At 39.9% G+C, this 96769-nt stretch carries 99 protein-coding genes and 1 riboswitch (1 of these 100 running past the window's edge); of the genes, 77 read left to right on the plus strand and 22 right to left on the minus strand.

Annotated elements, in window-relative coordinates; genetic code table 11:
• On the plus strand, window positions 1-134 hold the end of the coding sequence (locus tag AX663_RS07595) for a Bax inhibitor-1/YccA family protein (RefSeq protein WP_049545705.1). The gene continues 556 nt to the left of window position 1, outside the view; only the last 134 of its 690 coding nucleotides appear in the window; its start codon lies beyond the left edge, outside the window; its stop codon occupies window positions 132-134.
• A gap of 37 nt (window positions 135-171) precedes the next feature.
• Here the strand turns inward: AX663_RS07595 and AX663_RS07600 are convergent, their stop codons facing one another.
• Window positions 172-1308 carry a DUF5105 domain-containing protein gene (locus tag AX663_RS07600; protein WP_060973150.1) on the minus strand — a complete coding sequence of 379 codons (1137 nt, stop codon included), beginning with the start codon at window positions 1306-1308 and terminating at the stop codon, window positions 172-174.
• 137 nt (window positions 1309-1445) lie between these two features.
• Here AX663_RS07600 and AX663_RS07605 point away from each other — a divergent pair, with 137 nt between their 5' ends.
• Window positions 1446-2699 carry a diaminopimelate decarboxylase gene (locus tag AX663_RS07605; protein ID WP_060973151.1) on the plus strand — a complete coding sequence of 418 codons (1254 nt, stop codon included), beginning with the start codon at window positions 1446-1448 and terminating at the stop codon, window positions 2697-2699.
• A 32-nt stretch (window positions 2700-2731) separates the two neighbouring features.
• Here the strand turns inward: AX663_RS07605 and AX663_RS07610 are convergent, their stop codons facing one another.
• Window positions 2732-3274, minus strand: coding sequence for a TetR/AcrR family transcriptional regulator (locus tag AX663_RS07610; RefSeq protein WP_060972193.1), 543 nt, complete (start codon window positions 3272-3274; stop codon window positions 2732-2734).
• A 245-nt stretch (window positions 3275-3519) separates the two neighbouring features.
• Here AX663_RS07610 and AX663_RS07615 point away from each other — a divergent pair, with 245 nt between their 5' ends.
• From AX663_RS07615 to yidD, 10 genes are all read left to right on the plus strand, one after another.
• Window positions 3520-3771 carry a YneF family protein gene (locus AX663_RS07615; protein WP_002883695.1) on the plus strand — a complete coding sequence of 84 codons (252 nt, stop codon included), beginning with the start codon at window positions 3520-3522 and terminating at the stop codon, window positions 3769-3771.
• 63 nt (window positions 3772-3834) lie between these two features.
• On the plus strand, window positions 3835-4650 hold the full coding sequence (gene racE, locus AX663_RS07620; RefSeq protein WP_002889898.1) for a glutamate racemase: 816 nt from the start codon (window positions 3835-3837) through the stop codon (window positions 4648-4650).
• Window positions 4643-5617 (plus strand): nucleoside-triphosphate diphosphatase, encoded by a 975-nt coding sequence (locus tag AX663_RS07625; protein WP_060973152.1) that lies wholly within the window; start codon window positions 4643-4645, stop codon window positions 5615-5617. The genes racE and AX663_RS07625 overlap by 8 nt, the downstream gene beginning before the upstream one ends.
• A complete protein-coding gene (locus tag AX663_RS07630; protein ID WP_060973153.1) occupies window positions 5599-6120 on the plus strand; it encodes a metallophosphoesterase in 522 nt (173 codons plus the stop codon). Before AX663_RS07625 ends, AX663_RS07630 begins: the two co-directional genes overlap by 19 nt.
• Entirely contained in the window at window positions 6117-6599 is a 483-nt protein-coding gene (cbpB, locus tag AX663_RS07635; protein WP_002883680.1) for a cyclic-di-AMP-binding protein CbpB, read from the plus strand. The genes AX663_RS07630 and cbpB overlap by 4 nt, the downstream gene beginning before the upstream one ends.
• A complete protein-coding gene (gene xerD / locus AX663_RS07640) occupies window positions 6553-7314 on the plus strand; it encodes a site-specific tyrosine recombinase XerD (protein ID WP_060973154.1) in 762 nt (253 codons plus the stop codon). Before cbpB ends, xerD begins: the two co-directional genes overlap by 47 nt.
• Window positions 7314-8027: a segregation/condensation protein A gene (locus AX663_RS07645; protein WP_003092139.1), complete on the plus strand. Its 714-nt coding sequence runs from the start codon at window positions 7314-7316 to the stop codon at window positions 8025-8027. Before xerD ends, AX663_RS07645 begins: the two co-directional genes overlap by 1 nt.
• Window positions 8020-8601, plus strand: coding sequence for an SMC-Scp complex subunit ScpB (gene scpB, locus AX663_RS07650; RefSeq protein ID WP_060973155.1), 582 nt, complete (start codon window positions 8020-8022; stop codon window positions 8599-8601). Before AX663_RS07645 ends, scpB begins: the two co-directional genes overlap by 8 nt.
• A gap of 91 nt (window positions 8602-8692) precedes the next feature.
• Window positions 8693-9418: a pseudouridine synthase gene (locus tag AX663_RS07655; RefSeq protein ID WP_060973156.1), complete on the plus strand. Its 726-nt coding sequence runs from the start codon at window positions 8693-8695 to the stop codon at window positions 9416-9418.
• Window positions 9418-9666 (plus strand): membrane protein insertion efficiency factor YidD, encoded by a 249-nt coding sequence (yidD, locus tag AX663_RS10450; RefSeq protein ID WP_082759657.1) that lies wholly within the window; start codon window positions 9418-9420, stop codon window positions 9664-9666. The genes AX663_RS07655 and yidD overlap by 1 nt, the downstream gene beginning before the upstream one ends.
• A 22-nt stretch (window positions 9667-9688) precedes the next feature.
• Here yidD and AX663_RS07660 read toward each other — a convergent pair whose 3' ends face one another.
• Together AX663_RS07660 and trkA are read right to left on the minus strand one after the other, a co-directional pair.
• Window positions 9689-11128, minus strand: a complete 1440-nt coding sequence (locus tag AX663_RS07660; RefSeq protein ID WP_002889908.1) for a TrkH family potassium uptake protein — start codon at window positions 11126-11128, stop codon at window positions 9689-9691.
• A 6-nt stretch (window positions 11129-11134) separates the two neighbouring features.
• Window positions 11135-12484, minus strand: coding sequence for a Trk system potassium transporter TrkA (trkA, locus tag AX663_RS07665; protein WP_060973157.1), 1350 nt, complete (start codon window positions 12482-12484; stop codon window positions 11135-11137).
• A gap of 277 nt (window positions 12485-12761) precedes the next feature.
• Here trkA and AX663_RS07670 point away from each other — a divergent pair, with 277 nt between their 5' ends.
• The 6 genes from AX663_RS07670 (at window position 12762) to AX663_RS07695 (ending at window position 18583) form a co-directional block, all read left to right on the plus strand.
• Window positions 12762-13271, plus strand: a complete 510-nt coding sequence (locus AX663_RS07670; protein ID WP_021143543.1) for a tRNA (cytidine(34)-2'-O)-methyltransferase — start codon at window positions 12762-12764, stop codon at window positions 13269-13271.
• Between the two features lie 106 nt (window positions 13272-13377).
• A riboswitch (FMN riboswitch) is annotated at window positions 13378-13500 on the plus strand.
• Window positions 13501-13581: 81 nt separating this feature from the next.
• On the plus strand, window positions 13582-14139 hold the full coding sequence (locus AX663_RS07675) for an ECF transporter S component (protein ID WP_049545714.1): 558 nt from the start codon (window positions 13582-13584) through the stop codon (window positions 14137-14139).
• A gap of 2 nt (window positions 14140-14141) precedes the next feature.
• A complete protein-coding gene (locus tag AX663_RS07680; RefSeq protein ID WP_049545715.1) occupies window positions 14142-14792 on the plus strand; it encodes a phosphatase PAP2 family protein in 651 nt (216 codons plus the stop codon).
• 177 nt (window positions 14793-14969) lie between these two features.
• Window positions 14970-15869, plus strand: coding sequence for a helix-turn-helix transcriptional regulator (locus AX663_RS07685; protein ID WP_049545716.1), 900 nt, complete (start codon window positions 14970-14972; stop codon window positions 15867-15869).
• Window positions 15870-16043: 174 nt separating this feature from the next.
• Window positions 16044-18140, plus strand: a complete 2097-nt coding sequence (locus AX663_RS07690; RefSeq protein WP_049545717.1) for a peptide cleavage/export ABC transporter — start codon at window positions 16044-16046, stop codon at window positions 18138-18140.
• 110 nt (window positions 18141-18250) lie between these two features.
• Entirely contained in the window at window positions 18251-18583 is a 333-nt protein-coding gene (locus AX663_RS07695; protein WP_002886546.1) for a DUF805 domain-containing protein, read from the plus strand.
• 51 nt (window positions 18584-18634) lie between these two features.
• Here the strand turns inward: AX663_RS07695 and AX663_RS07700 are convergent, their stop codons facing one another.
• Entirely contained in the window at window positions 18635-20029 is a 1395-nt protein-coding gene (locus AX663_RS07700; protein ID WP_231724222.1) for a DUF4153 domain-containing protein, read from the minus strand.
• A 403-nt stretch (window positions 20030-20432) separates the two neighbouring features.
• Between AX663_RS07700 and AX663_RS07705 the strand changes: the two genes are divergently transcribed.
• From AX663_RS07705 to AX663_RS07805, 21 genes are all read left to right on the plus strand, one after another.
• Entirely contained in the window at window positions 20433-20948 is a 516-nt protein-coding gene (locus AX663_RS07705) for an AmiS/UreI family transporter (RefSeq protein ID WP_002886548.1), read from the plus strand.
• 24 nt (window positions 20949-20972) lie between these two features.
• Window positions 20973-21275: an urease subunit gamma gene (locus AX663_RS07710; protein ID WP_002889924.1), complete on the plus strand. Its 303-nt coding sequence runs from the start codon at window positions 20973-20975 to the stop codon at window positions 21273-21275.
• Window positions 21276-21286: 11 nt separating this feature from the next.
• Window positions 21287-21598: an urease subunit beta gene (locus tag AX663_RS07715; protein ID WP_002886559.1), complete on the plus strand. Its 312-nt coding sequence runs from the start codon at window positions 21287-21289 to the stop codon at window positions 21596-21598.
• Between the two features lie 15 nt (window positions 21599-21613).
• Window positions 21614-23332, plus strand: coding sequence for an urease subunit alpha (gene ureC / locus AX663_RS07720; RefSeq protein ID WP_002886560.1), 1719 nt, complete (start codon window positions 21614-21616; stop codon window positions 23330-23332).
• Window positions 23333-23472: 140 nt separating this feature from the next.
• Window positions 23473-23925: an urease accessory protein UreE gene (ureE, locus tag AX663_RS07725; RefSeq protein ID WP_002949549.1), complete on the plus strand. Its 453-nt coding sequence runs from the start codon at window positions 23473-23475 to the stop codon at window positions 23923-23925.
• Entirely contained in the window at window positions 23915-24628 is a 714-nt protein-coding gene (locus tag AX663_RS07730; RefSeq protein WP_002889927.1) for an urease accessory protein UreF, read from the plus strand. The genes ureE and AX663_RS07730 overlap by 11 nt, the downstream gene beginning before the upstream one ends.
• Window positions 24629-24657: 29 nt before the next feature.
• Window positions 24658-25272, plus strand: coding sequence for an urease accessory protein UreG (gene ureG, locus AX663_RS07735; protein WP_002889928.1), 615 nt, complete (start codon window positions 24658-24660; stop codon window positions 25270-25272).
• A gap of 1 nt (window position 25273) precedes the next feature.
• Window positions 25274-26113, plus strand: a complete 840-nt coding sequence (locus AX663_RS07740) for an urease accessory protein UreD (RefSeq protein WP_060973159.1) — start codon at window positions 25274-25276, stop codon at window positions 26111-26113.
• 3 nt (window positions 26114-26116) lie between these two features.
• Window positions 26117-27094: a cobalt transporter CbiM gene (cbiM, locus tag AX663_RS07745; protein ID WP_060973160.1), complete on the plus strand. Its 978-nt coding sequence runs from the start codon at window positions 26117-26119 to the stop codon at window positions 27092-27094.
• A complete protein-coding gene (locus AX663_RS07750; RefSeq protein ID WP_060973161.1) occupies window positions 27091-27870 on the plus strand; it encodes an energy-coupling factor transporter transmembrane component T in 780 nt (259 codons plus the stop codon). The genes cbiM and AX663_RS07750 overlap by 4 nt, the downstream gene beginning before the upstream one ends.
• 1 nt (window position 27871) lies before the next feature.
• Window positions 27872-28588: an energy-coupling factor ABC transporter ATP-binding protein gene (locus AX663_RS07755; RefSeq protein ID WP_060973162.1), complete on the plus strand. Its 717-nt coding sequence runs from the start codon at window positions 27872-27874 to the stop codon at window positions 28586-28588.
• 165 nt (window positions 28589-28753) lie between these two features.
• Window positions 28754-29602: an amino acid ABC transporter substrate-binding protein gene (locus AX663_RS07760; protein WP_060973163.1), complete on the plus strand. Its 849-nt coding sequence runs from the start codon at window positions 28754-28756 to the stop codon at window positions 29600-29602.
• Window positions 29603-29761: 159 nt separating this feature from the next.
• The gene (locus AX663_RS07765) at window positions 29762-30664 is read left to right on the plus strand and encodes a MetQ/NlpA family ABC transporter substrate-binding protein (protein ID WP_013990049.1); all 903 of its coding nucleotides are present in this window, start codon (window positions 29762-29764) and stop codon (window positions 30662-30664) included.
• Between the two features lie 60 nt (window positions 30665-30724).
• Complete coding sequence (locus AX663_RS07770; protein ID WP_060973164.1) at window positions 30725-32098, plus strand: M20/M25/M40 family metallo-hydrolase; 1374 nt, start codon at window positions 30725-30727, stop codon at window positions 32096-32098.
• The gene (locus tag AX663_RS07775; protein ID WP_060973165.1) at window positions 32091-33158 is read left to right on the plus strand and encodes a methionine ABC transporter ATP-binding protein; all 1068 of its coding nucleotides are present in this window, start codon (window positions 32091-32093) and stop codon (window positions 33156-33158) included. Before AX663_RS07770 ends, AX663_RS07775 begins: the two co-directional genes overlap by 8 nt.
• Window positions 33158-33850: a methionine ABC transporter permease gene (locus tag AX663_RS07780; RefSeq protein ID WP_002883771.1), complete on the plus strand. Its 693-nt coding sequence runs from the start codon at window positions 33158-33160 to the stop codon at window positions 33848-33850. Before AX663_RS07775 ends, AX663_RS07780 begins: the two co-directional genes overlap by 1 nt.
• Window positions 33851-33972: 122 nt before the next feature.
• Window positions 33973-35181, plus strand: coding sequence for a serine/threonine transporter SstT (sstT, locus tag AX663_RS07785; RefSeq protein ID WP_060973166.1), 1209 nt, complete (start codon window positions 33973-33975; stop codon window positions 35179-35181).
• A 150-nt stretch (window positions 35182-35331) separates the two neighbouring features.
• Window positions 35332-36180, plus strand: coding sequence for an SAM hydrolase/SAM-dependent halogenase family protein (locus AX663_RS07790; protein WP_037600294.1), 849 nt, complete (start codon window positions 35332-35334; stop codon window positions 36178-36180).
• Between the two features lie 9 nt (window positions 36181-36189).
• On the plus strand, window positions 36190-36735 hold the full coding sequence (locus AX663_RS07795; protein WP_060973167.1) for an ECF-type riboflavin transporter substrate-binding protein: 546 nt from the start codon (window positions 36190-36192) through the stop codon (window positions 36733-36735).
• A gap of 65 nt (window positions 36736-36800) precedes the next feature.
• Window positions 36801-38477 (plus strand): ABC transporter ATP-binding protein, encoded by a 1677-nt coding sequence (locus tag AX663_RS07800; protein WP_060973168.1) that lies wholly within the window; start codon window positions 36801-36803, stop codon window positions 38475-38477.
• Window positions 38470-39300 (plus strand): energy-coupling factor transporter transmembrane component T family protein, encoded by an 831-nt coding sequence (locus tag AX663_RS07805; RefSeq protein WP_060973169.1) that lies wholly within the window; start codon window positions 38470-38472, stop codon window positions 39298-39300. The genes AX663_RS07800 and AX663_RS07805 overlap by 8 nt, the downstream gene beginning before the upstream one ends.
• Window positions 39301-39388: 88 nt before the next feature.
• On the opposite strand, the gene AX663_RS07810 is transcribed toward AX663_RS07805, so the two are convergent.
• The 3 genes from AX663_RS07810 to rsmG all read right to left on the minus strand — a co-directional run bounded on the left by AX663_RS07810 (window position 39389) and on the right by rsmG (window position 42246).
• Window positions 39389-40060, minus strand: a complete 672-nt coding sequence (locus AX663_RS07810) for a potassium channel family protein (protein WP_002883759.1) — start codon at window positions 40058-40060, stop codon at window positions 39389-39391.
• A 39-nt stretch (window positions 40061-40099) separates the two neighbouring features.
• Window positions 40100-41464 (minus strand): TrkH family potassium uptake protein, encoded by a 1365-nt coding sequence (locus AX663_RS07815; protein ID WP_081260152.1) that lies wholly within the window; start codon window positions 41462-41464, stop codon window positions 40100-40102.
• Between the two features lie 68 nt (window positions 41465-41532).
• Complete coding sequence (gene rsmG, locus AX663_RS07820) at window positions 41533-42246, minus strand: 16S rRNA (guanine(527)-N(7))-methyltransferase RsmG (RefSeq protein ID WP_048673867.1); 714 nt, start codon at window positions 42244-42246, stop codon at window positions 41533-41535.
• A gap of 299 nt (window positions 42247-42545) precedes the next feature.
• On the opposite strand from rsmG, the gene AX663_RS07825 reads away from it, so the two are divergent.
• The 8 genes from AX663_RS07825 to AX663_RS07860 all read left to right on the plus strand — a co-directional run bounded on the left by AX663_RS07825 (window position 42546) and on the right by AX663_RS07860 (window position 50241).
• Window positions 42546-43082 carry a DUF177 domain-containing protein gene (locus tag AX663_RS07825; RefSeq protein ID WP_037600313.1) on the plus strand — a complete coding sequence of 179 codons (537 nt, stop codon included), beginning with the start codon at window positions 42546-42548 and terminating at the stop codon, window positions 43080-43082.
• A 155-nt stretch (window positions 43083-43237) separates the two neighbouring features.
• A complete protein-coding gene (locus AX663_RS07830) occupies window positions 43238-43927 on the plus strand; it encodes a response regulator transcription factor (RefSeq protein WP_002883757.1) in 690 nt (229 codons plus the stop codon).
• Window positions 43924-45453, plus strand: a complete 1530-nt coding sequence (locus AX663_RS07835; RefSeq protein WP_060973171.1) for a HAMP domain-containing sensor histidine kinase — start codon at window positions 43924-43926, stop codon at window positions 45451-45453. Before AX663_RS07830 ends, AX663_RS07835 begins: the two co-directional genes overlap by 4 nt.
• 121 nt (window positions 45454-45574) lie before the next feature.
• Window positions 45575-46054: a transcriptional regulator NrdR gene (nrdR, locus tag AX663_RS07840; RefSeq protein ID WP_002883820.1), complete on the plus strand. Its 480-nt coding sequence runs from the start codon at window positions 45575-45577 to the stop codon at window positions 46052-46054.
• The gene (locus AX663_RS07845; protein ID WP_060973172.1) at window positions 46051-47226 is read left to right on the plus strand and encodes a DnaD domain protein; all 1176 of its coding nucleotides are present in this window, start codon (window positions 46051-46053) and stop codon (window positions 47224-47226) included. Before nrdR ends, AX663_RS07845 begins: the two co-directional genes overlap by 4 nt.
• Before the next feature lie 3 nt (window positions 47227-47229).
• Window positions 47230-48132 carry a primosomal protein DnaI gene (dnaI, locus tag AX663_RS07850; RefSeq protein ID WP_002883792.1) on the plus strand — a complete coding sequence of 301 codons (903 nt, stop codon included), beginning with the start codon at window positions 47230-47232 and terminating at the stop codon, window positions 48130-48132.
• A 105-nt stretch (window positions 48133-48237) separates the two neighbouring features.
• Complete coding sequence (gene der / locus AX663_RS07855) at window positions 48238-49548, plus strand: ribosome biogenesis GTPase Der (protein ID WP_037597430.1); 1311 nt, start codon at window positions 48238-48240, stop codon at window positions 49546-49548.
• Window positions 49549-49611: 63 nt separating this feature from the next.
• On the plus strand, window positions 49612-50241 hold the full coding sequence (locus tag AX663_RS07860) for a hypothetical protein (protein WP_060973173.1): 630 nt from the start codon (window positions 49612-49614) through the stop codon (window positions 50239-50241).
• A gap of 34 nt (window positions 50242-50275) precedes the next feature.
• Here AX663_RS07860 and serS read toward each other — a convergent pair whose 3' ends face one another.
• The 9 genes from serS to AX663_RS07905 form a co-directional block, all read right to left on the minus strand.
• Window positions 50276-51553 (minus strand): serine--tRNA ligase, encoded by a 1278-nt coding sequence (serS, locus tag AX663_RS07865; RefSeq protein WP_037597435.1) that lies wholly within the window; start codon window positions 51551-51553, stop codon window positions 50276-50278.
• A 209-nt stretch (window positions 51554-51762) separates the two neighbouring features.
• Window positions 51763-52137, minus strand: a complete 375-nt coding sequence (locus AX663_RS07870; RefSeq protein ID WP_060972160.1) for a DUF956 family protein — start codon at window positions 52135-52137, stop codon at window positions 51763-51765.
• Between the two features lie 78 nt (window positions 52138-52215).
• The gene (locus AX663_RS07875) at window positions 52216-53127 is read right to left on the minus strand and encodes a PTS system mannose/fructose/sorbose family transporter subunit IID (protein WP_060973174.1); all 912 of its coding nucleotides are present in this window, start codon (window positions 53125-53127) and stop codon (window positions 52216-52218) included.
• Window positions 53128-53141: 14 nt separating this feature from the next.
• Window positions 53142-53957: a PTS mannose/fructose/sorbose transporter subunit IIC gene (locus tag AX663_RS07880; protein WP_038675304.1), complete on the minus strand. Its 816-nt coding sequence runs from the start codon at window positions 53955-53957 to the stop codon at window positions 53142-53144.
• Window positions 53958-54024: 67 nt separating this feature from the next.
• Window positions 54025-55017, minus strand: coding sequence for a PTS sugar transporter subunit IIB (locus AX663_RS07885; RefSeq protein ID WP_060973175.1), 993 nt, complete (start codon window positions 55015-55017; stop codon window positions 54025-54027).
• Window positions 55018-55282: 265 nt separating this feature from the next.
• The gene (locus AX663_RS07890) at window positions 55283-55669 is read right to left on the minus strand and encodes a DUF956 family protein (protein WP_060973176.1); all 387 of its coding nucleotides are present in this window, start codon (window positions 55667-55669) and stop codon (window positions 55283-55285) included.
• 12 nt (window positions 55670-55681) lie between these two features.
• The gene (locus AX663_RS07895) at window positions 55682-56596 is read right to left on the minus strand and encodes a PTS system mannose/fructose/sorbose family transporter subunit IID (RefSeq protein ID WP_060973177.1); all 915 of its coding nucleotides are present in this window, start codon (window positions 56594-56596) and stop codon (window positions 55682-55684) included.
• Between the two features lie 15 nt (window positions 56597-56611).
• The gene (locus AX663_RS07900) at window positions 56612-57412 is read right to left on the minus strand and encodes a PTS mannose/fructose/sorbose transporter subunit IIC (protein WP_021145048.1); all 801 of its coding nucleotides are present in this window, start codon (window positions 57410-57412) and stop codon (window positions 56612-56614) included.
• Window positions 57413-57429: 17 nt separating this feature from the next.
• Entirely contained in the window at window positions 57430-58437 is a 1008-nt protein-coding gene (locus tag AX663_RS07905) for a PTS sugar transporter subunit IIB (protein WP_060973178.1), read from the minus strand.
• Between the two features lie 378 nt (window positions 58438-58815).
• On the opposite strand from AX663_RS07905, the gene AX663_RS07910 reads away from it, so the two are divergent.
• The gene (locus tag AX663_RS07910) at window positions 58816-59547 is read left to right on the plus strand and encodes a cyclase family protein (protein WP_060973179.1); all 732 of its coding nucleotides are present in this window, start codon (window positions 58816-58818) and stop codon (window positions 59545-59547) included.
• A 44-nt stretch (window positions 59548-59591) separates the two neighbouring features.
• Here AX663_RS07910 and AX663_RS07915 read toward each other — a convergent pair whose 3' ends face one another.
• Window positions 59592-60404 (minus strand): Cof-type HAD-IIB family hydrolase, encoded by an 813-nt coding sequence (locus AX663_RS07915; protein ID WP_060973180.1) that lies wholly within the window; start codon window positions 60402-60404, stop codon window positions 59592-59594.
• A gap of 209 nt (window positions 60405-60613) precedes the next feature.
• Here AX663_RS07915 and AX663_RS07920 point away from each other — a divergent pair, with 209 nt between their 5' ends.
• From AX663_RS07920 to AX663_RS07970, 11 genes are all read left to right on the plus strand, one after another.
• Complete coding sequence (locus AX663_RS07920) at window positions 60614-62035, plus strand: NCS2 family permease (protein WP_002883789.1); 1422 nt, start codon at window positions 60614-60616, stop codon at window positions 62033-62035.
• Between the two features lie 270 nt (window positions 62036-62305).
• Window positions 62306-62749, plus strand: coding sequence for a tRNA (adenosine(37)-N6)-threonylcarbamoyltransferase complex ATPase subunit type 1 TsaE (gene tsaE, locus AX663_RS07925; RefSeq protein ID WP_060973181.1), 444 nt, complete (start codon window positions 62306-62308; stop codon window positions 62747-62749).
• On the plus strand, window positions 62742-63263 hold the full coding sequence (locus tag AX663_RS07930) for a GNAT family N-acetyltransferase (RefSeq protein ID WP_060973182.1): 522 nt from the start codon (window positions 62742-62744) through the stop codon (window positions 63261-63263). Before tsaE ends, AX663_RS07930 begins: the two co-directional genes overlap by 8 nt.
• 8 nt (window positions 63264-63271) lie before the next feature.
• Window positions 63272-64525: a glycopolymer--peptidoglycan transferase LytR gene (gene lytR / locus AX663_RS07935; protein ID WP_060973183.1), complete on the plus strand. Its 1254-nt coding sequence runs from the start codon at window positions 63272-63274 to the stop codon at window positions 64523-64525.
• A 152-nt stretch (window positions 64526-64677) separates the two neighbouring features.
• A complete protein-coding gene (gene rimP, locus AX663_RS07940) occupies window positions 64678-65151 on the plus strand; it encodes a ribosome maturation factor RimP (RefSeq protein ID WP_002883745.1) in 474 nt (157 codons plus the stop codon).
• A gap of 65 nt (window positions 65152-65216) precedes the next feature.
• Entirely contained in the window at window positions 65217-66416 is a 1200-nt protein-coding gene (gene nusA / locus AX663_RS07945) for a transcription termination factor NusA (RefSeq protein ID WP_060973184.1), read from the plus strand.
• Window positions 66417-66436: 20 nt separating this feature from the next.
• Window positions 66437-66733, plus strand: a complete 297-nt coding sequence (gene rnpM / locus AX663_RS07950) for an RNase P modulator RnpM (protein ID WP_002883779.1) — start codon at window positions 66437-66439, stop codon at window positions 66731-66733.
• On the plus strand, window positions 66726-67028 hold the full coding sequence (locus AX663_RS07955) for a YlxQ-related RNA-binding protein (RefSeq protein ID WP_060973185.1): 303 nt from the start codon (window positions 66726-66728) through the stop codon (window positions 67026-67028). The genes rnpM and AX663_RS07955 overlap by 8 nt, the downstream gene beginning before the upstream one ends.
• 18 nt (window positions 67029-67046) lie before the next feature.
• The gene (gene infB, locus AX663_RS07960; RefSeq protein ID WP_060973186.1) at window positions 67047-69881 is read left to right on the plus strand and encodes a translation initiation factor IF-2; all 2835 of its coding nucleotides are present in this window, start codon (window positions 67047-67049) and stop codon (window positions 69879-69881) included.
• Between the two features lie 93 nt (window positions 69882-69974).
• On the plus strand, window positions 69975-70328 hold the full coding sequence (gene rbfA, locus AX663_RS07965) for a 30S ribosome-binding factor RbfA (protein ID WP_060973187.1): 354 nt from the start codon (window positions 69975-69977) through the stop codon (window positions 70326-70328).
• A gap of 64 nt (window positions 70329-70392) precedes the next feature.
• Window positions 70393-70956 (plus strand): TIGR00730 family Rossman fold protein, encoded by a 564-nt coding sequence (locus tag AX663_RS07970; protein ID WP_060973188.1) that lies wholly within the window; start codon window positions 70393-70395, stop codon window positions 70954-70956.
• 19 nt (window positions 70957-70975) lie between these two features.
• Here AX663_RS07970 and AX663_RS07975 read toward each other — a convergent pair whose 3' ends face one another.
• A complete protein-coding gene (locus tag AX663_RS07975; protein ID WP_060973189.1) occupies window positions 70976-72421 on the minus strand; it encodes a UDP-N-acetylmuramoyl-L-alanyl-D-glutamate--L-lysine ligase in 1446 nt (481 codons plus the stop codon).
• Between the two features lie 94 nt (window positions 72422-72515).
• Here AX663_RS07975 and AX663_RS07980 point away from each other — a divergent pair, with 94 nt between their 5' ends.
• From AX663_RS07980 to AX663_RS07995, 4 genes are all read left to right on the plus strand, one after another.
• On the plus strand, window positions 72516-74147 hold the full coding sequence (locus AX663_RS07980) for a putative polysaccharide biosynthesis protein (RefSeq protein ID WP_060973190.1): 1632 nt from the start codon (window positions 72516-72518) through the stop codon (window positions 74145-74147).
• A 115-nt stretch (window positions 74148-74262) separates the two neighbouring features.
• Window positions 74263-77043, plus strand: a complete 2781-nt coding sequence (locus AX663_RS07985) for a cation-translocating P-type ATPase (protein WP_060973191.1) — start codon at window positions 74263-74265, stop codon at window positions 77041-77043.
• Between the two features lie 293 nt (window positions 77044-77336).
• Window positions 77337-78431, plus strand: a complete 1095-nt coding sequence (locus AX663_RS07990) for a cystathionine gamma-synthase (protein ID WP_002890005.1) — start codon at window positions 77337-77339, stop codon at window positions 78429-78431.
• A gap of 10 nt (window positions 78432-78441) precedes the next feature.
• Window positions 78442-79605 (plus strand): MalY/PatB family protein, encoded by a 1164-nt coding sequence (locus tag AX663_RS07995; protein WP_021151464.1) that lies wholly within the window; start codon window positions 78442-78444, stop codon window positions 79603-79605.
• Between the two features lie 35 nt (window positions 79606-79640).
• On the opposite strand, the gene AX663_RS08000 is transcribed toward AX663_RS07995, so the two are convergent.
• Window positions 79641-81362, minus strand: a complete 1722-nt coding sequence (locus tag AX663_RS08000) for a glycoside hydrolase family 32 protein (RefSeq protein WP_002890007.1) — start codon at window positions 81360-81362, stop codon at window positions 79641-79643.
• A gap of 160 nt (window positions 81363-81522) precedes the next feature.
• Here AX663_RS08000 and AX663_RS08005 point away from each other — a divergent pair, with 160 nt between their 5' ends.
• The 11 genes from AX663_RS08005 (at window position 81523) to AX663_RS08055 (ending at window position 92213) form a co-directional block, all read left to right on the plus strand.
• A complete protein-coding gene (locus AX663_RS08005) occupies window positions 81523-84438 on the plus strand; it encodes a glycoside hydrolase family 68 protein (protein ID WP_037599043.1) in 2916 nt (971 codons plus the stop codon).
• An 89-nt stretch (window positions 84439-84527) separates the two neighbouring features.
• A complete protein-coding gene (upp, locus tag AX663_RS08010; RefSeq protein WP_002883819.1) occupies window positions 84528-85157 on the plus strand; it encodes a uracil phosphoribosyltransferase in 630 nt (209 codons plus the stop codon).
• A gap of 173 nt (window positions 85158-85330) precedes the next feature.
• Window positions 85331-85921, plus strand: a complete 591-nt coding sequence (locus tag AX663_RS08015; RefSeq protein WP_002883818.1) for an ATP-dependent Clp protease proteolytic subunit — start codon at window positions 85331-85333, stop codon at window positions 85919-85921.
• Between the two features lie 85 nt (window positions 85922-86006).
• The gene (locus AX663_RS08020) at window positions 86007-86456 is read left to right on the plus strand and encodes a YlbF family regulator (protein ID WP_021143581.1); all 450 of its coding nucleotides are present in this window, start codon (window positions 86007-86009) and stop codon (window positions 86454-86456) included.
• Window positions 86449-86730, plus strand: coding sequence for a YlbG family protein (locus tag AX663_RS08025; RefSeq protein WP_002890011.1), 282 nt, complete (start codon window positions 86449-86451; stop codon window positions 86728-86730). The genes AX663_RS08020 and AX663_RS08025 overlap by 8 nt, the downstream gene beginning before the upstream one ends.
• Window positions 86731-86884: 154 nt before the next feature.
• A complete protein-coding gene (locus AX663_RS08030; RefSeq protein ID WP_014633924.1) occupies window positions 86885-88060 on the plus strand; it encodes an ABC transporter substrate-binding protein in 1176 nt (391 codons plus the stop codon).
• A gap of 43 nt (window positions 88061-88103) precedes the next feature.
• Entirely contained in the window at window positions 88104-88988 is an 885-nt protein-coding gene (locus tag AX663_RS08035) for a branched-chain amino acid ABC transporter permease (RefSeq protein ID WP_002890014.1), read from the plus strand.
• A 3-nt stretch (window positions 88989-88991) separates the two neighbouring features.
• Entirely contained in the window at window positions 88992-89942 is a 951-nt protein-coding gene (locus AX663_RS08040; RefSeq protein ID WP_002883720.1) for a branched-chain amino acid ABC transporter permease, read from the plus strand.
• 2 nt (window positions 89943-89944) lie between these two features.
• Window positions 89945-90709 carry an ABC transporter ATP-binding protein gene (locus AX663_RS08045; protein WP_002883723.1) on the plus strand — a complete coding sequence of 255 codons (765 nt, stop codon included), beginning with the start codon at window positions 89945-89947 and terminating at the stop codon, window positions 90707-90709.
• Window positions 90709-91419 (plus strand): ABC transporter ATP-binding protein, encoded by a 711-nt coding sequence (locus tag AX663_RS08050; protein WP_002883761.1) that lies wholly within the window; start codon window positions 90709-90711, stop codon window positions 91417-91419. Before AX663_RS08045 ends, AX663_RS08050 begins: the two co-directional genes overlap by 1 nt.
• Window positions 91420-91553: 134 nt before the next feature.
• The gene (locus tag AX663_RS08055; RefSeq protein ID WP_037600377.1) at window positions 91554-92213 is read left to right on the plus strand and encodes a CBS and ACT domain-containing protein; all 660 of its coding nucleotides are present in this window, start codon (window positions 91554-91556) and stop codon (window positions 92211-92213) included.
• Window positions 92214-92360: 147 nt separating this feature from the next.
• Here AX663_RS08055 and cysK read toward each other — a convergent pair whose 3' ends face one another.
• Both cysK and AX663_RS08065 read right to left on the minus strand, forming a co-directional pair.
• Window positions 92361-93287 (minus strand): cysteine synthase A, encoded by a 927-nt coding sequence (cysK, locus tag AX663_RS08060; protein WP_002883742.1) that lies wholly within the window; start codon window positions 93285-93287, stop codon window positions 92361-92363.
• 101 nt (window positions 93288-93388) lie between these two features.
• Window positions 93389-94015, minus strand: a complete 627-nt coding sequence (locus AX663_RS08065) for a YigZ family protein (protein ID WP_060973192.1) — start codon at window positions 94013-94015, stop codon at window positions 93389-93391.
• A gap of 54 nt (window positions 94016-94069) precedes the next feature.
• Here AX663_RS08065 and AX663_RS08070 point away from each other — a divergent pair, with 54 nt between their 5' ends.
• From AX663_RS08070 to hpf, 3 genes are all read left to right on the plus strand, one after another.
• Window positions 94070-95389 (plus strand): DEAD/DEAH box helicase, encoded by a 1320-nt coding sequence (locus tag AX663_RS08070; RefSeq protein WP_060973193.1) that lies wholly within the window; start codon window positions 94070-94072, stop codon window positions 95387-95389.
• Window positions 95370-96032: a ComF family protein gene (locus AX663_RS08075; RefSeq protein ID WP_060973194.1), complete on the plus strand. Its 663-nt coding sequence runs from the start codon at window positions 95370-95372 to the stop codon at window positions 96030-96032. Before AX663_RS08070 ends, AX663_RS08075 begins: the two co-directional genes overlap by 20 nt.
• A 78-nt stretch (window positions 96033-96110) precedes the next feature.
• The gene (hpf, locus tag AX663_RS08080) at window positions 96111-96659 is read left to right on the plus strand and encodes a ribosome hibernation-promoting factor, HPF/YfiA family (RefSeq protein WP_002883786.1); all 549 of its coding nucleotides are present in this window, start codon (window positions 96111-96113) and stop codon (window positions 96657-96659) included.
• Window positions 96660-96769: the final 110 nt, after the last annotated feature.

Consider the following 96769-nt stretch of genomic DNA (forward strand, 5'->3'; position numbering starts at 1 on the left):
TGATTAAGAAGGTATATTATGGTACCAATGGTCAGGTCACAGATGGATGGGCAGTTTCTATGGCACTTAGTCTTTACTTGGATTTCATTAACTTATTCTTGAATATCTTGCGACTCTTTGCTAGACGTAATTAGTAAAAAAAATCAGCCAGATGGCTGATTTTTTTACTGTCTAATAGTTTTTTGTGAGTGTTCCTTGCTGACCTGTGTAAGCGTAGAAGAGTGGATAGTAATCCCATTTTCCGACATAGCTATCTTTATCTGGGAAAGCCCACTTGTCGTCTTTTTTAGTAAGCTCGACTGAGTAATTATCAAAGATATTTGTCCCTTCAGTCTTTGGTGTTGATGGGGTTACTTCTTTGATTGAATTCGGTAGGTAAGTTTCCATGTAGAATTGTCTTGTCAGTTGGTCGACATTTCCAGCGTTAGCACCATTGCTTTGTAGGTAGTTTTTAAGTTCGTCTGTGAGATTTGGGTGATTAGCACCATAGGCATCGTCTGCAGCTTTCATACTGATAGTTGACATGTTGACATTGAATTCTGCCTTATCTTTAGCGACGATAATGTTGTCAACAGTGTAGCTGCCGCGTTCACGGTTAGCAGTTTGAACCCAACCAAAAACTTTTGGAACTTCATCACCGGTTGGTTTGATGTTATCAGTTGCATCATAGCTGTATTGAAGGCTATCTGAGAAATATTGGTTAAGTTCGCCCTTAGCTTTGTCCAAGTCGTTAGAAACAAATTTGCTGTAGTCTTTGCTTTCGCCACCTAGAAGAACTGCGTTGAAATAAGCATCAACAGTCTTTTTAACATTGGTAGTTGTTTTACCATCGAAATCTTTTAGGTTAGTAGAAACAGTTTGTCCTTCTGTCTTCTCATCCTTTGATTCAAAATAGAGTTTATAGCTTTCGTCGTTGTTAACTTCGAAAAAGAGCGAGACAGTTTTGTAGTCGTCAGCTTCAAGCTTTCCAAAGTCATCTGTAGCATCCTCTACGTTCTTATTTTTGTTGAAGAGAGTAGGGAGGTCACCTTTGTCGAGCTTGCTTGCTGTGACTTTTTTACCATCTTTATCTTTGAGGTAGAATTGTTTAGCAGATGTTTTGAGCTCATTTTCCATATCTTCCGAAGTATTCTCGAGTTTGAATGAGACTTCGACTAGGGTTTGGTCATCCTTGAGCTTGAGGTCGCTTCCTGACATATAGACAATATCGTTAACAGAAAGCTTGGCATCAAGTTTTGGCTTGGCACATGCTGAGAGCGTTAAGATGGCTGCTAGAGCAAGAGCCCCAGAGTAAAGATATTTTTTCATAAATAATCCCCCGTTATTTTATTTAGGTTATAGGTCTATTGTATCATGAAATATGCCTTGAGATTATTAGAAAATTGGGTTTCAAGCCTTTTCTTATGCTATAATAGGATTACTATTGTAAAAAAATGGAGAATAAAATGACAAAAACACCTTTTATTGCAGCTGATAAACTTGAACAAATCACTGCAGAATTTCCCACACCTTTCCATCTTTACGATGAAAAAGGTATTCGTGAAACAGCAAGTGCAGTTAATGCAGCTTTTTCGTGGAATCCAGGTTTTAAAGAATTCTTTGCTGTAAAGGCCACACCTAATCCAGCAATCCTCAAAATTTTGAAAGAAGAAGGGTGTGGTGTCGATTGTGCGACCGATACAGAGCTTGTCATGAGTAAGAAAATTGGTTTTGATAGTAGCGCGATTAGCTTTACATCTAATGATACACGTGCTGAAGAGTTTGTTTACGCGCGTGATATTAATGCGACAATTAACCTTGATGCTTACGAAGATATCTTTTTCTTGGAAGAGGCTGCAGGGCTTCCTGAAACCCTTTCTTTGCGCTTTAACCCAGGAGGTGTCTTCTCTCTTGGTACTGATATCATGGATCATCCTGAAGAATCAAAATTTGGGATGACTAAGGAACAACTCTTCAAAGGTTATGCCTACCTTAAAGAAAAAGGAGTGCAATCATTCGGTTTGCATGCTTTCCTAGCGTCAAATACAGTAACGAATGAGTATTACCCAACCTTGGCTGCTCAACTCTTTGAATTGGCGGTAGAAATCAAGAATGAACTTGGAGTTAGTCTTGACTTTATCAATTTATCAGGTGGTGTTGGGGTAGACTACACACCGGCTAATAAGCAAAATGACATTGCTGTTATCGGTGAAGGGGTTCATGCTAAATTTGATGAGATCCTTGTTCCGAATGATCTTGGACATATCAGTATTTACACTGAACTTGGACGTTTCATGACAGCACCTCATGGCCTTGTTGTTACTAAGGTTCTTCATATTAAGGACACTTATCGTCGTTACGTTGGTGTAGATGCTTCTGCGGTTAACTTGCTTCGTCCAGCTATGTACGATGCCTACCACCACATCACGAATATGACTAATCCAGATGGTGACATTCAAGTAGTTGATGTGACAGGTTCTCTTTGTGAAAATAATGATAAGTTTGCTAAGAACCGTGAATTGCCAGAAGCTCGTATTGGAGATACCTTGGTTATCCACGACACAGGTGCACATGGTTTCTCAATGGGTTACAACTATAATGGACGTCTTCGTTCTGCAGAAATTCTCTACCAAGAAGATGGAACTGCTCGTATGATCCGCCGTGCAGAGACGATGAATGATTACTTTGCTACTCTTGATGGTTTTGATTTTGACATTTAACAAAAAATAAGCTAGGCCTTAAAGGCCCTAGCTTATTTTACTTTAATGATTACAGCTTCAAGAATGATATCGGCTAACTCCTCAGGGGATTCGACACAGCCTTCTTTGAGCCAGAGTGTTAAAATGGTAACAATAGTGCTAACATAAATTTCCAATGAATATTTGGCAGGAATATGATAGCTTTGTTCCATGAGCTCTGTAACATTTTCGATATCAGAGTTAAGGATGGTCTCGATAATGAATTCACGAATCATCTCATTGATGTTTGGAATGTGTGTCATTAAGGTGAGACAGAGTCTTTGATTTTCCTTAAGATATCCTAGCATTTCAGTAACAACACCCTCTTGGTAGGTCATGTCTTCCTGAAGAATACTTGAAACTTTATCTAAAATCTTTGAGAAGGTTGTTTCAACCAAATCTTCTTTATTTGAATAGTAGTAGTAGAAAGTTGGTCTGCTGAGATTTGCCTTCTTGATGATGTCTGTGATGCTGATTTGTTCGAGTGAACTCTCTTCTAAGAGTTCAATAAATGCGTTGACAATTTTTCGTTCGGAAATAGTTGCTTCCTTGAGCATAAATAAACCCCTTTATATAAACATAATAATAATTCCACAACTTATATAATAACCTATTTTTTTTCTAGAAATCTTACAAGTCCTTTACAGTTGTAAGTGAAAAATACTGAAACTCTCATTTTATCGATATTTTAAACGAAAAAACTTTTTTTCTATACGTTTTTAAGAACCAACGTCTTATTTGTCAGTAGGGTCCATTTTTGCTATAATATAAGGTAAATCAACGTTATAGGAGAATTAAATTTATGAACACCGTCCTTTGGATTATTCTTGTTTTTGTAGCCCTTTTAGGTGGTTTTTATGGAGGCGCATACTTTGCCCGCAAACAAATGGAGAAAGAATTGGCTGAAAATCCTCGTTTGAATGTGGACGCTGTTCGTACCATGATGTCGGCTGCGGGTCAAAAGCCAAATGAAGCAAAAGTGCGTCAAACATATAACCAAATTATCAAACAACAAAAACAAGCACTTGCAGATAGCAAGAAAAAGAAAAAATAATGGTGGGGAGCTGGGACGTGAATCTCAGCTTTTTACATGTAACCTAGGGGATAAGGAGGCAAGATGGATAATCGACCTATAGGATTTTTAGATTCTGGTGTCGGAGGACTGACGGTGGTACGTGAACTTAAACGTCAGTTGCCTCACGAGTCTATTGTTTATATTGGTGACTCTGCTAGGGCGCCGTATGGTCCTAGACCAGCAGAACAAATCAGAGAGTATACATGGCAGTTGGTTAAATTTCTTCTGACCAAAGATGTAAAAATGATCGTTATTGCTTGTAATACGGCAACAGCAGTAGTTTGGGAGGAAATCAAAGGAGCCTTGGATATCCCAGTGCTAGGTGTGGTTTTGCCTGGTTCTAGTGCTGCCATTAAGTCTAGCCAATCGGGTCATATTGGCGTCATTGGGACTCCTATGACGATTTCCTCTAACATCTATGAACAAAAAATTAAGCATCTGGCACCACAAATGAATGTCTTGAGTTTATCTTGTCCTCGCTTTGCCCCTATTGTTGAATCCAATGAAATTAACTCAAGTGTGGCTAAAAAGATTGTTTATGAGAGCATGGCACCTTTAGTCGGTAAGGTAGATACCTTGGTTTTAGGTTGCACCCATTACCCACTTTTACGTCCTATCATCCAGAATGTTATGGGGCCAAGTGTCAAGCTAATTGATAGCGGAGCTGAAACGGTTCGTGATGTTTCCGTTTTGCTCAATTATTTTGAAATTAATCGTAGCCGTGAAGTCGAAGACAAGACGGAAGAATATTACACCACAGCTAGTGTGCTTGGTTTTAAAGAAATCGCAGAACAATGGCTGGGTGAAGAAGTTGCTGTCCAACATGTCGATTTGGACAAGGAGTTAGAAAATGACTAAATCAATTTTAGAATATAAAGACGAACAAGACTGGTATTTGGCTAGTTTTGGAAGCTACAATCACTTGACTTGTTTTGGTGGTGATGAGGCCTATGAACAATTTGTTGACCTTTTCCAAGCCTTGACTAACGTTTTGGCTGTTAGTGGTTTCCAGTTACATATTGCTAAACATTCTTCAGACCTTCGCTTAGTATCCTTTATTTTGGATTGCTTGAAAGAGGAAACTGGTCGTGACCTAGCTGTTACGCAACATCAAGGGGCCTTGGTAGTTAGTGAAGGGGATAAGCTTGTCTATGTTCATGTGCCAAGAGAAGGTGTCACCTTGAGTGATTTCTTTGGTTCTGATAACAAATCAGATTTTGGTGATGTCCTATTGATTGCGACACGCAATGAAGGAAAAACTAAGGAATTTCGTAAACTATTTGGAAAACTAGGCATTAAGGTAGAGAATCTTAATGATTATCCAGACCTTCCTGAAGTTGCTGAAACAGGTATGACCTTTGAGGAAAATGCACGCTTGAAGGCGGAAACCATTTCTGACTTAACTGGTAAAATGGTCCTCTCAGATGACTCTGGTTTGCAGGTAGATGTTCTTGGAGGCTTACCAGGAGTTTGGTCTGCACGCTTTGCAGGTCCTGATGCTACAGATGCTGAAAATAATGCTAAATTATTGCACGAGCTGGCTATGGTGCTTGATGATAGCAAACGTACGGCGAACTTCCATACAACCCTAGTTGTTGCAGCACCTGGACGTGATAGTTTGGTTGTTGATGCCGACTGGAAGGGTTATATTGGCCGAGAACCGAAAGGCGATAATGGTTTTGGTTATGATCCACTCTTTTTAGTTGGTAATACGGGTAAAACGGCAGCAGAGCTTTCTGCAGAAGAGAAAAATGAACAATCTCACCGTGGACAAGCTGTTAAGAAACTTATGGAGGTCTTCCCAACATGGCAGAACAAACAATAATCGTAATGAGCGACTCCCATGGAGATCGTGACATTGTAGTAGATATAAAAAATCGTTATCAGGGAAAGGTGGATGCTATTTTCCACAACGGGGATTCTGAGTTAGAATCAAGTGATCCTGTTTGGGAAGGTATCCATGTTGTTCGAGGAAACTGTGACTATGATTCAGGTTATCCAGAACGTTTGGTCGTTAAACTTGGTGATGTGATTATTGCACAAACACATGGTCATCTTTATGGCATTAATTTTACCTGGGACAAGTTAGATCTTTGGGCGCAACAAGAGGATGCAGATATTTGTCTCTATGGCCACTTGCATGCGGCAGCAGCTTGGCGAAATGGTAAGACAGTGTTTATCAACCCAGGTTCTGTTTCGCAGCCACGTGGGCCTATCCATGAGAAACTTTATGCTAAGGTGATTATAAACAGTGCAAAAATTCGTGTAGAATATTACACACGTGACCATGAACTTTATTCAGAACTTACACAGGAATTTGAACGATGATTGCTAAAGAATTTGAAGATTTTTTGTTGGCTCATTTAGATAATTATTTAATTCCATCAGATCAGGTTGCTATTTTTATTGATAGTCACAACGCTGATCATGTGGTCTTGCTTTTGACAAGCAATGGTTATTCGCGCGTTCCCGTTTTGACTAAGGATAAGCACTATCTTGGGACCATATCTTTGACAGATATTAAGCGTTATCAAGATGAACATAACTTGCAAGAGTGGGAGATGGTTAACCGTGATATCGGGCCGATGACATCAGATGTCGTGGAAACAGTGGAAGATAATGCCAATCTAAATGAGGTAATGCATAAGCTAGTTAATAATCCTTTCCTTCCTGTGGTTGACAGCCAAGGTATTTTCAAAGGAATTATCACACGAAAATCGATTCTAAAGGCGGTTAATAGCCTCTTACATGACTTTACACATGACTATATCATCATTCCAAAAACAACTGACAACTCAGATCACTGATTTTCTGGCTACTAAGATCATTTCGGAGAGTTCAAAGCAAGCTTATGCTTATGATCTTAAGCAGTTTGCAACATCGATTTCAGGACAAATTGATCAAACCAGTCTTAAGCTCTATGAAAACCAACTGAAGGAATGGAAGCCATCTGTACAAAAGCGTAAGCGCTCTGCGGTCAATCAATTTTTGCTATACCTCTATCAAAAGGGTGAATTAGAGAAATTTTTCAAACTATCAGAGAAGGTTACGATACCTTCTCAGGAGGATAAGTTGCGAATACTGGATCTTTCATCGCTTTATGAGGGGCGTGAAGGGGTTGGTAAGCTGGCTTGTCTGCTGATTCTAGAGTTGGGGCTCTTACCTTCAGAGATTTTGGAGTTGGACTGGGCCGATATTGACTTGGATTTTGGTGTTGTAACTGTGGCCAAGGGAAGCACTAAGCGTGTTCTCAGACTTGAAGCAGATGTGAAACAGTATTTGTTGGCTATTAAAGATGTGAACAGTCAGGGCTTGCTTTTGGGTAAGGTATATACTCGACAATGGCTGTATAAGCAAATCCAGACTTATGTTAGTGACTGTGGCTTATCGAATGTAACCGCTCAAGTCTTGCGTCAGCAATTTATTCTTAGACAGATTGAAAAGGGAACGGGCGCCTTTGAACTTGCTCGTTTACTGGGACTAAAAAGTCCAGTGACCTTGGAGAAATACTATAAAACCTAATGGATATTAAGTTAAAAGATTTTGAGGGGCCACTGGATTTGTTGCTCCATCTGGTTTCTAAGTATGAGGTAGACATTTACGATGTTCCCATTGTTGAGGTTATCGAGCAATACTTGGCTTATTTGGCAACCTTGCAAGCCATGAAGCTTGAAGTTGCTGGGGAATATATGCTTATGGCTAGTCAGCTCATGCTGATTAAGAGTCGTAAGCTTCTGCCCACAGTGGTGGAAGCTGAGCCTGAAGCAGATGATCCAGAACTAGAGCTCTTGAGTCAATTGGAAGAATATGCACGCTTCAAAGCAGCTAGTCAAGAGTTGGCTAAGCAGCATGAGGTACGAGCTCAGTATTTTTCAAAACCAAAAGTTGAATTGGTTTATGAAGATGTGACGCTGAATCAGGATAAGACCATTCAAGACATTTTCTTGGCTTTTTCAAAAATCATGGCTGAAAAGCAGGAAGAAATTCGTCGCAATCACACGACCATTGCGCGTGACGATTATAAGATTGAAGACATGATGTTGATTATTGAGGAAGCATTCGGCTCAAAAAATGAGCTACATTTAGATGAACTTTTCACAGATGCTAAAGATATGAATCAAGTAATTACCCTCTTTTTGGCAACTCTTGAATTGATTAAGGTACATCGCATATCAGTACAGCAGGAAACAATTTTTGGTACAATCACATTAAGAAAGGAATGGACGAATGAGTAGTCACTTAGCACGATTAGAAGCTTTACTTTTTGTGGCTGGTGAAGATGGTCTTAGTCTACGTGCTATGGCACAGCTTTTGGAAATGCCAGTGACGGGTCTGACTCAGTCCTTGGAGAAATTGCAAGCTAAGTACGAGGCAGATGAGGATTCAGCTCTGTGTTTATTGGAATCATCAAATACCTATAAGTTAGTGACTAAACCAGATTTTGCAAGTCTCCTTCGTGACTATTCTAAAACGCCTATTAACCAGAGTCTATCACGAGCGAGTCTTGAGGTCCTCTCTATAGTTGCGTATAAACAGCCCATTACTCGCGCTGAAGTTGATGACATTAGAGGTGTTAATTCTAGTGGCGCTATTGCTAAACTTCAGGCCTTTGATCTTATTCAAGAGGCTGGTAAAAAGGATGCTGTCGGTCGTCCTAACCTATATGCGACTACTGATTATTTCCTAGACTATATGGGTATTAACAGTTTAGACGAGCTTGTGGCGATTGATCAACTAGAACTTGAAGATCAAGAAACGAGTCTCTTTAGGGAAGATGCTTCAGAGGAACTTGAGGACTTGGACAATTAAGAGTAAACCTTGTTGAAACTAATCATTAAAAATAAAGAAACATAGCAGAGATGCTAGGTAGAAAGGATACAGCTTAAGCTGTAGAAAAAGAATGCGAATTAATAAATATATTGCCCACGCTGGTGTGGCCAGCCGTCGTAAGGCTGAGGAACTGATTAAAGAGGGTCGTGTGACCCTAAATGGTAAGACCGTTACGGAATTGGCAACAATTGTCAAAAATGGTGATATTGTAGAGGTAAATGGCAGCCCAATTTATAATGAAGAGAAGGTCTATTATCTTCTTAATAAACCACGAGGGGTTATTTCTTCGGTATCTGATGAGAAAAATCGTAAGACGGTGATTGACCTCATGCCCCACGTTAAGGAACGTATCTATCCTGTTGGTCGTCTTGACTGGGATACGACGGGGCTTCTTATTTTGACTAATGATGGTGACTTTACCGATAAGATGATTCACCCACGTAATGAGATTGACAAGGTTTATTTGGCGCGTGTCAAAGGTATTGCGACCAAGGAGAACCTTCGTCCTTTGACTCGTGGTGTTGTCATTGATGGTAAGAAAACAAAACCAGCACGTTACAATATTATCAAAGTAGACCATGAAAAGAACCGTTCAGTTGTTGAATTGACAATTCATGAAGGGCGTAACCACCAGGTTAAGAAAATGTTTGAATCAGTGGGCTTGCTTGTTGATAAGTTGTCACGTACGCGTTTTGGTATCCTTGATTTAACAGGGCTTCGCCCAGGTGAATCACGCCGTCTGAATAAGAAAGAAATCAGTCAGCTTCATAACGCTGCTGTCAATAAGGTTAAATAATGAAAAGATTTCTGATTGCCTTAGTAAAGGCTTATCAGAGATGGATTTCTCCCCTATTTCCACCCTCTTGCCGTTTTCGTCCAACTTGTTCGGTTTATATGATCCAAGCAATAGAAATGCACGGTTTAAAGGGAGTTCTTATGGGAGTTGCCCGTATCTTAAGATGTCACCCTTTATCAGAGACTGGCGATGATCCGGTGCCAGATTATTTTAGTCTAAAACGTAATAAAACTCCTTTGAATAAATGAATCCAAAGGAGTTTTTCTATGCTTAAGTTTTTGACCAAGTTTTTGGCAGGAAGAGGAGTAGTAAAGGATAAATTTCCAAACGTCCTGCAATCATAGCAAATCCCATGATAAGCTTAGACAAAGGACTGAAAATAGCAAAGCTATCACTCGTTCCAAGTAAAGGTCCAATATTGTTAAAGGTAGAAGCAGCAGCACTTGTCACAATCAAGAGGTCTTGATTATCCAGTGACAAAACAGTGACTAAACTTAGTATAATGAGTACATATACAGCTAGATATTTAAGAACACTGTGCTGGGTTTCTTTATCGAGAACACTTCCATTGATATGAAGTGACAGGATACGATTAGGATAGAGACTAGCCAGGGTCTGATTTCGTGCAATCTTAGCAATAATCATAGCACGGATAATCTTGAAACCACCGGCAGTAGAACCTGCTGATCCCCCGATAAACATCAGGAGGAGTAGGATATACTGAGAAAAGAGTGGCCATTTGGTAATATCCGTTAGACCAAAACCGGTTGTTGTGATGATAGTTGACACTTCGAAAAATGAGTATTTGAAAGAGTCAGCCAAATTGTGGTAAATCCCAAAAATATTGAGGAAAATCAAACCTGTTGAAATAGCCACAATCGCAAAGTAGGTACGTAGTTCTTCATCTTGGAAGAAAAACTTGATTTTGCGAAGGAGGATATAGAAATAAAGGTTGAAGTTAACCCCAAAGAGTAGGGTACCAACAGTAACCACATAGGTAATCAGATCACTGTGGTAGTGGGCGATAGAGTCATTATAGACAGCAAATCCCCCAGTACCTGCGCCCCCCATAGCAGTGATGATACTATCAAAGATTGGCATACCGCAAAGCCAGAGAATAACAGCAAAAATAACAAACATAGTCAGATAGATGATGTAAAGAATCTGAGCTGTATTTTTGAGCTTGGCAACGACTTTACCAAATACTGGACCAGGCACCTCTGCACGCATAACCTCATGGTGACCATTTTTACTGTTGTTCATGATGGCTAGGGCAAAGACCAATACCCCCATCCCTCCAATCAAGTGGGCGAAGCTTCGCCAGAAAAGTAGGGAGTGGGTAAGTACTCCAGTATCTGTGAGAATAGTAGCCCCCGAGGTTGTGAAACCAGAGCTCATCTCGAAAAAGGCATCAATGACACTTGGGATCTGACCAGCAAAGACGAAGGGCAATCCTCCAAAGAAAGACCAGAGCACCCAACAGAGGGCTACAATAAGCATCCCTTCTTTGGTGTAAATATGGTAGTTCTTCGGTTTAAAGAGAGTACCAAGCACTCCGAGAAAGAGGAGAATCCCCATCGTACCCAAGATGCTGGCAAATACTTTGGCATCTTCTTGATAAATAAGAGCGACGATAAGTGGCACAACCAAGAGAGCAGCCTCAATCAGTAGGAGCTTGGCAATAAGAAAACGGACAATAGATCGATTCATGGCAGCTTACCTCTTCAACAAGTCGTAAATATGAGTTACATTTTGTAAGAGTGTAACGATCACGATTTTATCCCCAATAGCGAGTCTGTCTTCTCCCGTTGGGAAAATAGATTTTCCATTGCGGATAATAGCAGCGATAAGGACACCATTAGCAAATTCAAGCTCAGAAAGTTTCTTCCCAGCGATTTTGTTGTTTTCCTTAATTTGGAATTGCAAGGTTTCGATACGACCATTAGCCACATGGTGAAGGGCATCGAGGCTAGAATCTTTAGCATTATAACGCCCACGGACAAAGTGCATTACAGTGTCAACGGCAATACTCTTAGGTGTGACAATTGTTGTTGTCTCACGTGTATCGATAATCTCTAAAAGACTGGTACGATTGACTTTAGTAATATTCTTGTGAATACCAAGGCTTTCGAGGAACATAGAGGTAATGATATTTTCCTCATCGACTCCGGTTAGGGTAGCTACGGCATCGTAACTGGCTGCACTTTCCTCGAGAAGAAGGTCTTTAGCAGTACCGTCACCTAAGATAACAGAAACTTCAGGGAAGACCTGACTAAAGGTTTGCGCACGGTCCATTTTTTGCTCAATCAATTTGACCTTAATACGATTGTTTTTCAAGATATTGAGCAAGTAGTAGGAGATGCGCCCAGCACCAATCAACAAAAGTTTTTTGATGCTTTTTGGCTTGATGTAACTGTGGAAAAGTGCCATATCAACACGTTTACCAGTGACATAAATCTTATCCCCAATTTGCATGGTAGCATTTCCATCTGGAATGATGAGTTCACCCTGACGGTGAATCGTGCAAACTAGAATATTGCCGAATTTCCTACGGAATTGTTCCATTGTCATACCAGATAATTGGCTATTTTCAGTAACTTTAAATGCCATAAGAATAACGCGTCCATTAGCAAAAGTTTCAACTGATAGGGCGTTTGGAAATTCAACTGTATTGGCAATATAGCGAGCTGTTAAAAGTTCAGGGTTAACTACTAATGAGAATCCAAGAAAGTTTTTGTCTTTGAAATAAGCATTAGAGTACTCTGGGTTACGTACGCGAACAACAGTTTCTTTGGCACCCATTTGTTTAGCCAGAACCGCTGAAATCATGTTCACTTCATCTTTATCGGTCATTGCGATAAAGACGTCACAGTTGCTAACCTCGGCTTGTTCCAAAATTTTAAAATTAGCCCCATTTCCAGCAAAGCCCATAACATCATAGCGTTTGCTGAGGCGTTTGAGTACCTCTTCCTTTTCTTCAATTAAAATAACATCGTGCTTCTCTTCAACAAGAGAACGACAGAGTGCGGTACCGACTTTACCGGCACCTACGACAATAATACGCATGAGTTACCTCCAAATAATCATTACTATGATACTCTATTTTAGCGGAAAAATCATCCTTTTCAGCTAGCTTTATCAACTATTCCTATTTAAGTGAATAAAGGTGAAATTTTTCTTTAAATAGTATTGACTTTTAGACCAGAAGTGCTAAAATATATTCAAAGATTCGTTATTTTAAATCTAACCTGTCATGATTTAAGCTAATGAACGTCCACAACCATGTCGTCTGCTGAGCTTGACTCCGGGCGACATGGTATTTTTTATGTCTAGGAGAATTGAGATGTCACGTAATCATATTGTCTTGTTTGAACCTCGTATTCCACAAAACACCGGAAATATTGCACGTACCTGTGCAGCGACTAATAGCCCTCTTCATATCATCCGTCCTATGGGCTTTCCAATTGATGACAAGAAAATGAAACGTGCAGGTTTAGACTACTGGGATAAGCTTGACATCACTTATTATGACAATTTGGCAGATTTCATGTCTAAAAATCAAGAGGGTCGTTTGCATTTAGTCACGAAATTTGCGGATAAGACTTATTCAGAAGAGGCCTATGCCGATGGTGAGGACCACTATTTTATGTTTGGTCGTGAAGATACAGGCCTACCTGAAGATTTTATGCGTGAGCATCCTGAAAAAGCTATTCGTATTCCGATGAATGATGAACATGTGCGTAGTCTAAATGTGTCCAATACTGTTTGTATGATTGTTTACGAAGCGCTTCGTCAGCAACAATTTGAGGGGCTAGAGCTGAGTCACCGTTATCAACACGATAAATTAAAATAGATACTTCATTTTGTTTTAAAAGAATAATTATAGTCATTGACTATCAACAGATTAGAAATCCATAATTTGAAAACCTTGTCACCAAGGTTTTTTTATGTTATCCTTAAAAGGTCTTCAGGGCAGGGTGAAACTCCCGACCGGCGGTGATTCTTTGGATAAGTCCGCGAGCGCAAGCTGATGAGGTGTGATTCCTCAACCGACAGTATAGTCTGGATGGAAGAAGACCAGTCTTTTTGCGTAGGCTTTTTTTGGCATGGGCAAATCCATTGGGAACTTCTTTCAAATTGTTAAAATTTGGAGGAATTTTTTTATGACAAACACACGTAAATTGGCTTACATTGCCATTTTATCTGCAGTTTCATTCTTGTTGCTTTATTTTTCATTTCCATTGATTCCAGCAGCAGATTTTTTGAAGGTTGATTTTTCAATCCTTCCTGTTCTTATTGCCTTGGTCATCTTTGATTTTAAGAGTGCCATCGGTGTTCTCTTGCTTCGTTCATTGTTGAAGCTCTTGCTAAACAATGGTGGACCAGGATCAATGATTGGACTTCCTATGAATTTTGTTGCTCTAGGCGTCTTTGTTTGGGGCCTAAGCTATTTTTGGAAGAAAAATCAAACAAGCAAGAATTATATTCTTGGTTCTGTTTTAGGAACTGCTTTGCTTACAGTTGCTATGGTTATTCTTAACTATATTTATGCAGTACCACTCTATGCTAAATTTGCCAACTTTGATATTGCGCAATTTATAGGTCTCTATAAATACCTTTTCGCTATGGTAGTACCTTTCAATTTACTTGAAGGATTGATTTTTGCGCTAGTCTTTGCTTTGATTTATGCTCCACTTAAGTCTATTCTAGTAAAATTATAAATATGAAACACACACACACACATTATATTTATGCTTCTTTTGCCTTATTGTTATTTGTTGCTCTCGGTTATATGGTTAAGTTCTATCCTGAAGCCTTGACAGGATTTGATAGCAACATTCAAACTTGGGTTCGAGGAGGCTTACCAGCAGGATTGACACGCTTTTTTAAAACTATTACCATACTTGGGAATACGCCTGTACAGGCTATTATTGCAATCGTAGCAGTCATCTGGCTTTATCTACGTCAGTATAAATCAGAAGCTATCTTTGTGGGAGCCAGTGGGCTTCTCGCTAGTATCTTGATTGTAAGTTTGAAGTATATTTATCAGCGTCAGCGTCCATCAATTACGCATTTAGTGCATGCTAGTGGTTATTCTTTCCCTAGTGGTCATTCTTTGGGAACTTTTATGATTCTTGGAGCAATTGCCATTGTCCTTGCTCAGCGTTTGGAGAAAAAAGAATCTAAAATAGTAGTTTATGCTATTACTGGGCTTCTGATTTTCCTTGTTGGACTTTCGCGTATTTATGTAGGAGTTCATTATCCAACAGATGTTTTAGCTGGCTTTACCTTAGCCTTTGGTTTGCTTAATGCGATTTATCCAACTTATGACCGCATTCGCTTTGAATGGCGATTCCAAAGTAAACAGAAATAAAAAAACATGTAGTTTTGAACTGCATGTTTTTTGATACAAAGGAAGGTCTTTCCTATATAAAATGTATAAAAATAGCTTATTTTCACTATTGTTCTGTTAAAAATGCATTAATTGTATATTAATTATATTATAATTATGATATAATGTTTTTAAAATTTCGAAATAAAGGAGTGTCTCTTGAACATAAAAGACAGCATTGGACTAAGAATCAAAACTGAGCGTGAACGCCAGCAGATGTCACGTGAAGTGCTATGTTTAGATGGTGCGGAATTGACTGTTCGTCAGTTAATTCGCATTGAAAAAGGGGAGTCGCTCCCGTCTTTGGATAAATTATCTTATATTGCAAAACGTCTAGGAAAAAATATGACCGATTTATTGGATCATGATAATATCACTATCCCTGACGAATACTACGAGATGAAGAATCGTCTGATTAAGTTTCCAACGTATAGAAATCCAGAAAGAATAAAGGCTAAACTTGCCTTAATTGAGGAGGTCTATGAGAAATTCTTTGAACTTCTCCCAGAAGAAGAATTGTTAACTCTAGATATTTTGGAAAATATTTTGAGTTTTACTAGTTGGGAAGAGAGTCCTAAAGTTGAGGAGATATATGAAGACTTGTTTGAACAAGTCAAAAGGAAGAGGAAATTCTCAACTAACGATTTATTAGTTATTGACTACTATTTCTTCCATCTTTATGGAAGAAAACAGTATGATAAAAAACTTTTTGAAAGAATCGTAAAGAGAGTATTAAATCAGGAAATTTGGACAGATGATGTCTATAATATTGTTTTGTTTAATGATTTGATGGCTATCGCTGCTTTGAAGATTTTTCACAATTCCTTCTCAGACTTCTTAACAGTTGTGGATAAAGCCTTAGCTGTTATAGAAAAATCACAATTCTATAGCTATAAACCTAGTGTTTTTGTTCTCAAAGCCAAATATGAACTTCTTCATAAAGGAAACAAGAAAGAGGCTGCAGAAAATTACGATAAGGCCATAATGTTTGCTTCCGTTTTAGAAGACTCGGTACTAGAAGAAAGTATAAAGGCAGGTAAAGCGGCAGATGGTTTATAGAAATGGTGGTGACATAAATGTCACTACTTTTTTAATGGTTAAATGTTTACTATAGAAACATAAATAACAGTTAAAAGGAGTTTTATTTTGAAAAAACTAAAATTATTTACACTATTCTCACTACTTATCACTATCTTGCCTTATTTTGCAGGTTGTCTTTAATAAGGAGTCACCATGTCAAAATATCCATATATTTCACAGGTTGATCAGCGTGATTGTGGTGTCGCTGCCTTGGCCATGATTCTTAAACACTATGGTTCATCTTATAGTTTAGCTTATTTGCGAGAGTTGGCTCAGACTTCTCGTGAAGGTACTTCTGCGCTCGGTTTGGTGGAAGCGGCCAAGCAGTTGGGTCTTGAAACTCAGGCTATTCGTGCGGATTTAGACTTGTTTAAACAAGAAAACCTATCTTATCCTTTTATTGTACATGTGGTTAAAGAAGGTGGGCTGCAGCATTATTATACGGTGTTTGGTCAAATCAAGGAGCAGCTTGTTATTGGTGATCCAGATCCTAGCAAGAAGGTCATTAAAATGCCCTTAGAGGAATTTGCCAAAGAGTGGACGGGAGTTGCTCTCTTTTTTGTTCCAGGAGAAACCTACACTAAATACAAAGAAGACGTGCCGGGGCTTCTTTCATTTTTACCAATTTTGTTTCGTCGTAAGGGATTGATTGCAGTCATTGTCTTGCTGAGTTTTCTAGTGACCCTTGTTAATATTATTGGTTCTTATTATTTGCAAGCTATTATCGACCGCTTGATTCCTCAGGGGGCATATAATCTTCTGACCATGATTTCGCTAGGCTTATGTATCTCTTATCTTGCTCAACAAGTTTTTACTTTTTTCAAAGATTATCTTCTACATCGATTGGGTAATTACCTGTCCATTGCTGTCATTCTTCCTTATATCAAGCATGTCCTTTCCCTGCCTATTAGTTTCTTTAGTTCACGTCGTACTGGTGAAATCACGTCACGTTTTGGAGATGCCAACACCATTATCGATGCTCTAGCTTCAACGATTTTATCGATTTTCCTAGATGTGACCATTGTGATGACTCTAGCTGTGGCTCTTATTGTACAAAATCAGTCACTTTTTTTGATGACTCTCACGGTAGTTCCTCTTTATGTTTTAATCATTGTGGCATTCTATAAGCTTTTTGAGAAAGAAAATTATCAATTGATGGAGGCAAATAGTCAGGTCAATACCGCTGTTATTGATGATTTGCGAGGTATTGAAACCTTAAAATCCTTGAGGGTTGAGGAAAGACGTTATCGGGAAATTGAGGTGAAATTCCATGACTATTTGAAGAAGTCTTTGTCTAAGGCCAAGTGGCAATTAACGCAGGATGGGTTAAAGACAGGGATTCAGTTAGTTTCTAATGTCTTTATTCTCTGGTATGGGGCACAATTGGTCATGGAAGGGCAACTATCTGCAGGTCAGTTGATTACCTATAATATGTTGCTCAATTATTTTACAACTCCTTTAATTAATATTATCAATCTCCAATCCAAAATTCAGCAAGCCAAAGTCGCCAATAATCGTCTTCAAGAAGTTTATGTTGTGGACAAGGAAGAAAAAGGAAAACTTAAAGAGTTATCTTTTAAACAACTTGCTTTTAAAGGAGTCAGTCACCGTTTTAGCTACCAACAAGAGACTCTTAGTAAGATTGATTTAACGATTCATAAGGGTGAGAAAATCGCCCTCATGGGTAAAAGTGGATCTGGAAAAACGACCTTAGCTAAAATGTTGTCAGGTTATTATACGAAATCTAGTGGTCATGTAACCCTAGATAAAGATGCTATTAGCCATGCGGAGTTGCGTCAAATGGTGACTTACGTTCCCCAGCAGACCTATGTGTTTACGGGGACCATTTTAGAGAATCTTCTATTAGGATTTGAAGGAGAAGTTGACGAGAAAAAGCTTCTTAAAGTTTGCCAACAAGCTGATATCTTAGAGGATATTCAAAAAATGCCACTAGGCTTTCAGACCCAAGTATCTGAAGATGGAGGTCTGTCTGGCGGTCAAAAACAACGCTTGGCTATAGCGAGGGCTCTCTTGTCCAAACAGCCTATCTTAATTTTTGACGAAGCTACCAGTGGTCTCGATAGTGATACTGAAACCAGGGTCATGGCTAATCTTGCTAAGATTAAACGAACAATGATTTTTATTGCTCACCGCAATAGTGTACGTCAACATGTCAGTCGTGTAGTGACCATGGTGAGTGGCCAGATTGAGTCAGACAGTGCTAATTTCAATCCATTCCAGTTTATTTAAAATAATCTTCCTATTATATATGTAGATAACTTAAGAAGTCTAAATTTTCACATCTTGCACCTATCTTATTAATATAGTATACTGGTAGTAGACTATTAAGAGGTGTAAACATGTTAGAGGCATATAAAAATTTTTGGTTAGGCTATCTCGATTTTTATGGTCGTACAAAACGATCAGACTATTGGTGGGTTGTCTTGATTAATGGAATTATCGGTAGTTTGATTTTCCTACTGATGGACTTACTTGGGGAAACAAGAGCTGCTGGCTTTACATTGACAGCTTTCATTCTATTTATAGCAGCAACTGCGCTTCCTACCATTTCTATGCAGATTCGTCGTCTACGTGATGCCAATTTCAATGTTGCTTGGATTGTATTAAAAGCGACACCACTACTAGTAGTACTTTGGGTGATGTATGCCTTTCCTACAAGAGATTCAAAATAATTCCAATATAAAAAGGGTGAAACTAGTTAATCTAGTTCCACTCTTTTTTTCTTATAAAATAAAGCTACCTAAGAGGCTAACGAGGGTGAAGCTGATAGTTGCATAAAATACAGCGAGACGGGTCGCTTGGATAGGTTTATAAAGTCTAATAAGTGTTAGGACACACCAAATAAAGAGTACTGTGACAAACCAACCTGACAGTAAGCGACGTGGCGTTACACCATAGAGTGCTATATAAACGCCAAAGAGTTTCCAGCCGGCGATAAGGGCAAAGAGGCTAGCAAAAGTAAAGAGTAGGGTACTCAACAAACGAAGCCCCTTGTGGGTGAAGAAGTTTTCTTTAGAAAAAATGTAAAGTCCAGCTAGGATTCCCAAGTTAAGGGTAGAGACTCGAACTAATTGCCAGAAGCCCTGAACAGCAATATGTGAGGCTTGATGGGCTGGAATGTTGACTTGGTTGAGAGAAAGGAGTTCTCCCATTTGACTAGTGGCAGTTATTATGAATAGGGCATAAGTGAGGCAGAGGCTTCCGAGTACGATATAAGCTGCTACTTTTGGAAACTGACGGGTTGTTTTAAGACGGCCTTCAAATCGTTTTTGACTAAGTGGCTTTTCTTTTGCCAAATAGGTTGCAATGAGTTGAGCAAAAAGTCCTAGAGCCAGAGGGATACTGGTTATTAAACGAGAGAACAATAATCCGTTATCCTTGAAGGTGATAGTGAAATCAAGTAGAGTAGCAAGTGTATCGAAGAACTGTTGCCAAAGTTGTCCGAAAGCAGGCAAGACCTGACTAAGCTGACTAGCAGCGAATACAGTCAGTATCAAGGCAATCATGATACTAATGAGAATCATCCATTTGTGGTTCTGAACTGCGTGCTTTTCTTCTTCAGAAAGCTCTTGTTTAGGTGCTGTTTTATAGAGTAGTGTCCAGGCTCCGATAAAGAAATATTTCAGTGGGAAGATGCAGCTAGTGTATATGAGGTCTAGCCAAACCATAATTCCCAAACGGTCTTGACTACTTTGTCCAGTACGTGCCATTAAGTAAAGGAGGATACTCGCATGAAGGCAAAGAATCTGAGCGCTCCCCCAGTTGTCGTGCAGACCCCAAAGACTAATTTGTAAACCTTGTAGTAGACTAGTGACCATAAACATTGCCGATTCAAGTCGCATTCCCTTTGCTTTTCCACCTAATAGACGACAGCCCAGTTCAATCGTACTTATCAAGACAAGGGTTGCTGGAAAGGCAAAGGAAAAATGGGTCAAGTAAGTGACATATAGGAAGCAGGCCACGAGACAGGCGACAATCAGTCCCTTAATTTTCCAAATGTCTTTTGGTGAAAAATATTCCAAGAGTTTCTTGGTTCTGGTTTGAAGACTAGTCTTTTCGTCGGAATATTCCTGGGAGACTAGCTGTAAATTAGTAGTATAGTTATTTGTTTCCATCATAATTCTCCTTTTGGATGTTAGTCCAAAAAAGACTTTATCATAAAAAATGTTCGATTTTGTCACCTAACTGTAAAATTACTAAAAATAGGTCTATGGACTTAGGTCTGGAGAATGAGTTGCAAAAATAGGCGAGAAAAAAATATTATGCTTACATTGAATGATAGATTGTACGGGCTATATTGTCAGAAACTGTCAAATGCTAAAGATAGTTTTTTAGAGATTAACTGTTTGTTTATCTGGGATTGAGCAAAGGACTTCTATCGAGGATCACTAAAGGTGATGTCATTTTTTGACACTATATGTTAGATTGACTACCATCTAAATGTTGCAAAATTTCTGAAAATTCGTTGACATGTGTTTTCAAAGTAGTATGATATTAACATAAAAAACTTAGGAGGTTCTTATGTTAGGTGTCATCCTACTCTATGTTGGTATGGTTTTGATGAGTAATGGACTCCATCGTTTAGAGGGTATTCCTGATAAATCAAATGTTGTCATGAATATCTTTACGGGTGGTCTGGGTTTGATTCTCAACATTATTGTCATTGCTTACGGAGCTTGTACAGGGCAAGGCGCTGAATGGTTTTATGGTAGCGCTACTGGTCTTTTATTTGCTTTCACCTATCTTTACTCAGCGATCAATACGATTTTCGATTTTGATCAACGTTTGTATGGGTGGTTTAGTTTATTTGTGGCAATTAATACGCTACCAGCAGGGATTCTTTGCTTAACATCTGGATACGGTGGTAATGCTTGGTATGGTATTATTTGGTTCTTGTGGGGTATCCTATGGCTAACTGCCTTTATTGAAATTAATCTTAAGAAGAATCTAGGAAAATTTGTCCCTTACCTAGCTATTTTTGAAGGAATTGTAACAGCTTGGATTCCAGGGCTTTTGATGCTTTGGGGCAAGTGGTAAGCATTGATTTAAGGAGGAAAAACGATGCAATTGACAATGCGCGAGCAGGAAAAAATGATGATTAGCCTTGCGGCTATGATTGCTCAACGACGTAAAGACAAAGGAATCAAATTGAATCATCCAGAAACAGTTGCTTTAATCACTGACTATGTGCTTGAAGGTGCAAGAGAAGGTAAAACTGTTGCCCAACTGATGGATGAAGCTCGCAATCTCTTAACACGTGAAGATGTTATGGAAGGTATTGCAGAAATGATTCCAATGATTCAAGTTGAAGCTACTTTTACGGACAGTACAAAACTGGTTACTGTTCATGATCCTATTCAGTAAGGAGAAGTGTAATGATTCCAGGTGAATACCATGTGGCGAGTGAGCCAATTGATTATAACGGTGGTTACGAAGCCATTAGTCTTGAAGTGAAAAATGTGGGTGACCGTGCTGCTCAAGTGGGTTCTCACTACCATTTTTATGAAGCAAACGAAGCTGGTCTTCAATTTGATCGTGAAAAGGCGCGAGGCAAACGTCTAGATATTCCAGCAGGTACAGCCATTCGTTTTGAGCCAGGTGAAACGAAAACAGTACAACTTATTGACTTTGGAGGGAAACGTCGTATTTTTGGCTTCAATAACAAGGTCAATGGTTTCTTAGACTAGAAAGAGGACAAATCGATGAGTTTTAAAATGGATCGTGAAGAGTATGCTCAACACTATGGACCAACTGTAGGGGATAGCGTACGTCTTGGAGATACCAATCTTTTTGCAGCCATTGAAAAAGACTTTACTGTTTATGGACAGGAATCTAAGTTCGGTGGCGGTAAAGTTTTGCGTGATGGTATGGGTGTTAGTGCTACGGAAACACGTGACAATCCATCAGTTGTTGATACCATTATTACAGGTGCAACCATCATTGACTATACAGGTATTATTAAAGCAGATATCGGTATTCGTGATGGTAAGATTGTTGCTATTGGTCGCGGTGGTAACCCAGATACAATGGACAATGTGGACTTTGTTGTGGGTGCTAGTACAGAAGCCATTGCTGCAGAAGGTTTGATTGTGACTGCAGGTGGTATTGACCTCCACGTACATTATATTTCTGCTGACCTTCCTGAATTTGGTTTGGATAATGGAATTACGACCCTCTTTGGTGGTGGTACTGGTCCCGCCGACGGTAGTAATGCAACAACATGTACACCAGGTAAATTTCATATTACTCGTATGTTGCAAGCTGTTGATGATATGCCTGCTAACTTTGGTTTCCTTGCCAAAGGTGTTGGTTCTGAGACTGAAGTGGTTGAAGAGCAAATTAAAGCTGGTGCAGCAGGAATTAAGACACACGAGGACTGGGGTGCGACTTATGCAGGAATTGATAATTCCCTTAAAGTTGCGGATAAATACGATGTTTCTTTTGCGGTCCACACCGACTCTTTGAATGAGGGTGGATTTATGGAAAATACTTTGGAATCTTTCCAAGGTCGTACCGTTCATACCTTCCATACCGAAGGTTCTGGTGGTGGGCACGCTCCAGATATTATGGTCTTTGCAGGTAAGGAAAATATTTTGCCATCATCAACTAACCCAACTAACCCATATACTACAAATGCTATTGGTGAGTTGTTAGATATGGTTATGGTTTGTCACCACTTGGATCCAAAAATCCCAGAAGACGTATCCTTTGCCGAATCACGTGTTCGTAAACAAACTGTGGCTGCAGAAGATGTTCTTCACGATATGGGAGCCCTTAGTATCATGACTTCAGATGCCATGGCAATGGGACGTGTCGGTGAAGTAGCAATGCGTTGTTGGCAACTAGCTGATAAGATGAAGGCTCAGCGTGGTCCACTTGAAGGGGATTCAGAGTTTAACGATAATAACCGTATTAAACGTTACGTGGCTAAATATACAATTAACCCTGCCATCACCAATGGTATTGCAGACTATATCGGTTCTGTAGAAGTTGGTAAATTTGCAGATTTGGTTATCTGGGAACCAGCACAATTTGGTGCAAAACCTAAGTTGGTGCTTAAGGGTGGTATGTTAACTTATGGTGTTATGGGTGACGCTGGTTCAAGTCTTCCAACACCTCAACCACGTATCATGCGTAAATTATATGGTGCTTACGGTCAAGCGGTTCATGAAACAAATCTTACATTTGTCTCTCAATATGCTTATGATCACGGTATCAAAGAAGAAATTGGTTTGAATAAGATTGTTCTTCCTGTTAAGAATACACGTAACTTGACTAAGCGTGATATGAAGCTTAATGACTACGCTCCAAAAACAATCCGTATCGATCCACAGACCTTTGATGTCTTTATTGATGATGAGTTGGTTACTTGTGAGCCAATCCATACGACATCATTGTCTCAACGTTATTTCTTGTTCTAAGGAAAACGCTATATACATGAGGCTGGAATTCTTCCTCCAACCTCTTTTGTATTTTACAGCCATAACGTTTTTAGTACTTTATTAGGTTGCTATATGAGTCTGATGCTAGACTTTTAAAATGTAATAGAAAAGGAAAAAGTATGATTTTTACAAAAGTAGATGCTCTTGTTAAGGATATCGATGTGGACAAATACCATATTGAAACAGTCATTCTTTCGAGTGACGATCTTAACAAAAAAATTATTCGAGTGAAGAGTGATCATGGGAATGAATTTGGTATTCGTCTTGATAAGGGACAAAAATTGCAAAATGGCTCTGCCTTTTTTATCGATGATCACCATGTTCTAGCTATTGGTGTTGAGTCACAGGATTTGATTGTCATCTCACCTAAAGATATGGATGAAATGGGAATCACAGCTCACATTCTTGGGAATACTCATAAACCAATTGAGGTGAAAGATGCCAAGATTTATTTAGAGGTTGACCCAGTAGTAGAGCAAGTCTTGACTCAAAAAGAGATTGCCTACACGATTGAAGAAGTGGTCCTTGATAAACCCCTACGCCATGTGAATTTAACTGCCCATGAACATTAATCCCTTTGCTAATGTGTCTTTGCAAGATTATCTTGAAATTGTGCAAATTGTCGATTCAACCTTTCCAATTGGATCATTTAACCACTCATTTGGGATGGAAAATTATCTACGTGAAGACACTGTAACAGATGATAAAGGTTACGAAGAGTGGCAAGAAGCCTATTTAGCTAGTCAGTTTAAATATGGTGAAGGTCTTGTAATCAAACTGGTTTATGATGCTATGGTTACAGATAACATAGAGCAGGTTTGGCATTATGATAAGGTCTTGACAGTTTCGACGCAAGCGCGTGAAACAAGACAGGGAACTAAGATGATTGCTAAGCAAATGCTTCGACTCATTCAAAGGCTTCATGCTATTCCGGTATTGGATGACTATCAGTCTAAAATACGTAAGGGTGTGGTCTTCGGCAATCCAGCTATTGTCTTTGCGCTCTATGTGTTTAACAAGGGCTTGGGATGTAATGAAGCCATAGCACTTTATGGCTATAGTGTGATTTCGACGATGGTTCAAAATGCTGTGCGTGCCATTCCCCTTGGACAGTTTGCTGGACAGGAGATTGTTTTACGTAGCTTTTCACAATTAGAAAAAATGACACAAGAAATTCAAGAATTGGATGCGTCCTACCTTGGGGCCAATACGCCTGGTCTTGAATTAGCTCAGATGAAACATGAAACACAGGTATTCCGCCTATTCATGTCCTAAAATATCAACAAGGTTGAGAGGAAAAAACAATGACAAAACGTACTGTAATTATTGGAGTTGGTGGACCTGTTGGTTCAGGTAAAACCCTTTTGCTTGAGCGTCTTACACGACGTATGTCCGACTTAAATTTAGCAGTTATTACTAACGATATCTATACAAAAGAAGATGCCCTTTTCTTAGCTAAAAATTCAAGCTTAGACGAAGACCGTATCATTGGTGTAGAAACTGGTGGATGTCCTCATACTGCGATTCGTGAGGATGCCTCTATGAACTTTGAAGCGATTGAAACTCTTCAAGAGCGCTTTAACCATGATTTGGATGTTATTTTCCTTGAAAGTGGAGGAGACAACTTGGCTGCAACCTTCAGCCCTGATTTGGTTGATTTTACCATTTATATTATTGACGTTGCTCAGGGTGAAAAAATCCCACGTAAGGCTGGTCAAGGGATGATTAAGAGTGATTTGTTCTTGATTAATAAGACTGATCTTGCACCTTATGTTGGAGCCAACCTAGACCGTATGCGTGAAGATACCCTTCATTTCCGTAACGAAGATTCTTTCATTTTCACAAATTTGAATAATGATGACAATGTTAAGGAAGTGGAAGAATGGATTCGTAAGAATTTCCTACTAGAGGACTTGTAAGATGACACAAGCATATGATGGCTTTGTCCATCTTGGATTTTCAAATCGAAATGGTCGTACAATTTCCCACAAGAAATACCAAGAAGGCAACTCTCGAGTATCGGCAGATAATTCAGATGCCAATGGCGTTCCTTACTATTTCCTAATTAATATGGGTGGGGGCTTTGTCGAGGGTGAGCAGTATCAAGTGATCATTGATGTTAATAAAGATGCTCATGCCTTGGTGACCACTCAGACACCTACTTATGTTTACAAGTGTGAGAAAGGACAGTTGACACAACAGAATACGTCTATCACACTTGAAGAAAATAGTTATTTGGAGTACATGGCTGATGAAGTTATTCCCTATTTAAAATCACGCTATTTCCAAACAAGTCGTATTGATATGGATAAGTCTGCTCACTTGATTTATTCAGATGGTGTAACGGCAGGTTGGTCTCATGAGGATCTACCGTTTCAATACCATTGTTTTCGTAATTTGACACAGATTTACCAAGATAATGAGCTTGTTTATAGCGATCAGACTCTCTTAGAACCTCAGAAACAAGATATGTTTAAACTTGGTTATTTTGAAGGCTGGCGTAATTACAATAGTTTGGTAATGGTGTCACCAAATATTGACGAGACTTTTGTTAAGGCTTTGCAGAAGCACTTAGAAGACCTGAATTTAGAGTCTGATTTTGCTATTTCATCCTTAGATATTCCAGGTCTAGTGTTACGTATCTTAGGAAAAACTGCTGAGGATAATCGTCGCGTCATTTATGCCTGTGCAGACTATTTTAGACAAGAAATACATGGATTAACCCCTTTGAATTTGAGAAAAAATGATATGAGGAGATAAAAAATGCATATTCCTGAAAATTACTTAAGTCCTACGACTTGTGCGGCAATGGGAGCAGTTATGTTGCCTATTTGGTATAAGGCTGTCAAGGAAGTAAAGGTTAAAGTTGATACGGATAAAAAAACGATTCCTATGTTGGGAATCGGGACTTCCTTGTCCTTCCTCATCATGATGTTTAATCTTCCAGCCCCCGGTGGAACGAGTGCCCATGCTGTCGGAGCAGTGCTAATTGCTATATTGTTAGGACCTTGGGCCTCCTGCTTAGCAGTTAGTGTGGCCCTGGCTATGCAGGCTTTGCTCTTTGGTGATGGTGGAATCTTGGCCTTTGGTGCTAATGCCTTTTGTATGGCCGTTGTTATGCCTTTTGTAGGTTATGCTGTTTATAAACTCTTGAATAAGTGGACAAAGAACAGGATAATTGCTAGCTTTTTTGGAGGTTATATTGGGATTGTAGCTGCAGCCCTGACTGTTGCAGTTTTACTAGGAATTCAGCCTATTCTCTTTAAAGATGGCAGTGGTAATCCGCTTTACAATCCATACCCTTTGAGAGTGACACTTCCAGTAATGGGCTTGACTCACCTGCTTATCGGCCTGGTAGAAGGATTTTTCACAGCCGGTGTTCAAGAATTCATTGAACGTTTGAATATTGATAATACTCAGGAAATAACGACTAAGAAACTACGTCCTTTATTGCTCTTTATCTTAGCCTTAATTATCCTAACGCCACTTGGTTTATTGGCGACGGGAACAGCCTTTGCAGAATGGGATGTCAAAGAGTTGGTAGAAAAATTGTCTCATTACCATGTGGAAGCCCAAGCGCCAAAAGGAATGTTGAATGGTTTTTCATTCAATGCCCTCTTCCCAGATTATAGTATCGCAGGCATTCCAGAAGTTTTGGGTTATATCCTGAGCGCTGCCTCTGCTGTTTTGATTTTCTTCATCCTCTATCGCTTGATTTTCGGTAGAAAGGTTGAAAAATGATTCTGCCAGATTGGATGTCGGAAGAGCGCCCAGTAGTCACTAAAGTCGGTAGAAATAACTTTCTTATCCGGAATCGTCACCATCTGGAAGCTCTTCTTCAAAAGTTTGAAACGCATCCTTTAAAAGTAGCATCAGTCTTTCATCCAACAGCTAAGGTTTTACTTCTCTTTTTCTTACTTGTTTCAGTGGGAATTAGCCGAAATCTCACAGTTTTGTGGATTTTAGCCTTGTTTTTAGGAGCTGGCGTGGCTTTTTTACCGCATTCTGTTTTAGTAAGAACTTTGAAAAAAACTGTAGTGTTGTTGATTTTCCCTCTCGTTCTTTATCTACCGCATCTCTTACTTAGCGGAGGTCAATCGCTCTTTCTTTTTAGACTTCCTTTGATTGCCGTAGCCATTGCTTATTATTCAGAGACAAGTACAATAAGTGAGATGCTAGTGGCATTAAAAGGGTTGCATTTTCCTGATCTTGTTCTGCTCCAGTTAGATATCACCATAAAATATATCGATGTCTTTGGAAAACAATTAATGGATTTGCTCAAAGGGATTGAAGCACGAAGCTTTGGCGGCAACCATCGTTTCCGGATTGGAAGTAATATCTGGGGAATTTTATACCTTAAAGCTATACGCTATGGTGAGGAACTGACTCAAGCCATGGAAGCACGTTGCTTTGTTGGTGAGTATGTCAAGTCATCACAGTCATTCACATGGAAGGACTGGCTGGCCTTGATAGGTCTAGTAGCAATGATTTTAGGACAGATTCTGTTAGGAGGATGAGATGTTTCAATTGAAACAAGTGGCCTGTGCCTATGAACAAAAAAAGGTCTTTACTGGTCTTGATTTGGAGATTAGACAAGGACAATATGTGATGTTGATGGGGGAAAATGGGACTGGAAAATCAAGTCTTATCAGTTTATTAACTGGCTTCAAGCAGGAAGAATCTGGTCGCATTCTTTTCTTAGGGAAGGACCTCAAAGAATGGCTGAAGGACAAACGTCAAAAACGAGATTTTTATAGTCGCCTCGGAATCCTCTTTCAGGATGTGGATAGTCAGTTATTTAATAGTACTGTCTATGATGAGATTGCTTTTGGTCCTCGCCAGCTAGGTCTAACCGAAGAAGAAGTCTCACAGCGCGTTCAAGACACGCTATCCCTGCTTAAAATTGAAGATTTAAGGGATCGCGTTCCCTATCAACTGTCTGGTGGAGAAAAGAAGAAAGTGGCTTTTGCCAGTATCATGGTAACGAATCCAGATGTGTATATTCTTGATGAACCCTTCAATAATCTTTCTAAAGAATATGAAGAATTTTTTAGGGAACTTCTACATGACCTTCATTCAGCTGGAAAAACCATTATCATGTCTGCTCACCACTTCAAGCACCTTCATCATGAAAAGGCTGATGTTCTTCTTTTCGAAGATGGCAAAGCTGATTTCTTTCCTGTCCAGGAAGTGCTCAGTAACCAGCAAGTAGTTGAGCGTTTGTCACATTATTAATAAGGATAAGTAGGAAATCGTTCTAGGTTTCCTACTTTTTTCTTTGTCAAACAATTGATATTTTTAGGTGATAGTATTTTCTTATCACCTTGATTATGTTTAAGTATTAGTTAAGCTTAGTGAATTCTGTTACAATAAAAACAATCAATCTCAAAGGAGAGTATTATGAAACTTAAAAAAATTCTTGGAATTACGGGTGTAGCCATTGCTTCAGTAGCTTTGCTTGCTGCATGTTCATCTAAATCATCAAAAGAAGCATCTAAATCTTCAGGTGCTAAAGAAACAATTAACTTTGCCACTGTTGGGACAACAGCACCGTTCTCATATGAAGAAAACGGTGAATTGACTGGTTACGATGTGGAAGTTGCCAAAGCAGTCTTCAAAGACTCTGACAAATATGAAGTGAAATTCCAAAAAACAGAATGGTCTTCAGTCTTCACAGGTCTTGACTCAGCTAAATACCAAATGGCTGGGAACAATATCTCTTATTCAGAAGAACGTGACCAAAAATATCTCTTCTCGTATCCAATTGGTACCACACCAGCTGTTTTGACTGTTCCAAAAGATAGTAATATTAAGAAATATGATGATATTGCTGGACACTCAACGCAGGTTGTTCAAGGAACATCGACAGCTACTCAATTGACAGAGTTTAATGAGAAACATTCAGACAAGCCAGTTGAACTTAACTACACAAATGAAAATATTACACAAATGTTGACAAGTTTGAATGAAGGTAAGTATGACTTCAAGATCTTTGATGCACCAACTGTTAATGCAATCATCAAAAACAATAAATTGAGCAACTTGAAGACGATTGAGCTTAAATCTGATCAACAACCATACATCTACTTCTTGTTCGCAGATAACCAAAAAGACCTTCAAAAATTTGTAAACAAACGTTTGGAAGAACTCCAAAAAGATGGTACTTTGGCTAAGTTGGCTGAAAAATTCCTTGGAAACAAAGATTATATTCCAACTAAAGACGCTTTGAAAGTTCCAAGCAAAAAATAAGAAAGGAGCTGGGAATGAATCTCAGCTTTTTCATATAATTAAAATCTAGGACATGTTATAGTTAAAAACTATAGATATATACAAATATAAACAATTTGCTACAATTCTTATCCTATGGGATAATAATTTTACACTTAAAACAATTAAAGGGAGTTCGTTATGAAACTTAAAAAAATTCTTGGAATTACAGGATTGGCAGTCGCTTCAACAGTAGCTTTGGCTGCTTGTGGTGCTGGCGGTAACAAATCAGCTAAAGATGATAAAACATTAACAGTTGGTGTCATGACTTTGGATGACACTACTGAGCCATTGTGGGATAAAGTCAAAGAATTGGCTAAAGACAAGGGTGTTACTATCGAGTTGAAAGAGTTCACAGACTACAACCAACCAAATGAAGCCCTTAAAAACGGCGAAATCGATGTTAATGCTTTTCAACACATTTATTTCTTGAACAACTGGAACAAAGAAAATAAAGGTGATGTTGTTGCGGCAGCTGACACACTTCTTAGCCCAATCCACCTTTTCTCAGGTACTGAAAACGGAAAAGCTAAGTATAAAGATGTTAAAGAGCTTCCAGATGGAGCTACTATCTCAGTACCTAATGATGGTACAAACGAAAGCCGTGCGTTGACACTCCTTCAAACAGCTGGTTTGATTAAGTTGGATGTTAAAGATGGTGAATTGGCAACTATCAAGAACATTTCTGAAAATCCAAAGAAATTGGATATTAAAGAAATCGCAGCTGAACAAGCTGCCCAAACTCTTTCATCAGTAGATGCAGCAGTTGTTAACAACTCATACGCACAACAACAAAACGTTGACTATGACACAACTCTCTTCCAAGAAGATCCAAGCCAAGATTTGAAAGATTGGGTCAATATCATTGCAGCTAATAAAGATTGGGAAAAATCAAATAAAGCTGATGCTATCAAGACTTTGATTAAAGCCTACCAAAATGATGAAGTAGCGCAAATCATCTATGATGCATCTAACAAGGTTGACCTTCCAGCATGGAAAGGTGCCCCAACACAAGATCAATTGAAAGCTAATTCAAAGAAATAAGCTAAGGACAGAGGGCGTGTGAGAGCACGCCGTTTTGTCGTGTATGAAGGAGACGATTTGATGGCATTTTCAAGTGAAGAAGAGCAGTTACGAAAATTTCGTAACGATGAAATTGCTCAGCACTATTTTGAAGTTTTGCGGACTTTGATTTCTAAAAAATCTATTTTTGCTCAAAATATTGGTCTCTATGATGTAGCTGCTTACCTTGGTGAGATTTTCTCTGGTGTTGGCGCAGAGGTGACAATTGACGAGACCCATACGGCACCTTTTGTCTTGGCGAAATTCAAGAGTCCAAATCCAGAAGCGAAAACAATTATTTTCTATCAACACTATGACACTGTTCCTGCGGACAATGATCAGCCATGGACCGATGAACCTTTCCGTCTGACTGTTCGAAAGGGATATATGTATGGTCGTGGTGTCGACGATGATAAGGGCCATATCACAGCTCGGTTGACAGCTCTTCGTAAGTATATTCGTGAGGTCGGAGATCTTCCTGTAAATATTACGTTTATGATGGAAGGTGCTGAAGAATCTGCATCAACAGACCTTGAAAAATATTTAGAAAAATACCGAGATGATCTTCTTCCAGCAGACCTATTGGTTTGGGAGCAAGGGAACCGAAATAGTAAAGGTCAATTGGAAATCACAGGTGGCAACAAGGGGATTATTACCTTTGACTTGTCTGTCGAGAGTGCTGATGTTGATATCCACTCTAAATTTGGTGCAGTGATTGAATCGGCGTCATGGTACTTGCTCAATGCTATCTCAAGCATGAGAGATGATCAGGGACGTATCCTTATCGACGGCATCTATGAAAAGATTGTCCAACCAAACGAACGAGAGACGAATCTTATCGAAACTTATGCCATTGAAAATGCAGACAGTCTTCGTAGGATTTACGGCTTAAAACTACCCATTTTAGAAAGTGACCGCCGAGCGTTCTTAAAAACTTACTATTTTGAGCCAGCTCTTTCTATTGAGGGAATTTCAACAGGTTATCAGGGGCAAGGGGTTAAGACCATTTTACCAGCTCAAGCCAGAGCTAAGATGGAGATGCGTTTGGTCCCTGGCTTGACACCTGAGTACGTTTTGGAGTGTATTAAGGCTCACCTCAAAAAAGAAGGATTTGACCGTATCAAGGTAACCTTCACTCTTGGTGAAGAAAGTTATCGAAGTGATATGTCTGATCCAGCTATTGTCAATGTTATTGAGTTAGCAAAAGGCTTTTATGAAGAAGGTGTCGCTGTCCTTCCAACAGCAGCAGGTACGGGGCCTATGCATATGATTCATCAGGCTTTGGGTGTTCCTATGGCAGCCTTTGGTATAGGGAATGCTAACAGTCGTGACCATGGTGGGGATGAAAATGTTAGTCTAGCAGATTACTACACCCACATTGAACTAATTAAGGAGTTAATTGCAAGTTATGAGTAATGTCATTATTGATTTGAAAAATATTGATATCACCTTTACGCAGAAACGCCGCACTATTCAAGCGGTTAAGGATGTGTCTATCCAGATTGAGAAAGGTGATATTTACGGAATTGTTGGTTATTCAGGGGCTGGTAAATCTACCCTTGTGCGTGCGATCAATCTTTTGCAAGTGCCTACAGCTGGTAAAATCACTATCGGTAAAGATGTGACTTTTGCAGATGGTAAGGTCCAATTATCGACAAAAGAATTGCGCCAGAAACGTCAAACGATTGGGATGATTTTCCAACACTTTAACCTTATGGCTCAAAAGACGGCTTATGAAAATGTAGCTTTTGCTCTTCGTCATTCTAAATTAAGCAATGAAGAAAAAGACAAAAAAATTCGTGGTCTTTTGGAATTGGTTGATTTGGCTGATCGTGCCGAAAACTATCCTGCACAGTTGTCAGGTGGTCAAAAACAACGTGTAGCGATTGCCCGTGCCTTGGCCAATGATCCTGAAATCTTGATTTCAGATGAGTCTACCTCAGCTCTTGACCCAAAAACAACTAAGCAGATCCTTTCACTTTTGCAGGATTTGAATAAAAAGCTTGGTTTGACAGTGGTTATGATTACCCACGAAATGCAAATTGTTAAAGACATTTGTAACCGTGTGGCTGTTATGCAAAATGGTCAACTTTTAGAAGAGGGCAGTGTTCTTGATATCTTCTCAAATCCACAAGAAGATTTGACACAAGAATTTATTGAAACTGCTGCAGGGATTGAAGATGCCTTGGCTAAGATTAATGCACAACCCGTAGTGAAAAACTTACCAAACTCAGCCCTTCTCGTTCAACTTAAATATGCTGGTTCTTCAACAGATGAGCCACTCTTGACTGAAATTTTCAAAGATTACGGAGTTTCAAGTAACATCCTTTACGGTAACCTTGAGATTCTAGGTGATACACCTGTTGGTGAATTGGTCGTTGTATTGGATGGTGAGGCAGATAAGGTTCTTGCTGCCCAAAGAGCGATTGAAAATGCAGGTGTCAGCTTGCAAGTACTTAAGAAAGGAGCCCAATAATGGCAGATTGGATTCAACAAAACTTTCCAGATATTTATCGTATTGGTATGCAGGGGGTTAACTCTTGGCCAGACGCCATCTATGCGACTCTCTATATGACGGTTATTTCCTTCATCATTGGGGGGCTTCTTGGTCTTGTTATGGGGCTCTTCTTGGTATTGACAGGTCCTCGTGGAGTCATTGAAAATAAATTTGTTTTCCAAATCTTGGATAAAATCACTTCAATCTTCCGTGCCATTCCTTTCATCATCCTCTTGGCAATTTTGAAAGGCTTCACTTACTTTATCGTGGGGACTAACCTTGGTATGACAGCGGCCTTGGTTCCATTGTCAGCTGCGACTTTCCCATTCTTTGCACGTCAAGTACAGGTGGTACTTGCAGATCTTGACCGTGGCGTTATTGAAGCAGCACAAGCTAGTGGCGCAACACTTTGGGATACGATTAAAGTTTACCTTGGTGAAGGGCTCCCAGAATTGGTTCGTGTATCAACCGTAACTCTGATTTCCCTTGTGGGTGAAACTGCCATGGCCGGTGCTATCGGTGCCGGTGGTCTTGGTTACATCGCTATCTACTATGGATATAACCGTTCTAGTACCTCAGTTACCATTTTGGCAACTTTCTTGATTTTGATTTTGATTTTCCTTATCCAATTCTTGGGTGATTTCTTGACCCGTAAATTGAGTCATAAATAGGATTTGAGAGCCTGTTTGCCACAGGCTTTTCTCATTTCTTGACGATTTCAGATATTTATCATAGTATGGAAGCTATCGAATACTTTATGGTTGAGCTACCCATAAAAAGGAGTTAATGAGTTATGAAACGATTTATTTCAACTTGGAATAGGACCAGTCTAATCAAGCGTATTGCCATTGGTGTGGTAATTGGTGCTGTACTTGGTTTGCTTGTTCCTAAGTTTACGGTTATTGGTCTCTTAGGGGATATGTTTGTTGGTGGCTTGAAGGCAATTGCTCCACTCTTGGTCTTTGCCTTGGTTGCCAATGCCCTTTCTCAAACGCGAGAAGGGCAACAAAGCAACATGAAGACAGTTATTGTTCTTTATCTCTTTGGGACCTTTGCGGCAGCATTGACGGCTGTTATTTCTCACTATATTTTTCCAATTTCTCTGAAGTTGGGAGCAGCGGCAGCGACTAAAGCGACGGCACCTCAAGGTGTGGGAGAAGTCTTTAAAGATTTGTTGCTTAAGATGGTGGATAACCCTGTCAATGCCTTGGCTCAAGCCAACTACATTGGTGTTTTAGTATGGGCGGTTGTCTTTGGTTTCGCCATGCGAACAGCTAGCACTCACACGAAAGATTTGCTACATACCTTGGCAGAAGTGACTTCACAAATCGTTCGTTGGATTATTAACTTGGCACCATTTGGTATCCTTGGTCTTGTCTTTAATACTATTTCTGAGAATGGTGTTGGTGTTTTGGCGGATTATGGTGTCCTAATCCTTGTCTTAGTGGGAACAATGGCCTTTGTTGCCTTGGTTGTTAATCCTATCATTGTTTTTGTGATGATGGGCAAAAATCCTTTCCCACTGGTTTTCCGTTGTTTGAAAGACTCTGGGATTACAGCCTTCTTTACTCGCTCGTCAGCAGCTAATATTCCTGTTAACCTTCAGCTTTGTAAAGATCTTGGTTTAAATCCTGATACCTATTCAGTTTCTATTCCTTTGGGGTCAACTATTAATATGGCTGGGGCAGCCGTGACAATCAATGTCTTAACTCTTGCTGCAGTAACGACTTTGGGAATTCAGGTCGATTTTGCGACAGCACTCATTCTTAGTGTGGTTTCAGCTATCTCTGCCTGTGGTGCCTCAGGTATTGCTGGAGGATCCCTTCTATTAGTGCCAGTAGCATGTAGCCTCTTTGGTATCTCAAATGATTTGGCCATGCAAGTTGTTGGTGTTGGCTTTATCGTAGGTGTCATCCAAGACTCTTGTGAAACAGCCCTTAACTCTTCAACAGACGTGCTTTTTACAGCAGTAGCAGAAAAGAGCCGTTGGAAGAAAGTATAGATAATTGTATAAGGTCGGCCGATTTGGCTGGTTTTTTGATTTTGGAGAAAACATAGTCAAAGACTATAGCTAGCTCAAGAATCTATCATCTTTAAAAAGCCCATAAAATATGGTAAAATAAACCGTTCAAAGAGAAAAGGTGAAACATTTATGACTAATAATTTATTGGTGCTTCAATCAGACTTTGGTTTGGTCGACGGTGCTGTTTCGGCCATGATTGGTGTGGCTCTTCAAGAAGAACCAAGTTTGGGAGTTCATCACCTTACACATGATATTACACCCTACAACACTTTTGAAGCTTCCTATCGTCTGTTTCAGACTGTCGAGTACTGGCCAAAGGGAACAACCTTTGTTTCGGTAGTTGATCCGGGTGTAGGCTCATCACGTAAAAGTGTGGTTGCCTTAACAAAGACGGGGCAATATATCGTCACACCAGATAACGGAACACTTTCTTATATCAAGAAGGATGTCGGTATCGTTGCTGTCCGTGAAATTTCAGAAGTTGAGAATCGTCGTAGTAATACGGAGCTGTCTTATACCTTCCATGGTCGTGATGTTTATGCCTATACAGGTGCCAAATTAGCTTCTGGTCATATCAGTTTTGATGAAGTAGGTCCTGAGTTACCTGTGGACAAAATTCTAGAGCTTCCAGTGGTTGAAACCATCATAGAGGATAATTTGGTTCGTGGTGCAATTGATATTTTGGACGTCCGTTTCGGCTCTCTTTGGACCTCTATCACACGTGATGACTTTTATGCCTTGGAACCAAACTTTGGTGATCGATTCGAGGTGACCATCTTTAACAATGATATGTTGGTCTACCAAAATCAAGTTACCTATGGGAAATCTTTTGCGGATGTTCGTATCGGTCAGCCAATTATTTATATCAATTCCCTTTATCGTGTTGGCTTAGCCATAAACCAGGGGTCTTTTGCCAAGGCCTATAATGTTGGTGTGGGGTCTAACTGGCACATTGAAATTAAACATTTAGGAGATTAAAGTAAGATTATGAAAAATAATTCAATTCGTACAGTAGTTGCGACAGGTATTGGTGCAGCACTCTTTATTATCATTGGTATGTTTGTTAATATTCCTATTTTTGGGAATACCAGCATCCAACTTCAGTATGCTGTTCAAGCACTATTTTCAGTGATTTTTGGGCCTATTACAGGTTTCTTTATGGGCTTTATTGGGCATGCGCTTAAAGATGGTATTCAATACGGAAATATCTCATGGGCTTGGGTGTTTGCAAGTGCCATTACAGGTCTTGTAATTGGTCTATTCAACAAAAAATATGATGTGACAACTGGCAAGTTTTCTTTGATGAGTATGATTTGGTTTAACTTAGCACAAGCATTGGCCCTCCTTATTGCCTATGGTATCGTTACTCCTATTGGTGATAGACTCCAATTCGCACAAGCCTGGTCATATCTTTATGCACAAAGTTTTGTAGCTGGCGTAGCTAACTTTATTACAATTGCAATCGGAGGAACCCTCCTTCTTGCAATCTATGCTAGCTCACGTACACAATCTGGTAGTCTTACCAAAGACTAGCATGAATCATAGGAGAGTGGGACTGTCAGTTTGCTTTGATACCTCCTCTCTTTTTTAGTAGAAACATGGATAAATACATTAGTTTTAATCAGTTTACATTTCAATATGATGCGCAAGCAGAAGCGACGCTTAAAGATATCAGCTTTGATATTGTCAAAGGCGAGAAAGTGCTCATTTTAGGCCCTTCTGGTAGCGGAAAGTCGACCCTGGCTCAGTGTCTCAATGGTATCATACCTAATATTCATAAAGGTCAGGCAAAAGGCCAGGTAAGGATAGATGGTCAGGATATTTTCAAGCAATCTATCTATGATAAGTCACAGTTGGTATCTACGGTATTGCAGGATCCAGATGGTCAGTTTATTGGCTTAACAGTAGCCGAGGATTTGGCTTTTGCCTTGGAAAATGATTGTGCTAATCAAAGTGAGATGAAGGATAAGGTAGCTCTCTGGGCTGAACGTCTAGACTTGACTTCTCTTTTGAATCACCGCCCTCAAGACTTATCAGGTGGCCAAAAACAACGAGTTAGTTTGGCTGGAGTCTTGATTGATGAGAGTCCTATTCTTTTATTTGATGAGCCTCTAGCAAATTTAGATCCTAAATCAGGACAGGAAACCATTGACCTCATTGATAAAATCCACAAAGAGGTGGGAGCTACAACAATTATTATTGAGCATCGTCTAGAAGATGTTCTTTATCGTCCTGTTGACCGGATTTTACTGGTCAATGATGGTACCCTCCTCTTTAACGGTAGCCCAGATGAGCTTTTATCAAGTACTCTCTTACTGGAAAATGGGATTCGCGAACCTCTATATGTGACGGTTTTACGTCAGTTGGGATTTGACACAAGAGATGCACAAAATCTTAGTCAATTGGATGCTTTAGACTTATCTGACCTTGTTCTGCCAGATAGAGTTTTGAAAGATAAAAGAGACAGTTCAAGTGAATCTATTTTGAAGGTTGAGGGGCTTAGCGTTTCCTATGGGGATAATCCGGCGATTATAGACGATATGTCCTTTAGCTTGAAAAAAGGTGAGCGACTAGCGATTGTCGGTAAAAATGGAGCTGGAAAGTCGACGCTTGCCAAAGCTCTATGCGGTTTTGTCCCTAGTCAAGGGAAATTAACTTACAAGGGTCAGGATATCAGTCAGGATAGCATCACCGAGCGTTCAGAGCGTATAGGCTTTGTTTTGCAAAACCCTAATCAGATGATTAGCCAAACTATGATTTTTGATGAAGTGGCTCTTGGTTTACGCTTGCGAGGGATTGAAGAAACCGAGGTTGAAGAGCGTGTTCATGAGGTCCTGAAGACTTGTGGCCTCTATAGCTTTCGTAAATGGCCCATTTCTGCGCTTTCCTTTGGTCAGAAAAAGCGCGTGACCATTGCGTCTATCTTGGTCTTGAAACCTGAAATCATTATTTTGGATGAGCCAACGGCTGGTCAAGATTACAAGACTTACACAGATATCATGAATTTCTTGGACAGTCTTCAGAAGCAAGGCCATACCATTGTGATGATTACCCATGACATGCAGCTCATGTTGGAATATAGTGATCGTTGTCTCGTTGTGGTTGAGGGGAAAATCATTGCAGACGACAATCCTGTTACAATTCTTAATCAGAAGGATTTACTTGAGTCAGCTAATCTCAAGCAGACATCTCTTTATACTTTGGGTCAGAAATTGTCAAGTGATCCAGTAGAAGTAACCCAGTATTATATCGAAAAAGGAGGCCCTAATGTCTAATCGTTTAATTGGTTATCAGTCAGGTCAAGGTTTCCTCTATGATTTGTCTGGGGCAAGTAAGATGCTTTTCTTTATCTTGGTTTCAGTTGCTTGTATGGCAACCTATGACCCACGTTTTATTCTAGCAGTAGGCTTACTTTCTATTTATCTCTTTTATTTGGCCAAGATTCGTTGGCGAGATATTTCATTCGTTGTTAAGATTATTGGATCGATTGCCCTCTTTAATTTACTTATGGTCTACCTTTTCTCACCTGGTTATGGTGAAGAAATTTACGGGGCTAAGACAGTTATTATTGAAGGTTGGGGGCGTTTCTATCTAACCAGTCAGGAGCTTTTTTACCTTGCAAATCTATTGCTCAAGTATTTTTCAACGGTCCCTCTTGCCATTCTATTTCTCATGACTACTCATCCGAGTCAGTTTGCGGCTAGCCTGAATCAAATTGGGGTTCCTTATAAATTTGCCTATTCCGTGAGTTTAACCTTGCGTTATATTCCAGATGTTCAAGAAGAATTCTTTACGATTCGTAAGGCTCAGGAGGCTCGTGGTTTGGATTTGTCGCAAAAGGTGGGATTGGTCAAACGCATTCGCGGGAATCTCCAAATTGTTCTTCCACTAATTTTTTCATCTCTCGAACGAATTGATACCATATCGACAGCTATGGAATTACGACGATTTGGTCGCTACAAAAAACGTACATGGTATGTGCATAAATCTTTGATGAAACAAGATTACCTTGTCATCCTATCAGCTATCCTTATATTGGGGATTAGTATTGGATTAATTTTCTTCAATCATGGTCGTTTTTATAATCCATGGGGCTAATGCTCTTAGCATAGAGAGAATCTGCCATTAAGTATAATAAAAAACGTTCCCGTCTTGTCCAGATGAACGAGATTGGAACGTTTTTTTGTTATTTCAAATAGCCTAAATAATCAAATTTTTCTAGTGTCCGATTGTCGGCGACTACTAGGATGATTCCTTCGTCAGGTAGTTTCTTACTTGGGTCAAAGTGAGTGTTTAACTTGCCATTTTGCTCATCTCTAAAACCAATAACGTTGACGTTATAATTTTGTCTTAGATTTAATGTATGCAAAGACTTTCCAGCCCATTCTTTTGGAATTTTAAGTTCAATTAAAGCCACGTCGTCCTCTAAATGAAAAATATTTGAAATGTTATAACGGAGGATATTTGAAGCCAATTCTTTTGCTGTGCTACGCTCAGGAGTGATGACCCAGTTGGCCCCCATTCCGTAAAGGACTTCCTCATAATTGTTATTCATAGCTTTAGCAATAATATTTGTAATGCCAAGTTTTTTACATTGCAGGAGCGCCAGTGCAGAAGATTCTAAGTGTTCTCCAGTTGCAATAATGACTGTATCGCAAGTATCAATACCAGCAGAACGTAGAAAGTCAATGTCAGTAATGTCACCAACAGCGGCCTTAGTCACCTGATCAGCAAGGGAATCAATTGTTGTAGAGTTATTATCTAAGGCAATAACGTCTTGTCCAAAAGAGGAGAGTTCGGTTGCAATGGTTTGTCCAAAGATTCCCAAACCGAGGACCCCAATAATTTGTGTTTTCATATAAAATCCTTTCAGAATATTGTCAATGAATAAAATTGTTTAGCCAACTGAAATATCAGTTGGGGCATAAGAGACATGCTTTTCTTTTTTGGTCATCAAGCTCAAGAGAACAGTGATAGGTCCAACACGGCCAATGAACATCAGAGACATGATAACGAGTCGTCCTAGAGTATTTAGATTAGGGGTCAAATCCATTGAAACACCAACGGTAGCAATGGCTGACACACTCTCAAAAAGTAGGCCTAGGGGCGATAGTGTAGGATTAGTCTCCAGCAAAATAACATAGCCGACAAAGAGCATTGTTAGGAAAAAGAGTATAACTGTGAATGCTTGCAAAACAGTCTTATTAGATATAATACGATTTCGAAAAACAACGCTCGAGTTACCAGATAGTTCTGACTTAAAAAGCAGGAACATGATAGAGGCAGTTGTCACCTTGATGCCACCCGCAGTTCCTCCAGGACCACCCCCAATAATCATTTGAATCATAAAAAGAAGATTTGTGGAGAAATCGGCATTGGTATAGGAAATAGTTGCAAAGCCAGCGGTACGCATGGTTACAGTCTGAAAGAAACTTACCAGAAGTTGTTGCCAGACATTGAGAGTACCGATTGTTTTAGAGTTATCCATTTCCAGTAACCAAGCAAGTAGTGTTCCTCCTAAAAGGAGACAGCCTGTACTTATAAGAACAAGACGACTTTGATTGCTGAAAGGCCTACAAGCTAATTTCCAATTCCTTGGACGATCTTTAATATAACGTCGCAATAGTTGAATCAAATCAATCCAAACTGCAAATCCCAAACTTCCAGACATAATGAGAAAAGCTACAGCAAGGTTAATGGTTGGATTGGTTGCATAATCCTGTAAACTGTTAGAACCCAAGTTGTCAAATCCAGCATTACAAAAGGCAGAGACAGCTAGAAAGAGACTATTAAAAATGCCATGACCAAGTCCAAAACGAGGAATGAAATCAGTCATAATCACAAGTGCTGCCAAAGCTTCAATAGAAAAAGTAATTTTATAGACCTTAAAAAGATAAGCTTTCAAATCTTTTTGGTTATCCCTGCTAAGTGCGGATTGAAGGAGATCTTGATCACTCAGTCCTAATTTATTTTTCAGGGTATAGGTGCTAAAGGCTATAAGAGAGACGAGCCCAAGTCCTCCCGTCTGCATGAGAAGCATAGAGAAAATTTGACCGAGACCATTGTAAGCCTTACTGACCGGGACAACAGAAAGTCCAGTTACACAGACCATTGACACAGTATTGAAGAGATGATCCAGGTAGCTTGTTTCTGGACTATTAGCATAGTGGCTTATGGGAAGGCTAAGTAAAATACTTCCCACTATAATGACAAAGACAAAGCTGAGCACAAGCTTTTGCGTGACAGAAAGACGATTGATCAATGAAAACCTCCGAGTTATCATAAGAGTAAATAATAATCCAAGGAGTAAGACACCTCCTTGGATAAACGTTATAGCGGCTTCTTGTTAGGAATTCCAGCACGACGTGGGTACTTATTAGGGGTTTCTTTTTTCTTATCGACAATAGTGACATTACGTCCATCCCCATTTGGCAGTCTGTAGTTCTCGTTGAGAATAGGCTTTGCAAAAAGCGAGTTCAAGGCATTTTTAGCATCGGCTAACTCTTCATCAGCTGCTGCAGCTTTAAGTGCAATAAGTTGTCCACCAACCTTCAAGAAAGGAATAGTCAATTCTGAGAGAACCTGCATGCGTGCGACGGCACGGGCAGTAACAATATCAAACTGAGCACGGAAGGCCTTGTCTTGTCCAAAATCCTCTGCACGTCCATGATAGAAGTGAACACCGCTGAGCTCAAGTTCATCAGCCAAGAGATTGAGGAAATTGATGCGTTTATTAAGAGAGTCGATGATAGTCACATCAAGCTCAGGGCAAAGGATTTTCATAGGGAGACTTGGAAATCCAGCTCCAGCTCCGATATCCAGAAGTCGAATACTTTGATTTTTAATATGCCCTTGAAGAACAGGAGCCAAAGAATCATAGAAATGTTTGAGGTAGACCTCGTCTCTTTCTGTGATTGCAGTAAGGTTGATCTTTTCGTTCCATTCTACCAAAAGCTCAAAGTAGCGTTGGAATTGGTCTTTTTGTTTTTGGCTGAGATCGAACCCCAGTTCTTTCAGAGCCTTGTAAAAATCTTCAGGTGTCATTATATATTCCTTTTATCTAGTTTCAATGCTCTTATTTTACCATAATTAAGAGCTTTCATCTAATCTCTATAGGACAGATGGAAACAGGGTCTGAGTAAGTTTCTCATTAGCTTTGAAAAAAGTTCTAAGTTTAAGAAATATGTAATATTAAAGGTGTTATTTTTTCTTAAAAATTTGATATAATACTAATTAAGTCTAAAATCATAATCATGCTCTCTAATGAAAAGTGAATGTAGGGGATTATGGTCTTGTGGATTGAAAATAGATCCCTATGGGGAAATTTAATTTGAGGATTAAGAATGATTTATCTTTCAGAAGTTAGAAAGTCTCCAGAGGGGCTCGCCTTTACCGAAGCACCTTCTTTGTTGGAGTCTATTAAAGAACGCTATGATCAAGTTTTAAATCTTGAACAGATTCAAGCAAGTGGTCAGGTAGCCTATGATAATGGCTTGTACCTTTTGGACTATCAACTTAGCTATGATATTACCTTGCCATCTAGCCGTTCACTTGAACCTGTGACACTTAGCTTTAACTATCCGGTTTCAGAAACCTTTATACAAGAGGCAGATGCAGCTCTTCAAAAGGAATTAGTCGAAGAAAATCTAGTTCTTATCTTGGATGGGGATACCATTAATCTTGATGAGAGTATTCTAGATAATATTCTTCTTAATATTCCTTTGAGAGTATTAACACCTGAGGAAGAATCAGGACAAATTTCGCTCTCAGGTAATGACTGGGAAGTCTTGTCAGAAGAGGATTTTGCCGCACTTCAACAGGAGAAAAAAGAGGCAAGTAATCCCTTTGCCCAATTGAACGGTCTATTTGACGAAAATTAATTCAAAAAAATAAACTAAAAATGTTTGACAATTTTAAAAATCTGTATTATTATATCATTAGAAGTTAATTTTCGGATTTATTTATAGGGTAAATCTACAGACTTTTTAAGGGAAATAGAAGTCAAAAAATTTTAAGAAAGTGGTAAATACTTATTATGAGCAAACGCATTTTGATTGTTGAAGATGAGAAAAACCTTGCTCGTTTTGTCTCTCTTGAACTTCAACACGAAGGATACGACGTTGTGACAGCAGACAACGGACGTGAAGGACTTGAAATGGCACTCGAGAAAGATTTCGATCTTATTCTCTTGGACCTTATGTTGCCTGAGATGGACGGTTTTGAAGTAACACGTCGTCTCCAACAAGAAAAAGATACTTATATTATGATGATGACAGCCCGCGATTCAATCATGGACATTGTTGCTGGTTTGGACCGTGGTGCTGATGACTATATTGTAAAACCTTTTGCGATTGAAGAACTATTGGCACGTATTCGTGCAACCTTCCGTCGCCAAGATATCGAAGCTGCTAAGAATGCACCAGCTAAGGCGTCAACTTATCGTGATTTGAAATTGGATGTTCAAAACCGTACAGTTGTTCGTGGTGATGAAGCAATTCCATTGACAAAACGTGAGTTTGATTTGTTGAACACACTTTTGAGCAATATGAACCAAGTGATGACCCGTGAGGAACTCTTGCTTCAAGTTTGGAAATATGATGATGCAATCGAAACAAACGTTGTAGATGTTTATATTCGTTACTTGCGTGGGAAAATCGATGTTCCAGGTAAGGAATCATACATTCAAACAGTGCGAGGAATGGGTTACGTTATCCGTGAAAAATGAGTAAATTACAAGATAAATTATTTGGTAAAGTAACCATTAGAAAAAAGTTGACCATGACAACTGCTGTGGTCTTCTTTCTTGTATTGTCGATGTTCACTCTGGTTGTTGTTTTCTCGGCCAATACGCTTCTTTTGCAACGTGAACGTCAAAATGTAAATAACACAATTTCGAAAGTTGTTACTTATATCGAAAAGGACTGGGATTCTGATGAAGAGTTGAGTCCAGAACCGCTTTTAGCGGCCCTTTATTCGCCTAAAAATATTTATGCATCAATCATTAATGGTGTGCTTTCTGAAAAGCACTCTTTGGATGGTCAAGTTGCAATTTCTAATAAATTATTTTCTAACCAATCTGTTTTTGTTTATGACAAAAAGGGAACGTTTATCTTTACTTCTGAGGAAAACACAGACTCTCCTCCAGGCATGTCTGAAGTAAACAAACTGAAGTCAGTGTCCTATAAAGGAAAGCGTGGTTTCTTACTACAAGTTCCAATTTACGGTAAGGATAAAAAGACCATCGTTGGTTATGCCCAGATTTTCCATGATTTGGAATTCTACTATGCTCTGAAAGAGCGTTTGATTTTCTTATTGATTTTCCTAGAAGTGGGGATGACGGTCCTAGTTATCGCAGCAACTGTGGTTGTCTTGACATCTATTCTTCGTCCGATGAGACAGTTGCACGAAACGATGGGAGTTATCACCGATTCGCCAAGTGATTTGGAACTTCGTTCTAAGATTGAAAGCCACGATGAAATTGGTGATTTGGCGGTTAACTTTAACCGTATGATGGATAAAATCCAAGAAAATAATCAGATGCAGATGCGTTTCTTGAGTGACGTCAGTCATGAATTACGTACGCCGATTGCGGTTATCAAGGGCCATATGGACCTCTTGCAACGTTGGGGTAAAAATGACCCTGAGATTCTTGAGGAGAGTCTTGAGGCTGCAAGTCACGAGGCCAACCGTATGACGATTATGATTAATGATATGTTGGATTCTATCCGTGTCAAAGGATCATTTGAAAATCATAGAAATGATACGTGTGATTTGAATTCTTCAATCCGTACGGTTATTGGTAACTTCCGTGTCTTGCATGAAGATTACCAATTCTATCTCAATGATTTTGAGAGCTCAGAGCGTCCAGCACAGATTTACAGCCAACACTTTGAACAGGCGATTACTATTTTGATTGATAATGCGGTCAAGTATTCTCCTGTTAACAAGGAAATCCAGGTTACAATTAAGGCTCTGGAAGATGAAATGTTGGTACAAGTACAAGATAATGGTGAAGGGATATCTGATGAAGATATTGAGCATATCTTTGAACGCTTCTATCGTTCAGATAAGGCACGTAACCGTACATCCACTCAATCTGGTGTAGGTATTGGTTTATCAATTCTTTACCAGATTGTGGAGGCCTACCGATGTCGTATTGAGGTTAGTTCAGAGCTTGGTGTAGGGACATGTTTCGATTTTTACATTCCATTTGCGGATGGAGAAACGACGACACCTCAACTTGAGCTTTAAATCAATTTATAAGAGTCTTAGAGTGATTCTTGGTCGTGAGCACGCCTCGTTTAGAGCGTGCTTTTTATGTGTTTTTATGGTAAAATAGAGTACCGAATTTCAAAGATTGGTGGTGAAGTGCATGCGTTGTCCAAAATGTCAACATAATAAATCTAGTGTTATCGATAGCCGTCAGGCAGAGGATGGGAATACCATTCGTCGTCGTCGTGAGTGTGATTCTTGTCATGCTCGTTTTACAACTTTTGAGCGTGTGGAAGAAGTTCCACTTTTGGTTGTCAAAAAAGACGGTACTCGTGAACAATTCTCTCGCGATAAGATTTTCAATGGTATCTTGATGAGTGCTCAGAAGCGTCCGGTTTCTAGTGAGGATATCGAAAATGCCATCACCCGTATTGAGCAAAATATTCGCCGTAACCATGATGGAGAGGTTGATAGTGATGTCATTGGGAATTTAGTGATGAAAGAACTCGCTGACCTTGATGAAATTACTTATGTACGTTTTGCTAGTGTCTACCGTTCTTTCAAAGATGTTGATGAGATTGAAGAGTTGCTTCAAGAAATCACTAAGACTGTACGTGCGAAAAAAGAGTCTAAAAAATGAGACCTATTGAAGAATTTGTCTATGTTGGTAATCAGGTTATCGTTCCCGATCAGGCAAGTTTAATGCGTTGCTATTATCCCATTATTGGGAGTGAGGGATACGCTCTCTACCAGTATTTCGTGGCTTTTTATGACAATGGTAATCGCCGCCATAAGTTTGCGGCTATTCTGAATCACCTTAACTTTGGAATGCAGCCCCTTCAAGAAGCACTGGCGGTTCTGACAGCAGTAGATCTCTTGGCCTTTTACCAGTCACCTCAAGGGTTTTATGTGATAGAGCTTAAGTCTCCCTTAACAATTGAGCAGTTTCTAAAACATGCCGTTTATAGTTCACTTCTCGAGCAAAAGATTAGTGAACCAGCAGTAGACGCTTTGAAACCGGCAGGTCTCCAAGGATTGCAAGATTTATCTAAACGTTTTTCGGATGTCTTTACCGATGAGCGTTTGGCTCAAAAGTCTGTGTCTGAAATCAAGCCTAAAAATTCATTTGATTTAACTAGTTTTAGGAATCGTATGCAGGCTGATGGGCTTGTATTTACAGATGAAAAGACAGATGTGCCAGAAATATATAAATTGTCTGAGACTCATGGCATGAATTGGTATGATATCTATCTCTTAGCTAAAAAGACAGCCGTCAACCACCAGATTATTGTCAAGCGTATGCAGGTGCAATTAGAGCAGGCTCAAGCTCAAACATTAGGTGGTGACTCTGCTTTGACGGAGACTGAAGAAAAAATTCTTAAAGCGGTTAGGTCCGAAAAGCCTATAGATTACTTACAAGGTGCCAAAGGTCCAAGCGGGACTGTTACTAATTCTGAGAAGCAGATTCTCACGGATTTGGCACAAAGAGGCTTTATGGATGAGGTCATTAACCTCATGGTTGCCTACAGTTTGGGACGGACACGTTCGACGAATGTGAATCAAGAGTATATCTCTAAACTTGCTAACGACTTTGACTTTAAGAACATCCTCACTGCCGAACAAGGGCTTTTAGCTTTGCGTAGTGGTTACGACAAGAAATCACAACAAGCAAAAGCTGATTCTAAGAAGAAAACAAATGTGCCGAGCTGGAGTAATCCAGATTATGATAATCAAACCAGTCAGGCTGATCAGGCTAAGTTGGATGAAATTAGACGTCGGGCTTTGGCAAAACTAGAAAAAGGAAAGGAGTAGCCTATGGAAAGAGTTGGACAAACCCTAAACCGAACAGGGCATCATGGGTCTGGCAATGCAACAGATTTAACGAAGCAAATTTTGGCGGATCCAAGAGTGGCTAGCTTTATTCAAGAGCATAGCCTAAGCCAGGATGAAATCAAACGTAGTCTTCCTAAGTTTAATCAATTCTTGGTGGAATGCCGTAAGGTCAAAGAAGGTGATGCCTCCTATATTGCGAAAGGGTATGAGCCGATTCTGACCATGAATGAAGGCTACGCTGATGTGACCTATAAGGAGACGCGTCAGCTCAAAGAGCAACAAGAACAACAGGCTATAGCTAAACGGATTAATTTGGTGAGTCTGCCTCAGTCTTATCGTAAGATTACCTTTGCGGATATTGCTCTAGATGATGTGGCGCGTGTGGATACCTTTGAGAGTCTCGTGGATTTTGTGGCGAATTACCCTAGTCCAGACCAGAAAGGCCTCTACATCTACGGGGACATGGGAGTTGGAAAATCCTTCATGTTGGCTGCTATGGCTCATGAACTTTCCGAAACCAAGAAGGTTGCGACGACCATTATTCATTACCCATCTTTTACCATTGATGTTAAAAATGGAATTAAGGACGGTTCTGTCAAGGAACAAATAGACGCTGTCAAACAAGCAGAAGTTTTGGTTCTAGATGATATTGGTGCAGAGCAATTCTCTTCTTGGATTAGGGATGATGTTTTGCAAGTCATCCTCCAGCATCGTATGATTGAAGAGCTGCCTACTTTCTTTACATCTAACTATAGTTTTGCGGATTTAGAAGCTAAGCTATCCAATGGACGTCAAGGAGACGAGACTTGGCAGGCCAAACGTGTGATGGAGCGTATTCGTTTTCTTGCCAAAGAGGTTCACTTGAAGGGTGTTAATCGCCGCTAAGTTGAATCTAATTATGATAAAGAATAAGAGAGTTTGCTTCCCTTGGTGGAAGTGAGACTGCTAAATGAAGAAAGGAATCCCTATTTTAATCAGGGACTTAAACATATGACATTACCTACAGTTGCTATCGTGGGTCGCCCAAATGTTGGGAAATCGACCCTATTTAACCGAATTGCGGGTGAACGTATCTCTATCGTCGAAGACGTTGAAGGGGTAACACGTGACCGTATTTATACCTCTGCTGAGTGGCTTAACCGTCAATTTAGCTTGATTGATACTGGTGGTATCGATGATGTTGATGCACCATTTATGGAACAAATTAAGCACCAAGCCGACATCGCCATGACTGAAGCTGATGTTATTGTCTTTGTCGTTTCAGGTAAGGAAGGCGTGACAGATGCGGACGAGTACGTTGCCCGTATTCTTTATAAGACCAACAAGCCAGTTATCTTGGCGGTAAATAAAGTGGATAACCCTGAGATGCGTGCAGATATCTATGATTTCTATTCTCTTGGTCTTGGTGATCCCTATCCAGTTTCATCTGTTCACGGTATCGGTACAGGGGATGTTCTCGACGCTATCGTTGAAAATCTCCCAACAGAAGTTGAAGAAGAAAATCCAGATATCATCCGTTTCAGTTTGATTGGACGTCCAAATGTCGGAAAATCAAGTTTGATTAACGCCATTTTGGGGGAGGACCGTGTAATTGCTAGCCCAATTGCTGGTACGACTCGCGATGCCATTGATACAAACTTTGTGGACAGTGAAGGTCAAGAGTATACCATGATTGACACCGCTGGTATGCGTAAATCTGGTAAGGTTTATGAAAATACAGAGAAATACTCTGTCATGCGTTCTATGCGTGCTATTGACCGTTCTGATGTTGTCCTTATGGTTATAAATGCCGAAGAAGGTATCCGTGAGTATGACAAGCGTATTGCTGGTTTTGCCCATGAAGCTGGTAAAGGGATTATCATCGTAGTTAACAAATGGGATACGATTAAGAAAGACAATCATACTGTTGCCAACTGGGAAGCGGATATCCGTGAGCAGTTCCAATTTTTGAGCTATGCACCAATTATCTTTGTATCGGCTGAAACTAAACAACGTCTTAACAAGTTGCCAGAGATGATTAAACGCATCAGTGAGAGTCAAAACCGTCGTATTTCATCGGCTGTCTTGAATGATGTTATTATGGATGCCATTGCCATCAACCCAACACCAACTGACAAAGGAAAACGCCTTAAGATTTTCTACGGCACACAAGTTTCGGTTAAACCACCAACATTTGTTATCTTTGTCAATGAAGAAGAGCTTATGCACTTCTCATACATGCGTTTCTTGGAAAATCAAATTCGTCAGGCCTTCGGTTTTGAAGGAACACCAATCCACTTGATTGCTCGTAAACGTAAATAAAAAAAGAGACCAACCAGAATAGAATCTTTAAAGGTTGGTCTTTTGTCATTGTAAGGAGAAATGATGTTAGAAAATATTAAAGCTTATTTATCTAAACAAGGGGTTAAGTATATCAAACCTGAAAAAGCGGGTCTGCATCAAGAAGAGATGGAAGCACTCAAAGCTTTAGGCCAGGCTGCTCGCAAGGAAATGCAGGTCTTATCAAAAGCTCTAGAGGAGCGTCTGGCACCCTTTAAAATGGATCGTGTCAGCAATTGGGCCAATCAGGCACAAATATGTCGCCCACACTTTTGGTGCTATTATAGGGCCCCTGAGGACAGTTTAGACGATGTTGCCATGGCGATTCGCCTTTATGGTCAGCCTAAAAAATGGGGGATTTCTGTTGAGGTTAGCTTTGTCGAACGGAAAAAATCAGATACCACTCTAGCTAAGCAACATAAGGTCCTAGACTTACCGATTGCCCCCTCTCTATACTATTTTGCCCAGGAAGATGGTGTCAGTCATCGTGTAGAAGGAACTGAAGAGAATCGTCAGATGCTTAAAGCAGCAGTTAGATATGGTCGTATCCGCAAGGTATTGGTTAAGTATGATGTGGTAGTGACTACTAGTAAAACTATGGAAGAGTTAGTAGAAGAGCTCGCTGATGGATTTGATAAGTTGAAAGCCTATTACGAGAAAGCTAATAAAAACTAAAAAATCTCCAGGTTCTTTCTGGAGATTTTCCTTGTTATTTTGGTGCGATTACTTCAGCACCGCCCATATAAGGACGAAGAACTTCAGGGATAGTTACTGAACCATCTTCGTTTTGGTAGTTTTCAAGGATAGCAGCTACTGTACGTCCAACAGCAAGTCCTGAACCGTTGAGAGTGTGAAGAAGTTTTACTTTACCATCAGCTTCGTCACGATAGCGGATTTGTGCACGACGGGCTTGGAAATCTTCTGTGTTTGAACATGAAGAAATTTCGCGGTAAGTGTTTTGTGCTGGAATCCAAACTTCCAAATCGTAAGTTTTGGCAGCTGAGAATCCCATATCGCCAGTACACAAAGTGATGACACGGTATGGCAAGTTAAGTTTTTGAAGAATATTTTCAGCGTTAACTACCATTTTTTCCAATTCATCGTACGAGCTTTCTGGTTTTGAGAATTTGACCATTTCAACCTTGTGGAATTGGTGAAGACGGATCAATCCACGTGTATCACGACCAGCTGAACCAGCTTCTGAACGGAATGAAGGGCTCATGGCTGTGAAGTAGATTGGCAATTCTTTACCATCAAGGATTTCACCGCGATAGTAGTTTGTCAAAGGAACTTCAGCGGTTGGGATAAGGACATAGTCAGTACCGTCAAGCTCGAAAGTATCTTCCTTGAATTTTGGATATTGACCAGTACCGAACATTGAGTCGTGGTTAACCATGTAAGGTGTGATCATTTCAGTGTAGCCTTCTTTAGCGTGCTCATCCAACATAAAGTTGTAAATCGCACGTTCCAATTTTGCTCCAAGTCCTTTGTAGAAAAGGAAGCGAGAACCAGTGACTTTAGCACCACGTTCCCAATCTAGGATACCAAGGTCTTCCCCAAGATCCCAGTGAGCTTTAACTTCAAAATCAAAGTCACGAGGTGTTCCCCAACGGCGAACTTCTACGTTTTCGTCTTCGTCAGCACCTACTGGAACAGAGTCGTTTGGTGTATTTGGAAGTGTCACAACGATGGCATTAAGCTTTTCATCGATAGCAGCAAGTTCTGCATCAATTTCCTTAATTTCTGCAGAAACTTTTTGCATGGCTGCAATTTGTTCTGAAGCATCTTCTTTGTTACGTTTAGCTTGAGCGATACCATCTGAAGCGATATTACGTTGAGCTTTGAGTTCTTCAGATTTGATAAGAAGCTCACGGCGTTTAACATCAAGCTCTTTAAGTTCATTTAAAGTTTCAGCAGCAACCCCACGTGTAGCCAATTTTTCGGCAAGGGCATCGAAGTCGTTACGAATACGTTTTACATCTAACATAAGTTCCTCCAAAAAGTAAAACACTCCAGTGAAAGTGTTGGAGTGACATGAGCCACGGTTCCATCCAACTTCACAGGAGTGCACTTGTTTATGTTTTTAATTATTAGAAACGGTAGAATTTCGTAGGTTAACCCTACCTGCTCGCAGCAACCGCAGGCTTTCTGAAAGGATCTAGCTAGTACTTATCCGTCTGTTATATTATACAAAAATTATGATTTTTTGGCAAATAAACCTTTGAGTCGAGTGCCGATAGTTTGAATGAGAGTTGGCAACTTGACGACTTTTTCATTACCAAGATGTTCCCTAGCAATCTTTAGAATCTTTCCAGAATCTTTAGAAGCAAAGAGGAATTTGCTCTTGTCTGTCAAAACCTCAAAGTGGCGACTAATTCTTTTTCCGGAGACATTCGCACCGATTTGAGTGATGCTTGTCCATGGGATTTGAATGTATTGCTCGACATTGACATCTGGGTAGAATTCAAGAGCCACATCTCCTATTAGAAACTTACCGACTTTACCTCCGATAGCCATGTAGGAAACGCCTGTTGTATGCAGTTCAACTGTTTTGTTTAGTGATTGTGCCATATCTATCTCGCTTTTTGATTGTAGTACCTTTATTATAGCATAAGAAAAGAGTTCAGCTTTGCTAAACTCTTACTCTTTTTACATGATTCCGAAGAAGCTTGCAACAATACCAACTACAAAGAGACCGATGATGATTGTGATTGGTGAAACTTTCTTCTTAAGCAACCACATACATGCAAAAGTAAGGAGAAGTCCCATCAAACCTGGAATCAATGAATCCAATTGTTTTTGAAGGGTATCAACTTGAATCTTATCGAAGCTAAGTTTGTCATTAACTTGGCCGAGGATAGTCTTAAGTTGGTCACCATTGACATTGCCTTTAGGCCATTCGATATAGGCACCTTTAGACAAAACTTTACCTGGAAGATTTATAGTGAAGACGATAGAAACCCAACGTTCAACAAGGACAGCCAAGATGAACATACCAAGGATTGATGCTCCTTTAGTAATATCTTTCAAGATACCACCAGACATGTCTTTAGTGATTTCTGAACCTGCTTTGTAACCAAGTTCTTGAGTGTACCACAAGAAGGCCATACGGATAAGGTTCCAACCGATGAAGAAGATAAGTGGACCAGCGATGTTACCGGCTTGTGCCAATGATGCACCGAGGGCACCAAGGATAGGACGAACTGTGAACCAGAAAACAGGGTCACCGATACCGGCAAGAGGTCCCATCATACCGATTTTAACCCCTTGGATAGCAGCATCTTCGATGTCGGTACCGTTAGCTTTTTCTTCTTCAAGAGCCAAGGTAACACCCATGATAGGAGCAGCTACGTAAGGGTGGGTATTGAAGAATTCCAAGTGGCGTTTAAGAGCTGCGGCTTGGTCTTCTTTGTTAGTGTAGAGTTTTTTGATAGCAGGAATGAGTGAGTAAGCCCAACCCAAGTTTTGCATACGTTCATAGTTCCATGAACCTTGCAAGAATTGTGAGCGCCACCAAACCTTTTTACGATCTGCTTGAGATAATTGAATTTTTTCAGCCATGAGAGCACCCCTTCCTAGTAGTCTTCCAAGATATCGCCGATTGGGTCGCCTGAACCAGATGAAGTTCCGCCACCATTTCCGCCACCTTGTTTAGAAAGATTGAGGTAGATGAAGGCGATAGCGACACCGATAGCACCAAGAGCGATAAGTGTCAATTGGCTAATTGCTGCGAAAGCAAAACCGATGGCGAAGAATGGCCAAACTTCACGAGTTGCCATCATGTTGATAACCATGGCGTAACCAACGGCTACGACCATACCACCACCGACAACCATACCGTGGTTGAGCCAGTCAGGCATCAAACCAAGGGCGTGTTGAACAGATTGTGCTGGGATAGCAAGAAGAAGAGCTGCAGGCACAGCAATACGCAACCCTTGAAGAAGAAGGGCAAGGTAGTGTGCGCGTTCAACACCAGCGATGTTTCCGCTTTCTGCTGCTTTATCTGCAGCATGAACAAGGGCAACTGATGCTGTACGAACAAGCATAGTTAGGAAGAGACCGGCAACCGCAAGTGGGATAGCTGTTGCAGTCGCAACACCGATACCTTCAGTTGTGAAGTTACCACCTTTAACCAAAATGATGGCAGCAGCAACAGAGGCGAGGGCAGCGTCAGGAGCGACAGCGGCACCGATATTAGCCCAAGCAAGGGCAATCATTTGAAGAGAACCACCAAGCATGATACCTGCAGTGAGGTTACCTGTAGCAGCACCGATAAGGGTACATGCAACAAGTGGTTGGTGGAATTGGAATTGGTCAAGGATACCTTCAAGACCAGCAAGGAAGGCAACAACTACGACCAAAATTGCAGAAATAATTGACATATCTGACATGGTAATAATTCCTTTTCTATTGAGTTGTGATTAGTTGAGTTTATCAACTAATTTATCCGGATGAAGATTATTGAACGTTAGCTTTTTTGATAAGGTCAAACAAGTCTTTCTTAGAATCGTTTGGAACCTTACGGACGTCAAATTCAACACCAAGGTCACGTAATTTTTCGAAGCAAGCAACATCGTCTTTGTCCATAGACAAAACGTTGTTAACCATTGTTTTACCAGTTGAGTGAGCCATAGAACCAACGTTAAGTTCTTTGATTGGCACGCCACCTTCGATAGCACGAAGTGCGTCTTGAACAGTTTCGAACAAGATAAGCGCGTGTGTGTTACCAAAACGTGGGTCCTTAGAAGCATCAATCAATTTTTGAATTGGAACAACGTTTGCTTTAACACCGTTTGGTGCTGCTTGTTTGATCAATTCTTTACGAAGCTCATCTTTAGCAACGTCGTCTGAAGCAACAATGATACGGTCTGCTTTAGAAGCAGGTGTCCAGTTAGTTGCTACCTGACCATGCAAGAGACGTGTGTCCAAACGTGCCAAGTTAATCTTGAGTTTACCATCTCCGATAACTGTCCCTTCTGGGATAGCTCCTTGAGGTGCTGCAGCTTCCACAGGAGCTGCAGTTGTTTCCTCAACTGGATTTAGCTCCTCTGGAAGTGCCTTGATACCACCCTTAGCTTCCTTGATGATATTAGCAGCAACTTGCTCTGCAGTAGCGCTAGCATCCATCATACGTTCAGTGTATGCTTGGATTAGCATTGGCAAGTTAAGTCCTGTGATGATAGCAATCTTGCGATCTGGATTTTCTCCAGCAATTCGGCTAGCTTGGTTAAATGGTGAACCAGACCAAAGGTCAGCCAAAACAAGAATTTCATCATCAGCATCGAATTGTGCAATGGCGTCGTTGAAGTGAGCGTACAAATCATCAGGACCTTCACTTGGCATGAAAGTTACGACTTGAACTTTCTCTTGGTCTCCAAAAATCATAGAGCCTGATTGGTGGATCCCTTCAGCGAACTTACCATGGCTGGCAATAATAATACCGATACCCATTCGTGTTCTCCTCCTTATAAATTATTTTTTCCTAGGCTTAAAAAGACTATCTCCGATTTTTTTCAAGACGCTAAAAAAAGCGTCTCTCAATCTTTTTAAACATAAGAAATCAAGAACAATTATATTGTAAAACGCTTTCAAGCAAATGTCAATAGCTAGTGAGATAAAATTTCAAAAGAAGTCAATTTCTTTCAAAAATGAGCAAAGTATTATAAAAAGATTGTCCAACCATTAGATTGGACAATCTTTTTATAATATTCGGAGATTATTTCTTCTTGACAATGAGTCGGAAAAGATTTTTAAAGCCTTGTTTGAGGACAGCGATAAAGCTAGGTGCTTTTCGTAAACTTTCTCGAGGAATTCTTTTTTGAATTTCTTTCAAAGTTATTCGGCTTTTTCGACTGGCAAAACGGAAACGTCCATTTTGCTTAGTACGGATTTCAAAGCGAGGAATGAATTTACCACCGAAGTAGACATCGGCAATCACATAAGTGACTTCATCCCAAGGAATTTGAATGTAGTCTTGCAACTTCGTATCATTGTAAAATTCGAAGGCCTTATCTCCGACCATGATATTTCCGTAAATAGGCCCTTCACGAAACCAAGTTCCCTTAGATGTGTGAGCCATTTCGGTATTGAGCGATTTAACCATACCTTGCTCCGATTAGAGTAGACCAATAATGTGGAGTACAATAGCTAGAACAAAGATACCCAAAATGATAACGATTGGAGAAACTTTTCTCTTAAGAAGGTACATGCAGAGGAAAGTCAAACCAAGGGCAGCAAGACCAGGAATCAATTGGTTCAAGTTGTCTTGCAAGGTTGTTACCTTGTTAGCGTCAAGAGAGCGACCAGCAGCTTGTTGATGGAAGGCTTCTTTAACACCGGCAATACCTTTTGGAAGTTTATCCCAATCGATATAAGCACCTTCTTGTTGTTTAACAGTTGAGACAACTGGTGTGAAGGTGATACTTACCCAACGTTGGATAAGAGAACCGATAACGAACATCCCCATCATTGATGCGCCACGAGTTACTTGTTGAAGAAGGTTACCAGATACGTCGTCTGTAATCGCAGCACCAGCTCTATAACCGAACTCTTGAGTGTACCATTTAACAGCAGCGACCATAGCATTCCAAAGTACGAAGAAGACGATAGGTCCCAAGATGTTACCTGAAACAGCCAAACCTGCTCCTAATGAAAGGAAGATTGGGCGAAGGGTAAACCAGAAGAGAGGGTCACCGGCACCTGCAAGAGGTCCCATCATACCAACCTTAACCCCTGAGATAGCGGCATCATCGATGTCAGCACCGTTGGCACGTTCTTCTTCCAAGGCAAGTGTAACCCCAAAGATTGGGTTAGCCATGAAAGGTTGTGTATTGAAGAATTCCAAGTGACGTTTAAGAGCAGCTACACGTTCTTCTTTTGTTTGATAAAGTTTTTTGATTGCAGGAATAAGGGTGTAAGCCACACCACCATTTTGCATACGTTCATAGTTGAATGAAGCTAAAAGGAAGTATGAGCGCAAGAAAGCTTTGAAACGATCTGCTTTTGTTAATTTAATTTTTGAATCAGCCATTTTCTTTCCTCCTAATTAAAAGTCTTCCAGAATTTCACCGAGGGGATCACCTGATCCTCCATCATTTGAAGAACCATTTGAACCACTAGCTTCAAGTGCAAGGTACATAACGGCAAGACAGAGGCCGATGATACCCAAGCTAATCAAGGTCAATTCTTTGAGGGCAGCCAAAGCAAAACCAAGGAAGAAGAATGGCCAAACTTCGCGACTAGACATCATGTTGATAACCATGGCATAACCAACGGCTACAACCATACCACCACCGATTGTCATACCTGATGTTAACCATTCAGGCATAGATTCAAGACCAGATTGTACAAGGTGTGCAGGAATCAAGAGCAAGAGGAGGGCAGGGATAGCAACACGGAGACCTTGGAGGGACATACCGATAAAGTGCCATCTTTCAATACCAGCGATATCAGCATCTTCAGCACGACTATCCATAATGTGAGCGATGAAGACAGTTGCAGTACGGACAAACATTGTCAAGGCAAGACCGGCAACAGCCAAAGGAACCGCAAGGGCGATGGCTGGACCAATTCCTTTAGCTCCTTGACCACCCAAGATAAGGATGATTGTAGAAGCTACAGCGGCAAGTGAGGCATCTGGTGCCATGGCAGCACCAACGTTAGCCCATCCCATAGTGATCAACTGTAAGCTACCACCCAACATTACGCCGAGTTCGAGATGACCAGTAACAAGACCGATAAGGGAACAAGCCACAACTGGTTGGTATGTTTCGATTTGGTCGTTAACTGAGCTACAACCGATGATGAAAGCAACAATTACGACTAAAATAATTTGTACTAAACTCATTTATGCATCCTCCAAAATTATTTCTTCTCTGCTAATTTAGTTTCAGCTGACTTAATCAAGGTATCAACGTTTGCTGGGCTATCACTTGGTACCCCACGAACGTCAAATTTGACACCCAATGATTGCAACTCTTTGATAGCATCCACATCTGTTTGGTCAAATGAAAGAGCTTTAGTAACGTTGACTTTTCCTTCTTTATAAGCTGAAGAACCAAGGTTGATTTCTTTAACATCAACACCTGCTTTAACAGCAGCAAGAGCATCTTCAACAGATTCAAAGAGAAGCATAGCACGTGTATCTCCAAAACGTGGGTCATTGTTTGCTTTAACCATGTTTTTAATTGGGATAACGTGAACTTGAACACCAGATGGAGCGGCTTGTTTAATCATGCTTGTACGAAGTTTATCATGACAAACAGTGTCTGAAACAACGATGATACGGTCTGGGTGAGTTGAGTGAGTCCAACCAGTCGCAACCTGACCGTGGAGGAGACGTGTGTCAACACGAGCCAAAACGTATTTGATTTTTCCATCACCAAGAACGGTTCCTTCAGGAATGGTACCTTTAGGAATAGAAGGTTTTGCGTCGGCTGGTTTAGTGTCTTCTTCAGGAATAAGGCCTTCTGGAAGGACTTTAACGCCTTCTTTTGTTTCCTTATAAATGTTAGCGACAATCTCTTCAACCCCAGCATCAGGAGCTACCATACGTTCCGTATATGCTTGGATAAGCATTGGCAAGTTGAGTCCTGTCACGATAACCATCTTGCGATCAGGATTTTCTTCCTTGATACGGCTTGCCTGGTTAAATGGTGACCCAGACCAAAGGTCTGCAAGGACAAGAATTTCGTCGTCAGCGTCAAATTGAGCGATGGCATCTTTGAAGTGAGCGTACAAGTCGTCAGGACCTTCATTTGGCATGAAAGTAACCACTTGAACTTTCTCTTGTTCACCAAAAATCATAGAACCTGATTGGTGAATACCTTCAGCGAATTTACCATGGCTAGCAATAATAATACCGATACCCATTAGTGTTCTTCCTCCTTTTATATATTGCTTCTTAGGAATAGAAAAATGATTATTGGTATTATCATTCATGACATGAAAATGACAACAATATTTTTTTAGTCCCTCGAAAATTAGAACAATCTAATTGTAAAACGTTATCATAGATTTGTCAATGCTTTTCGTAACAAAAGTGTCATAAAATTGAAAAAAATATCAAATTATCGCAAATATACTTTCTTTTCAGACAAAAAGAGTTAGATATAGTTTGAAGCTATATCTAACTAGAAGAAATGGGATTAAGAAAAAATGAGATAAATGCTTGTAATAGCTAGTAATGGCTGCTATAATTTCTTCAATTAACTATTTAAGGTTAAATCTATAAGAAAAGAGGACCTCCTTATGTCAGATTTACTAAGTATTTATAATGAATTGCAATCTAAGAAATGGGTTGACTTGACCCACAAAATTAATGCGGAAAGTCCACACTTTCCAGCTCTCCCAGCTTTGAAACAAGAAGACCTTTTCACATTAAAAGATGGTTTCCATGTTCAAAAATTTACAGTAGTTGGTCAATACGGAACGCATATTGATGCACCGATTCACTTTGTAGAAGGTGGTCGTTGGTTGGATGAGATTGCTCTCAAAGATCTTCTTTTACCACTCTATGTTATCGACAAGTCTAAAGAAGTTGCTACTAATCCAAACTTTATCTTGAGCAAACAAGATATCTTAGACTTTGAAGCAGAACATGGACAAATTACTGAAGGGGCCTTTATCGCTTTTCGTAGTGATTGGTCGAAGCGTTGGCCAAATCAAGATGCTATGCGCAACCTTGATGAAAATGGGGTTCAGCAAAGTCCAGGTTGGAGCCGTGAAGCTCTAGAATTCTTGATTCATGAACGCCATGTTAAGGCTGTCGGTCATGAGACTTTTGATACAGATGCGGGTATTCCAGCAGCAGAACATGGCTTGGTTAACGAATACTACCTCTTGGAACAAAACATTTATCAGGTGGAAGTCTTGAATCAATTGGATCAAGTTCCAGCTGTTGGTGCTTTGATTTCAATTGCATTTCCTCACTGGGACAAGGCGACAGGTTCCCCAGTGCGTGCAGTGGCTATTTTACCTTAATCATAAGAAAAAACACCGAAGAAATTTTCGGTGTCTTTTGTTATTTATAAAAAGAGTTCCTGAAGTTTGCGAGCAACGCCATCCTCTTCATTAGTCCACTCAATTTGTTCGTTAGCGTGGGGAAGAAGGATAGAGCTGGCATTCTTCATGGCATAGCCAGTTTTAGCAAGTTCCAACATCTCTGTGTCGTTGTGTTCGTCACCGAAAGCAATCAAATCATTTGTTGATTTACGCATGGCCTTAAGTAAGTAGTTTAGAGCGTAGGCTTTGTTGATGCCTTTAGGCGAAAATTCCAAAATATTAAGTGGGCCACCCCAAGAATCAACTTCAATTTCTTCCTTGAAGTCTTTCTTGATGTCATCGGCTAGTTGGTACTTATCCTCATGACGAGTTTGCATAAGAAGAGCATTTGGGTTGCGTGTAATTTTTGCTGGTTCCAAACGCATAGCCTCAATGATTTTATCAACACCAAAGAGTTGTGGTTGAATACGCTCTGGGTGATTCATAGTGATATAGAAATGTTTTCGGTATTCACTTGCCAGAAAATCCATTTCTAACTCATCGTGTCGTTGTAGGAGGTCAATCAGATATTTTTTGTCTAATTTAACCGAATGCTCATAGGCCCAGTCTTGGTCTGGAAGATTGGTCAAGGAGCCATTAAAGGTAATGAGTGGTGTTTCTAACCCAAGTGTTTTGTAATGGTCGATAGCCATACGATAAGGACGACCTGTAGCAATAACGACTTGGTGTCCTTTGTTTTGTACATCTTTAATTGTTTTTTGTGTAAATTCTGAAATAGTTCCATCTGGACGCAAGAGGGTTCCATCAAGATCTAGTGCAATCAATTTTTTTGTCATGTTCCCATTATAGCAAAAATCTGTCCTTTGTTGGTGATTAAGAAAGAGCTTTCTGAGAACGTTCGGTTTTTCATAAGAAAAGTCTCAGGAAATAAACCTTGCACCGTCAAATAATTTCATGTAGAATAGTAACGTTGCATTCTACGTGAGAATGTTCCGAAATTATTCGGATTTTGACAATAATTTTTTATTAAGGAGTCTAAACTTTCATGGAAAAGTTTTTCAAATTGAAAGAACATGGTACTGACGTCCGTACAGAAGTGACTGCCGGATTGACAACTTTCTTTGCCATGTCTTACATCCTCTTTGTTAACCCAGCGATGTTGGCTCAGACAGGAATGCCTGCACAAGGTGTTTTCTTAGCAACAATTATTGGTGCGGTTGCAGGGACATTGATGATGGCCTTTTATGCCAACCTACCATACGCTCAAGCGCCTGGTATGGGACTTAATGCCTTCTTCACCTATACAGTGGTCTTTTCTTTGGGGTACACTTGGCAAGAGGCCTTAGCGATGGTCTTTCTATGTGGTGTTATTTCATTGATTATCACAGTAACTAAAGTACGTAAGATGATTATTGAGTCTATTCCAACAGCCCTTAAATCTGCGATTTCAGCAGGTATAGGTGTTTTCCTTGCCTATGTGGGGATTAAAAATGCTGGTTTCTTGAAATTCTCAATTAATCCTCATACCTACACTGTAGCAGGTAAAGGTGCTGATATGGCCAAGGCTTCAATTACAGCTTCATCATCAGCTACACCAGGTTTGGTTGCCTTCAATAACCCAACTGTTATTGTCGGTTTGATTGGTCTTGCGATTGCGATTTTCTTTATCGTTAAAGGTATTCGTGGTGGTGTTCTGCTTTCAATCCTCGTAACGACTATCATTGCTATTTTTGCTGGTGTCGTTGATCTTGGAAGCATCGACTGGCACGCAGCTAGCTTGACATCATCTATCAAAGACCTTGGTCAGGTCTTTGGTGCAGCGCTTGGATCTAAGGGATTGGGTTCACTCTTTGCAGACGTTTCTCGTTTGCCTGGTGTCTTTATGGCTATTCTCGCCTTTTCGTTGACTGATATCTTCGATACTATCGGTACCTTAATCGGTACTGGTGAAAAGGTTGGTATCATTGCTTCAACAGGTGATAACAACGAATCAAAAGCTCTTGACCGTGCCCTTTACTCTGACCTTGTTGGTACAAGTATTGGTGCCATTGCAGGGACTTCAAACGTTACAACTTACGTTGAATCTGCAGCTGGTATTGGTGCTGGTGGACGTACTGGTTTGACAGCTCTTGTGGTTGCTGTGCTCTTTGCCATCTCTAGTTTCTTTAGTCCAGTGGTATCAATCGTTCCAAATGCAGCAACAGCGCCTATTCTTATTATTGTAGGTGTTATGATGCTCTCTAACCTTAAGAGTGTGGATTGGGAAGACTTGTCTGAAGCTATTCCTGCTTTCTTCACTTCTATTTTTATGGGATTCTCATATAGTATTACCTATGGTATCGCAGCTGGGTTCCTTACTTATACTTTGGTCAAAATTGTCAAAGGTCAAGCTAAGGATGTCCACTTTATTATGTGGATTTTGGATATCTTGTTTATCCTTAACTTCATCAGTATGGCTGTGTTCTAAAGCTTGAAAGAGAAAGTCTGTACATTTGTCAGGCTTTTTCTTTTGCAATTTTTATGTGGAAGAAAGGTGAGAGGATTTTTTGATGAATTTTCAATGCCATAGAAATTTCACAAAAAATCTAATCTATGAGCATTTGATGTGTCTAAGATAAATGCAAAATTAAAACATAGATCTTAATTTCTTACTTAAATGATTCAATATTTATAAGTTTCTACTGTATTTTTACAGTGAATTCTAGTCCATATTTCTATTTTTTGATATAATGAAAACATGATTTACAGTCAAAATGAAGAAGAATTGATTAGTATCGGTCAAAAGCTAGGGCGACTGCTCAATTCTGGAGATATAATTGTTCTCTCAGGTGATCTGGGAGCTGGCAAAACGACCTTAACTAAAGGAATTGCCAAAGGTTTGGATATTTCTCAAATGATAAAGAGTCCAACCTATACTATTGTAAGGGAGTATGAGGGGCGACAGCCACTCTATCATTTAGATGTCTACCGCATTGGTGATGATCCTGATTCTATTGATTTGGATGATTTTCTGTATGGTGAAGGCGTGACAATCATCGAGTGGGGTGAGCTCCTAGACGAGAGTCTGTTAGGGGACTATCTCCTAATTTCGATATCACATCATGGAGACGGGCGTCAGTTGCTTTTTGAATCTTTCGGTCCTAGAAGTAAGGAGATTCAGGAGGAAATGGTAAATGGCTGAGCAAGAATTAGTCATTGAGGAAGCTCAAAGAGAGGATGCTGCCTCTCTAGCTCGCTTACTAGAGACTGTAGCCTTGGAATCGGATTTTCTAGCACAAGATGCTAGAAGTTCTATACTGAGTGCCGAACAGTTAGCATCTTATATTGAAGGCCATCAGCATATGCTTAATGAGATTTGTTTGGTGGCAAAATTGGGTCGTGAGGTCATTGGTGTTTGTAATGTAACCTCTGATCAAGATACTAAGACTAGTCATATTGGTGACGTATTTATTGCGGTTGCTAAACCCTACTGGGGAAATGGTGTTGGTCAGTTTCTGATGGAAACAATGATTGACTGGGCAGATCATACACCGATTATCCGCCGCTTAGAGTTGACGGTTCAAGCACGTAATAAACGGGCGGTTCACCTCTATCAAAAATTTGGATTTGACATTGAAGGCACTAAGAAACGTGGTGCAAGAACTAAAAATGGAGAATTTCTAGATGTTTACCTTATGGCTAAACTCATAGATTAGGAAAAAACATGAAACTTGGACGAAAAATTTTATTGATGTTGTTGGCGATTTTTGCAACGACAGTAGTAGCTGCTGGTATTTACCTAACGACAACTTATAATTACGCCACAGGCGAATTGTCAAAAACGTTTAGGGCTTCTAAAGCAATTTCTGGGAATAGTAAGGCCATTCAACAGACTAAGCCTATAACTATTCTGTTGATGGGGGTAGATACAGGATCCAAAGAACGTAAGGAAACCTGGGAAGGGAACTCTGATACCATGATCTTGGTAACAGTGAACCCTAAGACTAAGAAAACAACCATGACCAGTTTGGAACGTGACCTTTTGACAGATATTGAGGGGTCGGGGGAAGCAAAACTAAATTCAGCCTATGCTGAGGGTGGTGCTGACTTGGCTATTTCAACCATTCAAAAGGTTTTAGATATTGATATTGACTATTATGCACTGATTAATATGCAGGGTATGATTGATCTGGTAGATGCTGTTGGTGGTATTGAGGTAACGAATCATTTTGATTTCCCTATTTCAATTGCAGAAAATGAACCAGAATTTCAGGCAAAAGTTGAGCCTGGAACCCATAAAATCAACGGTGAGCAAGCCTTAGTGTATTCACGTATGCGTTACGATGACCCTGATGGTGACTATGGTCGTCAAAAACGTCAACGTGAGGTTATTCAAAAAGTTGTAGCTAAGCTCTTGAAGATGGACTCGATTGGTTCTTACAAGAAAATCTTGTCAGCTGTAAGTTCAAATGTTCAAACTAGCATTGATCTTGGTGATACCAATACTCTGCGTAGCTTGATGGGCTATAGTGATGCACTTAAAAATATTAAGTCATACCAATTGGCTGGTTCGGATGCCATGATCAACGGAGGAAGCTATCAAGTGGCCTCTACTGAGGATATTCTTAAGGTGCAAAACCGTATTAAGAAGGAAGTTGGTAAGAAAAAAGTCTCTGAATCTAACCTTAAGACTAGTTTGGTTCTCTATGGATCTGGTAGCTCTAACTATGGCTCAGATGATTTTGTTAATTCTAAAGGGAACACGGCTTCAAGTGAAGTATCTTCAAATTATGAGGCTTGGCCATCTGAGGCAGCAGGTGGTGGATCGGTAAGTACCTACAATGGAGGCACTACCTATAGCAATAACTATAGTGAAAACACAGGTAATTATGTTCAGGAACAAGGTACGACAACCCCTACATACAATAATAATGGATCGGGTGTGACTACCTATAGCACTGTTCCAGCGGCACAATAAATGAGGTTGGGTGATTCCCAACCTTTTTGCTTTGAAATGACAGCGATATGGTTATTCCTTGCAATGGCTTTTGAGCTATGCTATAATATAGGAAAATAACGAAAGAGAGGCGGAGTAGAAACTTCGTCTCTTGTGTGTGTAAGGAGGTCATAATGTCGCAAAAAATTATTGATCTCGTGACGGCAGTCGTAGCTCCAGCTATTCCTGAGCCATACGAACTGGTCGATATCGAGTACGAAAAGCTTGGCGGTGACTATGTCTTGTCAGTTTTGATTGATAAGCCAGGTGGTATTACTGTAGAAGATACTGCAGACTTGACTGAAATTATCAGTCCCCTCTTGGATACTATTCAGCCTGATCCTTTCCCGGATCAATACATGCTGGAAGTTTCTAGTCCAGGGTTAGAGCGTCCCTTAAAAACCAAAGAAGCTTTGACAAATGCTGTTGGTCAGTATATCAATGTTAGTCTTTACAAGGCTATTGATAAGATCAAGATTTTCCAAGGTGACTTGGTGGCCTTTGATGGGGAAACCCTAACAATCGATTACCTTGATAAGACTCGCCATAAAACTGTTGAGATTCCCTATCAAACAGTTGCTAAAGCTCGTTTGGCAGTCAAACTCTAAAACTCTTAGTGTAAATAAAGAAAGGATGCCAGTTTTGGCCAATAGAGGCTAAAACAACAAAGAATATGAGCAAAGAAATGCTAGAAGCCTTCCGTGTCTTGGAAGAAGAAAAACACATTAACAAGGAAGACATCATCGATGCTGTGGTTGAATCACTTAAGTCAGCCTACAAGCGTCGTTATGGTCAGTCAGAATCAGCTGTAGTTGAATTCAATGAAAAAACAGGTGATTTTCAAGTTTATACCGTTCGTGAAGTTGTAGATGAAGTCTTTGATAGTCGTTTGGAAATTAGCTTGAAAGATGCACTTGCTATCAGCTCTGCTTACGAGCTTGGTGACAAGATTCGTTTTGAAGAGTCAGTCGATGAATTTGGTCGTGTTGCAGCGCAATCTGCCAAACAAACCATTATGGAAAAAATGCGCAAGCAGATGCGTGAAATCACTTATAATGACTATAAGCAACATGAAGGTGAAATCATGCAAGGAACAGTTGAACGCTTCGACCAACGTTTCATTTATGTCAATCTTGGAACGCTCGAAGCTCAATTGTCACGCCAAGATCAAATTCCTGGTGAAAGCTTTAAGTCACATGATGTCATTGATGTTTATGTTTATAAAGTTGAAAACAACCCTAAAGGTGTTAACGTCTTTGTCAGCCGTAGCCATCCAGAATTCATCAAACGTATCATGGAACAAGAAATTCCAGAAGTATTTGATGGAACTGTAGAAATCATGAGCGTGTCTCGTGAAGCAGGTGATCGTACTAAGGTTGCTGTTCGCAGTCATAATCCTAACGTTGATGCTATTGGTACTATCGTTGGTCGTGGTGGAAGCAATATTAAGAAAGTTGTCAGCCGTTTCCACCCAACACGTTTGGATGCTAAGACAGGAATTGAAGTTCCTGTTGAGGAAAATATTGATGTTATTCAATGGGTTGAAGATCCAGCTGAATTCATCTACAATGCTATTGCACCGGCTGAAGTGGACTATGTTCTCTTCGACGAAAATGATAGCAAACGTGCAACAGTAGTTGTGCCAGATAACAAATTATCTCTTGCAATTGGTCGTCGTGGGCAAAACGTTCGTTTGGCAGCTCATTTGACTGGTTACCGTATTGACATCAAGTCAGCTTCTGAATACGAAGCACTCGAAGCTGAAAAAGCTGAGGCTGCTACTGAGGAAGTTGTAGATGAGATTGTTGCAGAAGAAGCTACACCTGTTGAAGTCACAACAGAAGAAGTAACTGAAACAACAGAAGCAGAATAAGAAGAACATAGAGGTGTTTGATGGCTAAAACACGAAAAATACCTTTACGCAAATCAGTTGTCTCAGGAGAAATCATTGATAAACGTGATTTGCTCCGCATTGTAAAAACTAAAGATGGTGAGATTTTCATTGATCCAACAGGAAAGAAAAATGGCCGAGGTGCTTACATTAAATTAGATAATGAAGAAGCTCTCCAAGCCAAAAAGAAACGTGCTTTTAACCATAGTTTCTCCATGGATGTTCCTGAAAGTTTTTATGATGAACTCATTGCTTATGTGGATCACAAGGTCAAAAGAAGAGAGTTAGGTCTTGAATAACACAGAAAAATTGTCAAATATGTTGGGACTAGCACAAAGAGCTGGAAAGCTTATTTCTGGCGAGGAACTTGTCATTAAGGCAGTTCAATTAGGGCAGGCGAGACTAGTTTTTCTTGCCAATGATGCTGGTAGTAACGTAACTAAAAAGACGACTGATAAATGTAACTACTATAATATAGAAGTCTCCACAGTGTTTAACGCACTGGAATTAAGCATGGCTATTGGTAAACCAAGAAAAACGGTTGCTGTAGTTGATGCTGGATTTTCAAAGAAAATGAGGACTCTTATGGACTAAAGAATAGGAGGACATCACGTGTCAAAGAAACGATTATATGAAATCGCAAAAGAGGTTGGTGTAGAGAGCAAAGTTGTTGTTGCAAAAGCTCAAGAACTTGGTCTTTCTGTGAAGAGCCACTCCTCATCAGTTGAAGAAGCTGATGCTAATCGTATCACTTCAAGTTTAAAAGGGGGAGCTGTTAAGGCTGAAAGTAAGCCAGCTTCCAAAGTGGTACCTGCTCCTAAAGAGGAAAAGGTAGCGCCTAAGGTTGTTGAGGCTCCTGCTTCGAAACCAACTCCTGCTAAGGAGTCTCCAAAGGCTGAGGCAAAGGAAACACCTGCGACTCCAAAGAAACCACAAAGCCGTAACTTTAAGGCAGAACGTGAAGCGCGTGCCAAGGCAGAAGCAGAACGTCGTCAAAATGGCGGAGGCCGTGACAACCGTAATCGTAACCGAAAACAACAAGGAAACGATCAAGGTAAACGTCAGAATAATGATCGTCGCAACCAAAATGGAAATGGTCAAGGAAACCGTAACAATGGAAACCGCGATAACAATAGTAATCGTGACCGTAATTTCCAAGGTAAACAGCGCAATGATCAAGGTCGCAATAAACGTAACGATGCTGCCCGTAACAATCAGGCAGGACCACGTATTGACTTTAAAGCGCGTGCAGCAGCCTTGAAAGCAGAGCAAAATGCAGAATATTCACGTCAAAGTGAAACACGCTTCCGTGAAGAAAAAGCTGCAGAGCAACGCCGTGCGAAAGAGCAAGAAAAGGCAAGAAAAGAAAAACAACAGGCTGAAGTCGCTGCTCAAAAAGCAGTTGCTGAAGCTAAGCCAGCTCCAAAACCAGCACCGGCTGCTCAACCAGCTCCAGCTGCACAAGCACAAGATACACGTCGTAAAAAGGCACGTCCAGATAAATCACGTGATAATCGTCGCGAGAATGAAGATGGACCTAAGCAAACAAGAAATAATAAGTGGAATAATCAAAACCAAGTGAGAAATCAACGAAATAGTAACTGGAATAAAAACAAAAATAAAAAAGGTAAAAATAACCGTGGTAATTCAGCTCCAAAACCAGTAACAGAGCGTAAATTCCATGAATTACCAAAAGAATTTGAATACACTGAAGGCATGACGGTTGCAGAAATCGCAAAACGTATTAAACGTGAGCCAGCTGAAATCGTTAAGAAACTCTTCATGATGGGTGTTATGGCAACTCAAAACCAATCTCTTGATGGGGATACTATTGAGTTGTTGATGGTTGACTACGGTATTGAAGCAACCAAGAAAGAAGAAGTCGATAATGCTGATATCGAACGTTTCTTTGTTGACGAAGACTACCTCAATAAAGATGCTATGGTAGAACGTGCACCAGTTGTTACTATCATGGGACACGTTGACCATGGTAAAACAACCCTTCTTGATACCCTTCGTAACTCACGTGTTGCGACTGGAGAAGCTGGTGGTATCACACAGCATATTGGTGCCTACCAAATTGAAGAGGGTGGTAAGAAAATCACCTTCCTTGATACTCCAGGACACGCGGCCTTTACATCTATGCGTGCCCGTGGTGCTTCTGTTACAGATATTACTATCTTGATTGTAGCTGCGGATGACGGTGTTATGCCACAAACTATTGAAGCCATCAACCACTCTAAGGCTGCTGGTGTTCCAATCATTGTTGCGATTAACAAGATTGATAAACCAGGTGCTAACCCAGAGCGTGTAATCGGTGAATTGGCAGAGCATGGCGTTATCTCAACTGCATGGGGTGGTGATAGCGAATTCGTTGAAATTTCAGCGAAGTTTGGTCAAAATATTGAAGAGTTACTTGAAACAGTTCTTCTTGTGGCTGAAGTGGAAGAACTTAAAGCTGACCCAACAGTTCGTGCCATCGGTACCGTTATTGAAGCGCGTTTGGATAAAGGTAAAGGTGCGGTTGCAACCCTCCTTGTTCAACAAGGTACCTTGCATGTTCAAGACCCAATCGTTGTTGGTAATACCTTCGGTCGTGTCCGTGCTATGACCAATGACCTTGGTCGTCGTATTAAGACTGCAGCACCATCAACACCAGTTTCAATTACTGGTTTGAACGAAGCGCCTATGGCGGGTGACCATTTTGCCGTTTATGAAGACGAAAAAGCAGCTCGTGCAGCCGGTGAAGAACGTGCCAAACGTGCTCTTATGAAACAACGTCAACAAACACATCGTGTTAGCCTTGATAACCTCTTTGATACCCTTAAAGCTGGTGAATTGAAGACTGTTAATGTTATCATCAAGGCCGACGTACAAGGTTCTGTTGAAGCCTTGGCAGCATCACTTCTCAAGATTGATGTTGAGGGTGTTCGTGTTAATGTTGTTCACTCAGCAGTGGGTGCTATCAACGAATCTGATATTACTCTTGCGGAAGCTTCAGATGCTGTTGTTATCGGATTTAACGTTCGTCCTACACCACAAGCACGTCAACAAGCAGAAACTGATGAAGTTGAAATTCGTCTTCACAGCATCATCTACAAGGTTATCGAAGAAATCGAAGATGCCATGAAAGGAATGCTTGATCCTGAATTTGAAGAAAAAGTCATTGGTGAAGCTATTATCCGTGAAACCTTCAAGGTTTCTAAAGTCGGAACAATCGGTGGGTTCATGGTTACTAGTGGTAAAATCACTCGTGACTCAAGTGCCCGTGTGATTCGTGATGGTGTCGTTATTTTTGATGGTAAATTGGCAAGCTTGAAACACTTTAAAGATGACGTTAAAGAAGTCGGAAACGCTCAAGAGGGTGGTTTGATGATTGAAAACTACAACGATATTAAAGTTGATGACGTTATCGAAGCTTACATTATGGAAGAAATTAAACGTTAATTTTGTTAGCTTTAAAAAGCTTACTTAGGAGATAAAGCTAGGTCATCTGGCCTGGCTTTTGTTCCATCATAATAAGAGAGAAAGGATAAGACTATGGGAAATTCATTTCGTGTAGACCGTGTTGGTATGGAAATCAAACGTGAGGTCAATGAAATTCTTCAAAAGAAAGTTCGTGATCCACGCGTACAAGATGTCACTATCACAGATGTGCAAATGCTTGGCGATTTGTCAGCTGCTAAGATTTTTTACACTATTCATTCAACCTTGGCCTCAGATAACCAAAAAGCACAAACTGGTCTTGAAAAGGCTACTGGGACAATCAAGCGTGAACTTGGTAAAAAATTGACCATGTATAAGATTCCAGATTTAACCTTCATTAAGGATGAATCTATCGAATACGGTAATAGAATTGATGAAATGCTTCGTAATTTGGAGCGTAAAGACTAAGAAAAAATTCCTGTCAGTTATGGCAGGAATTTTGCGTTATAATAGAATAAAAAGGAGGACTTCAATGAAAGTAACAGTCTATTTGGGAGCTAATATGGGTGACAATCCTAGCTTTAAGAAAGCAACGATTGCCTTGGGCCAGTGGATTGCTAAAAATGGGCATACTCTAGTCTATGGTGGTAGTAAGATGGGGCTGATGGGAGTTCTTGGTGACACTATTTTGGAAAATGGGGGAGAGGCTCATGGAATTATGCCGCAATTCCTCAAAGATAGGGAGATAGCTTATGAGGGATTGACTTCAATGACCATAGTAGAAACCATGGCAGAACGAAAGACTGCTATGCTAGAGCAAGGAGACCTCTTTATCGCCCTTCCAGGAGGTCTAGGAACACTGGAAGAAATTTCTGAAGCTATTGCAGCTGCTCGCGTCGGTAAGCTGGACAAACCCTGTGTTTTCTTCAATCTCAATGGCTATTATGATGCTATGAAAACAATGTTGGATACCATGGTTACTCATGACTTTTTAGAGGCTGAAACAGCAGCAAAATTCCTCTTTACAGATGATTTTTCAGAAATTGAAGCTTTCGTCCAGTCCTACACGCCTCCTCAATTGAGACGTTATCGGTAGTATTGCTTTAACTAAATGCTTACAAATATTTCTTAGCGACTTCTATATCGCCAGCATAGTTATCACGTTTCCCATTTACGATTTGGAAAGCATCAGCACCTTTACCGGCAATAACCACAGCATCTTTGGAGTCTGTAGTCTCAGATATTGCTGTTTTGATTGCTTCTTCTCGATCAACAATGATACGTACCTCACGGTTGATGTGACTGGCAATTTCTTGACAGATAGCAAAAGGATCCTCCTTGTTAGGATCGTCGGCTGTTAGGAAGACATCAACATCAGGGTAGGTATTGAGGACATGTCCGAAGTCTTTACGACGACTTTCACCTTTATTTCCAGGAGCCCCTAGAATTAGGCTAATATGGCCATCTTGATGGCTGGTTACGACTTGTAAGAGCTTATCTAGGCTATCTCCATTGTGAGCATAGTCCACAAAAACCTTGGCTCCTTTAGTTTGTGTAAGAACTTCCATACGCCCTGGAACAGAGGTCTGAGCAATCCCTTCTTTGATGTCTTGAAGGCTAGCTCCAAGACGTAGGCAGGCTAGACCTGCAGCCATAGCATTGTCCTGGTTAAAGTCACCGATAAGTTGGATATCATAGTCGCCGGCTAATTTCCCACTTGCCTTAAAGCTAAAACCTGAGCCATGTTTAACAGCATTGTCGGAGTTTTTACCATAGAAGTCATGCTCTTTATCTGCAACTTCTTCAGCAATAAAATCAAAGTGATCCATACCGCTATTTACGATAACAACTCGACTGTTTTCCAAGAGGAGACGCTTATGGTAGAAGTAGTCTTCAAAGGTTGGGTGTTCAATAGGCCCAATATGGTCTGGGCTGATGTTAAGAAAGACACCTACATCAAAAGTCAATCCATAGACACGCTTAGTCAGATAGGCTTGACTTGAGACTTCCATAATCAGATGGGTCATGCCATTATCAACAGCTTCAGCCATCATACGGAAAAGGTCCAAACTCTCAGGTGTTGTTAAGGTAGACTTGAAGAAGTTTTTTCCGTCTAATGTCGTGTTCATGGTTGAAAGCATAGCAGGTTTATGACTTTGCTTGAGAATATTGAAGGCAAAGTAGGCTGCTGTTGTTTTCCCTTTTGTCCCAGTAAAAGCCAGCAATTTTAGTTTGTCTTGGGGGTATTGGTAGAAGGCCTGAGCAACGAGGCTCATAGCCTGCTTGATATCTGTTACGATAATGACAGGAATTCCCACTTGATAATCTTTTTCAGCCACGTAGAAACTCAAGCCAGCTTTGACAGCATTCTCTAAAAATTCAGGCTTAAAGGCAGCCCCTTTGGCAAAAAAGAGGGAAGATGGTGTGACATCACGACTGTCGTAAGAAAGATGATCAAAAGTCACTCCAGTCCATGAATAGTAGTAGTTATCTTGGTCAATAATATCTCGAAAATTACGGTCCTTTTTGAGAACCTCTAGAACTTGTTCAATAGTAATCATAGTTCCTATTTTAGCCTTAATGTTCTTGTTTTACAAGTCACAGCCAAAAGTTTATAATAAACTAGATTATATTTTATTCTCTAGAAAGAAAGTTATGACTGAAACTAAAACTGACACACAGCAGCAGCAGATGCTAAGAGGGACGGCGTGGATGACAGCATCCAATATTATCAGTCGTCTATTAGGGGCACTTTACATTATTCCTTGGTATGCTTGGATGGGTAAACAAGGCGACCAAGCCAATGCCCTCTTTGGTCAAGGGTATAACATTTATGCCCTTTTCCTTTTGATTTCTACAGCAGGGATTCCAGTCGCAATTGCCAAACAGGTGTCTAAATACAATACTCTTGGAAAGATGGAGACGAGTTTCTTCTTACTCAAGCGTATCTTGTATTACATGATTGGTCTCGGACTGATCTTTGGCGTTTTCATGTACTTTGCTTCGCCGTGGATGTCTTACCTTTCTGGGGGAGACGAGGATCTGGTTCGCGTAATGCGTAGTCTCTCTTGGGCAGTTGTTATTTTCCCATCTATGTCTGTTTTACGAGGCTTTTTCCAAGGCTTTAACAACATGAAGCCTTATGCTTTAAGTCAGATTGCGGAGCAGATTATCCGTGTTATTTGGATGCTGTTGGCGACCTTCTTCATCATGAAAATTGGGACAGGCGATTATGTGACAGCAGTTGTCCAATCGACTTTTGCCGCTTTTATCGGTATGTTGGCTAGTTATGGGGTGCTTTTCTTCTACCTTTGGAAGGAGGGCAAGCTCAAGAGTCTTTTTGGCAAGCAGGCTGTTCATCCAGATATCAATCCGACTGCAATTGTTATTGAAACCTTTAAGGAAGCTGTCCCTTTTATTATCACTGGATCTGCTATTCAGCTTTTCCAACTGATTGACCAATGGACCTTTATCCGTACTATGGAGAAGTTTACAAGCTATAGTAACAGTCAACTTCAGGTTCTCTATGCTTACTTGTCTTCAAACCCAAGTAAGATTACCATGATTTTGATTGCCGTTGCTCTTTCTATTGCTGGGGTTGGGATTCCACTCTTGACTGAAAATATGGTTAAGAAGGATTTGAAGGGAGCGGCTAAGTTGATTATCAATAACCTACAGTTGCTTTTGCTCTTTATTGTTCCTGCCATTGTAGGATCAGTGATTTTAGCAAAACCACTCTACACAGTTTTTTACGGGGCACCAGATAGCCAGGCCCACTTGCTCTTTGTAGCCAGTCTGATTCAAGTTATTTTCTTGGCCTTGTATAGCGTTTTAGCACCTATGCTTCAGGCAATCTTTGAAACCCGTAAAGCTATCAACTATTTTGCGATTGGGGTTTTAGTTAAGGGAGTCTTACAGTTACCATTGATTATTTTCCTAGGAGCTCTTGGACCAGTTATTTCAACAGCCATCGGCTTAGGTGTTCCAATTGCTCTGATGTATAATCGCCTCCACACTGTTACGCACTTTAGTCGTAAGACAGTGTTTAGAAAAGCCTTACTCATCTGTATCCTTACAGTGCTCATGGCTATTCCAGTTGCAGTCTTCTATGGGGTGTTCCAGTTTGTACTTTCACCAACAAGCCGTGTGGGCAGTGTGATTTACTTGATCATTGGAGGAGGCCTTGGAATTGGTGTCTATGGCGTTCTTGCTCTTGTAACTCGTATGGCTGACCAATTGCTTGGCACCCGAGCAGCTAGCCTACGTGCTAAATTACATATTAAATAAGATTTAAACCAAGTCGTGTAGCTTGGTTTTTTCTTATCAACATTTTCTGAAAAAGGAGTATAATAGGGGTGAAAAAATGAAATCGTTTTAATAATTTAGAATCGAGGAAAGGACTATGACTGATTCTAGACAAGAAAAGATAAAATTAGGGACCTATCCTCCTGAACAAGTTTACCAAGTATTGCAGACAAGCCGTCAAGGTTTGAGCTCACAAGAGGTTAAGGAGAGGCAGGCGACTTATGGACCTAACCAATTGAAGGAAAGTAAGACGGAGCCTATTTGGCTGACCTTTTTCAGACATTTTACTAGTCTCATGGCTCTCTTATTGTGGGCCGGTGGCTTTATCGCTATGCTCTCTCATAGCTTGGAGTTGGGGATTGCAATTTGGTTGGTCAACATTATTAATGGTCTCTTTAGCTTTATTCAAGAATATAGAGCAAGTCAGGCTACGGCAGCTCTTAACAAGCTTCTTCCATCCTATGCGCGAGTTCTTCGTGATGGTAAGGAGGACAAGATTCTAGCTCAAGACTTGGTGCCAGGTGACTTGGTTTTCATTGAAGAAGGAGACCGTATTTCTGCAGACGGACGCTTGGTCGCTGTGACAGATTTGCAGGTTAATCAATCGGCCCTCACTGGTGAGTCTAATCCTATTTATAAGTCAGATCAAGCGGATTTGACTCCCGACAAGACTGAGTTAGAGTATGACAATATGGTATTTGCAGGGACTACTGTCTCTTCTGGCTCTGGACATTTTATAGTATCTGCTATCGGGATGAAAACTGAGTTTGGACAGATTGCGGATTTGACACAGAATCTTGCTCAGGAAAAGAGTCCCCTTCAGAAAGAATTAGACCATTTGACTAAACAGATTTCAGTTATTGCGGTGTCTGTAGGTCTCTTCTTTATGGTGGCAGCGACTCTATTTGTCCATCAGCCTTTGTCTCAAGCCTTTATTTTTGCATTGGGGATGATTGTGGCCTTTATTCCTGAAGGACTTCTTCCCACAGTTACTCTATCTTTAGCCATGGCCGTTCAGCGCATGGCTAAGGACCATGCTTTGGTTAAGAAGCTGTCTTCGGTTGAGACGCTGGGAGCAACTTCTGTTATTTGTTCGGATAAAACAGGGACTTTGACGCAAAATGCCATGACGGTTAACCATCTATGGACCTTGTCAGATAGTTATGAGGTAACTGGGCTGGGTTATGCATCAGAAGGACAGATTGAGCAGGAAGGGCAACCTGTTTCTCTTAAAGAAAATGAGCTCCTTAATCGTTTGGTCCGATTCTCTCATTTGGCTAGTAATGCTCAAGTTGTGGCCCCTAGTGCTGATAATCCCAATTTTACAATTTTAGGTGATCCAACTGAGGCTTGTCTTAATGTTCTCGCCGAAAAAGCAGGAATTAATTTAAATGACAATCATACTTGGGCCCCTCGCCTCAAGGAAATCCCCTTTGATTCTGATCGTAAACGGATGACAACAGTGCATAAGCTTGATTCAGGATTGGATGGCAGTCATCATATCTCCATCACAAAAGGTGCTCCCAAAGAAGTGATGGAGCTTTGCTCAGACTATTATGATAATCAAGGAATGATTAAATCATTGACAGCTACTGAGCGTCAGGCTATCCTTGCGGCCAACGACCAGTTTGCCCGAGACGGTTTACGTGTTTTAGCTGTGGCCTATAGACCTTTAGACAGTGAGCATGTTGGAGAAGACAAATGGGACATGCAGACCTTGGAGGACAATATGGTCTTTCTAGGCTTGGTTGCCATGAGTGATCCGCCACGTCAGGGTGTGCGTGAAGCCATTGAAAAATGTCATAGAGCTAGTATTCGTATTATCATGGTGACAGGTGATTATGGCTTGACAGCTCTTAGCATTGCTAAGAAAATCGGAATTGTACAAGGGGACGATGCGCGTGTTGTTTCAGGTCTTGAACTGGCAGATATGGATGACAATCAGCTCAAAGAAGCTCTTAAAGGCGAAATCGTTTTTGCTCGTGTAGCACCTGAACAAAAATACCGTGTGGTCAATGCGCTTCAAGAACTTGGCGAAGTTGTCGCTGTTACTGGTGATGGTGTTAATGACGCCCCTGCCCTAAAAAAAGCTGATATCGGTGTAGCTATGGGGGTATCAGGAACTGATGTTGCCAAGGAATCCGCAGATATGATTTTAACAGATGATCATTTTGCTTCTATTGTTCATGCTGTCGAAGAAGGTCGTGCAGTTTATAGAAATATTCAAAAATTCCTGACTTATATTTTTAATTCCAACACGCCAGAAGCCGTACCCTCTGCTTTCTTCTTGTTCTCTTTGGGACGCATACCTCTTCCCTTAACGGTTATGCAAATCCTAGCCATCGACCTGGGAACAGATATGATGCCTGCTTTGGGGCTGGGGGTTGAACCGCCTGAAGAGGGCGTTATGGACAGACCACCAAGACGTCTCTCAGATCGCTTGCTCAATCGACAATTATTGATTAAGGCTTTTGTCTGGTATGGACTGATTGAAGCAGCCTTAGCTATGGGGGCTTTCTTCCTTAATTATTGGGTTAATCAAGGTAATTTAAACCATTTGGCCAGCTCAGGTCCCCTCTATCGAGAGGCAACTACCATGACCTTAGGTGCTATTATCTTTACCCAAATTGGTATGGCTATGAATAGCCGTAAAGGTAGAGGGTCTATATTCCAAGTTAAACCATTTGCTAATCGGATTATTAGCTTAGGGATTGTTTTAGAAATTGTCCTCTTTATCCTCCTGTCTTACGTGCCTTTCTTCCACACGTTATTTAACACTGCACCTATTGGACTTGATGATTGGCTCTATTTACTTGCTTGTCCGTTTGTTATTATGGCTTTGGAAGAAATCAGATATCGCTTATTTGATAAAAAGTAAGTCAGTGGCATACCTTAGATTGAAGCAAGATTTTTAAATCATTTCTTAGTGCTTGAAACTATGATGTTTCAGGCACTTTTTGATGCTTGAAAACCTACATTCGACAATCTCAGAAATTGGGATTATTTTAAATTAGAGTCAGTATCTATCTGTCTTTCTAGGTTATAGAAATAAACTATAACTAACTATCAAGAATCCGTATGATGAACTTACCATTATTTTCAGAAAATAGTGATAAAATAGAGGTCATAGATATGGAGTATATCCACTTTACCATGTAGAAAGGGCACATTATGACACAAGAATATCAATTAGAAACCATTTTGGCACACGCAGGAATCAATTCGGATGAAGCAACAGGAGCCTTGGCTTCACCAATTCATTTTTCAACAACTTACCAACATCCAGAATTTGGCCATTCTACTGGTTTTGACTATACACGAACTAAAAATCCAACACGCGCAACAGTGGAAAAAACACTTGCAGCTATTGAAAAAGCAGATTATGCTATTGCGACAAGTTCAGGGATGAGCGCCATTGTTTTGGCTTTTGAAATTTTCCCAGTAGGCAGTAAGGTTGTAGCTGCGCGTGATCTTTACGGGGGTTCTTTCCGTTGGTTTAATGACAAGGAAAAAGAAGGTCGTTTCTTTTTTGAATACACAAATACAGAAGATGAGATGATTGCGGCTATTACAGAAGATACCGATATTGTCTACATCGAAACACCGACAAACCCACTTATGATTGAGTTTGATATTGAAAAAGTGGCCAAAATTGCTCATGACAAGGGTGCGGTGGTTATTGTTGATAATACTTTCTATAGCCCAATCTATCAAACCCCGATTACTCAAGGTGCTGATATCGTTGTCCATTCAGCTACTAAATACCTATCAGGGCATAATGATGTTTTGGCTGGTGTTGTTGTGACCAGCAACCAAGAATTCTACGATAAACTTTATTATAACCTCAATACGACTGGTCCTACCTTGTCACCATTTGATAGCTATATGCTCATGCGTGGTCTTAAAACCTTAAAACTTCGAATGGAGGCATCGACAGCCAATGCTCAAGAAGTTGTAGCTTTCTTAGAAAAGTCACCAGCTGTTAAGGAAGTCCTCTATCCAGGCAAGGGTGGTATGATTTCCTTCAAAGTGGCTAATCAAGACAAGATTCCAACCATTATCAATTCCCTAAAAGTCTTTACCTTTGCGGAGAGCCTAGGTGGTGTTGAAAGCTTGATTACCTACCCAACGACACAAACCCACGCAGATATTCCAGGTGATGTGCGTGCTTCCTATGGTTTGACAGACGACTTGCTTCGTCTTTCAATTGGTATTGAAGCAGCACAAGATTTGATTGCTGACTTGGAAAATGCCCTTAGTCTTTAAGGAGTTATCTATGACACGTTATGATTTTACAACACAACCAAATCGCTTGGATCAAAATACCATGAAATGGCACGAAGCCGAAAGTAATCCAGAACTGCTTGAGCTTTGGGTTGCTGATATGGACTTCCTACCTGTTCCTGAGATTAGGGATGCAGTTATCAACTATGCTGAGACACATATTTTTGGTTATCCTTATCCAAGTGAAGAGCTTTACCAGTCAATCATTAATTGGGAAAAAAATCAACACGGTTACGTCGTTGATAAAGAGAGTATTGTTCTCATTGAAGGTGTTGTTCCAGCCATTTCAACAGCTATTCAAGCCTTTACCAAAGAAGGCGACGCTGTTCTCATCAACACACCAGTTTATCCGCCTTTTGCTCGTTCGGTCCGTTTGAATAATCGTCGATTGATTGAAAATAGTCTTGTTAAGGTTAATGGGCATTTCGAAATTGATTTTGAACAATTGGAACGTGATATCGTCGAGAATGATGTTAAACTTTATGTTTTTTGTAGCCCACATAATCCAGGTGGGCGTGTCTGGACCAAAGAGGAATTGACCAAGGTAGCAGATTTGTGTCAGAAACATGGTGTCCTCTTGGTATCTGATGAGATCCACCAAGACTTAGCCCTATATGGGAATAAGCACATCTCTATGAATACCATTTCAGATGCTTACAAGGACTTTACCTTGGTGCTTAGTTCGGCTACTAAAACCTTTAATATTGCTGGTACCAAAAACAGTTTTACTATCATTGAAAATGAAGACTTACGTAAAGCCTTTAAACAAAAGCAGTTGGCAAATAATCAACATGAAATTCCAACCATTGGTTTGATTACAACCCAAGCAGCTCTGACCTATGGGCAACCTTGGTTAGAGGAATTGAAGACTGTCTTTGAAACTAATATTGACCTTTTAACCAAGGAACTTAGTGAAAAGACTAATATCAAAGTCATGAAACCTGAGGGAACTTACTTGGTTTGGCTTGATTTTTCAGCCTATGATCAAGACCATAATGAACTTGGACGTTTGCTTAAAGAAGAAGCCAAGGTAGTGCTAAATGACGGTATTACTTTTGGTTCTGAAGGAGAGAAACATTTCCGCTTTAACGTAGCTACGCCAACTACAGTTGTTGCTGAAGGAGTTAAACGTCTCGTTTCTGTCTTTGGAAAATAATAAAAGTGATGCAAATAGCATCACTTTTATTATTGTTATGAGTGTACATCGTAGATTTTCAAGTTTAATAGTAGATCTTCCTGAGTGGAGAAAACCTTGACATCCTGCTTGCCAGAGGTATTAAATCTGGCTAGAGTGTAGGTTTGGCCATTGGGGAAGAAAATTTCCAAGCTACGATTGTCTGTAATAAGCGTTATAGTGATATTATCATTTTCCTTATAGAGACTGTCAGCTTTATAACCTTGACCGTTACCTAAGAGTCCATCGTAATAGTAAGAAGAGGCAGTTTGACTACCATCCATGCTGTTGTTCAGTTCAGCAGCATAGGTAGAGACCTGATAGGTACCACTTGTTATTTGGTAGGCGATTTTAACGTAATCAGAGCCTTGCCAGATATCAATGTAGATATAGCCTCCTTCTTTCTTAATATTTGAAAAATGCAGTTGGTAATACCCCGCACTATTTTTTTCAGCAAGGTCAAGAAGGCCATTAGCATTCTGATTGTGACTTTTATCAATCCAAGGTTTTCTATTGTCACTGGTGAGTGGTCTTTGACTCGAAATGTTGCCGTTTTGATTTTTGAGGGTTAATTGTTCATTTTTATAGAGGGGAGCAGACTGAATAATACCGTTCTTATCCAGTTGTAGCTGTCTGGGTGTAGTGTAAAAACCGATAGTTTTTAGAAAATCACTCTTGGCCTCTTGGTCACTGTGAATGCCTGACGTGAAGTAATTCCAATTACCAACCCAGCCAAGACTGATAAGGTTATGATTGCTTTCTTCGATTCGATTGCTTCCAGTGAAGTTAGCGCCATAATAGTCTGAGCCTTGATCTAAGCGTTTTGTTTCTGTATCTGCAATAAATAAGCCGTTACCATCTAAATGCCCTACAGTATAGTAGGTTCCAGTTGTTTCGCCTGAAGCTGTATCCTTAGCTCCAAAAAAGAGAACTTGCTTGTCCTGACCGTCAGTTGTTGTCATTGTTTTGAGAACGGGACACTCGATAGGAGCGTTGTCCTGCCAGTTACGACCCTTAAAAAATGTTTCGGGTAGGATTTTGGAGTCTCCCTTGCTATCTTCTTTGGTCCAGTTGATACCATCTTGAGATTGATAAACACCTAAGGCGTTACCTTCAGCGACATACATGAGTAATTTGTCTTTGAAGTGGAAGACATAAGGATCGCGGAAATCTTTACCGTTATAGGATTGTTCCTTTGTCAATAAAGGTTTACCATCTTTTAGGGAATTAGTAAAGCTAGCTCCCTTGTCATTTGATGCACTAGCATAGATTGCCTGGCTTCCATCATCCATGAGTCCAGTAAAATAGGCGACAGGTTCTTCGTTTTGGATACCAGAAATCCCCTGACTATCTGTGACTACACTACCTGTCCAAGCAGAATGCCACCCCTCTTTAGGGTCACCACCCTTTGCTGGTATAGCAGTCTCTTGTTTACTATAGGTGATAAAATCTTTAGTCGTTGTATGTGTCCAATCTTGACCGTTGGGTCCAAAAGGATCAGTAGCCCCATCCACAGAGTATAGAAAATAGATATCATAGTAATTTTTTTCTTGATTCCACACGATAGTCTGTAGGTCGTTAGACCATCCTTTATGAGATGCTAGATGAAAGGTTTGACTCACAGAAACCTTATTTGTTTTTTGGGAAGGATTGTTAGCGTTCTCATTTTTTATTATAAAAACAAAAAATAAAATTAAAAAAACGAGAGCTAAAATTAGAGGTGAATATTTTGATTCCATATAGTGATATTTCCTGATAAAATTACTTATTTTGTAGTTATTATTTTAACAAAAAAATAGTTTTTTACAAAAAATATCAATTTGTCATTAAAAAAAGATTGGAATTTAGATTAAAAAATGATAGAATAAAACATGTAAAAACCTAAAAGGAGAGTTTTATATGGATAGTACAGTTAATTCACAGTCAAATACAGTAGCACCAAAGCAAGCAGAGTGCAAAAAGATGCGTTATAGCATCCGTAAGGTTGCCGCAGTAGGGGCAACATCAGCACTTGTTGGTACCTTGGCATTTTTAGGTGCCACTCAGGTAAAAGCTGATCAAGTTACAGAAACAGCACCAGCTGTAGCTACTGCGACAGCAACACCAGAAACAAGCACAGCATCTCTAACGGTAGCCAGTGAAACAGCAACAAGTGTGGCAACTTCAGAAGCAGTTGAATCTTCAGTTGCACATTCAGAGGTTACAACTACACCAGTTACAGAGACACAACCAAGCAACACAACTCCATCAGTAGTCGAAGAAAAGGCGTCTAGCACAGTAGTGACATCTTCATCAGATGCAACAACACCTTCATCAACAGTTGCTGCGGTTTCTGCTCCAGCTCATACATCAGAGGCTGCAGTAGAAGCACCAACTTCAACAGCAAGCTCAGAAACAGCTGATACACATACTGAAGTAGCCCTTAAACCTACTGAAAACAGCGCTGCTAATGCAAACCTTAGCAAACTTAACGGTCGTATCAAGTCTATTGTTGAAGATAATATGACCTCAGATCAAATCGTTGCCTTGACTGAGGAAGAAATTAAAGCACTTAATAAAGTTGACTTTAGCGATGATGCTATCAAGGGTACAGGTACTAGCTTGACTTACCGTAACTTGAAAGATATCGTTGCTAGCTTCTTGAAGCAAGACAGCAAATTGGCAGTTCCTTACTTTAAAGCAGATACAATCATCAATATGCCTGCTTTCAACACTGTTGATGCCCAAACGATGAAAAAAGAAGAAATCGACGTTTGGGATTCTTGGCCAGTCCAAGATGCTGAGTCAGGTGTAGTAAGCAACTGGAACGGTTATCAGTTGGTTATCTCAATGGCCGGTGCACCAAATAAAAACTCAAACCACATTTACTTGCTCTATAGTAAATACGGAGATAATGACTTTACGCATTGGAAAAATGCGGGTCCAATCTTTGGTTATAATGCCCTTGAAGATGACCAACAATGGTCAGGTTCAGCGACGGTAAACTCTGACGGTAGTATCCAACTTTACTACACTAAGAATGATACTAGTGGCGGTAAATTGAACTGGCAACAATTGGCTAGTGCTACACTTAACCTAGCTGTTGAAAACGACGAAGTTGTTATTAAGTCAGTTGAAAATGACCACATTCTCTTTGGTGGGGATAACTATCATTATCAAAGTTATCCAAAATTCATGAGTACTTTCAACGATGACCACAACCACGATGGAAATCCAGACCGTACAGATAACTACTGTCTTCGTGACCCACACATCATTGAAGATAACGGTAGCCGCTACCTTATTTTCGAATCAAATACAGGTGACGAAAACTACCAAGGCGAAAAACAAATCTACAACTGGTCAAACTATGGAGGAGATGACGCCTTTAACCTTAAGTCATTCCTCAATATTGTCAATAATAAACACCTTTATAACCTTGCTTCATGGGCAAATGGTTCTATTGGTATCTTGAAACTTGACGACAATGAGAAAAATCCATCTGTAGCTGAACTTTACACACCACTTGTTACTAGCCACTTGGTTACTGATGAAGTAGAACGTCCAAGTGTTGTTAAGATGGGTAACAAGTATTACCTCTTCACTGCTTCACGTATCAATAAATCTACGGATGCTGAAGGTACTGTAGCAGCGCGTGAAGCTGTCGGTGATGACGTTGTCATGCTCGGATTCGTATCAGATAGCCTCCGTGGAGAATATCGTCCACTTAATGGCTCAGGTGTGGTTTTGACAGCCTCTGTACCAGCTGACTGGCGTACATCTACCTATTCTTACTATGCGGTTCCTGTTGAAGGCTCATCAGATACTCTTTTGGTAACTTCTTACATGACTAACCGTGGTGGAATTGCCGGTGCTGAGAATAAATCAACGTGGGCTCCAAGCTTCCTTATCAAGATGAATGCAGATGATACTACAGAAGTTCTTCCTAAGATGACGAATCAAGGTGACTGGATTTGGGATAAATCTAGTGAAAGCTTGGTACACGTAGGCGATCAAAACAGTGCTAAATTGCCAAACGAGGACTTTAATGTAGATTATTATGCGGTATCGGGTTATGGTCTTAAACCACATACTTATCCTACAGTTGATGGTTCAACAGGCGTTTCTGAAGCTCACGGTGTCTTGACTGTAACTGTTAAAGATGGTAAAGACAAGAAGGCAGATAAGCCAGAAACACCAGTAAGTCCAACAGAAGGTAATCATTCTGTTGATGATAAGTCTAACAAACCAGATACACCTTCTAAACCAGCAGACAATAATCAACCATCAACTAATAAAGAAGATAAACCAGCAACGCCGACGAATCCAGATTCTCCAGTTCGTAATCCGTTCCCTTATTTCACAGATCGCCCATCTAATGATAATAATTCATCAGATGATCATCATGTAGAGGTTCCTGCGAAACCTTCAACAGAGGGTTCTGTGGGTGACCGTCGTCCAGTAGCTCAAGCTACAGAGATTGCGTCACCAGTACCAGAGGCTATTGTAGCAACTGGACCAACTGTTTCAACGACTCCTGTTAAAGAAGAGTCTGTCACTGAAACAGAAGCTCCAAAACCAGCGAAGTCTGAAGAGGAAGTTCAGTCTCACGGAGTCGCTAAAGCTGATGAAGTAACTAAGTCTGATGAGTCAAGTAAAGACAACAATACTAAAGTTGCTGCCAAACTTGCTACGACTCCTAAGACACCAAGTGATTCAGAAGGTTCAAAGAGCAACATTCTTTCAATCTTGGCGACTATCTTTGCAGCAATTGCAAGTCTAGCTCTTCTTGGCTATGGTTTGGTCACAGGAAAGATTCATTTGCCTAAAAAATAATCCTTTTCAAAAACGTTTGCAGTAAAGCAAGCGTTTTTTTTGCCTTTTTGATATAATGGAGTGAGTATAAAGCAAAGGAAGAAACTATTATGGGTAAATTTCAAGTTATTTCACATCCACTGATTCAACATAAACTTTCAATCCTCCGTCGTGAGGATACTTCTACTAAGGACTTCCGTGAGCTAGTTAATGAAATTGCTATGCTCATGGGTTACGAAGTGTCTCGTGACCTTCCTCTCGAAGAGGTTGAAATTCAAACACCAATTACCAAAACTGTACAAAAACAACTTTCTGGTAAGAAATTGGCGATTGTTCCAATTCTTCGTGCGGGTATTGGTATGGTCGATGGTTTCCTTAGCCTTGTACCAGCAGCTAAAGTTGGTCATATTGGTATGTATCGTGACGAGGAAACTCTTGAGCCGGTTGAGTACTTGGTTAAATTACCAGAAGACATTGATCAACGTCAGATTTTTGTAGTAGACCCTATGCTTGCGACTGGTGGTTCAGCAATCTTGGCAGTAGACTCACTTAAAAAACGTGGTGCAGCTAATATCAAGTTTGTTTGCTTAGTTGCAGCACCAGAAGGTGTCAAAAAATTGCAAGATGCTCACCCAGATATCGATATCTACACAGCATCTTTGGATGAGAAACTTAATGAAAACGGTTATATTGTTCCAGGTCTTGGAGATGCAGGTGACCGTCTCTTTGGTACAAAATAAGTTGAAAAGGGAAAATTTCCCTTTTTTTACTAGATTAATAAGTTTTAAGTGAGATTGGTTTAGGGAATTTTAGCACTCTTTCAGAAAGAGTGCTAAGAATGATGTTTTTTATTTGACCTAATTTGACTAAAATCATATAATAGCATCAAGACAATATTAAAAGGAGGATTCATATGATTCCTGTAGTAATTGAACAAACATCACGCGGTGAGCGTTCTTATGATATTTACTCACGTTTGCTCAAGGATCGTATCATCATGTTAACAGGTCCTGTTGAAGATAATATGGCAAACTCAATTATCGCCCAACTCTTGTTCTTGGATGCTCAAGACAATACAAAAGATATCTATCTTTATGTTAATACACCAGGTGGATCCGTTTCGGCAGGTCTTGCCATTGTTGATACAATGAACTTCATCAAGTCTGATGTTCAGACTATCGTTATGGGGATGGCAGCATCTATGGGAACAATTATCGCTTCAAGCGGTACCAAAGGTAAACGTTTCATGTTGCCAAATGCAGAGTACATGATTCACCAACCAATGGGTGGTACTGGTGGCGGTACGCAACAAACAGACATGGCTATCGCAGCTGAACACTTGCTCAAGACACGTAATAACTTGGAGCAAATCTTAGCAGATAATTCTGGACAACCAATTGAAAAGGTTCATGTAGACGCTGAACGTGACAATTGGATGAGTGCTCAAGAAACGCTTGAATATGGTTTCATCGATGAAATCATGGCTAATAACCAATTAAAATAAACTGAGCTTGTCTTAAACAAAAGTCAGATGCAAATCGGTTGTATAAGGACCGTTTCATCTGGCTTTTTGTGTTATAATAGAAAACATGTTAATAATCAATGAGGAGTTGCTTGCGATTGATCAAGCTATAGAGTGTCTTGTTTCGTGTTTTATAAAGCTACCTGAGATAGAGAATTACCGTTTAAAACGCCAGAAATTCGAAAATGACAGAGAACTTCAAGAGCAACTCTTTGCATTTCAAGAATTAAAAGATAGCTATGATGCTGCTAAGGCGTATGAGGCTTTTAGACCAGATGTGAGAGAGTTGAAACGTCAGGTTTTGCGAATGAAGCGCCAAATTGATTTAAACGAGGTGGTTATTGGCTATCGTCGGGCAGAGTTCGATTTACAGACTATTTTAGCCAATCTTGGTGAGGAGATTGCCCAAGCTGTTTCAGACCAGATTTTTATTGATACTGGGCTACCTCTTGCCCCTCATAAACCACATCATAAAAAGGGAGACACTAACATAAAGGAGAAGATGAGTCATGATTAAGCGTCAAGGCATTATTGTTTATTTATACTACAATAGAGACTTACGTAAAATTGCCAAGTTTGGGGATGTTGTCTACCATTCTTATAAGATGCGTTATGTGCACCTTTATGTAGATGAGGACAAGGTCGAGGATATTTTGAAAGAGCTCGATGGAATGAAAGCAGTGAAAAAAGTTCTGCCTTCTTACTATTCTGATATTGATATGGACTTTGTAGGTAGTCTGGAACGTTACGACACCTCAGTCCCTGAACCGTTTAAGAACTTTTCTCTTTAATAAGAGAAAAGTTTTTTTCTTTTTAAAGAGTTATTCTTAAAGTAATGGAAACGATTACTGTGGGTAAAGCTTAGTTATGTGTAGTTGACAATTGTCTGATAATTCTGTAAGCTATAAGGTGGACTTTTTTAAGAAAATATTAAGGAGAAATCTTATGTCTAAAAAGATCACACTTATTGTGTTAGCCTTTTTTGCTTCCATTTTCTTGGTTGCCTGTGGCAAGTCACCAGATGTGACTGCTAATGCCAATGGTACTAAGATTGGCGATACCATCAAAATTGGTGTTAATATGGAGTTGACAGGTGCCGTTGCAGCCTATGGTAAGGCAGAGCAAAATGGTATTAAGTTGGCTGTTGATGAAATTAACAAAGCTGGTGGCGTCGATGGCAAAAAACTTGAGCTTGTCACAAAAGATAATAAATCTGAAAACGCTGAAGCTTCAACCTCTTCAACGAACTTGGCTATTCAGAGTAATGTAAATGCTATCGTTGGTCCAGCGACATCAGGTGCTGTCGCTGCGGCTAGCCTCGTATCACAAAAAACAGGGGTTCCTTTGTTGACACCTTCTGGTACTCAGGATGACCTTACGGTAGATGCTAACGGAGCTAAGAAATTTGTTTTCCGTACAACCTTTAAAGATAGCTACCAAGGTAAAGTTTTGGCAGCTTATTCTTACAGTAATTTGAATGCTAAGAAAGTAGTTCTCTACTATGATAATGCTTCGGATTATGCTAAGGGGATTGCGGATGAATTCAAGCGTGAATATAAAGGTAAAATCGTTACTGAAGCTACCTTTGCTTCAGGTGACAAGGACTATCAGTCAGCTTTGACTAAATTTAAAGACCTTGATTATGATGCGATTGTAATGCCTGGTTACTATACTGAGACTGGTATTATCACTAAACAAGCACGTGACCTTGGAATTGATAAACCAATCCTTGGACCTGATGGATTCAGTGATGCGAAATTCACTGAGCTTGCAGGTAAAAAGAATGCGTCAAACGTCTACTATGTATCAGGATATTCAACAAATGTTTCTCTTTCTGACAAAGCATCAGGATTCATCGAAGCATATAAAAAAGCTTACAAAACTGAACCAAATATGTTTGCTGCTCTAGCTTACGATTCAGTTTATATGATTGCAGAAGCATCTAAAGATGCGAAAACATCAGTTGATATTGCTGATAACTTAGCACATTTGAAAAACTTTGTCGGGGTTACTGGTAAAATGACGATTGATAAGGATCATAACCCTATTAAAGCAGCTCTTATGGTTAAAAGAGATAATGGTGAAGAAGTTTCAGCGGAAGCCGTTGAAATTGAAAAATAATCTGTTATCTATACTGAAAATGAACTAGAAAGTTTGGTTATATATGTTTTTTGAACAACTTCCCCAACAACTAGTCAATGGTATTATCTTGGGTAGTATCTATGCCCTACTTGCCCTTGGATATACCATGGTTTATGGGATTATCAAATTGATTAACTTTGCCCATGGAGACATCTATATGATGGGTGCCTTCGTTGGTTACTATGCGATTAATAGCCTTGGAATGAATTTCTGGGTTGCCCTTGTCTTTGCTATGCTTGTCTGTGCGATTTTAGGGGTTGTTATTGAGTTCTTGGCTTATCGCCCGCTCCGTAATTCGACACGTATTTCTGCCTTGATTACAGCTATCGGTGTCTCATTCTTCCTTGAGTACATCATGGTTCTATTTGTAGGGGCAGATACACGTTCATTCCCTCAAAAGATTGCAATTGAGACTTATCATCTTGGATCAATCTCTGTAACCAATGTGCAATTGCTTATCTTGGTAGTTGCGCTTGTGCTTATGGTTGCTCTTCAATTGATTGTTAAAAAGACTAAGATGGGTAAAGCTATGCGTGCCGTATCTGTAGACAGTGATGCCGCTGAATTGATGGGTATTAATGTTAATAACACTATCAGCTTCACTTTTGCTCTTGGATCATCACTAGCAGGGGCAGCGGGTGTCCTTATTGGTCTTTACTATAACTCTATCGAACCTCTTATGGGTATGACGCCAGGTATTAAAGCCTTTGTTGCCGCTGTTCTTGGTGGTATCGGTATTATCCCTGGTGCAGCACTTGGTGGATTTGTTATCGGTATTTTGGAGACATTATCAACTGCAATTGGTTTGTCAAGTTACCGTGATGCCATCGTTTATGGTGTCTTGATTGTTATCCTTTTGGTTCGCCCAGCGGGTATCCTCGGTAAAAATGTGAAAGAGAAGGTGTAAGACATGAAGAAAAATCTAAAAGTAAACCTTATTTGGTTTGGTCTTATCATTGGGCTCTTCCTTATCTTGAAAGGTCTTGAACTTTCAGGTATCATGAACCTTTACTATATCCAAATCTTAATGGGGATTGGAATCTCAATCCTTATGGGACTTGGTACTAACTTGGTTCTTGGTTTCTCAGGGCAATTTACACTTGGGCAAGCTGGTTTCATGGCAATTGGTGCCTATTCATCAGCTATCATCACTGGTATGATGCCAACATATGACGGTTTCTACCTCTCAATGGTTGTCGGTGTCATCATCGCAGCTATTGTTGCCCTTATCTTTGGTCTACCTACCCTTCGTTTGAAAGGTGACTACCTTGCCATTGCAACTCTTGGTATGGCTGAAATCATCCGTATCATTATCGTTAATGGTGGTGAATTGACCAATGGTGCCGCTGGTTTGACAGGTATCCTTCCTTATACTAGTTGGCCTGTAATTTATTTCTTTGTGGTAATCATTACCATTTTGGTGCTTAATTTCTTACGTTCAGCAACTGGACGTCAAGCAATCACTCTTCGTGAAGATGAAATTGCTGCTGAGTCAATGGGTGTTAATGTCACAAAAATGAAGGTTCTTATCTTTGTTATCGGTGCCATGATTTCAGCGATTGCTGGCTCACTTTATGTCAGCTACATCGGTACAGTCGTGCCAAAAGACTTCACTATCATGAAATCAATTGATTACCTTATCATTGCCGTTCTTGGTGGTCTTGGATCTATCACAGGTACTATCATTGCCGCTGTTGTTCTTGGTATTATCAACATGTTCCTACAAAATGTTTCAAACCTTCGTATGATTATTTACGCCTTGGCTTTGATTCTTGTAATGCTCTTCCGTCCAGGTGGACTTCTTGGAACAAAAGAACTCTATCTCTCAAAATTCTTCAATAAATCTAAGGAGGGCAAATAAAAATGGCACTTCTTGAAGTTAAAAATCTGACTAAAAATTTCGGTGGTTTGACTGCCGTTGGTGATGTTTCAATGGAACTCAATGAAGGTGAGTTGGTTGGACTTATCGGACCTAATGGTGCTGGTAAAACAACCTTGTTCAACCTTTTGACAGGTGTCTATGAGCCAAGTGAAGGAACTGTTACACTTGATGGTACAGTCCTAAACGGTAAAGCACCTTATAAAATCGCTTCACTCGGTTTGTCACGTACTTTCCAAAATATCCGTCTTTTCAAAGACATGACTGTACTTGAAAACGTTCTTGTTGGTTTATCAAATAAGCAACCTTCAAATTTCTTTGCATCTCTTTTGCGTTTGCCTAAGTACTATTCAAGTGAAGAAGAGTTAAAAGCAAAAGCTATGAAACTCTTGGCTATCTTCAACTTGGATGGTGAGGCAGATACACTTGCGAAAAACTTGGCTTACGGACAACAACGTCATTTGGAAATTGTTCGTGCACTTGCAACAGAACCAAAAATTCTTTTCCTTGATGAACCAGCTGCGGGTATGAACCCACAAGAAACAGCTGAATTGACTGCTCATATTCGTCAAATTCAAAAAGACTTCGGAATTACTATCATCTTGATTGAGCACGATATGAGTTTGGTAATGGATGTTACTGAGCGTATCTATGTTTTGGAATATGGACGCTTGATTGCCGAAGGAACACCTGATGAAATTAAGAATAACAAACGCGTTATTGAAGCTTACTTGGGAGGTGAAGCATAATGGCAATGTTGAAAGTTGAAAATCTCTCAATTAAATATGGATCGATTGAAGCTGTAAAAAACGTCAGCTTTGAAGTTAATGAAGGTGAAGTCGTAACTCTTATCGGAGCTAACGGTGCAGGTAAGACATCAATTCTTCGTACCATCTCAGGTCTTGTTCGTCCAACTGAGGGAACCATTTCTTATCTTGGAAACGACATCCACAAAACACCAGCACGTAAGATTGTTGCCGAAGGTTTGGCTCAAGTACCTGAGGGACGTCATGTATTTGCAGGATTAACCGTAATGGAAAATCTTGAAATGGGAGCTTTCCTTCATACAAATAAAGAAGAGAACGCAGCTCTCTTGAAAAAAGTCTTCCAACGTTTCCCACGTCTAGAAGAACGTAAGAATCAAGATGCAGCGACACTTTCTGGTGGTGAGCAACAAATGCTTGCAATGGGTCGTGCCCTTATGAGTCGTCCAAAACTTTTGCTTTTGGATGAACCTTCAATGGGACTTGCTCCAATTTTTATTCAAGAAATTTTTGATATTATCGAAGATATTAAGGCGCAAGGGACTACAGTTCTTTTGATTGAACAAAATGCCAATAAGGCTTTGTCAATTGCGGATCGTGGTTATGTTCTTGAAACAGGTAAAGTGGTTCTTTCAGGTACTGGTGAAGAACTTCTTGCATCAGATGAAGTTCGTAAAGCCTATCTTGGAGGATAAGAAAAAGCGCCCAAGGGCGTTTTTCTATCGTCTCATGCTGATTGTGAAATACTAATTTTTCAGTAAAATATTGCAATCGGTTTCACTTAGTGTGGTATAATACAAGTAAGAAATCATTCGGAGGAAAATGAAACATGGCAGTAAAAGATTTTATGACGAAACGTGTAGTTTATGTCTCACCAGAAACAACAGTTGCAGCAGCTGCAGATATTATGCGTGAGAAAGGTTTGCGCCGTTTGCCAGTAATTGAACACGATAAACTTGTTGGGCTTGTTACAGAAGGTACAATGGCGGAGGCCTCACCATCAAAAGCAACAAGCTTGTCAATTTATGAAATGAATTATCTCCTTAATAAGACAAAAGTAGGAGATATCATGATCAAGAATGTCCTTACTGTTTCCAAATATGCTAGCCTTGAGGATGCAATCTATATCATGCTTCAAAATAAGGTTGGAGTCCTTCCAGTTGTGGACAATGACCAAATTTCAGGAATTATCACAGATAAAGATGTCTTTCGTGCTTTCTTGGAAATTTCTGGTTATGGTCAAGCTGGAATTCGTATTGGGTTGGAAGTTACAGATACTCCACGTGTTTTGGAAAAAATTGCGAACCTTATTGCTAGTGAGAATCTCAACATCGAACGTACAATTGTTGCCCCTAAAAATGACACTGTACTTCGTGTTGAACTTCAAGTTGAAGGAGAGATTGGGATTGAACAACTCAAGAAGGTTTTTGTAGAAGCAGGATTTACAGTTACTGAAATTGCAGAAACAGAAGCAAAAGAGTTAGACTAATAACAAGGATAAAAAACAGAAAGTTTGTAGGAAGAGTTCAGTGGAAATGAGATTAAAATCCTTACTTTTTCTAGTAATTAATGAACTACAGGCTTAACTTTATACAATAAAAAGAGGCTAGAGCATTATGCTCCAGCTTCTTTTTTATTAGTCTTGAAAATCGTAAAGTGTTGTAGAGAGGTAGCGCTCACCATTGTCAGGCAAGAGTGTCAAGACTTTTTTGCCTTCGCCAAGCTCAGCGGCAACCTTTAGGGCAGCAGCAATAGCAGCACCTGATGAGATACCAGCTAGGAAACCTTCTTGGCTACCCAATGTACGTGATGTTGCGATAGCTTCATCAGAGGGAATACGCACAACACTGTCATATGATTTTGTATCCAATGTGTCAGGAATGAAACCAGTTGAGATACCTTGGATTTTGTGTGGTCCTGGTTTATCACCATTCAAGACGGCAGATTCGTCAGCTTCGATACCATAAACCTTGATATTTGGATTGGCAGCCTTAAGGGTTTTTGAAACACCTGAAATAGTACCACCAGTACCGATACCAGCAACAAAAGCATCCAAACCTTCTGCACCAAAATCTTCAAGAATTTCTTGGCCAGTTGTAGCCGCATGAACAGCTGGGTTTGATGGGTTAGCAAATTGAAGAGGTACCCAACCATTGCGTTCAGCAGCAACTTCTTTAGCCTTAGCAATTGCACCCTTCATTCCTTCGCTACCAGGAGTCAAAACAAGCTCAGCTCCATAAGCTTGGATGATTTTACGACGTTCAACACTCATTGTATCAGGCATTACGATAACAACTTTATAGCCTTTAGCAGCACCGACCCAAGCAAGACCGATACCAGTGTTACCTGAAGTTGGTTCAACAATGGTATCACCAGGTTTAATCGTACCAGCTTTTTCAGCATCTTCAATCATACGAAGAGCAATACGGTCTTTTACTGAAGAACCAGGGTTGAATGCTTCGAGTTTAACGTAAACATCTGCTGATCCTTCTGGAACAATAGAATTAAGTTTAATAACAGGTGTTTTCCCAACAAGTTCGGTAATTGAGTTGTAAATTGTCATATTTAAAATCCTCTTAATCTTTGATTGATGGTTCTAAGTATACGACGGTAGGGCCAACTTGTAAAATACATCTTCTTTATCACTGTGATAACGTTTGACTATCAGATAGGAATTTCAACGATTTTCTTTCCAGATTTTTCATAAGTAACTTTCCCTTGATAGAATTCGGTTAGTTCCTGACCGAGTCTTTCAATCTCAGACTCTTCGACAAATAAAGTAGTAGAAACATCTGATAAGAAAGTTGTATCAAATTCTTGGAGTCCTTCTTTTTCAAGGAAGTTGGAAAAGACTTGGTATTGAGAGTAGGTTAACTCTACGGTTAGTCCTGTTAATTCCTTGACTTCAACTCGGCCAATCTCTTCAATAGCATGAGCAACGCTACCAGAGTAAGCTCGGATAAGACCACCTGCTCCAAGCTTGATTCCTCCAAAATAACGAGTCACAACTGCTACGACATAAGTAAGACCTTGTTTTTCTAGAACAGTAAGCATAGGAACCCCAGCTGTTCCAGAAGGTTCACCATCATCACTGGAACGCTTAATTTGGCCATCATCACCAACGATTATTGCAGAGCAAGAATGATTGGCCTTGTGATGCTGTTTCTTAATCTGAGCGATATATTCTCTTCCTTCTTCCTCACTGCTGATACGTTTTAAGTGACAAATAAAACGAGATTTTTTTATTTCTTCTTCAACGATTCCATCGTTGGCAATAGTTTTGTAATCCATAAAAAAATTTTATCATAAAAAGATGAATTCAAACATATTTTCGAATAGAAAGATATGGTACCTAAAGAATATTATGGACGACTATTTACGAAAGAGCAGTTGCCAGTGGACTATCACCCAGAGGCTTTAACATTAGAAAGTATGATAAAGGTCGATAAACAACTTAGATGTAAAAGATGTTACAGTCGGATAGAGGAAGATTGGCAATTACCGGGAGGTCAGTATTATTGTAGAGCATGTATTGTCTTTGGTAGAAACCAAGAAGGAAAAGAACTTTATTATTTTCCTTCCAAAACATCAGAAATTGAATTTCCTGTTTTGAAGTGGTTTGGAGAACTGACTCCCTATCAAGCTAAGGTCTCAGAGAAACTTTTGAGAACTTATCAAAAACAGAAAGATAGTCTCGTACATGCTGTGACCGGTGCTGGTAAGACAGAAATGATTTATAACATCGTTGCCTATGTTCTTGAAAATAAAGGTCATGTAGCTATCGCAAGTCCTAGGGTTGATGTTTGTCGAGAATTATTTCTACGTATGAAAAGGGATTTTACTTGTAGTATTTCCCTGCTTCATGCTGAGAGTGAACCATATGATGGTAGTCCGCTTGTAATAGCTACCACACATCAACTACTAAAGTTTTACCAGAGTTTTGACTTAGTTATTGTAGATGAAGTAGACGCATATCCTTTTGTAGGAAATGTCATGTTAAATCATGCTGTAGAACAGGCGAAGACCCAAACCGGTCGATTTATTTACTTAACAGCGACTTCAACATTATCTTTAGAAGAGCAAGTTCGACTTGGGACTTTAGAAAAACATCACCTTGCTAGACGTTTCCATGGAAATCCTTTAGTACTTCCTAAATTCTTCTGGCAGGGCAGATTACAAAAATCTCTGACAAGAGGCAAGCTTTTAAGACCTCTTCTTTATCAGATTAAAAAGCAACGTAAATCAAAATTTCCTCTATTAATCTTCTTTCCAAATATAGCGATAGGTGAAAAGTTTACAAGTATTCTACAAAAATATCTTCCAGATGAAAAAATGGCCTTTGTTTCCTCAAAAAGCGAGAAGCGTTCAACTATCGTAGAGAAGTTCCGAGAAAAAGAACTGTCTATCTTAGTGACAACAACTATCCTCGAACGTGGTGTAACCTTTCCACAAGTAGATGTTTTTGTTTGTATGGCAAATCATCACTTATACACTAGTTCGAGTCTTATTCAGATTGGAGGTCGAGTTGGAAGATCACCAGATAGACCGACAGGAAAGCTTTATTTCTTTCATGAAGGACTATCCAAATCAATGCTTCGGTGTCGAGAAGAGATAAAAGCTATGAATAAAAAAGGAGGGTTTAACAATGAAGTGTCTGCTATGTAATGATTGGATTGAATCACTACCAAAATTAAGAGACCTTATTATGTTTAACCAAAGAAAAGAGTACTCTTGCCGATCTTGTAAACATCAGTTTAAAAACCTCTCAAAAGAAAGATGTCAAAATTGTAATAAAGAGTTATATGGAGATGCTTGTATTGATTGTAAACTTTGGATGAAAAAAGGCTATATTCCTAAGCACCTTGCTATTTATCGATATGAGGAAAATATGAAAGAGTATTTTAGTCGCTATAAATTTATGGGAGACTATTGTCTTAGAAAAATATTTCAACAAGATATTAAAAACAACTTAAAACCATTTTTGAAGAAAGGTTATACCATAGTGCCAGTCCCATTATCGGAAGAACGCTTGGCAGAAAGAGGATTCAACCAAGTTGAGGGATTGATAGAGGGAATTCCCTATCGGGATATCTTTGAGAAAAGAGATATTGAGAAGCAATCCTCAAAAACACGCGAGGAGCGTCTAAGTCAAGATAATGCTTTCTGTCTCAAGGAAGGTATAAATCTACCAGATAAGATTATTATAGTGGATGATATCTATACAACGGGTTCCACTTTATATCAGATGGTTCAACTGTCAGAAGGTATAGGTATTAAAGAAGTTTTGACCTTTTCACTAGCTAGATAATAAAAATCCTTGCAAATTTTCATGAAAAGGATATAATAAAGATAAAGAAAACGCTAACAAGCGAGAAAGAGGTCTTTTATGATTAAATATAGTATCCGTGGCGAAAACATCGAAGTAACTGAAGCACTTCGTGACTATGTTGAAAGTAAACTTAGCAAAGTTGAAAAATACTTCAACGAAGACCAAGAATTGAATGCGCGTGTAAATCTTAAGGTTTATCGCGAAAAGACAGCTAAAGTAGAGGTTACTATTCCAACAGGTTCTGTAACACTAAGAGCAGAAGATGTTTCGCAAGATATGTATGGTTCTATCGACCTAGTGGTTGATAAGATTGAAAGACAAATCCGTAAAAACAAAACAAAAATTGCACGTAAACATCGTGAAAAAGTTCCAACAGGAGAAGTATTCTCAGCTGATTTTAATAACGAACAAGTTGAAGAAGCACCAGCTGTTGAAGTTGTAAGAACTAAAAACATTGAGTTGAAACCAATGGATGTTGAAGAAGCCATCCTTCAAATGGAATTGTTGGGTCATGACTTCTTTATCTATACTGATAGCGAAGATCATACAACTAATGTTCTCTATAAACGAGAAGACGGTAACTACGGTCTGATTGAAGCTAAATAATAAAAAAGGGAAGTAGGTTGAGAAACGTGCTTCCTTTATTTTTTTTTAAAAACCCTATTGACAATAACTAAATTGGGTGTTAAGATATAAAAGTTGTCTTAACAGACTTG

Source organism: Streptococcus sp. CCH8-H5, assembly GCF_001556505.1.
Lineage (GTDB): Bacteria > Bacillota > Bacilli > Lactobacillales > Streptococcaceae > Streptococcus.

Bases quoted from the DNA above. Each gene is read 5' to 3' on its own strand.
- AX663_RS07600 (WP_060973150.1), bottom strand. From the start codon at position 1,308: ATGAAAAAATATCTTTACTCTGGGGCTCTTGCTCTAGCAGCCATCTTA.
- AX663_RS07605 (WP_060973151.1), top strand. From the start codon at position 1,446: ATGACAAAAACACCTTTTATTGCAGCTGATAAACTTGAACAAATCACT.
- AX663_RS07610 (WP_060972193.1), bottom strand. From the start codon at position 3,274: ATGCTCAAGGAAGCAACTATTTCCGAACGAAAAATTGTCAACGCATTT.
- AX663_RS07615 (WP_002883695.1), top strand. From the start codon at position 3,520: ATGAACACCGTCCTTTGGATTATTCTTGTTTTTGTAGCCCTTTTAGGT.
- racE (WP_002889898.1), top strand. From the start codon at position 3,835: ATGGATAATCGACCTATAGGATTTTTAGATTCTGGTGTCGGAGGACTG.
- AX663_RS07625 (WP_060973152.1), top strand. From the start codon at position 4,643: ATGACTAAATCAATTTTAGAATATAAAGACGAACAAGACTGGTATTTG.
- AX663_RS07630 (WP_060973153.1), top strand. From the start codon at position 5,599: ATGGCAGAACAAACAATAATCGTAATGAGCGACTCCCATGGAGATCGT.
- cbpB (WP_002883680.1), top strand. From the start codon at position 6,117: ATGATTGCTAAAGAATTTGAAGATTTTTTGTTGGCTCATTTAGATAAT.
- xerD (WP_060973154.1), top strand. From the start codon at position 6,553: ATGACTATATCATCATTCCAAAAACAACTGACAACTCAGATCACTGAT.
- AX663_RS07645 (WP_003092139.1), top strand. From the start codon at position 7,314: ATGGATATTAAGTTAAAAGATTTTGAGGGGCCACTGGATTTGTTGCTC.
- scpB (WP_060973155.1), top strand. From the start codon at position 8,020: ATGAGTAGTCACTTAGCACGATTAGAAGCTTTACTTTTTGTGGCTGGT.
- AX663_RS07655 (WP_060973156.1), top strand. From the start codon at position 8,693: ATGCGAATTAATAAATATATTGCCCACGCTGGTGTGGCCAGCCGTCGT.
- yidD (WP_082759657.1), top strand. From the start codon at position 9,418: ATGAAAAGATTTCTGATTGCCTTAGTAAAGGCTTATCAGAGATGGATT.
- AX663_RS07660 (WP_002889908.1), bottom strand. From the start codon at position 11,128: ATGAATCGATCTATTGTCCGTTTTCTTATTGCCAAGCTCCTACTGATT.
- trkA (WP_060973157.1), bottom strand. From the start codon at position 12,484: ATGCGTATTATTGTCGTAGGTGCCGGTAAAGTCGGTACCGCACTCTGT.
- AX663_RS07670 (WP_021143543.1), top strand. From the start codon at position 12,762: ATGTCACGTAATCATATTGTCTTGTTTGAACCTCGTATTCCACAAAAC.
- AX663_RS07675 (WP_049545714.1), top strand. From the start codon at position 13,582: ATGACAAACACACGTAAATTGGCTTACATTGCCATTTTATCTGCAGTT.
- AX663_RS07680 (WP_049545715.1), top strand. From the start codon at position 14,142: ATGAAACACACACACACACATTATATTTATGCTTCTTTTGCCTTATTG.
- AX663_RS07690 (WP_049545717.1), top strand. From the start codon at position 16,044: ATGTCAAAATATCCATATATTTCACAGGTTGATCAGCGTGATTGTGGT.
- AX663_RS07695 (WP_002886546.1), top strand. From the start codon at position 18,251: ATGTTAGAGGCATATAAAAATTTTTGGTTAGGCTATCTCGATTTTTAT.
- AX663_RS07700 (WP_231724222.1), bottom strand. From the start codon at position 20,029: ATGATGGAAACAAATAACTATACTACTAATTTACAGCTAGTCTCCCAG.
- AX663_RS07705 (WP_002886548.1), top strand. From the start codon at position 20,433: ATGTTAGGTGTCATCCTACTCTATGTTGGTATGGTTTTGATGAGTAAT.
- AX663_RS07710 (WP_002889924.1), top strand. From the start codon at position 20,973: ATGCAATTGACAATGCGCGAGCAGGAAAAAATGATGATTAGCCTTGCG.
- AX663_RS07715 (WP_002886559.1), top strand. From the start codon at position 21,287: ATGATTCCAGGTGAATACCATGTGGCGAGTGAGCCAATTGATTATAAC.
- ureC (WP_002886560.1), top strand. From the start codon at position 21,614: ATGAGTTTTAAAATGGATCGTGAAGAGTATGCTCAACACTATGGACCA.
- ureE (WP_002949549.1), top strand. From the start codon at position 23,473: ATGATTTTTACAAAAGTAGATGCTCTTGTTAAGGATATCGATGTGGAC.
- AX663_RS07730 (WP_002889927.1), top strand. From the start codon at position 23,915: ATGAACATTAATCCCTTTGCTAATGTGTCTTTGCAAGATTATCTTGAA.
- ureG (WP_002889928.1), top strand. From the start codon at position 24,658: ATGACAAAACGTACTGTAATTATTGGAGTTGGTGGACCTGTTGGTTCA.
- AX663_RS07740 (WP_060973159.1), top strand. From the start codon at position 25,274: ATGACACAAGCATATGATGGCTTTGTCCATCTTGGATTTTCAAATCGA.
- cbiM (WP_060973160.1), top strand. From the start codon at position 26,117: ATGCATATTCCTGAAAATTACTTAAGTCCTACGACTTGTGCGGCAATG.
- AX663_RS07750 (WP_060973161.1), top strand. From the start codon at position 27,091: ATGATTCTGCCAGATTGGATGTCGGAAGAGCGCCCAGTAGTCACTAAA.
- AX663_RS07755 (WP_060973162.1), top strand. From the start codon at position 27,872: ATGTTTCAATTGAAACAAGTGGCCTGTGCCTATGAACAAAAAAAGGTC.
- AX663_RS07760 (WP_060973163.1), top strand. From the start codon at position 28,754: ATGAAACTTAAAAAAATTCTTGGAATTACGGGTGTAGCCATTGCTTCA.
- AX663_RS07765 (WP_013990049.1), top strand. From the start codon at position 29,762: ATGAAACTTAAAAAAATTCTTGGAATTACAGGATTGGCAGTCGCTTCA.
- AX663_RS07770 (WP_060973164.1), top strand. From the start codon at position 30,725: ATGGCATTTTCAAGTGAAGAAGAGCAGTTACGAAAATTTCGTAACGAT.
- AX663_RS07775 (WP_060973165.1), top strand. From the start codon at position 32,091: ATGAGTAATGTCATTATTGATTTGAAAAATATTGATATCACCTTTACG.
- AX663_RS07780 (WP_002883771.1), top strand. From the start codon at position 33,158: ATGGCAGATTGGATTCAACAAAACTTTCCAGATATTTATCGTATTGGT.
- sstT (WP_060973166.1), top strand. From the start codon at position 33,973: ATGAAACGATTTATTTCAACTTGGAATAGGACCAGTCTAATCAAGCGT.
- AX663_RS07790 (WP_037600294.1), top strand. From the start codon at position 35,332: ATGACTAATAATTTATTGGTGCTTCAATCAGACTTTGGTTTGGTCGAC.
- AX663_RS07795 (WP_060973167.1), top strand. From the start codon at position 36,190: ATGAAAAATAATTCAATTCGTACAGTAGTTGCGACAGGTATTGGTGCA.
- AX663_RS07800 (WP_060973168.1), top strand. From the start codon at position 36,801: ATGGATAAATACATTAGTTTTAATCAGTTTACATTTCAATATGATGCG.
- AX663_RS07805 (WP_060973169.1), top strand. From the start codon at position 38,470: ATGTCTAATCGTTTAATTGGTTATCAGTCAGGTCAAGGTTTCCTCTAT.
- AX663_RS07810 (WP_002883759.1), bottom strand. From the start codon at position 40,060: ATGAAAACACAAATTATTGGGGTCCTCGGTTTGGGAATCTTTGGACAA.
- rsmG (WP_048673867.1), bottom strand. From the start codon at position 42,246: ATGACACCTGAAGATTTTTACAAGGCTCTGAAAGAACTGGGGTTCGAT.
- AX663_RS07825 (WP_037600313.1), top strand. From the start codon at position 42,546: ATGATTTATCTTTCAGAAGTTAGAAAGTCTCCAGAGGGGCTCGCCTTT.
- AX663_RS07830 (WP_002883757.1), top strand. From the start codon at position 43,238: ATGAGCAAACGCATTTTGATTGTTGAAGATGAGAAAAACCTTGCTCGT.
- AX663_RS07835 (WP_060973171.1), top strand. From the start codon at position 43,924: ATGAGTAAATTACAAGATAAATTATTTGGTAAAGTAACCATTAGAAAA.
- nrdR (WP_002883820.1), top strand. From the start codon at position 45,575: ATGCGTTGTCCAAAATGTCAACATAATAAATCTAGTGTTATCGATAGC.
- AX663_RS07845 (WP_060973172.1), top strand. From the start codon at position 46,051: ATGAGACCTATTGAAGAATTTGTCTATGTTGGTAATCAGGTTATCGTT.
- dnaI (WP_002883792.1), top strand. From the start codon at position 47,230: ATGGAAAGAGTTGGACAAACCCTAAACCGAACAGGGCATCATGGGTCT.
- der (WP_037597430.1), top strand. From the start codon at position 48,238: ATGACATTACCTACAGTTGCTATCGTGGGTCGCCCAAATGTTGGGAAA.
- AX663_RS07860 (WP_060973173.1), top strand. From the start codon at position 49,612: ATGTTAGAAAATATTAAAGCTTATTTATCTAAACAAGGGGTTAAGTAT.
- serS (WP_037597435.1), bottom strand. From the start codon at position 51,553: ATGTTAGATGTAAAACGTATTCGTAACGACTTCGATGCCCTTGCCGAA.
- AX663_RS07870 (WP_060972160.1), bottom strand. From the start codon at position 52,137: ATGGCACAATCACTAAACAAAACAGTTGAACTGCATACAACAGGCGTT.
- AX663_RS07875 (WP_060973174.1), bottom strand. From the start codon at position 53,127: ATGGCTGAAAAAATTCAATTATCTCAAGCAGATCGTAAAAAGGTTTGG.
- AX663_RS07880 (WP_038675304.1), bottom strand. From the start codon at position 53,957: ATGTCAGATATGTCAATTATTTCTGCAATTTTGGTCGTAGTTGTTGCC.
- AX663_RS07885 (WP_060973175.1), bottom strand. From the start codon at position 55,017: ATGGGTATCGGTATTATTATTGCCAGCCATGGTAAGTTCGCTGAAGGG.
- AX663_RS07890 (WP_060973176.1), bottom strand. From the start codon at position 55,669: ATGGTTAAATCGCTCAATACCGAAATGGCTCACACATCTAAGGGAACT.
- AX663_RS07895 (WP_060973177.1), bottom strand. From the start codon at position 56,596: ATGGCTGATTCAAAAATTAAATTAACAAAAGCAGATCGTTTCAAAGCT.
- AX663_RS07900 (WP_021145048.1), bottom strand. From the start codon at position 57,412: ATGAGTTTAGTACAAATTATTTTAGTCGTAATTGTTGCTTTCATCATC.
- AX663_RS07905 (WP_060973178.1), bottom strand. From the start codon at position 58,437: ATGGGTATCGGTATTATTATTGCTAGCCATGGTAAATTCGCTGAAGGT.
- AX663_RS07910 (WP_060973179.1), top strand. From the start codon at position 58,816: ATGTCAGATTTACTAAGTATTTATAATGAATTGCAATCTAAGAAATGG.
- AX663_RS07915 (WP_060973180.1), bottom strand. From the start codon at position 60,404: ATGACAAAAAAATTGATTGCACTAGATCTTGATGGAACCCTCTTGCGT.
- AX663_RS07920 (WP_002883789.1), top strand. From the start codon at position 60,614: ATGGAAAAGTTTTTCAAATTGAAAGAACATGGTACTGACGTCCGTACA.
- tsaE (WP_060973181.1), top strand. From the start codon at position 62,306: ATGATTTACAGTCAAAATGAAGAAGAATTGATTAGTATCGGTCAAAAG.
- AX663_RS07930 (WP_060973182.1), top strand. From the start codon at position 62,742: ATGGCTGAGCAAGAATTAGTCATTGAGGAAGCTCAAAGAGAGGATGCT.
- lytR (WP_060973183.1), top strand. From the start codon at position 63,272: ATGAAACTTGGACGAAAAATTTTATTGATGTTGTTGGCGATTTTTGCA.
- rimP (WP_002883745.1), top strand. From the start codon at position 64,678: ATGTCGCAAAAAATTATTGATCTCGTGACGGCAGTCGTAGCTCCAGCT.
- nusA (WP_060973184.1), top strand. From the start codon at position 65,217: ATGAGCAAAGAAATGCTAGAAGCCTTCCGTGTCTTGGAAGAAGAAAAA.
- rnpM (WP_002883779.1), top strand. From the start codon at position 66,437: ATGGCTAAAACACGAAAAATACCTTTACGCAAATCAGTTGTCTCAGGA.
- rbfA (WP_060973187.1), top strand. From the start codon at position 69,975: ATGGGAAATTCATTTCGTGTAGACCGTGTTGGTATGGAAATCAAACGT.
- AX663_RS07970 (WP_060973188.1), top strand. From the start codon at position 70,393: ATGAAAGTAACAGTCTATTTGGGAGCTAATATGGGTGACAATCCTAGC.
- AX663_RS07975 (WP_060973189.1), bottom strand. From the start codon at position 72,421: ATGATTACTATTGAACAAGTTCTAGAGGTTCTCAAAAAGGACCGTAAT.
- AX663_RS07980 (WP_060973190.1), top strand. From the start codon at position 72,516: ATGACTGAAACTAAAACTGACACACAGCAGCAGCAGATGCTAAGAGGG.
- AX663_RS07985 (WP_060973191.1), top strand. From the start codon at position 74,263: ATGACTGATTCTAGACAAGAAAAGATAAAATTAGGGACCTATCCTCCT.
- AX663_RS07990 (WP_002890005.1), top strand. From the start codon at position 77,337: ATGACACAAGAATATCAATTAGAAACCATTTTGGCACACGCAGGAATC.
- AX663_RS07995 (WP_021151464.1), top strand. From the start codon at position 78,442: ATGACACGTTATGATTTTACAACACAACCAAATCGCTTGGATCAAAAT.
- AX663_RS08000 (WP_002890007.1), bottom strand. From the start codon at position 81,362: ATGGAATCAAAATATTCACCTCTAATTTTAGCTCTCGTTTTTTTAATT.
- AX663_RS08005 (WP_037599043.1), top strand. From the start codon at position 81,523: ATGGATAGTACAGTTAATTCACAGTCAAATACAGTAGCACCAAAGCAA.
- upp (WP_002883819.1), top strand. From the start codon at position 84,528: ATGGGTAAATTTCAAGTTATTTCACATCCACTGATTCAACATAAACTT.
- AX663_RS08015 (WP_002883818.1), top strand. From the start codon at position 85,331: ATGATTCCTGTAGTAATTGAACAAACATCACGCGGTGAGCGTTCTTAT.
- AX663_RS08020 (WP_021143581.1), top strand. From the start codon at position 86,007: ATGTTAATAATCAATGAGGAGTTGCTTGCGATTGATCAAGCTATAGAG.
- AX663_RS08025 (WP_002890011.1), top strand. From the start codon at position 86,449: ATGATTAAGCGTCAAGGCATTATTGTTTATTTATACTACAATAGAGAC.
- AX663_RS08030 (WP_014633924.1), top strand. From the start codon at position 86,885: ATGTCTAAAAAGATCACACTTATTGTGTTAGCCTTTTTTGCTTCCATT.
- AX663_RS08035 (WP_002890014.1), top strand. From the start codon at position 88,104: ATGTTTTTTGAACAACTTCCCCAACAACTAGTCAATGGTATTATCTTG.
- AX663_RS08040 (WP_002883720.1), top strand. From the start codon at position 88,992: ATGAAGAAAAATCTAAAAGTAAACCTTATTTGGTTTGGTCTTATCATT.
- AX663_RS08045 (WP_002883723.1), top strand. From the start codon at position 89,945: ATGGCACTTCTTGAAGTTAAAAATCTGACTAAAAATTTCGGTGGTTTG.
- AX663_RS08050 (WP_002883761.1), top strand. From the start codon at position 90,709: ATGGCAATGTTGAAAGTTGAAAATCTCTCAATTAAATATGGATCGATT.
- AX663_RS08055 (WP_037600377.1), top strand. From the start codon at position 91,554: ATGGCAGTAAAAGATTTTATGACGAAACGTGTAGTTTATGTCTCACCA.
- cysK (WP_002883742.1), bottom strand. From the start codon at position 93,287: ATGACAATTTACAACTCAATTACCGAACTTGTTGGGAAAACACCTGTT.
- AX663_RS08065 (WP_060973192.1), bottom strand. From the start codon at position 94,015: ATGGATTACAAAACTATTGCCAACGATGGAATCGTTGAAGAAGAAATA.
- AX663_RS08070 (WP_060973193.1), top strand. From the start codon at position 94,070: ATGGTACCTAAAGAATATTATGGACGACTATTTACGAAAGAGCAGTTG.
- AX663_RS08075 (WP_060973194.1), top strand. From the start codon at position 95,370: ATGAAGTGTCTGCTATGTAATGATTGGATTGAATCACTACCAAAATTA.
- hpf (WP_002883786.1), top strand. From the start codon at position 96,111: ATGATTAAATATAGTATCCGTGGCGAAAACATCGAAGTAACTGAAGCA.